105 protein-coding genes, 1 other RNA gene and 2 riboswitches (2 of these 108 running past the window's edge) are annotated in these 111,312 nt (G+C 69.6%); of the genes, 43 read left to right on the forward strand and 63 right to left on the reverse strand.

Translation table 11 applies throughout. From position 1 onward, the window contains the following. A protein-coding gene (gene lhpI / locus AC1RU4_RS05260; RefSeq protein WP_492889974.1) for a bifunctional Delta(1)-pyrroline-2-carboxylate/Delta(1)-piperideine-2-carboxylate reductase crosses the window boundary here: on the forward strand, positions 1 to 471 show its end. 513 nt of this gene lie to the left of the window's left edge; 471 of the gene's 984 nt are visible here — the last part of the coding sequence; its start codon lies off the left edge, out of view; the stop codon is at positions 469 to 471. Positions 472 to 486: 15 nt separating this feature from the next. Here lhpI and AC1RU4_RS05265 read toward each other — a convergent pair whose 3' ends face one another. From AC1RU4_RS05265 to AC1RU4_RS05285, 5 genes are all read right to left on the reverse strand, one after another. Then, positions 487 to 708, reverse strand: a complete 222-nt coding sequence (locus AC1RU4_RS05265; protein ID WP_492889975.1) for a hypothetical protein — start codon at positions 706 to 708, stop codon at positions 487 to 489. A 164-nt stretch (positions 709 to 872) separates the two neighbouring features. Continuing rightward, on the reverse strand, positions 873 to 1,703 hold the full coding sequence (locus tag AC1RU4_RS05270) for an ABC transporter permease (protein ID WP_492889976.1): 831 nt from the start codon (positions 1,701 to 1,703) through the stop codon (positions 873 to 875). An 18-nt stretch (positions 1,704 to 1,721) separates the two neighbouring features. Next, positions 1,722 to 2,585 carry an ABC transporter permease gene (locus AC1RU4_RS05275; protein ID WP_492889977.1) on the reverse strand — a complete coding sequence of 288 codons (864 nt, stop codon included), beginning with the start codon at positions 2,583 to 2,585 and terminating at the stop codon, positions 1,722 to 1,724. 175 nt (positions 2,586 to 2,760) lie between these two features. Then, positions 2,761 to 4,050, reverse strand: a complete 1,290-nt coding sequence (locus AC1RU4_RS05280) for an ABC transporter substrate-binding protein (protein ID WP_492889978.1) — start codon at positions 4,048 to 4,050, stop codon at positions 2,761 to 2,763. A 101-nt stretch (positions 4,051 to 4,151) separates the two neighbouring features. After that, positions 4,152 to 5,246, reverse strand: a complete 1,095-nt coding sequence (locus AC1RU4_RS05285) for an ABC transporter ATP-binding protein (RefSeq protein ID WP_492890121.1) — start codon at positions 5,244 to 5,246, stop codon at positions 4,152 to 4,154. A 332-nt stretch (positions 5,247 to 5,578) separates the two neighbouring features. Here AC1RU4_RS05285 and AC1RU4_RS05290 point away from each other — a divergent pair, with 332 nt between their 5' ends. After that, on the forward strand, positions 5,579 to 6,559 hold the full coding sequence (locus AC1RU4_RS05290; protein ID WP_492889979.1) for a Bug family tripartite tricarboxylate transporter substrate binding protein: 981 nt from the start codon (positions 5,579 to 5,581) through the stop codon (positions 6,557 to 6,559). Between the two features lie 299 nt (positions 6,560 to 6,858). Here AC1RU4_RS05290 and AC1RU4_RS05295 read toward each other — a convergent pair whose 3' ends face one another. The 3 genes from AC1RU4_RS05295 to AC1RU4_RS05305 all read right to left on the reverse strand — a co-directional run bounded on the left by AC1RU4_RS05295 (position 6,859) and on the right by AC1RU4_RS05305 (position 9,780). Continuing rightward, on the reverse strand, positions 6,859 to 8,097 hold the full coding sequence (locus AC1RU4_RS05295; protein WP_492889980.1) for a URC4/urg3 family protein: 1,239 nt from the start codon (positions 8,095 to 8,097) through the stop codon (positions 6,859 to 6,861). Between the two features lie 47 nt (positions 8,098 to 8,144). Beyond that, the gene (locus AC1RU4_RS05300; protein WP_492889981.1) at positions 8,145 to 8,447 is read right to left on the reverse strand and encodes an alkylphosphonate utilization protein; all 303 of its coding nucleotides are present in this window, start codon (positions 8,445 to 8,447) and stop codon (positions 8,145 to 8,147) included. A 64-nt stretch (positions 8,448 to 8,511) separates the two neighbouring features. Continuing rightward, positions 8,512 to 9,780, reverse strand: coding sequence for a GTP cyclohydrolase II (locus tag AC1RU4_RS05305; RefSeq protein WP_492889982.1), 1,269 nt, complete (start codon positions 9,778 to 9,780; stop codon positions 8,512 to 8,514). 284 nt (positions 9,781 to 10,064) lie between these two features. Between AC1RU4_RS05305 and upp the strand changes: the two genes are divergently transcribed. From upp to AC1RU4_RS05320, 3 genes are all read left to right on the forward strand, one after another. Then, a complete protein-coding gene (gene upp, locus AC1RU4_RS05310) occupies positions 10,065 to 10,727 on the forward strand; it encodes a uracil phosphoribosyltransferase (protein WP_492889983.1) in 663 nt (220 codons plus the stop codon). Positions 10,728 to 10,764: 37 nt separating this feature from the next. Beyond that, a complete protein-coding gene (nikR, locus tag AC1RU4_RS05315) occupies positions 10,765 to 11,241 on the forward strand; it encodes a nickel-responsive transcriptional regulator NikR (RefSeq protein WP_492889984.1) in 477 nt (158 codons plus the stop codon). Between the two features lie 143 nt (positions 11,242 to 11,384). Next, a complete protein-coding gene (locus tag AC1RU4_RS05320) occupies positions 11,385 to 11,996 on the forward strand; it encodes a HupE/UreJ family protein (protein WP_492889985.1) in 612 nt (203 codons plus the stop codon). Between the two features lie 100 nt (positions 11,997 to 12,096). Here AC1RU4_RS05320 and AC1RU4_RS05325 read toward each other — a convergent pair whose 3' ends face one another. After that, positions 12,097 to 12,735 carry a VOC family protein gene (locus AC1RU4_RS05325; protein WP_492889986.1) on the reverse strand — a complete coding sequence of 213 codons (639 nt, stop codon included), beginning with the start codon at positions 12,733 to 12,735 and terminating at the stop codon, positions 12,097 to 12,099. 119 nt (positions 12,736 to 12,854) lie between these two features. Continuing rightward, a riboswitch (guanidine-I (ykkC/yxkD leader) is annotated at positions 12,855 to 12,976 on the forward strand. 93 nt (positions 12,977 to 13,069) lie between these two features. On the opposite strand from AC1RU4_RS05325, the gene AC1RU4_RS05330 reads away from it, so the two are divergent. The 3 genes from AC1RU4_RS05330 (at position 13,070) to hemA (ending at position 16,378) form a co-directional block, all read left to right on the forward strand. After that, positions 13,070 to 14,275 carry an agmatinase family protein gene (locus AC1RU4_RS05330; protein ID WP_492889987.1) on the forward strand — a complete coding sequence of 402 codons (1,206 nt, stop codon included), beginning with the start codon at positions 13,070 to 13,072 and terminating at the stop codon, positions 14,273 to 14,275. A gap of 159 nt (positions 14,276 to 14,434) precedes the next feature. Continuing rightward, a complete protein-coding gene (locus AC1RU4_RS05335; RefSeq protein ID WP_492889988.1) occupies positions 14,435 to 14,923 on the forward strand; it encodes a hypothetical protein in 489 nt (162 codons plus the stop codon). A 213-nt stretch (positions 14,924 to 15,136) separates the two neighbouring features. Next, positions 15,137 to 16,378: a 5-aminolevulinate synthase gene (gene hemA / locus AC1RU4_RS05340; protein WP_492889989.1), complete on the forward strand. Its 1,242-nt coding sequence runs from the start codon at positions 15,137 to 15,139 to the stop codon at positions 16,376 to 16,378. Positions 16,379 to 16,399: 21 nt separating this feature from the next. On the opposite strand, the gene AC1RU4_RS05345 is transcribed toward hemA, so the two are convergent. Continuing rightward, the gene (locus AC1RU4_RS05345; protein ID WP_492889990.1) at positions 16,400 to 17,515 is read right to left on the reverse strand and encodes an AbrB family transcriptional regulator; all 1,116 of its coding nucleotides are present in this window, start codon (positions 17,513 to 17,515) and stop codon (positions 16,400 to 16,402) included. Between the two features lie 64 nt (positions 17,516 to 17,579). On the opposite strand from AC1RU4_RS05345, the gene hemN reads away from it, so the two are divergent. Next, positions 17,580 to 18,899, forward strand: a complete 1,320-nt coding sequence (hemN, locus tag AC1RU4_RS05350; RefSeq protein WP_492889991.1) for an oxygen-independent coproporphyrinogen III oxidase — start codon at positions 17,580 to 17,582, stop codon at positions 18,897 to 18,899. Positions 18,900 to 19,010: 111 nt separating this feature from the next. Here hemN and AC1RU4_RS05355 read toward each other — a convergent pair whose 3' ends face one another. The 11 genes from AC1RU4_RS05355 to AC1RU4_RS05405 all read right to left on the reverse strand — a co-directional run bounded on the left by AC1RU4_RS05355 (position 19,011) and on the right by AC1RU4_RS05405 (position 28,211). After that, positions 19,011 to 19,724 carry a Crp/Fnr family transcriptional regulator gene (locus AC1RU4_RS05355; RefSeq protein WP_492889992.1) on the reverse strand — a complete coding sequence of 238 codons (714 nt, stop codon included), beginning with the start codon at positions 19,722 to 19,724 and terminating at the stop codon, positions 19,011 to 19,013. Positions 19,725 to 19,857: 133 nt separating this feature from the next. Continuing rightward, entirely contained in the window at positions 19,858 to 20,205 is a 348-nt protein-coding gene (locus AC1RU4_RS05360) for a response regulator (RefSeq protein ID WP_492889993.1), read from the reverse strand. A gap of 225 nt (positions 20,206 to 20,430) precedes the next feature. After that, a complete protein-coding gene (locus AC1RU4_RS05365) occupies positions 20,431 to 21,315 on the reverse strand; it encodes a Pnap_2097 family protein (RefSeq protein WP_492889994.1) in 885 nt (294 codons plus the stop codon). Continuing rightward, complete coding sequence (locus AC1RU4_RS05370) at positions 21,316 to 22,587, reverse strand: MSMEG_0569 family flavin-dependent oxidoreductase (RefSeq protein ID WP_492889995.1); 1,272 nt, start codon at positions 22,585 to 22,587, stop codon at positions 21,316 to 21,318. Between the two features lie 17 nt (positions 22,588 to 22,604). Continuing rightward, a complete protein-coding gene (locus AC1RU4_RS05375) occupies positions 22,605 to 22,892 on the reverse strand; it encodes an MSMEG_0570 family nitrogen starvation response protein (RefSeq protein WP_492889996.1) in 288 nt (95 codons plus the stop codon). Next, on the reverse strand, positions 22,885 to 24,054 hold the full coding sequence (locus tag AC1RU4_RS05380) for an MSMEG_0565 family glycosyltransferase (protein ID WP_492889997.1): 1,170 nt from the start codon (positions 24,052 to 24,054) through the stop codon (positions 22,885 to 22,887). The genes AC1RU4_RS05375 and AC1RU4_RS05380 overlap by 8 nt, the downstream gene beginning before the upstream one ends. Further along, a complete protein-coding gene (locus AC1RU4_RS05385) occupies positions 24,051 to 25,034 on the reverse strand; it encodes a sll0787 family AIR synthase-like protein (protein ID WP_492890122.1) in 984 nt (327 codons plus the stop codon). The genes AC1RU4_RS05380 and AC1RU4_RS05385 overlap by 4 nt, the downstream gene beginning before the upstream one ends. Further along, on the reverse strand, positions 25,034 to 25,576 hold the full coding sequence (locus AC1RU4_RS05390; RefSeq protein WP_492889998.1) for an MSMEG_0567/Sll0786 family nitrogen starvation N-acetyltransferase: 543 nt from the start codon (positions 25,574 to 25,576) through the stop codon (positions 25,034 to 25,036). The genes AC1RU4_RS05385 and AC1RU4_RS05390 overlap by 1 nt, the downstream gene beginning before the upstream one ends. Continuing rightward, positions 25,573 to 26,712, reverse strand: a complete 1,140-nt coding sequence (locus AC1RU4_RS05395) for an MSMEG_0568 family radical SAM protein (protein WP_492890123.1) — start codon at positions 26,710 to 26,712, stop codon at positions 25,573 to 25,575. Before AC1RU4_RS05395 ends, AC1RU4_RS05390 begins: the two co-directional genes overlap by 4 nt. Beyond that, positions 26,630 to 27,685, reverse strand: coding sequence for a Nit6803 family nitrilase (locus AC1RU4_RS05400; protein WP_492889999.1), 1,056 nt, complete (start codon positions 27,683 to 27,685; stop codon positions 26,630 to 26,632). The genes AC1RU4_RS05395 and AC1RU4_RS05400 overlap by 83 nt, the downstream gene beginning before the upstream one ends. Before the next feature lie 43 nt (positions 27,686 to 27,728). Further along, positions 27,729 to 28,211, reverse strand: coding sequence for an MSMEG_0572/Sll0783 family nitrogen starvation response protein (locus tag AC1RU4_RS05405; RefSeq protein WP_492890000.1), 483 nt, complete (start codon positions 28,209 to 28,211; stop codon positions 27,729 to 27,731). Between the two features lie 406 nt (positions 28,212 to 28,617). Between AC1RU4_RS05405 and AC1RU4_RS05410 the strand changes: the two genes are divergently transcribed. Next, complete coding sequence (locus AC1RU4_RS05410; protein WP_492890001.1) at positions 28,618 to 30,003, forward strand: aminotransferase-like domain-containing protein; 1,386 nt, start codon at positions 28,618 to 28,620, stop codon at positions 30,001 to 30,003. Between the two features lie 115 nt (positions 30,004 to 30,118). On the opposite strand, the gene AC1RU4_RS05415 is transcribed toward AC1RU4_RS05410, so the two are convergent. The 4 genes from AC1RU4_RS05415 to AC1RU4_RS05430 form a co-directional block, all read right to left on the reverse strand. Then, entirely contained in the window at positions 30,119 to 30,748 is a 630-nt protein-coding gene (locus AC1RU4_RS05415; protein ID WP_492890002.1) for a response regulator transcription factor, read from the reverse strand. Next, entirely contained in the window at positions 30,720 to 31,925 is a 1,206-nt protein-coding gene (locus AC1RU4_RS05420; RefSeq protein ID WP_492890003.1) for a two-component system sensor histidine kinase NtrB, read from the reverse strand. Before AC1RU4_RS05420 ends, AC1RU4_RS05415 begins: the two co-directional genes overlap by 29 nt. Before the next feature lie 99 nt (positions 31,926 to 32,024). Then, positions 32,025 to 33,233, reverse strand: a complete 1,209-nt coding sequence (locus AC1RU4_RS05425; protein WP_492890004.1) for a pyridoxal phosphate-dependent aminotransferase — start codon at positions 33,231 to 33,233, stop codon at positions 32,025 to 32,027. A 139-nt stretch (positions 33,234 to 33,372) separates the two neighbouring features. Continuing rightward, positions 33,373 to 34,044 (reverse strand): acetyltransferase, encoded by a 672-nt coding sequence (locus AC1RU4_RS05430; RefSeq protein ID WP_492890005.1) that lies wholly within the window; start codon positions 34,042 to 34,044, stop codon positions 33,373 to 33,375. 202 nt (positions 34,045 to 34,246) lie between these two features. Here AC1RU4_RS05430 and AC1RU4_RS05435 point away from each other — a divergent pair, with 202 nt between their 5' ends. Continuing rightward, positions 34,247 to 35,371 (forward strand): glycosyltransferase, encoded by a 1,125-nt coding sequence (locus AC1RU4_RS05435; RefSeq protein WP_492890006.1) that lies wholly within the window; start codon positions 34,247 to 34,249, stop codon positions 35,369 to 35,371. Between the two features lie 31 nt (positions 35,372 to 35,402). On the opposite strand, the gene AC1RU4_RS05440 is transcribed toward AC1RU4_RS05435, so the two are convergent. The 5 genes from AC1RU4_RS05440 to AC1RU4_RS05460 form a co-directional block, all read right to left on the reverse strand. Continuing rightward, positions 35,403 to 36,449, reverse strand: a complete 1,047-nt coding sequence (locus tag AC1RU4_RS05440) for a DegT/DnrJ/EryC1/StrS family aminotransferase (protein WP_492890124.1) — start codon at positions 36,447 to 36,449, stop codon at positions 35,403 to 35,405. A 385-nt stretch (positions 36,450 to 36,834) separates the two neighbouring features. Then, positions 36,835 to 37,971: a methyltransferase domain-containing protein gene (locus tag AC1RU4_RS05445; RefSeq protein ID WP_492890007.1), complete on the reverse strand. Its 1,137-nt coding sequence runs from the start codon at positions 37,969 to 37,971 to the stop codon at positions 36,835 to 36,837. Positions 37,972 to 38,095: 124 nt separating this feature from the next. Continuing rightward, positions 38,096 to 39,946, reverse strand: a complete 1,851-nt coding sequence (locus tag AC1RU4_RS05450) for a glycosyltransferase family protein (protein ID WP_492890008.1) — start codon at positions 39,944 to 39,946, stop codon at positions 38,096 to 38,098. A gap of 62 nt (positions 39,947 to 40,008) precedes the next feature. Beyond that, complete coding sequence (locus AC1RU4_RS05455; RefSeq protein WP_492890009.1) at positions 40,009 to 43,464, reverse strand: glycosyltransferase; 3,456 nt, start codon at positions 43,462 to 43,464, stop codon at positions 40,009 to 40,011. 141 nt (positions 43,465 to 43,605) lie between these two features. Further along, on the reverse strand, positions 43,606 to 44,538 hold the full coding sequence (locus AC1RU4_RS05460) for a glycosyltransferase family 2 protein (RefSeq protein ID WP_492890010.1): 933 nt from the start codon (positions 44,536 to 44,538) through the stop codon (positions 43,606 to 43,608). 246 nt (positions 44,539 to 44,784) lie between these two features. On the opposite strand from AC1RU4_RS05460, the gene AC1RU4_RS05465 reads away from it, so the two are divergent. After that, positions 44,785 to 46,995 (forward strand): glycosyltransferase family 2 protein, encoded by a 2,211-nt coding sequence (locus tag AC1RU4_RS05465; protein WP_492890011.1) that lies wholly within the window; start codon positions 44,785 to 44,787, stop codon positions 46,993 to 46,995. A 4-nt stretch (positions 46,996 to 46,999) separates the two neighbouring features. Here AC1RU4_RS05465 and rfbB read toward each other — a convergent pair whose 3' ends face one another. From rfbB to mscL, 3 genes are all read right to left on the reverse strand, one after another. Continuing rightward, a complete protein-coding gene (gene rfbB / locus AC1RU4_RS05470; protein ID WP_492890012.1) occupies positions 47,000 to 48,055 on the reverse strand; it encodes a dTDP-glucose 4,6-dehydratase in 1,056 nt (351 codons plus the stop codon). A gap of 112 nt (positions 48,056 to 48,167) precedes the next feature. Next, positions 48,168 to 48,602, reverse strand: a complete 435-nt coding sequence (locus AC1RU4_RS05475) for a GtrA family protein (protein ID WP_492890013.1) — start codon at positions 48,600 to 48,602, stop codon at positions 48,168 to 48,170. Positions 48,603 to 48,629: 27 nt separating this feature from the next. Then, a complete protein-coding gene (mscL, locus tag AC1RU4_RS05480; protein WP_492890014.1) occupies positions 48,630 to 49,049 on the reverse strand; it encodes a large conductance mechanosensitive channel protein MscL in 420 nt (139 codons plus the stop codon). 257 nt (positions 49,050 to 49,306) lie between these two features. Here mscL and AC1RU4_RS05485 point away from each other — a divergent pair, with 257 nt between their 5' ends. After that, positions 49,307 to 52,933 (forward strand): PAS domain-containing hybrid sensor histidine kinase/response regulator, encoded by a 3,627-nt coding sequence (locus AC1RU4_RS05485; protein WP_492890015.1) that lies wholly within the window; start codon positions 49,307 to 49,309, stop codon positions 52,931 to 52,933. A 380-nt stretch (positions 52,934 to 53,313) separates the two neighbouring features. On the opposite strand, the gene AC1RU4_RS05490 is transcribed toward AC1RU4_RS05485, so the two are convergent. Next, positions 53,314 to 53,919, reverse strand: a complete 606-nt coding sequence (locus AC1RU4_RS05490; RefSeq protein ID WP_492890125.1) for a response regulator transcription factor — start codon at positions 53,917 to 53,919, stop codon at positions 53,314 to 53,316. A gap of 18 nt (positions 53,920 to 53,937) precedes the next feature. Between AC1RU4_RS05490 and AC1RU4_RS05495 the strand changes: the two genes are divergently transcribed. After that, positions 53,938 to 54,138 (forward strand): hypothetical protein, encoded by a 201-nt coding sequence (locus AC1RU4_RS05495; RefSeq protein ID WP_492890016.1) that lies wholly within the window; start codon positions 53,938 to 53,940, stop codon positions 54,136 to 54,138. 6 nt (positions 54,139 to 54,144) lie between these two features. On the opposite strand, the gene AC1RU4_RS05500 is transcribed toward AC1RU4_RS05495, so the two are convergent. Then, positions 54,145 to 54,609 (reverse strand): secondary thiamine-phosphate synthase enzyme YjbQ, encoded by a 465-nt coding sequence (locus tag AC1RU4_RS05500; RefSeq protein WP_492890017.1) that lies wholly within the window; start codon positions 54,607 to 54,609, stop codon positions 54,145 to 54,147. 194 nt (positions 54,610 to 54,803) lie between these two features. Between AC1RU4_RS05500 and AC1RU4_RS05505 the strand changes: the two genes are divergently transcribed. Continuing rightward, complete coding sequence (locus AC1RU4_RS05505) at positions 54,804 to 55,757, forward strand: alpha/beta hydrolase (RefSeq protein WP_492890018.1); 954 nt, start codon at positions 54,804 to 54,806, stop codon at positions 55,755 to 55,757. A 14-nt stretch (positions 55,758 to 55,771) separates the two neighbouring features. On the opposite strand, the gene AC1RU4_RS05510 is transcribed toward AC1RU4_RS05505, so the two are convergent. The 3 genes from AC1RU4_RS05510 to AC1RU4_RS05520 all read right to left on the reverse strand — a co-directional run bounded on the left by AC1RU4_RS05510 (position 55,772) and on the right by AC1RU4_RS05520 (position 57,547). Continuing rightward, the gene (locus tag AC1RU4_RS05510; protein ID WP_492890019.1) at positions 55,772 to 56,254 is read right to left on the reverse strand and encodes a hypothetical protein; all 483 of its coding nucleotides are present in this window, start codon (positions 56,252 to 56,254) and stop codon (positions 55,772 to 55,774) included. Positions 56,255 to 56,327: 73 nt separating this feature from the next. Then, positions 56,328 to 56,948, reverse strand: a complete 621-nt coding sequence (locus tag AC1RU4_RS05515; RefSeq protein WP_492890020.1) for a 2-hydroxychromene-2-carboxylate isomerase — start codon at positions 56,946 to 56,948, stop codon at positions 56,328 to 56,330. 170 nt (positions 56,949 to 57,118) lie between these two features. After that, a complete protein-coding gene (locus AC1RU4_RS05520; protein ID WP_492890021.1) occupies positions 57,119 to 57,547 on the reverse strand; it encodes a MerR family transcriptional regulator in 429 nt (142 codons plus the stop codon). A gap of 355 nt (positions 57,548 to 57,902) precedes the next feature. On the opposite strand from AC1RU4_RS05520, the gene AC1RU4_RS05525 reads away from it, so the two are divergent. Next, positions 57,903 to 61,184, forward strand: a complete 3,282-nt coding sequence (locus AC1RU4_RS05525) for a hypothetical protein (RefSeq protein WP_492890022.1) — start codon at positions 57,903 to 57,905, stop codon at positions 61,182 to 61,184. Between the two features lie 56 nt (positions 61,185 to 61,240). Here the strand turns inward: AC1RU4_RS05525 and pdeM are convergent, their stop codons facing one another. From pdeM to AC1RU4_RS05540, 3 genes are all read right to left on the reverse strand, one after another. After that, positions 61,241 to 61,960, reverse strand: coding sequence for a ligase-associated DNA damage response endonuclease PdeM (gene pdeM / locus AC1RU4_RS05530; RefSeq protein WP_492890126.1), 720 nt, complete (start codon positions 61,958 to 61,960; stop codon positions 61,241 to 61,243). A 10-nt stretch (positions 61,961 to 61,970) separates the two neighbouring features. Further along, entirely contained in the window at positions 61,971 to 64,475 is a 2,505-nt protein-coding gene (locus tag AC1RU4_RS05535) for a ligase-associated DNA damage response DEXH box helicase (protein ID WP_492890023.1), read from the reverse strand. 117 nt (positions 64,476 to 64,592) lie between these two features. Beyond that, positions 64,593 to 65,522: a class I SAM-dependent DNA methyltransferase gene (locus tag AC1RU4_RS05540; protein ID WP_492890024.1), complete on the reverse strand. Its 930-nt coding sequence runs from the start codon at positions 65,520 to 65,522 to the stop codon at positions 64,593 to 64,595. Between the two features lie 91 nt (positions 65,523 to 65,613). On the opposite strand from AC1RU4_RS05540, the gene AC1RU4_RS05545 reads away from it, so the two are divergent. The 4 genes from AC1RU4_RS05545 (at position 65,614) to AC1RU4_RS05560 (ending at position 70,104) form a co-directional block, all read left to right on the forward strand. After that, the gene (locus AC1RU4_RS05545; RefSeq protein ID WP_492890127.1) at positions 65,614 to 66,657 is read left to right on the forward strand and encodes a ligase-associated DNA damage response exonuclease; all 1,044 of its coding nucleotides are present in this window, start codon (positions 65,614 to 65,616) and stop codon (positions 66,655 to 66,657) included. After that, positions 66,654 to 68,435, forward strand: coding sequence for a cisplatin damage response ATP-dependent DNA ligase (locus AC1RU4_RS05550; protein WP_492890025.1), 1,782 nt, complete (start codon positions 66,654 to 66,656; stop codon positions 68,433 to 68,435). Before AC1RU4_RS05545 ends, AC1RU4_RS05550 begins: the two co-directional genes overlap by 4 nt. A 64-nt stretch (positions 68,436 to 68,499) precedes the next feature. After that, positions 68,500 to 68,769 carry a DUF6460 domain-containing protein gene (locus AC1RU4_RS05555; protein ID WP_492890026.1) on the forward strand — a complete coding sequence of 90 codons (270 nt, stop codon included), beginning with the start codon at positions 68,500 to 68,502 and terminating at the stop codon, positions 68,767 to 68,769. Between the two features lie 6 nt (positions 68,770 to 68,775). Next, complete coding sequence (locus tag AC1RU4_RS05560; RefSeq protein ID WP_492890027.1) at positions 68,776 to 70,104, forward strand: MATE family efflux transporter; 1,329 nt, start codon at positions 68,776 to 68,778, stop codon at positions 70,102 to 70,104. Positions 70,105 to 70,137: 33 nt separating this feature from the next. On the opposite strand, the gene AC1RU4_RS05565 is transcribed toward AC1RU4_RS05560, so the two are convergent. Further along, the gene (locus tag AC1RU4_RS05565) at positions 70,138 to 71,214 is read right to left on the reverse strand and encodes a quinone-dependent dihydroorotate dehydrogenase (protein ID WP_492890028.1); all 1,077 of its coding nucleotides are present in this window, start codon (positions 71,212 to 71,214) and stop codon (positions 70,138 to 70,140) included. Then, positions 71,211 to 71,558 (reverse strand): DUF952 domain-containing protein, encoded by a 348-nt coding sequence (locus AC1RU4_RS05570; RefSeq protein ID WP_492890029.1) that lies wholly within the window; start codon positions 71,556 to 71,558, stop codon positions 71,211 to 71,213. Before AC1RU4_RS05570 ends, AC1RU4_RS05565 begins: the two co-directional genes overlap by 4 nt. A gap of 154 nt (positions 71,559 to 71,712) precedes the next feature. Between AC1RU4_RS05570 and AC1RU4_RS05575 the strand changes: the two genes are divergently transcribed. After that, complete coding sequence (locus AC1RU4_RS05575) at positions 71,713 to 72,336, forward strand: S24 family peptidase (RefSeq protein ID WP_492890030.1); 624 nt, start codon at positions 71,713 to 71,715, stop codon at positions 72,334 to 72,336. 96 nt (positions 72,337 to 72,432) lie between these two features. Here AC1RU4_RS05575 and AC1RU4_RS05580 read toward each other — a convergent pair whose 3' ends face one another. After that, positions 72,433 to 72,693 (reverse strand): YMGG-like glycine zipper-containing protein, encoded by a 261-nt coding sequence (locus tag AC1RU4_RS05580; RefSeq protein ID WP_492890031.1) that lies wholly within the window; start codon positions 72,691 to 72,693, stop codon positions 72,433 to 72,435. Positions 72,694 to 72,883: 190 nt separating this feature from the next. Here AC1RU4_RS05580 and AC1RU4_RS05585 point away from each other — a divergent pair, with 190 nt between their 5' ends. After that, positions 72,884 to 73,519 carry a peroxiredoxin gene (locus AC1RU4_RS05585; RefSeq protein WP_492890032.1) on the forward strand — a complete coding sequence of 212 codons (636 nt, stop codon included), beginning with the start codon at positions 72,884 to 72,886 and terminating at the stop codon, positions 73,517 to 73,519. Positions 73,520 to 73,617: 98 nt separating this feature from the next. Here AC1RU4_RS05585 and AC1RU4_RS05590 read toward each other — a convergent pair whose 3' ends face one another. From AC1RU4_RS05590 to def, 3 genes are read right to left on the reverse strand one after another with little or no spacing between them, the layout of a single operon-like run. Then, positions 73,618 to 74,061, reverse strand: coding sequence for a GNAT family N-acetyltransferase (locus AC1RU4_RS05590; protein ID WP_492890033.1), 444 nt, complete (start codon positions 74,059 to 74,061; stop codon positions 73,618 to 73,620). Continuing rightward, entirely contained in the window at positions 74,061 to 74,990 is a 930-nt protein-coding gene (gene fmt, locus AC1RU4_RS05595) for a methionyl-tRNA formyltransferase (protein ID WP_492890034.1), read from the reverse strand. The genes AC1RU4_RS05590 and fmt overlap by 1 nt, the downstream gene beginning before the upstream one ends. A 34-nt stretch (positions 74,991 to 75,024) precedes the next feature. Beyond that, positions 75,025 to 75,573: a peptide deformylase gene (def, locus tag AC1RU4_RS05600; protein ID WP_492890035.1), complete on the reverse strand. Its 549-nt coding sequence runs from the start codon at positions 75,571 to 75,573 to the stop codon at positions 75,025 to 75,027. 100 nt (positions 75,574 to 75,673) lie between these two features. Between def and AC1RU4_RS05605 the strand changes: the two genes are divergently transcribed. From AC1RU4_RS05605 to AC1RU4_RS05615, 3 genes are all read left to right on the forward strand, one after another. After that, positions 75,674 to 76,852 carry a DNA recombination protein RmuC gene (locus AC1RU4_RS05605; RefSeq protein ID WP_492890036.1) on the forward strand — a complete coding sequence of 393 codons (1,179 nt, stop codon included), beginning with the start codon at positions 75,674 to 75,676 and terminating at the stop codon, positions 76,850 to 76,852. Between the two features lie 195 nt (positions 76,853 to 77,047). Continuing rightward, on the forward strand, positions 77,048 to 77,947 hold the full coding sequence (locus AC1RU4_RS05610) for a LysR family transcriptional regulator (RefSeq protein ID WP_492890037.1): 900 nt from the start codon (positions 77,048 to 77,050) through the stop codon (positions 77,945 to 77,947). Positions 77,948 to 78,179: 232 nt separating this feature from the next. Continuing rightward, positions 78,180 to 78,353, forward strand: coding sequence for a DUF1328 domain-containing protein (locus AC1RU4_RS05615; RefSeq protein ID WP_492890038.1), 174 nt, complete (start codon positions 78,180 to 78,182; stop codon positions 78,351 to 78,353). A gap of 218 nt (positions 78,354 to 78,571) precedes the next feature. Here AC1RU4_RS05615 and AC1RU4_RS05620 read toward each other — a convergent pair whose 3' ends face one another. After that, positions 78,572 to 79,126 carry a sigma-70 family RNA polymerase sigma factor gene (locus tag AC1RU4_RS05620; protein ID WP_492890039.1) on the reverse strand — a complete coding sequence of 185 codons (555 nt, stop codon included), beginning with the start codon at positions 79,124 to 79,126 and terminating at the stop codon, positions 78,572 to 78,574. Beyond that, positions 79,123 to 79,368, reverse strand: a complete 246-nt coding sequence (locus tag AC1RU4_RS05625) for a NepR family anti-sigma factor (protein ID WP_492890040.1) — start codon at positions 79,366 to 79,368, stop codon at positions 79,123 to 79,125. Before AC1RU4_RS05625 ends, AC1RU4_RS05620 begins: the two co-directional genes overlap by 4 nt. 200 nt (positions 79,369 to 79,568) lie before the next feature. Here AC1RU4_RS05625 and AC1RU4_RS05630 point away from each other — a divergent pair, with 200 nt between their 5' ends. The 7 genes from AC1RU4_RS05630 (at position 79,569) to AC1RU4_RS05660 (ending at position 88,704) form a co-directional block, all read left to right on the forward strand. Then, on the forward strand, positions 79,569 to 80,372 hold the full coding sequence (locus AC1RU4_RS05630) for a response regulator (protein ID WP_492890041.1): 804 nt from the start codon (positions 79,569 to 79,571) through the stop codon (positions 80,370 to 80,372). A gap of 10 nt (positions 80,373 to 80,382) precedes the next feature. Beyond that, on the forward strand, positions 80,383 to 81,708 hold the full coding sequence (locus tag AC1RU4_RS05635) for an HWE histidine kinase domain-containing protein (RefSeq protein ID WP_492890042.1): 1,326 nt from the start codon (positions 80,383 to 80,385) through the stop codon (positions 81,706 to 81,708). A gap of 180 nt (positions 81,709 to 81,888) precedes the next feature. After that, complete coding sequence (locus AC1RU4_RS05640; RefSeq protein WP_492890043.1) at positions 81,889 to 82,329, forward strand: hypothetical protein; 441 nt, start codon at positions 81,889 to 81,891, stop codon at positions 82,327 to 82,329. 152 nt (positions 82,330 to 82,481) lie between these two features. Next, positions 82,482 to 83,030, forward strand: coding sequence for a PRC-barrel domain-containing protein (locus AC1RU4_RS05645; RefSeq protein ID WP_492890044.1), 549 nt, complete (start codon positions 82,482 to 82,484; stop codon positions 83,028 to 83,030). Between the two features lie 211 nt (positions 83,031 to 83,241). Continuing rightward, positions 83,242 to 86,067, forward strand: coding sequence for a [protein-PII] uridylyltransferase (locus AC1RU4_RS05650; protein WP_492890045.1), 2,826 nt, complete (start codon positions 83,242 to 83,244; stop codon positions 86,065 to 86,067). Between the two features lie 13 nt (positions 86,068 to 86,080). After that, positions 86,081 to 86,416, forward strand: coding sequence for a DMT family transporter (locus AC1RU4_RS05655; protein WP_492890046.1), 336 nt, complete (start codon positions 86,081 to 86,083; stop codon positions 86,414 to 86,416). 143 nt (positions 86,417 to 86,559) lie between these two features. After that, complete coding sequence (locus AC1RU4_RS05660; RefSeq protein WP_492890047.1) at positions 86,560 to 88,704, forward strand: transglycosylase domain-containing protein; 2,145 nt, start codon at positions 86,560 to 86,562, stop codon at positions 88,702 to 88,704. Positions 88,705 to 88,771: 67 nt separating this feature from the next. Here the strand turns inward: AC1RU4_RS05660 and AC1RU4_RS05665 are convergent, their stop codons facing one another. Together AC1RU4_RS05665 and AC1RU4_RS05670 are read right to left on the reverse strand one after the other, a co-directional pair. Then, a complete protein-coding gene (locus AC1RU4_RS05665) occupies positions 88,772 to 89,563 on the reverse strand; it encodes a M48 family metallopeptidase (RefSeq protein WP_492890128.1) in 792 nt (263 codons plus the stop codon). A gap of 103 nt (positions 89,564 to 89,666) precedes the next feature. Further along, entirely contained in the window at positions 89,667 to 90,176 is a 510-nt protein-coding gene (locus AC1RU4_RS05670) for a GcrA family cell cycle regulator (RefSeq protein WP_492890048.1), read from the reverse strand. Positions 90,177 to 90,540: 364 nt separating this feature from the next. Between AC1RU4_RS05670 and AC1RU4_RS05675 the strand changes: the two genes are divergently transcribed. The 5 genes from AC1RU4_RS05675 (at position 90,541) to AC1RU4_RS05695 (ending at position 94,998) form a co-directional block, all read left to right on the forward strand. Further along, positions 90,541 to 90,909 (forward strand): GCG_CRPN prefix-to-repeats domain-containing protein, encoded by a 369-nt coding sequence (locus AC1RU4_RS05675; RefSeq protein WP_492890049.1) that lies wholly within the window; start codon positions 90,541 to 90,543, stop codon positions 90,907 to 90,909. Positions 90,910 to 90,933: 24 nt separating this feature from the next. Then, a complete protein-coding gene (locus AC1RU4_RS05680) occupies positions 90,934 to 91,464 on the forward strand; it encodes a Spy/CpxP family protein refolding chaperone (protein WP_492890050.1) in 531 nt (176 codons plus the stop codon). Positions 91,465 to 91,668: 204 nt separating this feature from the next. Then, positions 91,669 to 92,877, forward strand: coding sequence for an aspartate aminotransferase family protein (locus tag AC1RU4_RS05685; RefSeq protein ID WP_492890051.1), 1,209 nt, complete (start codon positions 91,669 to 91,671; stop codon positions 92,875 to 92,877). Further along, positions 92,874 to 93,815 carry an ornithine carbamoyltransferase gene (gene argF / locus AC1RU4_RS05690; RefSeq protein WP_492890052.1) on the forward strand — a complete coding sequence of 314 codons (942 nt, stop codon included), beginning with the start codon at positions 92,874 to 92,876 and terminating at the stop codon, positions 93,813 to 93,815. The genes AC1RU4_RS05685 and argF overlap by 4 nt, the downstream gene beginning before the upstream one ends. 145 nt (positions 93,816 to 93,960) lie before the next feature. Further along, positions 93,961 to 94,998 carry an Hsp33 family molecular chaperone gene (locus tag AC1RU4_RS05695; protein WP_492890053.1) on the forward strand — a complete coding sequence of 346 codons (1,038 nt, stop codon included), beginning with the start codon at positions 93,961 to 93,963 and terminating at the stop codon, positions 94,996 to 94,998. Positions 94,999 to 95,068: 70 nt separating this feature from the next. Here the strand turns inward: AC1RU4_RS05695 and argE are convergent, their stop codons facing one another. The 4 genes from argE to AC1RU4_RS05715 all read right to left on the reverse strand — a co-directional run bounded on the left by argE (position 95,069) and on the right by AC1RU4_RS05715 (position 99,979). Continuing rightward, positions 95,069 to 96,232 (reverse strand): acetylornithine deacetylase, encoded by a 1,164-nt coding sequence (gene argE, locus AC1RU4_RS05700; protein WP_492890054.1) that lies wholly within the window; start codon positions 96,230 to 96,232, stop codon positions 95,069 to 95,071. 107 nt (positions 96,233 to 96,339) lie between these two features. Beyond that, entirely contained in the window at positions 96,340 to 97,791 is a 1,452-nt protein-coding gene (locus AC1RU4_RS05705) for a TrkH family potassium uptake protein (protein WP_492890055.1), read from the reverse strand. A 160-nt stretch (positions 97,792 to 97,951) separates the two neighbouring features. Next, the gene (gene apaG / locus AC1RU4_RS05710) at positions 97,952 to 98,344 is read right to left on the reverse strand and encodes a Co2+/Mg2+ efflux protein ApaG (protein WP_492890056.1); all 393 of its coding nucleotides are present in this window, start codon (positions 98,342 to 98,344) and stop codon (positions 97,952 to 97,954) included. A 387-nt stretch (positions 98,345 to 98,731) separates the two neighbouring features. Continuing rightward, on the reverse strand, positions 98,732 to 99,979 hold the full coding sequence (locus AC1RU4_RS05715) for an O-succinylhomoserine sulfhydrylase (protein WP_492890057.1): 1,248 nt from the start codon (positions 99,977 to 99,979) through the stop codon (positions 98,732 to 98,734). Positions 99,980 to 100,027: 48 nt separating this feature from the next. Further along, positions 100,028 to 100,108: riboswitch (SAM riboswitch) on the reverse strand. 80 nt (positions 100,109 to 100,188) lie between these two features. Between AC1RU4_RS05715 and AC1RU4_RS05720 the strand changes: the two genes are divergently transcribed. Next, complete coding sequence (locus tag AC1RU4_RS05720; protein ID WP_492890058.1) at positions 100,189 to 101,328, forward strand: 2'-deoxycytidine 5'-triphosphate deaminase; 1,140 nt, start codon at positions 100,189 to 100,191, stop codon at positions 101,326 to 101,328. Positions 101,329 to 101,341: 13 nt separating this feature from the next. Here AC1RU4_RS05720 and AC1RU4_RS05725 read toward each other — a convergent pair whose 3' ends face one another. The 5 genes from AC1RU4_RS05725 to AC1RU4_RS05745 all read right to left on the reverse strand — a co-directional run bounded on the left by AC1RU4_RS05725 (position 101,342) and on the right by AC1RU4_RS05745 (position 103,949). Continuing rightward, positions 101,342 to 101,737 (reverse strand): carboxymuconolactone decarboxylase family protein, encoded by a 396-nt coding sequence (locus tag AC1RU4_RS05725; RefSeq protein ID WP_492890059.1) that lies wholly within the window; start codon positions 101,735 to 101,737, stop codon positions 101,342 to 101,344. Then, positions 101,715 to 102,101 carry a MerR family transcriptional regulator gene (locus tag AC1RU4_RS05730; protein ID WP_492890060.1) on the reverse strand — a complete coding sequence of 129 codons (387 nt, stop codon included), beginning with the start codon at positions 102,099 to 102,101 and terminating at the stop codon, positions 101,715 to 101,717. Before AC1RU4_RS05730 ends, AC1RU4_RS05725 begins: the two co-directional genes overlap by 23 nt. An 84-nt stretch (positions 102,102 to 102,185) precedes the next feature. Next, complete coding sequence (gene nudC / locus AC1RU4_RS05735) at positions 102,186 to 103,175, reverse strand: NAD(+) diphosphatase (protein WP_492890061.1); 990 nt, start codon at positions 103,173 to 103,175, stop codon at positions 102,186 to 102,188. Further along, positions 103,172 to 103,600, reverse strand: coding sequence for an HIT domain-containing protein (locus AC1RU4_RS05740; RefSeq protein ID WP_492890062.1), 429 nt, complete (start codon positions 103,598 to 103,600; stop codon positions 103,172 to 103,174). The genes nudC and AC1RU4_RS05740 overlap by 4 nt, the downstream gene beginning before the upstream one ends. Position 103,601: 1 nt before the next feature. Continuing rightward, positions 103,602 to 103,949 (reverse strand): cupin domain-containing protein, encoded by a 348-nt coding sequence (locus AC1RU4_RS05745; RefSeq protein ID WP_492890063.1) that lies wholly within the window; start codon positions 103,947 to 103,949, stop codon positions 103,602 to 103,604. A 217-nt stretch (positions 103,950 to 104,166) separates the two neighbouring features. On the opposite strand from AC1RU4_RS05745, the gene pip reads away from it, so the two are divergent. Continuing rightward, entirely contained in the window at positions 104,167 to 105,141 is a 975-nt protein-coding gene (gene pip, locus AC1RU4_RS05750) for a prolyl aminopeptidase (protein WP_492890064.1), read from the forward strand. Between the two features lie 115 nt (positions 105,142 to 105,256). Here the strand turns inward: pip and AC1RU4_RS05755 are convergent, their stop codons facing one another. Beyond that, positions 105,257 to 105,664, reverse strand: a complete 408-nt coding sequence (locus AC1RU4_RS05755) for a hypothetical protein (RefSeq protein WP_492890065.1) — start codon at positions 105,662 to 105,664, stop codon at positions 105,257 to 105,259. A 227-nt stretch (positions 105,665 to 105,891) separates the two neighbouring features. Between AC1RU4_RS05755 and ffs the strand changes: the two genes are divergently transcribed. The 4 genes from ffs (at position 105,892) to AC1RU4_RS05775 (ending at position 108,807) form a co-directional block, all read left to right on the forward strand. Continuing rightward, positions 105,892 to 105,987: signal recognition particle sRNA small type (ffs, locus tag AC1RU4_RS05760), an RNA gene on the forward strand. 77 nt (positions 105,988 to 106,064) lie between these two features. Then, complete coding sequence (locus tag AC1RU4_RS05765; protein ID WP_492890066.1) at positions 106,065 to 106,313, forward strand: hypothetical protein; 249 nt, start codon at positions 106,065 to 106,067, stop codon at positions 106,311 to 106,313. A gap of 117 nt (positions 106,314 to 106,430) precedes the next feature. Beyond that, positions 106,431 to 108,473, forward strand: coding sequence for a DNA polymerase III subunit gamma/tau (locus AC1RU4_RS05770; RefSeq protein ID WP_492890067.1), 2,043 nt, complete (start codon positions 106,431 to 106,433; stop codon positions 108,471 to 108,473). 13 nt (positions 108,474 to 108,486) lie between these two features. Then, positions 108,487 to 108,807 (forward strand): YbaB/EbfC family nucleoid-associated protein, encoded by a 321-nt coding sequence (locus tag AC1RU4_RS05775; protein ID WP_492890068.1) that lies wholly within the window; start codon positions 108,487 to 108,489, stop codon positions 108,805 to 108,807. A gap of 124 nt (positions 108,808 to 108,931) precedes the next feature. Here AC1RU4_RS05775 and AC1RU4_RS05780 read toward each other — a convergent pair whose 3' ends face one another. Together AC1RU4_RS05780 and AC1RU4_RS05785 are read right to left on the reverse strand one after the other, a co-directional pair. Beyond that, positions 108,932 to 109,543, reverse strand: a complete 612-nt coding sequence (locus AC1RU4_RS05780) for a TetR/AcrR family transcriptional regulator (protein ID WP_492890069.1) — start codon at positions 109,541 to 109,543, stop codon at positions 108,932 to 108,934. Next, positions 109,540 to 111,312: the 3' portion of an acyl-[ACP]--phospholipid O-acyltransferase gene (locus AC1RU4_RS05785; RefSeq protein WP_492890070.1), read on the reverse strand. It continues 1,641 nt past the right edge of the window; the window shows 1,773 of its 3,414 coding nt (coding positions 1,642-3,414); its start codon lies off the right edge, out of view — the gene reads right to left on this strand; it ends in the stop codon at positions 109,540 to 109,542. Before AC1RU4_RS05785 ends, AC1RU4_RS05780 begins: the two co-directional genes overlap by 4 nt.

Below are 111,312 nucleotides of genomic sequence, written 5' to 3' on the forward strand. Positions count from 1 at the left end.
GTCTGGGGCCGCAGCCGCGAGCGGGCCGAAGCGCTCGCCGCGACGATCCGGGCCGGCGGCGTGGAAGCCGAGGCGGCGGGCGATCTGTCGGAGGCCGTCGGCCGCGCCGACATCGTCAGCTGCGCCACCACCTCGACGACACCGCTCGTGAGAGGCGCCGATGTTCGGCCGGGCACCCATGTCGATCTGGTCGGCGCCTTCAACCCGGCGATGCGCGAGAGCGACGACGCCCTGGTCCAGCGCGCCGAGGTGTTCGCCGATACGCGCGCGGGCGTACTTGCCGAGGCCGGCGACCTGCTGCAGCCGATGAAGGCGGGGCTCTGGTCGGCGGATTTGCTGCGCGGCGATTTGCGCGACCTCGCCCTCGCCCGCCATCCCGGCCGGCGCACGGCGCAGGAGGTGACGTTGTTCAAGTCGGTCGGTGCCGCCCTCGAGGATCTGACGGCGGCGCGGCTGGTGGTCGGGGACTGAGCCGCGCCCGTCGCGTCAGCGAATGAACTCGATGGTGTCGAGCGCGATCAGCTGGTTGCCCTCGTAATTCTTGTCGTGCAGCCGGCACAGCATGAAGCGGTCCGCCACCTCGATCGGACCGTAGGCGGTGACGGTGTCGCCGCTGCGCAACCTGATCGTCAGGGCGTGCTTGCGGTCGTCCTTCGCCACCTCCTTGAGCAGGTCGCAGATGCTGCGTTCGCTGGTGCAGATATTCATGGCTTCCTCCGCGCGCGGGCCGGCCTTTGCCGCACCCGTCCTATTGTGACGTTCAACCCGTCGCAGAGTATCCGGTTCCCTACATAGACGTCAGCACTTCGTCGCGGCGGCGGGCACCGGAGCACCCTCCCCCCGATCGGCGTGCATGCCGATCGGAAACGGCTCTAGCCGGCGACGCGGCGCGCCCGGCGCTTGCGCAGGACAGCGATGGCGACCAGCGCCACCACGATGATCCCCATGGAGAACAGCGTCGTCACCGTGCCGAGCGCGAACAGCACCGGCGTGGTGACATTGGTGGTCATGCCGTAGATTTCCAGCGGCAGCGTGTTGAAGGTGCCGGCGGTCATCAGCGTGCGGGCGAACTCGTCATAGGAGAGCGTGAAGCCGAACAGGCCGACGCCGACCAGGCTCGGCAGGATGATCGGCAGCACCACATGGGCGAAGGTCTGCCACGGCGTGGCGCCGAGATCGCGCGCGGCCTCCTCGTAGGCCGGGTTGAAGCGGTTGAACACCGCGAACATGATCAGCAGGCCGAAGGGCAGCGTCCAGGTGAGATGGGCGCCGAAGGCCGAGGAGTACCAGGCCGGGTTGAGCCCGAACACCTGGAAAGCGAGGCCGATGCCGAGCGAGATCAGGATCGACGGCACGATCAGGCTGGCGATGGTCAGGTAGAACAGCGGCCCGGAGCCGAGGAAGCGCCGGCGGAAGGCGAGGCCGGCGAGCAGCGACACCACCACCGTCGCCGCCATGGTCATCAGCCCGAGCACCAGCGAGCGCGCGAAGGCGCCGCCGAAATCGCCCACCGCCTGCTGCTCGAACAGGAGGTTGTTGAACCAGTGCACCGAGGTGCCGTTCATCGGGAAGGTCAGGCCGCCATTCGGCCCCTGGAACGACAGGATGAAGATGGTCGACAGCGGGCCGTAGAGGAACAGCACGAACAGCACGAAGAAGGCGGTGAGGACGTAGAAGCCAAGGCCGCGGCGCTCGCCGTTCATCTCGAAGCTCCCATCTTCTCAGAGTTCCTTGCGGATGTTGACGATCCGCAATATGGCGCCGACCAGCAGCAGCACGATGATCAGGAGGATCACCGCATTGGCTGCCGCCGCCGGGTATTGCAGCAGCGCGATCTGGTTCGCCATCATCAGGCCGACCGAGGCCGACTGGCCGCCGGACATGAAGCGCACGGTGATGAAGTCGCCCATCACCAGCGTCACCACGAAGATCGAGCCGATGGCGATGCCCGGCTTGGCCAGCGGGATGATGACGTTGACGAGGATCTGCCAGGCATTGGCGCCGGCGTCGCGGGCGGCTTCGATGAGCGCCCGGTCGATGCGCATCAGCGTGTTGAAGATCGGCGTCACCATGAACAGCGTGTAGAGGTGCACCATGGCGAGCACCACCGCGAAATCCGAGAACAGCAGGAATTCCAGCGGCCTGTCGATGATCCCCATGGTCATCAGCGTCTGGTTCAGCAGCCCGTTGCGCCCCAGGAACGGAATCCACGAGATCATGCGGATGATGTTGGAGGTGAGGAACGGAATGGTGCAGACGAGGAACAGCACCATCTGCACCGTCGCCGAACGGATGTGGAAGGCGAGGTAGTAGGCGACCCAGAAGCCGATGAACAGCGTCACCGCCCACACGATCACCGTGTATTTGAGCGTGTTGACATAGGTGTTCCAGGTCACCGGCGAGGTGATCGTCTCCTCGTAATTGGTGAAGACGAAGGCCGGGAAGATCTGGATCGAGTCGTAGTCCCAGAAGCTCACCATCACGATGGTGGCGATCGGCAGCACCAGGAATGCCGCCAGGATCAGCGTCAGCGGCGTCGCCTGCAGATAGGGTGCCAATCGGGGCGTGAGCCGTGAGAGCGTCATGCGGGACTTCCGGTGAGCGGGCGACTGCGAGCCGAAAGCCCTCCCCCCTAAGGGGGAGAGGGTTGGGTGAGGGGCAATGGCGGCCGCCGAACCGGGAGGCCCCCTCACCCCGTCCCTCTCCCCGACGGGGAGAGGGTGCAGGAGGCGCTCCCGAGGAAGCGCCTGCGCCGCAATCTCACGCGGCGATGAACTCGTTCCAGCGGCGGACCATGTAGCGGTCCTCGTCCATCACCGAGTTCCAGCAGGCGACCGCGCCCATGCGCTCCTTGAAGGAGCCGCCGTCGCGCACCGCGCCCGCCGTGTACATCACCTTGCCTTCCGGCGAGAGGATGTCGGCCTTGGCCGGCTGGCCGAGCATCCAGAACGCCCATTCGTCCGGCGTCATGTTTTTCTCGGCGGTGGAGAGCACGGCCGAATAGTAGCCCTGGCGGTTGAGATAGGCGCCGACCCAGCCGGACATGTACCAGTTGATGTATTCATAGGCGGCGTCGAGCTGCGCGCCCTTGAGGTGCTTGGCGATGCCGAGGCCGCCGCCCCAGGCGCGGTAGCCCTCTTCGAGCGGCTGGTAGACGCAGGGGATGCCCTTGGAGCGCACCGCCGCCACCGCCGGCGACCACATGGACTGGATGACCACCTCGCCGGACGCCATCAGGTTCACGCTCTCGTCGAAGGTCTTCCAGAAGGCGCGGAACTGGCCGGCCTTCTTGGTCTTGATCAGGAAATCGATGGTGCCGTCGATCTCCGCCTTGGTCATGTTGCCCTTGTCGCCGTACTTCATGATGCCGGCGCTCTCGCAGATCATCGCCGCGTCCATGATGCCGATGGACGGGATGTTCAGGATCGAGGTCTTGCCCTTGAAGGCCGGGTCGAGAATGTCCTTCCAGTTCTTGATCGGCCGGCCGACGAGGTCGGGGCGGATGCCCAGCGTGTCGGCGTTGTAGATGGTGGGGATCAGCGTCATCCACTGGGTGGGCGCCTTGGCGAACACCTTGGATTCCGGCCCCTCGACGAAGCCGACCGTGCTCGGCGCGGTGCCCTGGGCGATCTTGGATTCCGGGGTCAGCTTGCCGGTGGTGAAGATCGGCACGATATCGTCGTAATACTTGATCTTCTTGACGTCCATCGGCTGCAGCGTGCCGGCCGGGAACACCTTCTTGCAGATCCAGTATTCGATGTCGGCGACGTCGAAGCTGGAGGCCTGCGTCACCACGCGCTGCGACACCGCGTCGGAATCGAGCGCGGTCATCTGCAGGGTGATGCCGAGGTCGGCCTTGCACTTCTCGGCGATGGCGTTGAGGTTCGACACGCCGGTGCCGAACTGGCGCAGCGTGATCGGGTTCTGCGCCCAGATGGTGGGAAAGCCGGTGACGACGCCGGCGCCGGCGGCGAGGCCGCCCGCAGCGGCCGCACCCTTCAGCAGATTGCGGCGGCTCACGCCCTTCTGCGAGATGGTCTTCTTAGTCATGTCTGTCTCCCGAACATATCTCGTTTGGCCGAGGGGCCGGATCTCTCTGCCGTGTCTCACTCAGGCGGCGTCACTCAGGCGGTGTCGGTAGGCTGGCTCATTCAGGCGGAAGGCGAAGGCTTGAGGATGTGGACGTCGTCCGGCGTCCAGGCGAGCGGCACCGCCTCGCCGATGGACAAGGGCTTGGCGAAGAAGGCGGATTCCGGCAGCTGCACCGCGAAATCGTCCACGCCGGGCGCGGAGAGCGCCACCTGCACCTTCTGGCCGTGATATTCGATGTTCTGCACGAGGCCGGTCAGCCCACAGCCGGGCACCGCCGGGTCGCCGAGACGGATGCGGTCGGTACGCACCGCGATCTCCACCGGCGCGCCGGCCTCCAACTCGTCACCCTCGGGGGCGACGAAGGAAACCCCGCCCGGCACCTCGAAGGTCACGGCGCCGCCTCCCCTGGCGGAGACGCGGCCGGAGAGGACGTTGTGATCGCCCATGAAGCGGGCGACGAAGGCGGTCGCCGGCCGGTTGAACACCTCGCGCGGGGTCGCCGCCTGCTCGATGCGCCCGCCATTCATCACCACCACGAGGTCGGAAAGCGCCATCGCCTCCTCCTGGCTGTGGGTGACGTGGATGAAGGAGATGCCGAGCTGCAGCTGCAGCTTCTTCAGCTCCTGGCGCACCTTGATCTTGAGGAACGGGTCGAGCGCCGAGAGCGGCTCGTCGAGCAGCAGCGCCTGCGGGTCGGTGATCAGCGCGCGCGCCAGCGCCACGCGCTGCTGCTGGCCGCCGGAGAGCTGGGCCGGCCGGCGCTCGGCGAGATGCTCCATCTGCACCAGCTTGAGCATGTCGAGCGCCTTGGCGCGGCGGCTGGTCTTTTCCGCACCCTTCATCTTCAGCGAGAAGGCGACGTTGTCGACGATGTCGAGATGCGGGAACAGCGCGTAGCTCTGGAACATCATCGCGGTGCCGCGCTTGGCCGGCGGCAGGTCGGTGACCACGGTCGGCCCGAGGCGGATGTCGCCTTCGCTGATGCTCTCGTGCCCGGCGATCATGCGCAGCGTCGTGGTCTTGCCGCAGCCGGACGGGCCGAGCAGGCAGCAATAGGTGCCGGCGGGAATCTTCAGCGACACCGCGTCGACCGCCAGCGCCGCTCCATAGCGCTTCGTCACCTGGATCAGCTCGATGTCGGCGCCCTTGCTCATCTGGCTCGTCAACCTCAGCTCCACGTCCCGGCAAGCTGTCGCAAGTGCTATGCCAGTTGGCCGGGAGCCGCCGGATACCGCAACCGCCCGATACCGCCCGCCGCAGCGGCGGAATGGACGCTCGCCACCGCCCAGCTTTTGGGCATCGTGCCCGGAGCCTGCTCAAATCGGATACAATTATTCAATTGATCGCATCCAATAATCGCCATCGCCCCATCCATTGGTCGAAGCCGCGACCAGAGCCGTTGAGCCCGGCGGCCAAATCGACGAACCTGACGCAAAGGCACGACGACAAGAAGCCTTCACGCCCACCGTCCCACGGGAGACACGCCATGCTGCGCACCACGTTCCGCGCCCTGCTCGCCGCCGCCTGCACCGCGGCCCTCGCCTTCTCCGCCGGCCCTTCGGGCGCGGACACCTTTCCCTCGCGGCCGGTAACCCTGGTCATCCCCTTCGCCGCCGGCGGCTCCACCGATCTCGTCGGTCGCCTGGTCGCCCAGCGCATGAGCCAGGAGCTCGGCCAGTCGGTGGTGGTGGAGAATCGCGGCGGGGCGGGCGGCAATCTCGGCGCCGGCGTGGTCGCGAAGGCGGCACCGGACGGCTACACCATCCTGATGGGCACGGTCGCCACCCATGCGATCAACCCGGTGCTCTACAAGAAGATGCCCTATGACCCGGTGACCAGCTTCGCGCCGGTCTCGCTGCTGGTCATCGTGCCGAACGTGCTGGTGGTGAACCCGGACTTCCCGGCCAAAACCGTCCCCGAGCTGATCGAGCTGCTCAAGAAGGACCCCGACAAATACAGCTACGCCTCCTCCGGCAACGGCACGCCGCTGCATCTCTCCGGCGAGCTGTTCAAGAGCATGGCCGGGGTGCAGATGCAGCACATCCCCTATCAGGGCGCCGGCCCGGCGCTGAACGACGTGCTGGCCAACCAGGTGCCGATCATGTTCGACAACCTGCCCTCCTCGGCCGGGCACATCAAGACCGGCAAGCTTCGGGCGCTCGGCGTCACCACCGCCAAGCGCGCGCCCTCGTTCCCGGACGTGCCGGCCATCGCGGAGACCATTCCGGGCTACGAGACCTATACCTGGAACGCGCTGTTCGCTCCCGCCGGCACCCCGCCGGAGGTGGTGGCGAAGCTGAACGAAGCCGCCAACAAGGCGATCGCCGACCCGGCGGTGCAGGCGCGCCTCGCCGATTTCAGCGCCACCGTGGTCGGCTCGACCCCGGCCGAGCTGGAGGCGCATGTGAAGGCCGAGATCGCCAAATGGGCGCCGATCGTCAAGGCGTCCGGCGCGCAGCTGGACTGAGGAAGCGCTCCTTCTCCGAGCCACCCTTCTCTTCCCTCTCCCCGCCCGAGCCCGGCTGTTGCCGAGCGCGGTTGTCGCAATGCCGAAGCCGGAAACATCCGGCTTCGGCGGAGAGGTGGCCCGCCCACGGGTCTCGCCTGCGGCGAGCCCGAGGACAGGCTCCGCGGGTCGGTGAGGGGGAAGGCGGCCGGGAAACCGGAAGGCCCGCGTCGCGCGGAGGCCCCTCACCCCAGCCCTCTTCCCGTCGGGGAGAGGGAGCTGCAACTCGTGCAAGTCACCCCGCCCGAAACGGCATCACCTCAGAACACCGTGCCGTCGGCGTCGATGGCGATGGGCGGCGGGCCGCCGGCGCGGCGCTCGGCGGCCACCTGCCGGCCCGCCGTCCAGGTGCCGCCCTGCAGCAGCTTGGCGAGCGGGAAGGCGCTGGCGTCGAGCCCGAGCCGCTCGCGCATCGCATCGGCCAGAAGGTCCATCAGCGCCACGGTGAGCGCCCGCCATTCGACGATCATCTCCGACGCCACCGGATGCTTCTGCGCCGGGTCGATCGGCGCGCGCGGCACGACAAGACCCATATCCACCAGAAGGCCACCGTTCCTATATTCCGGCAGCGCGGTCAGGTCGTCGAGATCGACCACCGCGACGCCAGCCGCCTCGAACGGCTCCAGCAGCGAATAGGTCAGCCATTGCGAGAGCTTGTGGAACGGCACCAGCCCGGCGGAACGGTCCGGCACGGTGATCGCGCCATGCCGGCCGACATCGCCCAGCACCACGCCGTCGACCACAAGACCCGCCGGCCAGATCGCCGACAGGCCGTCGAGCAGCGCCTCCAATATGCGCGCCGCCGGCAGCCTGCCGACCTTGGCGAGCGGCAGCAGCGCATCGATCAGCCCGCCCGGCCGCGCCGGCGAGACGCCCGCCGCCCCGCCGAACAGGTCCGGCCGTGCAGCGATCGCCTCGCCGAGCCGATTGAGCAGCGCCACCCGGCCCGGCACGCCGACCAGCGGATTGTCGGCGCTCACCTGGAAATGCGTCGCCAGCGTCGCGGCATCGATGCCGATCAGCGCCACGGCATCGACGCGGAACGGCACCGCGGGATCGGAGGAGAACGCCCCGGCCTCGAACATGCGCAGGCTGGCGACGGCGAGCCCCTCCGAGCGCGTCACCGTCAGCCCGGTGGCAGCCTCGTGGTAGCGCCAGGCATCGCCGGCCCCGGCATCGAGCAGCACGCTCATCACCGCGAGGTCGACCATGATGCGCGCCCGCTCCAGCGCATCCACCGCGCCCAGCCTGGCCGCAAGCGCGTCCCAGCGCGACACGCCGCCGGCATCGAAATGGCGCCAGCGGCTGTGATAGGGGATGTCGAGCGTCGGATAGGCCCGCCGCGTCACCTCCGCCACATAGTCCGCCACCGCCCCCAGCCGCGCCTCGTCGACGATGAAATGCGGCGAGGCACCGGCCCGCACATGGTCGAGCACGCTGTGGCTGCGGGCACGCACGGCATGGGAGGAGCGCAGGGCGGCGAGTTCGGGCGGGATCATGCGGCGTCCTTGTTCGAGGGATGACGGGTCGTCCCGCCCGGCCGGCGTCAGCGCTTGCGCACGAATTCCGTGCGCAGCACGAGGCCCTTGATGCTGTCGTGGCGGCAGTCGATCTCGTCCGGATTGTCGGTGAGGCGGATCGCGCGGATCACCGTGCCCTGCTTCAGCGTCTGGCCGGCACCCTTCACCTTCAGGTCCTTGACGAGGACCACGGAGTCGCCATCGGCCAGCACATTGCCGGACGCATCGCGCACCGCGCTCGCCAGCGCGGCCTCCGCCTTCATCTCGGAGGCCGGGCGCCATTCGCCGGTCGCCTCGTCATACACATACGCGTCGTCGTCGCCGGCCATGCCTGCCCCTGTCTTCGTGAAATTGCCGCCCCACGCGAGCGCGGGGCGAACGATGGAACCGGGCCTAGTCCTTCAGCCCGCGCCCCTGCGTCTCGTCATACTGGCTCTGGAAGCCGGCGCCGTAATAGCCGGCCGAGACCTTGGCTTCCATCTCCACGCGGGCGTCCTGCGGGATCAGCTCGTCGGGGATCGGCACCCGCTCGATCACCTTGATGCCCGCCCGGTCGAGCGCGTTGAACTTCATGTCGCTCATCGAGGCGAAGCGGTCGATCTGCTTGATGCCGAGCCAGTGGAACACGTCCGGCATCAGTTCCTGGAAGCGCATGTCCTGCACGCCGGCGACGCATTCGGTGCGCTTGAAATAGGTCTCCGGCAGGTCGCCGCCCTCCTGCCGCTTGCGGGCATTGTAGACGAGGAACTTGGTCACCTCGCCGAGCGCGCGGCCCTCCTTGCGGTTATAGACCACCAGGCCGGTGCCGCCCTGCTGCGCCATCTCCACGCAGATCTCGATGCCATGGGCGAGATAGGGGCGGCAGGTGCAGATGTCGGAGGAGAACACGTCGGATCCGTTGCACTCGTCATGCACGCGGCAGGCGATGGGGGTGACGCCGTCGCCGATCTTCGCCGGGTCGCCGAACATGTAGAGCGTCATGCCGCCGATGGGCGGCAGGAACACCTTGAGGTCGCCGCGCGTCACCAGCTCGGGGAACATGCCGCCGGTATATTCGAACAGCGCCCGGCGCAGCTGCCCCTCGCCCATGCCGAAGCGCTCGGCGATGCCGGGCAGGTACCAGACCGGGTCGATGGCCGCCTTGGTGACGCGCACGTCGCCCTTCGGCCCGATGATGTCGCCGTCGATCTTCAGCCGGCCGGCGCGGATGGCGTCGCGGATTTCCGGCATGTCGATATGGGCGCGGGTGATGGCGATGGTCGGACGGATGTCGACGCCCTGCGCGATCAGGTCGGCGAATACCTCGCCCACCATGTGGCCCCACGGGTCGAGGGAGACGATCTTCGCCGGATCCGTCCACTGCGGATGCGGGCCGATCATGTCGGAGGGCGCGGTATTGGTGAGATCGGCCTTGAAGTCGGCCGGCAGCGCCCCGGCGGCGATGGCGAGCGCGCGATAGACCGAATAGCCGCCGCCATGGGTGCCGATGGCGTTGCGCCGCTTGGGATCGGTGAGGGTCGCCACCACCGGCCCGCGCTCGAGCGGCGTCGGGGCGCCCCATTCGAGGGCGGGCGCGCTCGCCGATACGCCGGTGGAGGCGCCGTGGGAGGTGAGGACGATGTGATTGCGGGAACGACCGCCGGAACCGGTAGTGACGGACATGTTTGGCTCGCTTCGCGCCCAGCCTTGCGGCCGGCCCTCGGGAAGCAATGAATGTGAGCGTGGTTTCCCCGGTTCCGCAAGGGGGCATGCGAACGGAGGCGAAAAAATTCGGACGAACTGGTCCGAATTTTGTATCGCTCTTTCGTGTTTAGCCCAGCTTGTGAAAAGCTGACCTGCCACGTCCCTGCCTGCCACGTCCCTGCCTGCCACGTCCCTGCCTGCCACATGCCTGCCTGCCACGTCCCTGCCCGCCACGTCCCCGTAGCCTCCAGCGAGCGCCCCTCATGACCGCGTCCGAAACCGCCCCGGTGTCCGCCCCGCCCGCCACCGTCGTGGTCGACCACCCGCTGATCCAGCACAAGCTCACTTTGATGCGCCGCTCGCGCACGCCGGCCAACGAGTTCCGGCTGCTGCTGCGCGAGATCAGCATGCTGCTCGCCTATGAGGTGACGCGCGACATGAAACTGGAGATGACCGAGATCGAGACGCCGCTCACCACCATGCAGGCGCCGATCCTGTCGGGCAAGAAGCTCTGCCTCGTCTCGGTGCTGCGCGCCGGCGGCGGCATCCTGGAAGGCATGCTGGAGATCCTGCCCGCCGCCCGCGTCGGCCATGTCGGGCTCTATCGCGACCCGGTATCGCTGCAGGCCGTCGAGTATTATCTCAAGCTGCCGCGCGACATTTCCGAGCGCACCGCCATCGTGCTCGACCCGATGCTGGCCACCGGCAATTCGGCGGCGGCGGCGGTCGACCAGGTGAAGGCGGCCGGCTGCCAGTCGATCAAGTTCGTCTGCCTCATCGCCGCGCCGGAGGGGCTGAAAGTGTTCCACGAGGCGCATCCCGACGTGCCGGTCTACACCGCCGCGGTCGACAGCCATCTCAACGACCACGGCTATATCGTGCCGGGCATCGGCGACGCCGGCGACCGAATCTTCGGCACCAAATGAGGCTCCGGGGGGCGAGGCGACTGAAAGCGAGGCGACCATGCAGCGCGTGACCGTGACCATCGACGACGCGCTGCTCGCCGCCCTCGACGCCCATGCCGAGCGGCACGGCTATGACAACCGCTCGGAAGCGCTGCGCGACGCCTTGCGCACGGCTCTAGGCATGCCGGAGGCGCCGGCCGCGGCGGATTCCCCCTGCTTCGCGACGCTGAGCTACGTCTACGACCATGACAGGCGCGAGCTCGCCCGCCGCCTGACCCAGGTGCAGCACGGCCATCACGACCTCGCGGTGGCCTCGCTGCACGTGCATCTCGACCACGGGACCTGCCTCGAGGTCGCGGTGCTGCGCGGCCCGTCCGGCGCGGTGCAGAGCCTCGCCGATTCCGTCGTCACCCAGCGCGGCGTGCGCTACGGCCATCTGCACATGGTGCCGGCGGACGCCGCGGGCGAGCCTGTACACGACGAGCCCGCGAACGACGAGCCCGCTGCCGGGCACGGGCATCCGCACGAGGACTGAATCCCGCCGCCTTTCCGCTCGCAGCTGCGAAAGCCGGTTGACGAGGCGGACGTCCGCCATATGCTGACCTGGTCAAATCGTCATACGCAGACGTACGCACCGGGCTCTCCCGAAGGCGGCCTGCCTGTTCAACAGGGGTTGTCATGTCGAACGCCGTCTCCTCGCATCTCCGCCGTCTTGCCCTCGCCGGCGCCTTCGCCCTCTCTCCGGCCCTCGCCTTCGCCCATCCCGGCCATGGCGACACGGCCGGCCTCGCCCATGGCTTCCTGCATCCGATCGGCGGGCTCGACCATGTGCTCGCCATGGTCGCGGTCGGCATCTTCGCCGCGACGCTCGGTGGACGGGCGATCTGGGCGGTGCCGGCGAGCTTCGTCGCGCTGATGGCGGTCGGCGGCTTCCTCGGCATGGCCGGCATCGATCTGCCCTTCGTCGAGCTCGGCATCGCCCTGTCCATCGTGGTGCTCGGCGGCGTGGTCGCGCTCGGCAACAGGAACTGGCCGCTCGGCGCCGCCATGGCGCTGGTGGCGGCGTTCGCGGTGTTCCACGGCCATGCCCACGGCGCCGAGATGCCGGCGGATGCCTCGGGCCTCTCCTACGCCGCCGGCTTCATGGCCGCCACCGCCGTACTGCACATGGTCGGCATCGGCATGGGCATCACCGTCGGCAAGCTCGGCGCCAATGCCCCGCGCCTCACCCGGTCGCTCGGCGCCATCGTGGCGGTGGCCGGCCTCGGCATCCTCGCAGGCGTCATCTGATCGCCGCACCCGAATCCTGCGCCTGCACGTCATCCCGGCCACGCCGCCTCTGCGTCGGCCGGGATGACGATCCCCGGCGTCCGTCGCCGAGCCGTCGCGGTCAGGTCAGCTCCTTCAATCCACCCGGCGTCTGGATCCGCGCCCGATAACGAATGTCGCGGCCGCGGACGATCTCCAACCGCGGCTCGATGGCGAGTTCGCGATGGAGCGTCGCGATGGCGGCAGGATCCGGGTGTTCGAGCGTGAAGGATGCCAGGCGCGCGTCCAGATCCGGGATCGAGGCGATGTAGGCCGTATCGCCCCTGTGGTCGATGATGGAGGGAAGCGCTCCGTCAAGGGGAAGCGAGCCATCGGACGGGATGGTGAAATCGAAGGTCGGGCTTCCCGCAGGAAGCGAAACCCTGTCGCCGAACATCGCACCATGTGCCGCCGCAACGGGATCGATGGCATCGGTATTTGCCACCCATCCTCTCAAGCGACGGCCCTCGTTCCAATCCGACCGGACCTGTTCCTGATTGTCGAGACCGAACCAGCGTGCCCGCCCGGGATGCTTTCCCGCCGGGTCGAGCGCGACGATCTCCAGGTAAACCGCGTTGCCGAGCTGAAGCCGGTGATTATGGGTTCCCATGTAGGGGTGACGGGTCCCGAACGGCACGTCGAGGCCGAGGCAGTCCCGGACATGCGCAACCCCCTCGCTCAAGCTCGGCGCGATGACGGTGAGGTGGTCGAGCCTGAGCATGTGCGGAACTCCGTTTCCAGCCAGAACGACATACCGATCCAGCTTACCGCGAAAACACGCGCCGCTTCCGGCCGGTTCGGAAAATCAGGGCTTCCGCTCCGCCGCGACCCCGGATATCGTTTCGACGTCCCTAGGGTTCCGGCATCGCTCGCGATGCGTCTGGGCCGAGAGGGACAGCCCGGCGGGGAACCTCGTTCCACCACATTCGCCGGGTCCACGGCGGGATAAAAGCCCGGGAGGCTCGCGCGAGCGGTTCGCGGCGTGACCCTCCGGCTCGTCCCGAAGGGTCCTCCAAAGGCCGGTCGCAAGGACTGATCGCAAGGAGAGAACCCTGATGCGTTCCCATCCCACCCGCTCGACCCGCATTGCCGGCCTCGCGCCGCTGCCGGCCCGACAGCGCCGCCATCATCCCAATTTCGAGATCAAGGGGATGCAGGGCTGGAAGGCCCTGGAATCCGAGGAGAAGCTCTCCGAGGACGGCTGGCGCAAGGAGCAGCAATGGGCGCTCGACATGGGCCTGCCCGGCGCCGATTCGATCGTCGACAAGTCGATCCCGACCTTCGCGCGCGGCGAGCTGCCGCATTTCGCCGGCATCAACACCTTCATGAAGGCCCCCTATGTCGAGAACGTCCGCGACGTCGGCAAGTATGACGCCGCCGTGCTAGGCATTCCCTTCGACTCGGGAACGACCTACCGTCCCGGCACCCGCTTCGGGCCGCAGGGCATCCGCCGCATCTCGGCGCTCTACACGCCCTATAATTACGAGCTCGGCGTCGACCTGCGCGAGCAGATGACGCTGTGCGACGTCGGCGACGTGTTCACCATTCCCGCCAATCTGGAGAAGAGCTTCGACCAGATCTCCAAGGGCGTCAGCCACGTCTTCTCCTCCGGCGCTCTGCCGATCATGCTCGGCGGCGACCATTCGATCGGCTTTCCCTGCGTGCGCGGCATCGCCGAGTGCACCTCGAAGCGCATCGGCATCATCCATTTCGACCGCCATATCGACATCCAGGAGAAGGATCTCGACGAGCGGATGCACACCACGCCCTGGTACTGGGCGACGAATCTTCCCAACGTCTCGCCGAAGAACCTCGTCCAGCTCGGCATCGGCGGCTGGCAGGTTCCGCGCTACGGCGTGCAGGAGGCGAGGAAGCGCGGCACCAACGTGCTGACCATCGACGACATCGAGAAGATCGGGCTGGAGAAGACCGCCGAGATCGCGCTCGAGCTCGCCTGGAAGGATGCCGACGCCGTCTACATCTCCTTCGACGTCGACAGCATCGACTGCGGCTTCGTGCCGGGCACCGGCTGGCCGGAGCCGGGCGGCTTCCTGCCGCGCGAGGCGCTGAAGATCCTCGGCCTCGTCGCCGCCGAAGGATTGTGCGGCCTCGAAGTGGTGGAGGTCTCCCCGCCCTACGACACCTCCGACATCACCGCCCTGTTCGGCGTGCGCGTGGTCGTGGAGGCGCTCGGCTCCATGCTCGCGCATGGCAAGCTCGGCTCGCACAAGCACATGATCGACAAGCCGGTGAGCTTCTGAGAGGCGCCCGGACGAGCATCCTTCGAGGCCCGGGCGCTGCCCGGGCACCTCAGGATGACGGTCCACCTGATTCTCGTTCGAGACCCCCGTCATGCTGAGGTGCGGCTCCGAAGGAGCGGCCTCGAAGCACGCAGGCCCTGTCCCTCGCAGGAGACTCCCATGCATCGCGGACATGATCACGACCATCACCACCCTCACGACCACGGCGGCGCGGGCGGCCACTCCCACGCCGGCCACAATCACGGCCACGGCCCTTCGCGCACGGCGCAATGGCAGACGCCGCACCTCCCCGACACGCCGCCGGACGAGCCGCACGTCCACGAGGAACCCGATCTCGACCTCGTCGAGCAGGCCTTCGTCGAGGCCTTCGCCACCGCCACCGATCCGACCAGCTTCCTGCGCCTCGCCCGCGTGCCCTTCGACGCCGTCGACGAGGACGGCACCCGCGTCAGTTTGCTGCGGGTGGAGAGCAACGCCGCCACCGATGTCGGCGCGGTGATGCCGCATCTGGGCGGCGCCAGCTTCCGCTACGATCCGTTGCCGAAACCCATGGTGTCGCGCCGCCAGCTTCTGCGCTTCGTCTATTTCGACGGCAAGGCCCTGCGATCGCTGCCGCTCGCGGAGGTACGCAAGCTGGCGGAAATCTGACGCGGCGGAGACAGGGCGGAATGCCGGCGCGGCTCGCGCAGTCGTGAGCCGCGCCGGCCGCAATCACACGCGCCCGATCGCCGCGTCAGGGCTTTGCCGGGTTGATCGGAACCCCTCCAAAGTTCATGGTGCCGCCAACGCCCGCCCGGTACGCCGCGAACCGGATAGTTCGATCCCGTCGCGAACCGCCCGGCGAAGCAGAGTGGATACGCCATGGACCATGCACGCACCGACTATGCCCGGATTTTCGAAGCCGCCGTCGAGACGCTGAAGAGCGAGCGGCGCTACCGCACCTTCGCCGAGATCGAGCGCGACGCCGCGAGCTTCCCGCGTGCGACCTGGCATTCGCCGCAGGGCCCGCGCGAGATCGTCATCTGGTGCTCGAACGACTATCTCGGCATGGGCTGCCACGAGAGCGTGGTCGACGCCATGTGCCAGGCGGCGCGCCAGGTCGGCGCCGGCGCCGGCGGCACCCGCAACATTTCCGGCAACAGCCATGCCATCGTCGAGCTGGAGCGCGAGCTCGCCGACCTGCACGGCAAGCAGGCCGGCCTCGTCTTCACCTCCGGCTATGTCTCCAACGAGACCGGCATCTCCACCATCGCCCGGCTGATCCCGGACTGCCTGGTGCTGTCCGACGCGCTCAACCACAATTCGATGATCGAGGGCGTGCGCCATGCCGGGCGCGACAAGGCGATCTTCCGCCATAACGACCTCGCCCATCTGGAAGAGTTGCTCGCCGCCGCCGGCAACCGGCCGAAGCTGGTGGTGTTCGAGAGCGTCTATTCGATGGACGGCGACGTCGCCCCCATCGGCGCCATCTGCGACCTCGCCGAACGATACGGCGCCATGACCTATCTCGATGAGGTGCACGCGGTCGGCATGTACGGGCCGCGCGGCGCCGGCCTCGCCGAGCGCGACGGGGTGATGCACCGCGTCGACGTCATCGAGGGCACGCTGGGCAAGGCCTTCGGCGTGGTCGGCGGCTACATCACCGGCCGGGCGGCGGTCATCGACGCCGTGCGCTCCTATGCGCCGGGCTTCATCTTCACCACCGCCCTCCCCCCGGCGGTCGCCGCCGCGGCGGCCGCCTCGGTGCGCCATCTCAAGGCGTCGGGGGCCGAGCGCGCCCGCCAGCAGGCGCAGGTCGCCAAGGTGAAGCACGCCTTCGAGACCGCGGGCCTGCCGCAGCTCATCACCGAGACCCATATCGTACCGGTGATGGTCGGCGACGCGGAAGCCTGCAAGGCGGCGAGCGACATGCTGCTCGCCGAGCACGGCATCTATATCCAGCCGATCAACTACCCGACCGTGCCGCGCGGCACCGAGCGGCTGCGCATCACCCCCGGCCCGCTGCATGACGACGCGCTGGTGGCCCGGCTGGTGGAGGCGATGGTCGACGTGTGGACCCGGCTCGGCCTGTCCTTCACCGCCCGCGCGGAGGCGGCGGAGTAGCCCTGCTCAGTATAGCCCTGCTCAGTCCTTGGTCTCGGCGTCGCGATTGACGGTGCCGTCCTTCGGCACCGCCGAGGCGCCGAACAGGAAGCGCACCACCAGCGGCAGCATCAGCGACAGGCCGATGAACCGTGCAAGATGGTGCGCGGCGACGAAAGCCGGATCGACGCCGAGCACGAAGGCCATGATGGTCATCGCCTCCAGCGCGCCGGGCATATAGGCGAGCACCACCTTGGGCAGCGGCTCGTCGGCGATCCAGGAAGCGGCGACGGCGAAGGCCAGCGCCACGCTGGTCGCCACCACCAGCGCCACCAGCGCGTCGATGAAGAAGCGCCGCAGCGTCGCCATCGAGGTGCCGGCGAAGCGGCTGCCCGAATTCGCCCCGAGAATCACGAAGCCGGCGATGAGCAGCAGGTCCGGCATCCGGCCCTCGACAATGCCGGCGCCATGCAGCACGCCGCTCGCCAGCATCGAGCCGACCATGGCCCCGCCGGGGAAGCGCAGGCGTTCGGCGAGACAGCCGCCGAGCACGCCGGCGCCGAGCGCGAGGAGCAGATTGTAGAGATCCGGCGCCACCGGATTGATCGGCAGCGTGCCGGCGGGCTGGTGGCCGAGGCCGCCCATCGCCGCCGGCAGCAGCGCCACCAGCACGAACAGCCGCAGCGACTGGCCGAACACCACCCGCCTTATGTCCGCCCCGCTGGTCTCGGCCATGACCAGCACCGCCGACAGCGCCCCCGGCGCCGCCGCGAAGAAGGCGCTGCGCCGGTCCCAGCCCGCCACCTTCTCCAGATAGAGCCCGACCGCGATCATCATCACCGGCAGCGAGATCATCAGCACCACCATGGTCACCGGCCAGGCGGCCATGCCGTTCAGCGTATCGGGCGTCACCGCCGAGCCGATGGACGTGCCGAGCACCACGAAGGTCACGTTGCGCAGCCGCGAGCCGATCACCAGCGGCATTCCCGCGAGCGCGGCGATCGCGCAGACGACCAGCGAGCCGGACAGCCAGCCGGCCGGCATGCCGAAGAAGGCGAACAGGCCGCCACCCGCGAGAGCGAGCGCCAGCGTTCCGGCCGTGCGGGCGAGGTCCCGCAGGGGCGGGATGCGAGGGTCGAAAAGACGCGGAAGAGGCATGAGGCAGCCAGTCGGTTTGCGGCGGATCAATGCGCCAGCCGGCCGGCGAGGTCAATTTAGACCCATGACCAGTTCCGCTCTTTTTCACGCCGAGCGCGCCGTGCCGCGCTACACGTCCTATCCGACCGCGCCGCATTTCTCCGCCGAGATCGATGCGGAGCGGCACGCGCAATGGCTGTCGCTGCTGCCGGAGCGGGCGAACCTGTCGCTTTATCTCCACGTGCCATTCTGCTCGTCGATCTGCTTCTACTGCGGCTGCACCACCAAGGCGACGCGGCGGGCGAGCCCGGTTGCCGCCTATGCGCTGCGGCTGGAACGCGAGATCGAGATGCTGGCGGCGCAGGCCGGCGGGCGGCCGGTCACCCATATCGCCTGGGGCGGCGGCACGCCCAGCATGCTCGGCCCCGAGGCGCTGCGCCGGCTGCACGCGCGCATCGCCGCCGGCTTCGATATCGAGCCGCTGGCCGAGCACGCCATCGAGCTCGATCCGCGCGAGACCGACGAGGCGCTGGCCGATTCGCTCGCCGCCATCGGCGTCGACCGGGTCAGCTTCGGCGTGCAGGATTTCAGTGCCCATGTGCAGAGCGCCATCGGCCGGGTGCAGCCCTTCGGCACCGTCGAGCGCGCGGTGACGATGATGCGCGAGGCCGGCGTCGCCGCGATCAATCTCGACCTGATGTACGGCCTGCCCCGGCAGACCGAGCGCGACGTGCGCCGCACCGCCCATCTGGCGGCGCTGATGAAGCCGGAGCGGCTCGCCCTGTTCGGCTATGCCCACGTGCCATGGGTGCGGCCGAATCAGCGCCTGATCGACCAGGCCAGCCTGCCCGGCGCCGCCGAGCGGCTGGAGCAGGCCGAGGCGGCGCGCGAGACGCTGGTCTCGCTCGGCTACGTCGCCATCGGCCTCGATCACTTCGCCCTCCCCGACGACCCGATGGCGGTGGCCGCGCGGAACGGGCGCCTGCACCGCAATTTCCAGGGCTACACCGTCGACCGGGCCGACGCGCTGATCGGCATCGGCGCCTCGGCGATCAGCCGCTTTCCGCAGGGCTTCACCCAGAATGCCGCCGATTCGCCCTCCTATATCCGCGCCATCGACCATGGCGGCTTCGCCACCGTGCGCGGCGTCGCCTTCACCGGCGACGACATCCGCCGCGGCGCGCTGATCGAGCGGCTGATGTGCGACTTCGCCATCGACCTCGACGAGGACGTGCTGGCCGATGCCGCCCCGCGGCTGGCGCCGCTGGCGGCGGACGGGCTCATCCGCATCGATGGCGGCCATGTCGAGGTCACGCCGAGCGGCAGGCCCTTCGTGCGGCTCGCCGCCGCCGCGCTCGACGCCCGCCTGCAGCAGGGCGCCGCCCGCCATTCGGTCGCGGTCTGAGGCGCGGGATCCGGCGCTGAAGCTCATAAAAGGAAAAGCGCCCCGCGCGACGCCGGGGCGCTTTCGGATGCGGCCGGGCCGGCCGCCGAAGCGAAATGCTGTGCTAGTGTTTCACGCGGCGCCGGCGAGGCGCTGCATGCTGCCGCGGTCCTGGATGCGCACCTCGTCGGCGCGCAGCAACGCCACCAGTCCCCGGCGCTTCAGCTCGGAGAACGCCCGGCTCACCGTCTCCAGCGTCAGGCCGAGGAAATCGGCGATCTCCTGCCGGGTCATGGCGATGTGGATCGAGCCGGCGAGCGGCGGTTGTCCGGGCCGGCCCTCCGGCATCAGCCGCATCAGGAAGAAGGCGACGCGCTCCAGCGCCGACATGCGGCCCAGCACCAGCGCGTGGGCATGCATCGCGCAGAGCTGGCTCTCGAAGCGGCGCAGCAGCCGCGCGGCGATCGTCGCGTCGCGCTCCAGCGCGCCGCGGTCATGCGCGATCACCGTCGAGGCGGTCAGCGTCTCGGCCGAGCAGGCATAGGCATCGCCGCAGGCGAGCCCGAAGACGTCGCCGGGCCCGAGCAGCTCCACCACCTGCCGGCGGCCGTCGGGCAGCAGCTTGGTCAGCATCACCGCGCCCTCGACCACTTCCATGATGCGCCGCGCCGGATCGCCCTCGTGCACCAGCGTCGCATGAGCGGCAACGCGGAAGCCGGCGCCATGGGTTTCGGCGAGCACGCCGGGATGGCCCGCGCCGGGGTGCCCCACGCCGGGATGGCCCGCAACGCGATGGCTGGCGCCGCCATGGCTGGTGCCGATCCGGTCTTCGATTGCCTGACGCATGGGAGCCTCCGGGTGAATGTGGCCGGTTGATGTGGCTCAAACCATAGTTTCGATCGCTGCGGTGCACAGTTCGGGCGGCTGCGTAAGGGAAACTGCGCAAACCGAGCGGCGCCATGTTTCTCAGGCATGCCTCTCAGGCGGACGGCAGCGCCGCGACCAGCGTCTCGAGATCGAGCGGCTTGCGCATCACCGCGATCGGCGCCAGCCCGCGCAGCTGGTGGTCGATCACCGTCTGCGACTGGCCAGTCATCACCACCACCCGCGGCGGCGTGGCGAGAAGCTGCAACCAGCGCACCGCCTGCGCGCCCGGAATGCCGGGCAGGCTGAGATCGACCAGCACCACATCGGCGCCGGCGGGCGGCGAATGGGCGAAGAAGCTCTCGGCCGTCTTGTGGGAGACCACGTCGTAGCCGAGGTTGTTCAGCGCGAGGCCGAGCGAATCGCTCACGCCGCCGTCATCCTCCACCACATGAATCCGCACGGGTCGTCTCCCCTTCTGCCGCGAGAGGGTGACCAAGGCCGGCGCAGGCGGCAATTCGTAGGAATGCGAAGGCCCGCGGAGCGGGGGCGCCGGATCAGGCGATTCCGCGAGATCGGCGATCGTCCATCCGTGGTTCGACACCATCGACAGTATGGCGGCGACCGCCTGTCCCGCGATGCGGCGGCTCGTCAGACCGGCGGCGATGACCGCGCGATTGCGGCCGGCCTATGCGAGCGGTTGCCGTGCCGATCCCGGCTGGCGGCAGGTGAAGACGTCGGCGAGCAGGGCGCCGTCGACCTCCCGCCGCAGCCGGCACCAGTGCGACAGGCCGTCCGCCCCAGGGCGATGGGATTGCAGCTCGACCACGACCCGGTCGCCGATCTCGACATTGCCATGGTAGACGATGTCGCGCGCGGCCGTCGACAATGGCTGGCGCGGCGCGAGGAGCTCCCACTCCGCGCGGTCGACGAAGGCCTGGAACGAGGTGAAATAGAGAAAGTCGGCGCCGTTGAAATCCTGCGACGGGCAGGGATTGATGGAAAGGCGGCCGACCGGCTGCGCGTCGCTCCGCCGAAAGCCGAAATGCGCCTCCCAGTCGCCGCCGCGCATCCGCGCCGCCATCGCCGCCGCGGCGCCGAGGCCGCTCGCGGGCTCGACCGGCGGGAAGAAATCCAGCGCCACGCGGGCAATGGACCGGTTGCGCCCCCGATGCCCCCGCCGCACGAACACCGACGACAGTTCGACGATGCCGACCGTCCGTCCGCGGCACGCGAGGACATGCCGGCTGGCGAACTGGGTGCGGGAGATGCGCGCCAGCTCGGAGGCGAGATGGAGTTCGTCATGCTCGCGGAGCGACCCGAACGCTGCGCCCGCCACCGACACCGCGCAGAAGGCGGCATAGACAGGCTCGCCGTCGGCATCGCGGAAATCCGGCACCGCGCGGCCGCAGATGCGCGCGAGCAACTGCCAGTGCCGGTGGCCGAGCTCCTTGAGCAGCCAGGTCTCCGACAGCCCGCCGAGGCTCAGATGCGGCATGCCGAGCGTGAGGCGGTCGTGCATCGCGCCGGCGGTTCGCGGGATCGGGTCGAGAAGGGGAACGGCGATGTTCATCTAGCCCGCCTTCCGCAGCGGGGACGATGCGCGGGCGGCACATTCGGCGATGTGGTCGACGATATGCTCGGCGTCGCGCCCGACGCTGCCGAAGCGACCGGAGCCCCAGGTGTGCAGCCACGGCAGGCCGATGAAATAGACGCCTTCCTGCGCGGTGACGCCGCGATGGTGCTTGGGGTGGCCGCCGCCATTGAAGACCGGCGCGTCGAGCCAGCGGAAGTCCGGCCGGAAGCCGATGCACCAGACGATGGAGGTGATGCCGGAGCCGGCAAGGGCCAGCCTGGTGCGCTCGGCCGGGGGCTCCCAGACCGGCACGTAGACCGAGCCCGGCGGGGCGGCGATGCCGTTCTCGGCGATGAACGCGTCGATGGCGGCGTTGATGCCGTTATAGGTCCTGTCGGCCTGGTCGAGCGACGATCTGAGGTTGGCGTCGAACGCCAGCTCGGACCCGACGAGGTCGCGCAGCACGCCGTAGAGCTCCATGCCCTCGCGGGCGAACTTGCGCAGGTCGATATCGCGCCCGCCGTCGCGGCCGGTGACATAGTGATTGGTGTTGTCGCGCACGCCCTCGCGGAGCGGGTGCTGCTCGATCGGCATGTCGTAATAGCCCATGTCGGCGAGCCAGGTGACGACATCGCGGCCGCGATAGAAGCGGGCGCAGCGCGGCGCGTTGCCGATGGCGAGATGGACCTTGCGGCCGGCCAGATGCAGGTCCTCCGCGATCTGCGCGCCGGACTGGCCGGAGCCGACCACGAGCACCGCGCCCTCGGGCAGCGACTCGGCGTTGCGATACTGCGCCGAGTGGATCTGCGCGATGCCGGCGGGCAGCCGCTCGGCCATGCGCGGCACGATGGGCTCGTGGTAGCCGCCGGAGGCGACGACGACCTGGTCGGCGGTGAAGTCGCCGGCCGAGGTCGCCACCGAGAAGCCGCCTTCCGCGCGCGGGGCGACCCGGTTCACGGTGACGCCCTCGCGGATCGGCGGCGCCACCACCTCGCGGAAGCCCTTGAGGTAGTCGAGGATCTCGGCCTTCCTCATGAAGCCGTCGGGGTCCGCGCCCTGATAGGCGTGGCCCGGCAGCGCGCATTGCCAGTTCGGCGTGACGAGGCAGAAATTGTCCCAGCGCTGGGTTTCCCAGGCGTGCATGGCGCGGTGCTTCTCGATCACCAGGTGCTCGATGCCGCGCGCCGTCAGGTGATAGCTGGTCGACAGGCCGGCCTGCCCGCCGCCGACGACGATGACGGGGTAGTGCTGGGGAGAAGAGGCGTTCATGGCGAGGTCTCCGGCGCTCACTCGTCGAAGCCTTCGACGGTGACGTGGGGATTGGGAATGGCGAGGAAGCGGCCGGCCGCGCTCTCGATGCGGGCGAGCTGGCCGAGCGCGAGCGAGCAGGGATGGCCGTAGCGCGCCTCCACGCGCTCGCTGGCGATGTTCAGCGCCGTGCGGCTGCGCAGGAGGAAATCGTCCAGCCGGTAGCTTTCGCCGGGCTGGAAATAGTCCTTGATGACCAGCGAGGGCGAATAGCAGCTCTCCAGCACGCCATCCGGCCAGCGGACGCGGAAGCGCATTTCAGGCATGGAGCGCCTCCCGCAGGTTCTGATAGGTGTCGAGATGGGCCATGGCCGTCGCCTGCCAGTCATGGCGGCGGGCGGCGCCGAGGCCGGCGCGGACGAGGCGGGCGCGCAGCTCCGGGTTCAGCACCATGGCGAGCGCGTTGGCGATGGAGCCGATATTGGCCGGATTGCACCAGGCCACGTCCGGCTCGCGCAGATATTCGACGAAGGGGGCGATGCGGGAGACCACGCAGGGCACGCCGCTCGCCATGGCCTCCAGCACCACCAGGCCGAAGCCCTCCTTCACCGAGGGAAATGCCAGCGTGTCGGCGATGCGATAGAGCGCCGGCATGTCGTCCTGCGGCACCGGGCCGGTGCGGATGACGGTGCCCGCCGGCAGGCCGGAAAGGGCGAGCGCCTGCGCGAACTGCGCCTGATACTCATGATGGTCGAGCACCGAGGCGCCGCCGGCGATGACCAGCTGGGCGCGCGGGTGCAGTGCGTGGAGCTGGGTGAACGCCTCCAGCAGGCGGAGGGTGTTCTTGCGTTCCTCGACCCCGCCAACCGCGAGAATCACCGGGCCGGCGCCGAGGCCGAGGCGCTCGCGCAGGCCCGCCTCGCGACCGTCCCGGACCGGCGTGAAACGGGTGGTGTCGACGCCGTTGCCGACGATGGCGGCCGGAATGCCGAACTGTTCGGCCAGCAGTCCCTGCCACAGCCGGCTGACGACGAAATGCCGGTCGGCCTCGACGATGGCGCGCTTCTGCAGCGCCTGGAGCCTCGGGTCGCGGAAATCGTCGACATGGTGGACCGTGCGGGCAAAGCCGGGGATCAGCCCGCGCGCCTTCAGCGTCGCCAGCGCATTGCCGGAGATGCCGTCCTGCGCATGGAACACGTCGAAGCGGCGGCTTGCCGGCTGCTCGAAATGCGCGACGTAATCGGCGGCACGGACCTCCACCATATCGGCCACGTCGGTCCCGACCAGCGAGGCGGGAACGGACACCGTCTCGCACAGCGTCGAGCGAAAGAAGCCGGCGCCTCGGGAATCCGGCGCATGCACGACGGGCGCATGGACGACGGGCTGATGGCCGAGGCGGGTCAGCGCGTCGGCGAGCTCCAGCGCGTGCACCACGCCGCCGCGCGGGTTGGTGGAGTGGGTGAGCATGGCGATGCGGAGCGCTTTCATGCCGCCGCCTCCGCATCGGGGGCCGCGGGACCGCAGGCCAGGAGCGGGCGGTGGCCGAAGTCCCAGATGACCTCGCTGGACCGGCCGTCGGTGAGGACGACGCGGCGTTCGGCGGTCACGCTGCCGATATCGGCGCAGGCGATGCCCCGCGCCTCGAACAGGGCGGCGACGGCCGGCACGTCGTCGGGCCGCACCGAGAGCAGGTAGCCGAAGCTGGGGAAGCTCAGCAGCCAGCGCGCCGGGTCGACGCCCGGCGGGGCGGGAACCTGGCGGACATCGATGGCCATGCCGACGCCGGAGCATTCCGCCAGCATCGCCGCCGTGCCGACGACGCCGCCCTGGCTGATGTCCTTGGCAGCGCGCGACAGCCCGGCCTCGGCGATGCGCGGCAGCAGCTCGAGGTCGCCGCGCAGCCGCTCGGCCGGCGCGTCGGTGGCGGCCTCCCAATTGGAGAACGGTTCGCGATAGCGCCCGCGCAGGTCGATGGCGGCGACCAGCCGCTCGCCGGGCCGGGCGTCGAAGCTGGTGAGCAGCCGGGTGGCGCGGCCGAGAATGGCGACCGACAATTGCCCCCGATCGGTGCGGATATTGGTGTGGCCGCCGACCAGCGGCACGCCGAAGCGCTCGGATGCCGCGCGCAGGCCGGCCAGCACCGGGGCGGCATTCTCCTCGCCATCGGCCCATACCGCGTCCACCACGGCGAGCGGGCGCCCGCCCATGGCGGCGATGTCGGAGATGTTGACCATCACCCCGCACCAGCCGGCGAACCACGGGTCGCCGGCGACGAACTCGTTCATGAAGCCTTCGATGGCGAACAGGAGGTAGCCCTCGCCATCCCTGATCGCCGCGCAGTCGTCGCCGACCGGCACGGCGCCGGCGCCGGAAAGGCCGAGCCTGGCGGCGACCCGGCCGATATCGGCCTTCGCGGCGAGGCCCCGGCTGGAGCGCAGCGTGGTGGCGAGGGCGGCGAGATCGAGCATCACGCGGCCTTTCGCGAATGGGCGTGGAAGCCGGTCTCGGCATCCGCGATGGGCGGGTAATAGGCCAGATCGGCCTCCATCCGCAGGTGCGGAATGCCGTGCAGCTCGAACTCCTCGATGAGGTGCCAGCGCATGCGGCGGAACAGCAGGGCGTTGCGGCTCTGCACATTGGCGAGGAAGCGGGTGCAGCCGCGCGCATGGGCGGAGGAGACCGCCAGCCGGATCAGCGCCGGCCCGAGCGCTCCCACCGTGCGGTAGTCCCGCGCCACCGCGAGGCGCGAGCCCCACCACAGGCCCGGCTTTTCCTCGTGGATGCGCACCGTGCCGACCACGTCGCCGGCCGCGACGCCGAGCATGGAGAGCGCGACGATCGGGGTGGCGATGTCGTCGATGGCATCGCGGTCGTCGCCGGCGAACACGCCCTGTTCGTCGCAGAACACCTCGCGGCGCAGGCGGGCGGCGCCGAGGCGCTCCCATGGATCGGTGGCGTATTTCACCTGGAAGCCGGCGGCGGTGAAGGGCTTGAAGGGTTCGAGCATCATGCGCAACCTCCCTGCCCCGATCTCCGCTCATAGGTGGAGAGCGCCGAGCAGGCGCCGCATCGGGCGCAGCCGGCCTTGACGTCGATGGCCTTCAGCCCGCCGGCGATCAGCATGCCGGACAGCGGGCCGAGCACCGCGTTCATGAAGGCCGGCGAGGGCGTCGGGTGGCTTTCCAGCGGCGTGCCGGAAATCGGCACGAACGGCACCACGAACGGGTAGACGCCGATGGCCACCAGCCGCCGGCAGATGTCGAGGATCTCCTCCCGCGTGTCGCCGAGGCCGGCGAGGATGTAGGTGGAGACCTGACCTCGGCCGAACACCGGCACGGCGGCTTCGAACGCCTCGAAATAGCGCTCCACCGAGACCTGCGCCTTGCCCGGCATGATGACGCGGCGCGTGCGCTCGGTCACGGCCTCCAGGTGCATGCCGAGGGCATCGACACCGGAATCGCGCAGGCGCCGGAACCAGCCGTCATCGTCCGGCGGCTCGCATTGCGCCTGGATCGGCAGGTCGACGGCGGCCTTCACCGCCGCCGCGCTCTCGGCGAGGATCGCGGCGCCCCGGTCCTTGCCGGGCGGGGTGCCGGTGGTCATCACCATGTGCTTCACGCCGTCGAGCTCGACGGCGGCCTTCGCCACTTCGGCGAGCTGGGCGGGCGTCTTGCGCTCGATGGTGCGGCCGGCCGCCAATGACTGGCCGATGGCGCAGAACTGGCAGGTCTTGGTGCGGCTCTGGTAGCGGATGCAGGTCTGCAGCACCGTGGTCGCCAGCACGTCGCGCCCATGCAGCACGGCGATCTTGGAATAGGGAATGCCGTCCGCCGTGCTCAGCCCGTAGAATTTCGGCTGCAGCGGAAACGTCACCTCGCCGAGGCTCAGCCCGTCGCGGCTGATGCGGCTGCGACCGAACGCGTCGGGCTTCTCGACCAGATACGGGCTCTCGAAGGCCGGCGCGGTGTGCACCGGCACCATCACCGTCATGCCTTCGATGGTCATCGCCTTGTGGTCGGACGGCCCGGCGCCGCCGCGGCGGCTGTCGGCGCCGGCGCGCGGATCAACCAGCCGCACCCCGTAGGACTGCAACTCGTTGATCAGCCGCTCCGTCGGCAAGGGCTGCAATTCGCTTGTCGGATCCATCGGTTTCATCGAGGTCGCTCCCGGCAACGACAGGGAAGGGCTCCGCGGTCCGCATCGGCGCGGACGGGCGATTGTCGAGGTTGAGGCTGAGCAGTTCGGGCCGGGCGTAATGGCCGACCGAATCCATCATCCGCTTGCGCTTGGTGATTAGCGCCATGTCGAGATCGGCGACGAGGATGCCCTCGCCGGAGGTCAGCGGCGGCACGAGATGGCTGCCTTCGGGCGAGACGATCGCCGTCATGCAGCCGCCGGTGAGCGCCTTGCGGAGCTTCTCGTCCGGGCTGATGCGGGCGACCTGCTCCTCGGTGAGCCAGCCGGTCGAGTTGACGACGAAGCAGCCGCTTTCCAGCGCGTGGTGGCGGATCGTCACCTCGATCTGCTCGGCGAAGATCGGCCCGACCAGCGCGCCGGGGAACTGCGCGATGTGGATCTCCTCGTGCTGCGCCATCAGGGCGTAGCGGGCGAGCGGGTTGTAGTGCTCCCAGCAGGCGAGCGCGCCGACCCGGCCGACGGCGGTCTCCACCACCTTGAGCCCGGCGCCGTCGCCCTGGCCCCAGATCATCCGCTCGTGGAAGGTCGGGGTCAGCTTGCGGCGCTTGAGCTTCAGGGTGCCGTCGGCATCGAACAGGATCTGCGTGTTGTAGAGCGAGCCGTGGTCGCGCTCGTTCACCCCGAGCACGACCACGATGGAGTGGCGGCGCGCGGCGGCGGCGACCGCCTCCGTCACCGGGCCGGGAACCGCGACCGCATGCTCGTACAGCCGCAGGTGCTCGGCGCCCGTCAGCACGGGCGGGAGCACGAAGGAGAAGTAGGGATACCAGGGCACGAAGGTCTCGGGGAACGCCACGAGTTGCGCCCCCCTGCCCGCGGCCTCCGCGATCGCCGCCAGCACGCGGTCGAGCGTGCCGGCCCCGCTGTCGAGGTCCGGCGCGATCTGCACGGCGGCGACGCGCACCACTCTTTTCTCGGCCATCCCGGCCTCCCTTTATGCGGCCTTGCGGCTCAGAGGGGACCGGTCACAGGGTCCAGGTGTCGAGGATGAAGGCGTTGTCGCGCCGGTGCAGCAGCACGATGTCGAGCACGTCGAGCGGGCTGATCGGGATGATGCCGGGGATCAGCGAGCCCTCGCCATGGCCGTAGAGCGCCTGGAGCGCGAAGCGGCAGACATAGACCTTGCCGCCTTCCTCGATGAACTTGGTGATCTGGTTGTTGAAGTTCTGATGACCCGGAAACGCCTCGTCGCCGAGCTTGGGGAAGCCGCGCTGCACGCCGAGCGTGACGCCGGGTCCATAGAGCAGGATCGAGGTCTCGAAGCCCTTGCGCTGCAGGCGGGTGGCCTGGAGCAGGTTGACGAAGCCGATGGAGCCCTCGAACGCCACGGTATGGAAGGTGACGAGCGCCTTCTCGCCGGGCTGGGCCTTTACGTCCTCGAACTTCTTGTCCTCGTAGTCGACCAGAATGTCGCCCTTCTGGTTCGCGGGCTTCGTGACTGCGGGCATGATGCGCTCCTTGGGCTCAAACGAATGGGCTCGAATGGCGGGTCCGGGACGGCCGGATCACGCCGAGGGAGGATTGCAATCAATGTGCCAATTGACTGTTTGCACAAAACATCATCAAAACAGTCAATTTACATTCAATAATACAGTCAATTGAGAAGACTTGGTCGTTCCGACTTTGCTTGGATGTTGAGCGGCCGCCCATTCAATTGGCGGGATTCTGCCTCCTCGCTGCGCATTGATGGTTTCATGCTTGCCTTGGGAAGGAGGCACGCAAGATCGATTCCATTGATGACATGCGTTGACTGCATCACTATACAGTCAATTATGGACGACCGGATTCGCATCGTCGAATCAGGGCCGCCGGCCGCTCGCGGCCGGCAGGTGCGGTGAGTGGAAGACAAGACGAATGGCCGACTGGACTCCCGACCTCACCCGCAGCGACAAGCCGCGCTACCTCGCCATCGCCGACCTGATCGCCGAGGACCTCAAGGCCGGGCGGCTGGCGGTCGGCGACCGGCTGCCGCCGCAGCGCAAGCTGGCGGGCCGGCTGGAGATCGATTTCACCACCGTGGCGCGCGGCTATGTCGAGGCGCAGAAGCGCGGGCTGGTGGAATCGCGCGTCGGCCAGGGCACGTTCGTCGTCGGCCTGCCGCGCCCGGCGGTTCGGCTGGCGCGCGCGCCGCGTGTCGAGATCGTCGACCTCTCGATGAACCTGCCGCCCGAGCCCGACGATCCGGCGCTGATCGAGCGCATGCAGGAGGGGCTCGCCGAGGTCGGGCGCGATCTGGTCGCGCTGCTGCGCTATCAGGGCTTCGGCGGCTCGCCGGCCGACAAGGACGCCGCCTCCGCCTGGCTCAGCCGGCGCGCCATGGTGCCGGCGCAGGAGCGGGTGTTCGTGACCCCCGGCGCGCATGCGGCGCTGCTCGGCATCTTCACGCTGCTGGCCAAGCCCGGCGACGTGGTGCTGTGCGAGGCGATCAGCTATCCCGGCGCGCGCTCCATCGCCGCGCAGCTGGGCGTGAAGCTGGTCGGCCTGCCGATGGACCGCGACGGCATCGATCCCGACGCCTTCGCCGATGCCTGCCGCAAGCTGGCGCCCAAGGCGCTCTACATCAATCCGACGCTGCACAATCCGACCACGCTGACCGTGCCGGAGGCGCGCCGTGCCGCGATAGCCAATGTCGCCCGGCGCTTCCAGGTGCCGATCGTCGAGGACGACGCCTATGGCTTCATTCCCGCGCACGGCCTGCCGCCCCTCGCCGCCATCGCGCCGGACCTGACCTGGCACGTGGCGGGGCTGGCCAAATGCATCGGCGCCGGCCTGCGCGCCGCCTATGTGGTGGCGCCCGAGGCGCGGGCCGGCTGGCCGTTCTCCGCCGCGCTGCGGGCGGCGAACGTCATGGCCTCGCCGCTGACCGTCGCGCTGGCGACCCGCTGGATCGAGGACGGCACCGCCGACACGCTGCTGCGCTTCATCCGCGCCGAGACCGCCGTGCGGCAGAAGATGGCGGCCGAGATATTGCCGGCCGGCAGCTTCCGGGCGGATCCCGAGAGCTTCAATCTCTGGGTGGAGCTGCCGGAGCCGTGGACCCGCTCGGCCTTTGTCGGCCACATGCAGTCCACCGGCATCGGCGTCGTGGCGAGCGACGTGTTCACCGTCGCCGGCAACCCGCCGGAAGCGGCGCGCGTCTGCCTCGGCGGGCCGGTGGACCGCGAGAAGGTGCGCAGCGCCCTGGAATATATGGCGCACGCGCTCGACCACTCGCCGGCGGCGGCCTCCGCGTTCCTGTGAGCCTGGCGGGGGCGGGTAAGCCCCCGGTCAAGCTCCGGCGTCGCCCGGTTGCCATCCGGTGCGACGCCTCGGGGTGCGCCCTGCCGACAGGCGGAGAGTGCGGAGGGGCGCGCCCTCAGGTGCGCATGTCCTTCAGCACGATGCGCACCAGGTCGGCGGCGTTCTTGGCGCCGAGCTTCTCCATGATGCGGGCGCGATGCACCTCGATGGTGCGCGGCGAGATGCCGAGCTTGCGCCCGGCCTCCTTGTTGGAGGCGCCGGAGGCGATCTGCACCAGCACCTCGCGCTCGCGCGGGGTGAGCAGGTCGTGGCCGGGAAAATGCGCGGTGAGCAGGTCGCCCGGCCCGGATGTGACGCGCCGCGCCTGCGCGGCGATGGCGTCCCGCACCCGGTCCAGCACCGTGTCGGCGTCGAAGGGCTTCTCGATGAAATCGAGCGCGCCGTGACGGATGGCGTCGACCGCCATCGGGATGTCGCCCTGGCCGGAAATGATGAAGATCGGCGCCGGGTAGCGGTCCGCCTCCAGCTCCTTCAGGATGTCGAGCCCGGAGCGGCCGGGCATGTGGACGTCGAGGATGACGCAGGCCGGCACGCTCTGGCGGGCGACGGCGAGAAAGGCGGCACCATCGGAAAAGCTGCGGACATGATAGCCTTCGAGGCTCATCACCAGCGCGAGCGCATCGCGGACCGCCGCGTCGTCATCGACGACATAGATGTCACCGAGCCCCGTCATGTGACCCGCCATTCGCCTGCCCTCCCTGGTCGGCCTCGACCGCCGTCTGTTCGACCCGGATCGGCAGCGACAGCGAAAAGCATGCGCCGCGCCCGTCGCCGCCGGGATCCACCACCAGATCGCCCCCGTGGTTCTGGGCGATCGTCCGCGAAATCGCAAGTCCGAGCCCCATGCCGCGACTTTTTGAACTGGCGAAGGCCTGGAACAGCTTGGGCAGCGCGTCCGGCGCGATGCCGGGCCCGCTGTCGGTCACTTCCAGCACCACATGGGTGGCGGTGCGGCGGGTGGCGATGCGCACCGCCGGATGCTCGGCCAGCGTCGCCGCCTCGATGGCGTTGCGCACCAGGTTGACGATGATCTGCTGCACCTGCACCGGGTCGACCATCACCGATGGCAGGTCGTCCTGCTGCTCGCGGCGAATCGCGATGCGGTGGCGCTGGCCGAGCAGGGTCAGCTCGACCGCGTCGTCGACCAGCGGGTCGAGCGGCCGCCACTGGCGCACCGGATCGCGCTTCTCGACGAATTGCCGCATCCGCTGGATGATGTGGCCGGCACGCTCGGCCTCGCCCGCCGCCTTGTCGAGGATGTCGCCGACCGAGGTATTGAGATCGACGCCCTTGGCGTGGGCGCGCCGGACCGCCTGCAGATAGAGCATCAGCGCCGTCAGCGGCTGGTTCAGCTCATGGGCGATGGCGGCACCCATCTCGTCGATGGCGGAGACGCGGGCGAGATGCACCAGCTCGCTCTGCAGCTCGGCGAGGCGCTGCTCGCTCTCCTTGCGCGGGCGCAGGTCGCGCAGGATGCCGATGAACTGCCGCCCGTCCGGGGTCTGCGCCTCGCCCACCGAGAGCTCCAGCGGGAACACGGTGCCGTCGGCATGGCGCCCGCGCACCTCGCGGCCGATGCCGATGATCTTCTTCTCGCCGGTGCGGATATAGCTGCCGATATATTCGTCGTGCTCGACGGCATATTCGGTCGGCATCACCATCTTGACGTTCTGGCCGACCGCCTCGCGGGCGAGGAAGCCGAACATGTTCTCGCAGGCCTTGTTGAACACCAGGATGCGGCCGCGATCGTCGATGACGATGATGCCGTCAGCCGCGGTGTCGAGCACGGACAGCAGCCGCGCCTCGGAAACCGTCTGCAGGGGCGGGCAGGAAGCACGATCGGACGAAGCGCTGTCGGGCATGATATGATCTTGCGACGTTCATCCGCGCCGGGCAAGGCGGACCGGCGCCTTCGCCCGCCAAACTTCACAATGCGTTCCGTCCGTTCCGGCGCCGCCGGCTCACTTGGTGAGCCAGCGCACCAACCGGTCGGTGGCTTCCAGGAGCTGCGCCTCGCCGCGCGCGAAGCACATGCGGATATAGTTCTCGCCGCCCGGCCCGAAGGCGGTGCCGGGCGCGAGGCCGATATTGGCCTCGTCGACCAGCTTGAGCGCCAGCGCCCGCATGTCGGTTTCGCCCTCGACGCCGAAGAACATGTAGAACGCCCCCGGCGGGCGGGCGAGCCGCACCCGGTTGGTCGGCAGCAGGCCGTCGGCGACGATGTCGCGCCCGCGCCGCGCCCGCTCGATCTGGTGGGCGACGAAGCTCTCGCCGCGCTCCAGCGCCGCGACGCCGGCGCGCTGCATGAACGCGGCGACGCCGGAGGTCGAATACTGGATGAGGTTGGCGATGACGTTGCCGAGCGCCGGATTGGCCTCGATCCAGCCGAGCCGCCAGCCGGTCATCGCCCAGTTCTTGGAGAAGGTCTGCACGAAGAGGATGCGGTCCTCCGGCTCCATCACCTGATGGAAGGAAGGCGCCAACCCGCCCTCGCCGGCCTCGTAGTAGAAGCGGCCATAGATCTCGTCGGCGATGATCCACAGCCCGTGGCGGCGGGCGATGTCGAGCACGCCGCGCAGCGTCTCCAGCGGCGCGACGAAGCCGGTCGGGTTAGCCGGCGAATTGATGAAGATCACCCGCGTGCGCGGGGTGATCGCGTCCTCCAGCCGGCCGAGGTCGAGCGAGAAGCCGCTCGCCGGATCGAAGGCGAAGGGCACGAAGACCGGATGCGCGCCCAGCACCTGCGCCGCCGCCGCGGCGTTCGGCCAGGACGGCGACGGGATGAGGATCTCCTCGCCGGCGCCGAGCGTCAGCTGCAGCGCGATCTGGATAGCCTGCATGCCCGAGCCGGTGACGTAGTAGCGCTCCGGGTCCTCGGCGACGCCGTAGAGCCTGGTCATGTAGCGGGCAAGCGCGGCGCGCAGCTCGGGAATGCCGCGCTGCCAAGTGTAGAAGGTCTCCCCGGCCGCCAGCGAGCGCGTCGCCGCCTCGGCGATGAAGGCCGGGGTCGGCAGGTCGCCCTCGCCCGCCCAGAGCGGGATCATCCCCGGCCGCTCGCGCCCGTAATTCATCACCTCGACGATGCCGCTGCCCGGAACGGCGAGCGCCTGCGGGCGGGCGAAATCGAGCGGCGAGCGCGACGGCACGAAGGAGCTGGAGGCGAGCGTCATAGGCGAATCCCGGCTGGTTCGGCGAAAGCTGCGAAAGCGGCAGCATAGCGCGGCGGCGCGTTCGCGTTCATCAAAAGCTGTGTGAACAACCATCGACCCGCGTGATGGATCGGCGGATGGCGGCTCAGCGGGTGGAAGCTCAGCCTTTGCGGCGGTCGCGGGCGAGTTCGCGCAGCGGGCGGGCGGGATTGCCGAGCACCGCCACGCCCGGCGGCACCGACTTGGTCACCACCGCTCCCACGCCGATGGTGGCGCCGGCACCGATGGTGAGCGGCCGCCCCGCGCGCCCGTTGGTGACGGTGCAGCCGGCGCCGAAAAACACGTCGGCGCCGACCTCGACGAAGCCGGAAATGGTGGTGTGCGGGCAGAGCAGGCAATTGTCGCCCATCACCACGTCATGGGCGATCGAGCATAGCGGCATCACCTGGATGTTCTCGCCCAGCACCGTGTTCGGCCCGACGAAGCAGGGCATGGCGATCAGCGTGCCGAGGCCGACGCTGACTCCCGGAAAGTGCCGGGCGGTGAGGTCGCGCCCGTCGATCAGCTCGCCGCCGGCCGCGCGCACCTTGGCCGCCAGCATGCGCCGCGCCGCCGGCGAGCCGACCGAGACGAACACCACCGGGCGCGGATGCATCTGCGCCCATTCGTCGAGATTGATGATCGGCAGCCCGTCGAGCATCACCCCCTTGCCGCCCTGCATGTCGTCGATGAAGGCGGCGACGGTGTGGATGTCGTAATAGTTGCGAAAGCCGTGGGCGATACCCTGCGCCTGGCCTCCGGCGCCGTAGATCACGATGGGGGGAAAGGACACGGCACGTCTCCGAAGCACGTTCGAGGCAGGACAGAGCGCCGACCATATAGCGGCATAGCGCACGGATCACATCTGGAATCGTTCGATTTGCATGCCGCACCGGCATCGTGATGGTATAGATCCACGGCAAGTCGCGCGGCGGGCCGCCGGGGCCCGAGAACATGTTGCAACGCAAGATAAGAACAAGTGAAGGGAGCCCGTCTTGAAGTTCACGGAACTCGTTCCCGGCCTCGATCGACTGCTCGGCGGGAAGTACAAAAGAAAAGTCCGCTCTCTCTCTGCCACGGTCGACGCCATCCGTGAAGAACTCGGTCAGAAGGACGCCACGATCGCCTGGTTGCTGACCCGCGCCGACGAGTTGGAGCGCACCTCGCGCCGCCTCATCGAGAGCGGCGACGAGCAGGTCCGCGCCCTCAACCGCCACGTCGACGAGCTGCGCGGGCAGATCGATACGCTGCGGCAGGAAAACGCACGGGAGCAGACCGATCTGGCCGGCCGGCTCCAGCGCGAGGGCAGCGACATCCGCACCAACCTGCGCCACGAGATGCTGCGCGTCGATTACGCACTCGGCGAGATCGAGGGGCTCGGCCCGGTGCGCGACGACTTCATCTCCGCCCGGCGCACCGCCGAGTACCAGCAGGTGTTCGACGAGGTCGAGCCGCTGGTCTCGGTCTGCGTCAGCACATTCAATCGCTCCGACCTGCTGATGGAACGCGCCATCGCCTCGCTGCAGGCGCAGACCTATACCAATCTGCAGATCGTCGTCGTCGGCGACCATTGCACCGACGACACCGCCGAGCGGCTGGCGGCGCTGGGCGATCCGCGCATCGAATTCTACAATCTGCCCGAGCCGACGGTCTATCCGCGCCCCGGCCGCGACCGCTGGTTCGTCGCCGGCACCGGGCCGGCGCTGTTCGCCCGCACCAGGGCGCGCGGGTCGTTCATCACCGCGCTGGACGAGGACGACACCTACGAGCCGGAGCGCGTCGCGACGGTGGTCGAGGCGGTGCAGCGCGAGCGCGCCGATTTCGTCTGGCACAAGTTCATGTGGCAGAACCCGGACGGCAGCTGGCGCGAGGCCGGCAACGGCAAGCTCGAATATGCCCAGCTCAGCGTCGGCATGTGCCTGTTCCACAAGTATTTCGGCCGCATCGTTCCCAATATCCACGCCTACCGCATGGATGAGGCGGGCGACTGGAACTATATCCGCCGCATCAAGCACCTGCGGCCGAACACGTTCTTCATCGACCGTCCGCTGACCAATTATTACCAGCTGCCGCAGCGTCCGCCCTTCGCGCCGCGCGAGGGCGAGACCTATCTGGAGTGAGGCCGGAACCCGGCTCCGGTCGCCGGCGGCCTCAGCACATCGCCAGCGCTTCGGAGAAGATCCACCACATCTCGTCGGCGCTCTCCGCATCGGCGCCGTCATAGACCGGCAGGCAGACGGTGCGGCTCGACAGGTCCATGGCCCGCGGCACGGCGGCGGGCACGGCGGACATGGAGAGCGGCGGATAATAATAGCGCCGCAGCTGCATGCCGGCGGAAACGCAGTTGCGCACCACCGCATCGGCGCTCATGCCGTCCGGCAGACGAACGGCGAAGCATTGCCAGGGCGAGTTCACCTCGTCCCCCGGCGCCACGAAGGTTTCCAGCCCCGCCTGCAGCGCCCGCGCGTTGTAGCGCGCCGCCACCGCCTGGCGCTCGTTGAGGCGGGTGGGGAAATGGTTGAGCACGGCGATCGCCATCGCGGCGGTCAGCTCGTCCATCTTGCCGTTGATGCCCTCGCCCGGCTGCAGGTCGCCCAGCGACCACAGGCCGAAATTCAATGCCGAGCGGACATTCTGCCGGGCGGCGGGCGGCACCACGATGAGCCCGCCCTCGCCGACGCCGAACGGCTTGGTCGCGTGCAGCGAGAACGCCTCGAAGGCCTCCAGCACGCTGAACCGCTCGACGACGGCACGGTCGACGCCGAGCCCGGCGGCATTGTCGATGATCATCGTCACGTCGTGGCGGCGGCACACCTCGGCAAGGTCGCCGAGATCGGACCAGATGCCATAGGGCCGCACCACGATCAGCGCCCGGCAGCCATGGGCGCCGATCAGCGCCTCGGCGGCATCGGCGTCGAGCACGCCGGTGATGGCGTCGACATCGCCGACGATCACCGGCAGTCCGGCACTGCGCACCGCCGCCAGCGTCGCCGGGAAGGTGAAGGCGGGCACCACCACCGGACCGGAGATCCGCATGGCGATCAGCACCGCGGTCAGCGCGGCGGTGCAATTGGCCGCCGCGACCACGCCATGATCGGGGAAATAGACGCTCTCGACCCGCTTCTCGAAGTAGAGCGAGGAGGGACCGAAGTTCGAATAGAAATTGGAATCGCGCGAACGCTGAAATTCCGCATCCACTTCGGCCAACGAAGGTAATTGTGGCCGGACAAAAGGAAAACGGAAAGTAAAAGGTGCGACGACGTTGGAAGGCCCCACAATATTCATCCGCCCGGCCTTGCCCATGGCAAGAGGTATCTATTTATTATTGGTTTTTCCCGAAACGAACCCACTGCCGCTCCGGCTCCGCGAGATCCGGCACGTATAAGTCGGATTCTCGAGCCGGCACTGCCCCGCGCAGCGCCTTCTCGTAGGTGAAATCTAGCGCCATTTAAGAAGCGATAAAAGCGACTTCGTCACGAAACATGAACGTTTCATTGCGGATTGACACAATTGATCACGTCGATGGCCGCTCATGGATCGACATCCGCGGGGATGCTGGCGGCGGCGCGCCGATTGTGCGGGGTCAGGGGGCCCCGGCATTTCCCAGCAGGCGTGCCCGCACATATTTGCGGAAGCTGCGCGGCACGGTGCGGCGGATGAAGGTCTGTATATGCTCATACAGATCGGCGTAGCGGGAACGCTCCTGCGCGAGCAGCTGTTCCAGTTCGAGCGCATGGGCGCGCAATTCGCGCCGTTCGCGATCGAGCGACTCGCGTTCGCGCTCGCAGAGCTGGCGCTCCTGCTCGTGCTCGGCGGCCAGCCGGGAGATCCGCTCCGCCGCCTGCGCGCGCTCCTCCTCCAGCGCCCCCTCCTGCTGCGCCGCCTGCCTCTCCCGTTCCTGCCGCTGCGTCTCCAGCGCCGCCTGCAGGCCGGGGCGTTCGGCCATCGCGGTCAGCACGGTCTCGATGTCGCTCGTCTGCACGAACAGCGAGGAAATCCGCGCCTCGATCGGCGCATCGGAAGCGATGCCGACGAAATACAGTGCGCGCGGCAGCCCCTCATTGGCCTCGTAATGCGACGGCCCGCGCTTTTCGAAGGTCAGGGTGCGCGTCGGCGCCTCCTGGTCCTCCAGAATCAGCGCCGAGCCCAACATCGGGCGCTGGGCGAGGATCCGGGCATGCGCGAACACGCCGGTCAGCAGCGCGGCGAACTGCGCCCGGGTCAGTTCGCGGGCATGGTAGGGATTGGCGTGGCTGCCGGGCGGCGAATAGACGTCGCGATCCGGCGAGGAGACGATGAACATCCCGCCGGGCCGCAGCACACGCGCCACCTCGGCCAGGAAGGCCTCCTGCTCGTAGAAATGCTCGATGGTCTCGAAGGAGACCACGCGGTCGACGCTGGAATCGGGCAGGTCGATCCGCCGCGCGTCGCCGACCTGGAAGCGCAGGTTGTCGCGGATATAGGTCGCCTGCGCATGGTCCACCACCGGGGCGGACACGTCCATGCCGACCACCGAGCGCGCCACCTGGGCAAGCAGCGCGCTGCCATAGCCCTCGCCGCAGGCGATATCGAGCACGTCGCAGCCGCGCGACAATTCGCGGGCCAGGAAATAGCGGTGCAGATGCTCGACCTCGACCTGCCCGGCCACCGAGGTGGTCAGGCGCTCGCCCGTCCAGGGCAATGGCTGGGCCGGAATGGTCCGTTCAAAAATCTCGCCCACGGCTTCCTCGCGACTGCGCCCCCCGGTGCAGCAGAACGTTTTTCCGGCCGGACGTCAAAACCGTACCGCCGGCAGGCCCGGCATCGGCGGGGCGCCGGGCCGATCGGCGCCGTCGGCCGGCGCCTCAGGGTTGCGTCACCCTCTCCAGCCGGCAGCCGCGCGCGCCGGCAACGTCGATGTTGGAGACGATCGGCGCGCAGTCATCGGTACGCTTGAGGCCGAAATAGGACAATGTCTGCTCGGCCTGGCCGGACGTGTTGCGCACGTTCTCGAATCCCCAGATCGGGCCGGGATGGGCGGCGATGGCCTGTTCGATGCGCTTCAGCAGCGTGCCCTCGGTGCCGGGCCGCGCCTCGACGGCGCCGGTGCCCGCCAGCAGGGTGTCGGCGGGGATGAGCCGCGCGCCCGCCGGCAGTTCGCCCACCATCAGCGACAGCCTGGCCAGCGCCTCGTCGTCGAGGATGACCACCGCGGCGACCGGCCGGGGATGGCTGGCGATCGCCTCCTCGATACGCTTCTGCAGCGTCGCCGACGCGCCGGCAGCATCCGCCGGCGCCGGCGCCGCCCGCACGCCGGGGCGCACGAGATTGCTGTTGGCGGCGATCACCGGCACGCTGGGCGGCAGTTCCGGCACCACGAAGGACAGGGCGGAATCGTCGAGGATCACCACCATGCCGTCGGCAGGCACCGGCGGCAGCGACACCTCCACCGCGTGCGGCGCCTTGTTGGCGCGGTCCCACCACGGATATTTGGTGAACGCCGCCGTCGCCACGCCGATGACCACCAGCGCCCACCCGGCCCGCAGGATCTGGCGCGGCGGCACCAGCGCCGCGACGACGCCGACGATGAACACGCCCGCGAAGCTCTCCACCACCGCGAGATAGCGGTAGATCGAGAACTGCACCTCCCACAGCACATAGGCGATGAACAGGAACACGCCGAGCAGCGCGCTCACCCGCGTCGCCGGCCGCTCCGGCCGGGTGAGCGCGCCGCGCGCCAGCAGCACGGCCGTCGCGACGAAGGCGGCGAGCGCCAGCAGCATGCGCGGATCGCGCATGTTGAGCTCGATCGCCCGGTGCGACAGGGTGAACGCCCAGGCCGCCGGGTAGAACAGCTTCGACAGCAGGTCGGCCGGCTTGAAGCGGTCGTCCGTCCACTGGCCGGGATCGACCCAGTCGGAACGGAAAATGTTGTTGTAGATCGGGAAGACCGGATTGCCGGTCATCTGGTAATTGTGCAGCCAGTGCGGCCCGATGACGACGCACGTCGCGATCACCCCGGCGAGGCCGAACAGGAAGGCCGCCGCCACCCCGTTCCTCCAGCGCGGCAGCGAGGCGAGGAACACCGCCACGAACAGGCCGACGAACAGCGGCACGCTGGTCAGCTTGAAGGCGACCGTCGCTCCGCAGAGCGCGCCGGCGAGCAGCACCAGCCATGGATTCTGCCGGGCTCCGGGTCCACGATAGGCGACATGGCCGAACCACAGCGCGGTGCCCACGAGGAAGGGGAGGCTCTGGGGAATCTCGCTCATCGTGGTGCCGACGGTGGAGAGCGAGGCCGCGCCGGTGATGCCGAACAGCGCCGCCAGCGCCGCCATCCCCTCGCGGCGCGGCCATTCCGGCGGGATCGCCAGCCGCCCGACAAGGAAGACGAGGAAGGCGGCGAAGGCATAGGGCAGCGCCATCAGCGCATGCAGCAGCCTGGGACGGTCGTTCAGCGCCGTGGTCAGCCGGTAGTAATGCGCGTCGATGCCGGGATAGAAGAAGGTCTGCAGCTGCGCCGGGGCGATGTCCTGCGGCCGCGGGCCGGTCGCCGCGACATAGCCGTTATAGCGATGGTAGATGCGCAGGTCCGGCGTGCCGTCGCCCCGCATGTGCACGCCGACCGCCAGGAAAAACACCACATAGAGCGCGAGGACCAGCGGCACCGCGTGGCGCTGCATCCATGCCGTCGAAGCCGCGAGGCGGTCGGTCATTGGTCGCTCCCGTTTCGTCGGCCGCGGCAGCCGCACGGCATCGCGCGGATCCCGCACATGGATCAGGCGATCAGCCCGCGCAGCTTGTCGGTGAAGCGCTCGGGCGCATAGATCGCCGCGCGGGCCCCTGCCGCCCAGCCGATCGCCGTGCGCTTGCCGCCCGCCCCCGGCGCCAGTATGGCGCGGCTGCGCGATACCAGATCGGCCAGGTCGTCATAGAGGAAACCGTCCACGCCGTCATGGATGATCTCGCGGGCGCCACCGGCCCTGAGCGCGAAGGTCACGCATTGCGCCGACATCGCCTCGACGATGGCGATGCCGAAATGCTCGGCGAGCTCGGGATGGGCGGCGAGATCGGCGCCGAGGCCGGTGCCGTGCCAGTAGACCGCCGCGTCGCGGTACAGGGCGGCCAGGTCCTGCGTCGAGCAGTTGACGTGGAACGTCACCGGCAGCCCCTCGGCGAGGCGGCGCAGCTCGCGCAGATGGTCCATGTGCTCGGCCCCCGGCATGGAGGAGCCGGCCAGATGCAGCTCGGCCTCGATGCCGCCGGCCTCGTAGAGGGTGCGGAAGGCGTTGATCAGCAGGTCGTGCCGCTTGGAATGGCCGCCGGCGAAGAAACGGCCGACCGACAGGATGATCGGCTTCTTCGCCCCCGCGTCGCCGGTGAATTGCGGCACCGGCGGCTCGATCACCGCGATGTTCCGGGGCGGCAGGCCGAGGCGGCGCAGCCCGGTCTCGACCGCACCGCGGGTGAAGCGGGAATTCACCACGAAGCCCGCATAGCCGTCGAGCAGCGCCAGGTCCGGCCGCTCGCGACGGCCGGTCGGGAACGGGAACTGGCAGTGGTAATAGCTCAGCGGCGCGCGCGCCGGCACCGGCGGCATCACATGGTTGCCCATGGTCACCATCAGGTCGAAGGGCGCCAGTGCGTCGAGCTCGTCCTCGGTCGCGGTGGCGCAGTCGTCGAGATCGATGTCGAACAGCCGGCCCAGCGACTTGAGCCGCAGCCGGCTATAGGCGTGCGGCGTCACCACCGTCACCGCGTAGCGGTCGGTCAGCGAGGCGGCGAGCGTCATCAGGTAGCGCTCGCCGCCGCCCGGCGTGATGCCATAGGGCGTGTAGATGAGCGCGCGGCGCGCGGGCAGCGCGCGCGCCGGCCGCGGCGCGGTGTCGCCGATCACCTCGGCGCGCACCTTGTCGAGCTCGACGGGATCGCGCGCCTTCAGATAGGCGCCCCAGCGGGCGAAGAACTTGGCGCGGTTGAGATCGCCGAGCGCCTGCTTGCGGACGGAGGGGATCGCTCGCTCGTCGGTGGAATAGCCCTCCAGATGCACCACCTCCACCGCCGGGCGCAGCCGCACCGTCCGGCCCATGGCGGCGAATTTGAAGCACAGGTCGGTGTCTTCGTAATAAGCCGGCTCATAGTTGAGATCGAAGCCGCAGGCGGTGCGGAAAGCGTCGGCATGCACCAGGAGGCAGGCGGCTGAGACGTAGTCCATCGCCCGCGAGGGCAGTTCGCCGAGCGAGGCGGCCGGCAGGCCGCGCAAGTGCCGCGAGGGATAGGCGGTCTCGTCCAGCGTGCCGCCGGCTTCCTGCACCATGCCGTCGGGGAACAGGAAGAGCGGCCCGGCGGCGGCGGCCTCGGGATGGTCCGCGAGTTCGTCCTTCAGCCCGGTGAGCCAGCCGGGCGCGACGAAGACGTCGTTGTTGAGCAGGCACAGCAGCCGGCCGCGCGCCTTCTCCGCGAGGATGTTGTTGGCCTCGCCGAAGAAGCGGTTCACCCCCAGCGGGAACAGCCGCACCCCCGGCCCGAGATCGTCGAGCACCGCGAGGTCGGCGCGCCGGCTGCCATTGTCGGCGATCAGGATCTCGTAGGTCACGCCGCCGGTATGCGCCCAGATGTGCTCGACGCACAGCCGGGTCATGGTGGCGGCGTTCCAGTTGATGACGAGGATCGACACCTCGGGCGCGTCGGTATCGCACCAGATGCGCGCCCGCGCCTTCAGCTCCTCCACCGGGATGCCGAGCTTGAGCGAGGGCAGCAGCCTTCCGGTGCGGTCGTCGGGCACCAGCAGGTCGGCGAGCGCGGCATAGGCGCGGTTGGCGGAGCTCTTCCAGCTGCCGGGCCGCCACGTCTCGCGGATCCGCGCCTCCGCCGCCTCGATGGCCGGCACGTCCACGATGGCGCGGCGCAGCGCCCCGATCGCCGATTCGAGATCGGTCGGGTCGAAATAGAACGGCAGGTCGCCGGCATATTCGCGCACCGGCGGCAGGTCGGAGACCACCACCGGCTTGCCATAGGCGAGGCTGTCGGCCACCGGCAGGCCGTAGCCCTCCGCCAGCGAGGAAAAGACGGTGAACCGGCAGGCGCGGTAGAGGCCGTCGAGCTCGGCATCGGTGACGTCGGTCAGCACCTGCAGGCGGCCGGCCTCCCACAGCGCCATCGCGTCCGGCGTGTCGGCGAGCTTCAGGTCGTCGCGGCCGACCAGCACCAGCAGCGGCAGGCGCTCGGCGCCGATCTCGTCGAAGAGCCGGCGCCAGGCGGCGACCAGCAGGCTCTGGTTCTTGCGGGTGTCGATGGTGCCGACGCTCAGCGCGAAGGGCGCGCCCACCCCGGCGCGAAGCGGCGCCCCGGCCTCCCGCGCCGGCGTGACGCTGGGGCCGAAGGGCACGACATGGATGCGCCCCCTGGGCGTTATCGTCTCGGCAGCGCACCAGGCTTCGATGTCGCGGCGCACCGTGTCGCAGGAGACCAGGATCGCCTCCGCCTCGCGCGCGACCTCCGACAGCCAGTACTTGAACTCGGAAAGCTGGCGGGGATTGGCCTCGCGCGGCCGCTGGATCGGGATGATGTCGTGCACCAGCACGCTGTAGCCGATGCCCTGCGCCCGCACGCGGCGCAGCAGCTCGACATAATAGGCGGTCCACACCACGCCGGTGAACACGACATGGTCGCCGGCGCGCGGCTCGCCGTCCGGCCGCGGCACCGCCTCGAGCTGCGCCCACAGCGCCGCCTCGGCGTCGGAATTCGGGTGGCGATGGCCGGGACGATGCCAGGCGCCGATCCCGTGGCCGGCGGTGATGGCGGGGAACCAGATCGGCTCCTTCCTGCCATCGAGGCCGCCGGCGAACATTTCGCTGGTCACCCGGCCGACGCCGGTGACATGCGCATGCGAGGACATCCAGTCGAGCGTGTCGCCCATGAAGAACCAAAGGCGCGGGGTCTTCGGCGCATTGGCGGCGGCGGCGAGGGCGGATGCGGCGCGGTTGCGCGCCACCGTTTCCATATAGCGGCAGAACGGCTTGCGCGGCCGGCCGTTCTTGTGCTGGACGATGAAGCGCAGATCGCCGCGCGGGCGCCCGTTACTGTGAAACAGCGCCTTGCGAAGCCATTTGCGCGGCCGGCCATCAGCGTGGAACAGCGGCGAGAGCAACAGCTTCTGGAAGAATCGCGTCATGCGCCGCCGACGCCGCCCGGCATTCGGCGCCCCATGGGCGAGGCTATCTGTCTCGGGCATTCTCGTTGCGGCTCCTTCCGGGGCGCAGTTTGGTCCGTAGCGAAGATGGCTCGCCGCCATTTCCAAGGTTTAGTGAGATTCCCGGCTCCGCACCAAGCGACTTATCGCACGGAACCTGCCGGGCGGTTTCCTTTTGTAGCGTCAAGGGCTTTCCGGCGCTTTAACCGCGAGGTAGCTGAGCAGCTTGGCTTCGCGGCGCCCGCGCGCCACACCGTCGAGCACCAGGCCGATGGTGAAGGACAGGAAGGCCGACAGCGTCAGGCCGGTGGCCAGCACCGCGCTCGGCAGGCGCGGCACCAGGCCGGTGCGCTCGAATTCGACGAAGAGCGGCACGCCGAGCACCAGCGCCGACAGCACCAGCACCGCCCCGACGGCCGAGAAGAACGGCAGCGGCTTTTCCTCGCGGATCAGGTGGCTGATCAGCCACAGGATGCGGATGCCGTCGCGATAGGTGCTGAGCTTGCTTTCGGATCCCTCGCCACGCTCGCGATAAGGGGCGGAGATCTCGTCGATCGGCAGGTCCAGCTCCAGCGAATGCACCAGCAGCTCGGTCTCGATCTCGAAGCCGGTGCTCTTGATCGGGAACGACTTCACCATCCGCCGCGACATCGCCTTGTAGCCCGACAGCATGTCGTCGTTCTGGCGCCCGAATACCGACGAGACCAGGAAGGTCAGCAGCCAGTTGCCGAATTTGTGCCCGCGCCGGAAGGCGGCGTCGGCGGTCGCCTCGCGGGCGCAGTTGACGATGTCATTCTGCCGGTCGAGCACCCGGCTCACCATTTCCGGCGCCACCGAGGCGTCGTAGGTGTCGTCGCCGTCCACCATCACATAGACGTCGGCGTCGATGTCCGCGAACATGCGGCGCACCACATGGCCCTTGCCCTTGCGCTTCTCGTAGCGGACCACCGCGCCGGCATCGGCGGCGATGCGGGCGGTGTCGTCGGTGGAATTGTTGTCATACACATAGATCCTGGCGTCGGGCAGGCTGGCCCGGAAGCCCTCCACCACGGCCCGTATCGAAGCGGCTTCGTTGTGGCAGGGCACGAGGACGGCGACGTGGGGTCTGCTCTGCATCGAAAGACGGGCCTTCAAGACGAGGACGCGCCGGGCCGCGCCCGGTAGGGAGCGCTCTTCTCCCCTGCCGGCCTTCGCCCTGTCAATCGGCAGTGTGCGTAGGACGCCCTCATCGGCATTGTGAAGCGTGCCGGGCTCGGCTAAGTCGACCCGGAACAGGCCTGCCGGATCAAGAGCGTCTTCTTGCCGATCGGCTGATGTCATCCGATCGGAGAGGGCTCCAGGCGAGACCCCAGCGAGTGCCCGATGCCCTTCGGCCGACTTCCGCCCTTCCCGCTCACGGCGACGCCCATCGGCCCCGGCGCCTTCCGCGTCCGCCTGCCGCTGGCGCTGCGCCTCCTGGCCCCGCGACCGCTGGTGCTGTGGATCGAAGGCGTCGGCGCCGCCCGGCTCGTCGTCGAGGATGCCGGCGGCGCGACGCTCGCCGCCACGTCGCTCGCCGCCACGTCGCTGGCGCCCCCTTCCCAAGCCTCCCCCTCCGGCCAGGCCTCCCTCTCCGGCGCCGGCCGGCTGGAGGCGGTGGCGCTGCCCCGGGGCGCCGCCCGGCTGGTCCTCGAGGGCGATGCCGTCGCGCCGCGGCTCGGCTGGTATCCCCTCGCCCGCTCGCTGCTCTGGCTGCAGGCATGGCGGGCACGGGCCGCCGGCCGGGGAGATCCTTCCTTCAAGGCGATGAGGAAAGCCGTGAAAGCCCTGCGCAGCCGCCTCAAGCGCACGCTGTGGACCTCGCCGGCTGCCGACCTGTTCAATCGGCCCGACTATCGCCGCTACCATGCCCGCCATGTCGGCGACCTCGCCGGCGACCTCGCCGCCGTGCCGCCCGCCTCGGCCGCCCCGCCGGTGGCGTTCGCCTCCGGCGCCGGCAATGTCCCGCTCGCGGGCCTGCAGGCGGCGGCGCACGCGCTCGCCGCGCAGACCGACCCGTCGTTTTCCTGGATACTCGCCGTGCCGCCGGAGCGGCTGGCGCGCGAGCGGGCGGCGCTCGCCGCCCTCCCGGCCCGCCTCGTCGAGGCGCCGGGCGATGCCGCCGGCGGGCTGGAGGCGGCGATCGCCGCGGCGTCGAGCGGCATCCTCGTGCCGCTCGATCCGCGCGGCGCGCCCACCCGCGACGCGGTGGCGATGATCCGCGACGCCTTCGCGCATATGCCCGACTGCGCCCTCGCCTATACCGACGAGGCGTTCCTCGACGCCGGCGGCCGCCCGCTCGGCGCCGCCTTCAAGCCGGCCTTCAACCGGCACCTGCTCATCGCCGGCAATTATGTCGGCAGCCTCGTCGCCCTGCCCGCCGCCGAGGCGCGCGCGCTCGGCTTCAGGCCCGAGCTCGGCGGCGCGGCGCTGCACGACCTCATCCTGCGCCATGTCGAGGCGGTTTCCCCCGCCCGCATCCTGCACATCCCGCGCATCGCCTATGAGGGGCCGGCGCGGGACACCGACGGCTTCCTGCCCGAAGACTGCGAACGGGCGGCCGAGGCGCTGTCCGCCCGCCTCGGCCTGCCGGTCGAGACCGCGCCCATCGACCCCGCGAGCCCGCGCCGGCAGTTGCGCCCGCTCTATCCCCTCCCCTCGCCGCCGCCGCTGGTCTCGATCGTCGTGCCGACCCGCGACCGCGCCGAATTGCTCGGCACCACGCTGCGCACGCTGATCGAGGTCACCGCCTATCGCGCCTTCGAGATCGTCATCGTCGACAACGCCTCGCGCGAACCCGCGAGCTTCGCGCTGTTCGAGGAGATCGCCGCCTTGTGGCCGGCGACGCGGATCGTGCGCGATCCCGGCGACTTCAACTTCGCCCGCATCTGCAATGCCGGCATCGCACAGGCGCGCGGCGCGATGATCCTGCTGCTTAACAACGACATGGAGATTGTCGAGCCGTCATGGCTGGGCGAGATGGTGGCGCTCGCGGCATTGCCCGCCACCGGCATTGTCGGGGCGAAGCTCACCTATCCCGCCGGCGGCGTGCAGCATGCCGGCTTCATCGTCGGCCTGCGCGAGGGGGCCGGCGGCCACTGGTTCGTGCAGGCCCCCGCCGATGCCGGCGGCTATCGCGGCCGGCTCGCCATGCGGCAGAACCTCTCGGCGGTCACCGGCGCCTGCCTGCTGGTCACCCGCGCCTGCCTCGACGCCGTCGGCCCGCTGGACGAGATCGACTTCGCCGAGGACTGCAACGACATCGACCTGTGCCTGCGCGCCCGCCGCGCCGGCTACGAGGTGGTGTTCACCCCGTTCGCCCGGCTGGTGCATCGCGAATCCGCCTCCCGGCTGGACGATCCCGAGGCGCCGATCTCGGACAAGCGCCTGATGGAATGGGCGCGGTTCGAACGGCGCTGGGCGCCGGCCTCGCATGTCGACCCGCATTACAGCCCGAACCTGCGGCGCGACAGCCTCTACGCGCTGCCGGCCCGTCATCCGGCCGGCCCGCGCCAACCGCGCGGCGACCTGCCGGGCACGGGGGAGACGGCGTAGGGGCTCAGCCGGCCGTGCCGAGGCGCGAGCGGTCGTAGCTGGCCTTCAGCGGCTCCCACCAGGCGGCATTGTCGAGATACCAGCGCACGGTCTTCTCGATGCCGCTCTCGAAGGTCTCGGACGGCACCCATCCGAGCTCGGCCTTCAGCTTGGCGGCGTCGATGGCGTAGCGTGCATCGTGCCCCGGCCGGTCGGTGACGAAGGTCATCAGCCTTTCGCGCGGGCCGATGGCGGCATCGGGCACCACCCGGTCCATGATGGCGCAGATGGTGCGCACCACGTCGATGTTGCGGCGCTCGTTGTTGCCGCCGACATTGTAGCTCTCGCCGAGCCGGCCGGTGGTGGCGATCAGCTCCAGCGCGGCGGCGTGGTCGTCGACATAGAGCCAGTCGCGCACGTTCTCGCCCTTGCCGTAGATCGGCAGGGGCTTGCCCTCCAGCGCGTTGAGGATGGTGAGCGGGATCAGCTTTTCCGGGAAATGGTACGGCCCGTAATTGTTCGAGCAGTTCGACATCACCACCGGCAGCCCATAGGTGTGGAACCAGGCCCGCACCAGATGGTCGGAGGCCGCCTTCGAGGCCGAATAGGGCGAATTGGGCTGGTAGGGCGTGTCCTCGCGGAACAGGCCGTCCTCGCCCAGCGTGCCGAACACCTCGTCGGTGGAGATGTGGTGGAAGCGGAACGCCTTCTGCGCCGCGGCATCGAGGGAGCGCCAGTAGCGCAGCGCCTCCTGCAGCAGGTTGAAGGTGCCGACCACATTGGTCTGGATGAAGTCGCCCGGCCCATCGATCGAGCGGTCGACATGGGATTCGGCGGCCAGGTGCATGACGAGGTCGGGCCGGAAGCCTTCCAGCGCCTCGCGCATCGCCCTCCCGTCGCCGATATCGGCCTTGAGGAACCGGTAGTTCGTGCTGTTATGCACCTCGTTCAGCGAGGCGAGGTTGCCGGCATAGGTCAGCTTGTCGACATTGAGCACGTCCCAGCCGGCCCGCACCAGGCGGCGCACCACCGCCGAACCGATGAAGCCGGCCCCGCCGGTCACAAGCACTCGCCGCGTCATCTCATCCCTGCCACGCTTCGTCCGGCTGGACGGCTAACACAGGGGGAGAGCGATTGCCTAGCCCGAAGGGACCGATCCGTCCGGGCCGGCGATCCCTCGCGGGCGGGCGCGATCAGGATCGATCCACATGGGAAAACGCCCAGAGGCGGTAGCCGAGGAAGTTCCACCCCATCACGGTGAGTATCGTCAGCGCCTGCGCCAGCAGGTAGAACACGCCGAGCCGCACCGCCAGCACCTCCATCAGCACCGCGTTGAGCAGGAACCCGCCGGTCGCCACCGCGGCGAAGCGCGGCACCGCGCCCTTGTGGCCGCGGGTGGCGTTGAAGGTGAAGCGGCGGTTCATCGCATAGGACGCCGCCGCCGCCGCGACGAAGCCGAGCGCCGAGGCCGGCACCGGGCCGGCGAGGCCGCTCTCGACCAGCGCCGCCAATATGCCGAAATGCACCAGCGCCGCGGCGACGCCGACGAGGCCGAACACCAGCACCTGGCGGGCGAGCCGCGAGCCGCGCCGGATCAGCGCCTGCCGGCGCAGGGCGGCGTCATTCAAGGCCGGCACTCCTGACGATCCACCCGATCAGGCCTTCTTCGCCAGCAGGTCGCGAATCTCGGTGAGCAGGATCTCTTCCGTGGTCGGCGGCGCCGGCGCCGCCGGGGTGTCGGCGGCCTTGCGGCGCAGGCGGTTGATGCCCTTGACCACCAGGAACAGGATCCAGGCAATGATCAGGAAGTTGATCACCACGGTGAGGAAATGCCCATAGGCGAACACCGCGCCCTGCTGGCGTGCGGCTTCCAGCGAGTTCGCGGTGACGGCGGAGGAGAGGCCGATGAAGTAGTTGGAGAAATCGAGCCCGCCGAAGATGGCGCCGACGATGGGCATGAACAGGTCGGACACCACCGACGTGACGATCTGGCCGAAGGCGGCGCCGATGATCACGCCGATGGCGAGGTCGACGACATTGCCCTTGACGGCGAATTCGCGAAATTCCTTGAGCATCGCATCCCCTCCAGCCGGCGGCGCGATCCGGCGCGCGCACTTCCTCATGAGACCCTTTTAGCGCACCGGGCCGACGCGGCAAGCTCCCGGCCGCATCGGCCCGGTGCGCCCGCGCGCTCCAGAGGGTGCGACAAGCGGACCGGACGCGACGGGCGGATCCCGCGCAATGAGTGGGTCCCGCGCGATAAGTGGATCCCTTGCCCCGTCGCGGCCGGCGGGCGCATAAAGGGCGGCCCGCCCCGCTGTTCGGAGATCCCATGCTTCAGGCCTGGGTCATCATCGCCGTCGCCCTCGCCTATATCGGCTTCCTGTTTGCCGTGGCGAGCTATGGCGACCACCGGCAGGCGCAGGGCGCGCGCAAGCGTGGGCGGCCCTACATCTATTCGCTGTCGCTCGCGGTCTATTGCACGTCCTGGACCTTTTTCGGCTCGGTCGGCCTCGCCACCACGCAGGGCGTGGACTTCCTCACCATCTATGTCGGGCCGATCCTGGTCTTCGCCTTCGGCGTGCCGCTGCTGCTGCGGCTGGTGCGCCTCGCCAAGGCGCAGAACATCACCTCGATCGCCGATTTCATCGCCGCCCGCTACGGCAAGAGCCAGGGCGTCGCCGCCGTGGTGGCGCTGGTCGCCATCGTCGGCTCGCTGCCCTATATCGCGCTGCAGCTGAAGGCGGTCGCCATCTCGCTGGTGGCGCTGCTGGGCGATTTCGAGGGGCTCGGCCTGCACTACCCGGTCATCGGCGACCTCGCTTTGCTGGTCGCCATGGCGATGGCGGTGTTCGCGGTGCTGTTCGGCACCCGCCATATCGACGCCACCGAGCATCAGGAAGGGCTGATGCTGGCGGTGGCGACGGAATCCATCGTCAAGCTGGTCTCCTTCATCGCCGTCGGCCTGTTCGTCACCTTCGTGATGTTCGCCGGCCCGTTCGACCTCGTCGAGCAGGCCCGCGAGAAGGAGGTGCTGCCGGTGCTGACGCAGCACTTCTCGCTCGGCGACTGGGGGGCGATGACCGTGCTCTCGTCGCTGGCCATCCTGATGCTGCCGCGCCAGTTCCACGTCGCGGTGGTGGAGAACACCTCGGAGCGCGAGCTGCGCACCGCCGCCTGGCTGTTCCCGACCTATCTGGTCCTCATCAACATCTTCGTCATTCCCATCGCCATTGCCGGGCTGGTCACCTTCCCGCCCGGCTTCATCGACGGCGACATGTACGTGCTCGCCCTGCCGATGTCGGTGGGGGCGCAGGGCATGGCGCTGGTCGCCTTCGTCGGCGGGCTGTCGGCCGCCACCGCCATGGTCATCGTCGAGACGGTGGCGCTCGCGGTCATGGTGTCCAATGACCTGTTCATGCCCTTGATGGTGCGCGGGCGCCGCCATTTCCGCGACGATAACGGGCGGGATGAGGCGGCCGGCGAGGAGATGGCCGGCGGCGTCCCCGCGGCCCCGGCGCGATCCGGCCCGGTGCCGGCCGAGGCGCCGGCCGACATGCCGGTCGACATGGGCCACCGGCTGCTGCTGGTGCGCCGGGCGGCGATCTTCGCCATCCTGCTGCTGGCCTATCTCTATTACCGCATCACCGGCGAGGCGCAGCTTGCCCAGATCGGCCTGCTCTCCTTCGCGGCGGTGGCGCAGTTCGGCCCGGCGCTGCTGCTCGGCCTCGTCTGGCGACGCGGCACCGCGCTCGGCGCCATGGCCGGCATCGCCGCCGGCGTGACGCTCTGGGCCTATACGCTGCTGCTGCCGAGCCTCGTCGATGCCGGGCTGTTTTCGCACGCGCTGCTGACCGAGGGCCCGATCGGCCTCTCCTTCCTGCGCCCGCAGGCGCTGCTCGGCCTGCACGCGGCGCCGCTCACCCATGGCGTGCTGTGGAGCCTGTGCGTCAACCTCATCGTCTTCATCTCGGTGTCGCTGATGCGCCAGCCGAGCCCGATCGAGCGGCTGCAGGCCAGCGTCTTCGTCGAGGCGGACCGCTCGCCCTCGGCGCCGAGCTTCCGGCTGTGGCGCTCGCCGGTCACGGTGGGCGAGCTCGTCACCACCGTGTCGCGCTATCTCGGCGAGGATCGCACCCGCGCCTCGTTCGAGAGCGTCTCCGCCATGCGCGGCCTGTCGCTGGAGCCGAGCCGGGAGGCGGATTTCCAGCTGATCCGCTATGCCGAGCACCTGCTCGCCTCGGCGATCGGCGCCGCTTCCTCGCGCCTCGTGCTGTCGCTGATGCTGCGGAAGCGCACCGTCTCCACCAAGGCGGCGCTGAAGCTGCTCGACGACGCCTCCGCCGCCATCCAGTACAATCGCGAGATCCTGCAGACCGCGCTCGACCATGTGCGCCAGGGCATCGCGGTGTTCGACCGCGACCTGCGGCTGGTGTTCTGGAACCGGCAGTTCGGCGACATGCTGGACCTGCCGCCGGAGATCGTGCGCATCGGGGTGGGCATCGACCAGATCCTGCGCTTCAGCGCCACCGGCGGCCTGTTCGGCCCCGGCCCGGTGGAGGAGATCGTGCGCGAAAAACTCGCCCGCTTCGCCCGGCGCAATACCAGCTTCCTGGAGCGCCTCGCCCCGCGCGGGGTGGTGATGGAGGTGCGCATCAACACCATGCCGGATGGCGGCGTGGTCGTCACCTTCACCGACATCACCCCAACGGTGGAGGCCGCCGAGGCGCTGGAGCGCGCCAACGAGACGCTGGAAAAGCGCGTCAAGGAGCGCACCAAGGCGCTGGAGAGCCTCAACACCCAGCTGGCGCAGGCCAAGTCCGAGGCCGAGGACGCCAACATCTCCAAGACCCGCTTCCTCGCCGCCGCCTCGCACGACATCCTGCAGCCGCTCAACGCCGCGCGGCTCTATGCCACCAGCCTGGTCGAGCGCGCCGCCACCGGCGAGGACATCCGCCTCGCGCAGAATGTCGACGCCTCGCTGGAGGCGGTGGAGGAGATCCTCGGCGCCCTGCTCGACATTTCCCGCCTCGACACCGGGGCGATGAAGCCGGACATCGCGCCGTTCCGGCTCGACGACATCTTCCGCCAGCTGGAGCTGGAATTCGCCCCGCTCGCCAAGGAGAAGGGCCTGCGCCTCACCTTCGCGCCGACCTCGGCGGCGGTGCGCTCGGACCGGCGGCTGCTGCGCCGGCTGCTGCAGAACCTCGTCTCCAACGCCATCAAATACACGCCGCGCGGGCGGGTGCTGATCGGCGTGCGGCGGCGATCCCGCGCGGCCGGCGGCCGGCTGCGGATCCAGGTGTTCGACACCGGGCTCGGGGTGCCGGTCTCCAAGCAGAAGCTGATCTTCAAGGAGTTCCAGCGCCTCGACCAGGGCGCGAAGGCCGCGCGCGGCCTCGGCCTCGGCCTGTCCATCGTCGAGCGCATCGCGCGGGTGCTCGACCACCCGATCGAACTGTCCTCGCGGCATGGCCATGGCAGCATGTTCGCCGTCGACGTGCCGCCCGCCCCGCCGATCCCGGCCGAGGCGAGCCCGCCGCCGCGCTCGGCCGCCGCGCCGCTCGCCGGGCTCGACGGGCTCTGCGTGCTGTGCATCGACAACGACCCGGCGATCCTCGACGGCATGGACACGCTGCTGTCCGGCTGGGGCTGCCTGGTGCTGAAGGCCCCGGACGTTCCGCAGTCGCTCGCCATGCTGCGCGAGGCGCGCACCCGGCCGGACGTGCTGCTGATCGACTACCATCTCGACGAGACCGACGGCATCGAGGCGACCAAGCACCTGCGCTGGAAGCTCGACCAGTCGCTGCCGGCGGTACTGATCACCGCCGACCGCTCGAAGCGGGTGCGCGACACCGCGCGGGCGACCGAGATGGAGGTGCTGAACAAGCCGGTCCGGCCGGCGGCGCTGCGCGCCCTGCTCGCCCAGTGGCGCGCCATGCGGGCGGCGGCGGAGTAGGCGGGGGGATATTGCCCCGGAGTTGCCGGGTTCGACCGCGGCCGATCAACGTCGACGGCCCGCCGGCCATCCACCATTGCCGCCAGGCGCGGCCATCCATCCCAGGACCGCTGACGGAGGCGATACGACCCGACATCCCGGAGCGACTACCCCCCTCTCCCCGTCGGGGAGAGGGTTGGGGTGAGGGGACTCTTCGGCGCCGCAATCGCGTCACCCCTCACCGACCCGCTTCGCGGGCCACCTCTCCCCGACGGGGAGAGGTGAAGAAGGATGCACCCCGCCTCCGTCTCCCGGACGGCGCAGGCCCGGACGACCGCCCTCTTGTGCGGAAACGTCATGGCGGAAACGTCACGCCGGCGAAGGGAAACCGCCCCCTCGGCTCACCCGGCGACGTGCGACCACTGGCCGGCCTCGATCTTGGCGGCGGCGATCACCGCCTGGGTGCGGCTCTCCACCCCGAGCTTCTGCAGGATCGCCGAGACATGCGCCTTCACCGTCGCCTCGGACACCCCGAGCTCATAGGCGATCTGCTTGTTGAGCAGCCCCTCGGACAGCATCATCAGCACCCGCACCTGCTGCGGGGTCAGCGTCGCCAGCCGCGCCACCAGCGCCGCCGCCGCCTTGTCGCTGCCGGCGGAGAGGTCGACATCCGGCGGCGTCCAGGTGCGGCCTTCCAGCACCGCGGCGATCGCCCCCCGCATGGTCTCCACCGCGCTGGTCTTGGGGATGAAGCCGGCGGCGCCGAACTCCATGCAGTGGCGGATGACCCCCGCCTCCTCGTTCGCCGACACCACCACCACCGGAACGGCGGGATATTGCGCGCGCAGATACATCAGCCCGGAAAAGCCGCGCACCCCCGGCATGGTGAGGTCGAGCAGGACGAGGTCCATGTCGCTCTCCTGCTCCAGCAGCGCCTGCAGGTCCTCGAATCCGCCGGCCTCGAACAGTTCCGCCTCCGGGAACTGCCGGGTCACCGCCTCGCGCATCGCACCGCGGAACAACGGATGGTCGTCGGCGATAACCAGCCTGAAACTCGTCGTACCCACCTGAAAACGGCCCTCTCGGCTTCGGCCTACGCCCTTCGTCGCATGCCGCATGGCGATCATGGTTCGGTCACACCCCTCATGCAAGCTTTACCGCCGAACATGCGCCCCGGAAGGGTGCGGCGTATCGGCGGCGCCGGCATGAACATTCGTCTCACCTGACGACCTTTAGTTACCATCGCCGACAAATACCACCGTCAATTCGCGCCGATGCGGCCGCGAGCGATGTTCGACGAGGTAGATCGCCTGCCAGGTGCCGAGCCGCATCCTCCCCTCCGCGACCGGCACCGCGAGATTCACCCCGGTCAGCACGGTCTTCACATGCGCCGGCATGTCGTCCGGCCCTTCGAGATCGTGCACCCAGCCGGCATCCTGCGGGGCCAGCCGGTCGAGCGCGGCCAGGAGGTCGACCCGCACGTCGGGATCGGCATTCTCCTGGATGGTCAGCGAGGCCGAGGTGTGGCGGCAGAAGATCGACACCTCGCCATCGCCGGCGCCGATGCTGCCGAGGAAGCGCGCCACCGCGCCGGTCAGGTCGGTGAAGCCGCGGCCCGGCGTCTCGACGACGAGATCGGCAGCGACACGGCGTGTCACCCGGCTTTCGTACGGCTCGCCCTGGCGTATCGCGGTCACGGCATGGCTCCTATGGCTCGGCAGCGCTGGACGAATGGACGGGGCTGGGCTTGGATAGGCGCAAACCGTACCGGATGCACGTCTTCACCCAGGCACGTCTACACCCGAGCACGTCCTCACCCAAGGTCCGCATGGAGCGCCGTCCGCCCATGGCAAACCCCGTCCCCACACATTCCGAGCCCCCTGCCCCCGCCATGCCCGAATTCGTCATCGACCCGGCCGTGTTCGATCCGGCCGCCATCTCGCCGGAAACCCGCGCGGTGAATGCCGGCATCGTCAAGGCGCTCGGCGCCGTGCCGGACCGCTGGGTGTTCCCGATGGCCATGCTGCGCAAGGTGCGGCTGGAAGGCAGGGGCCCGTTCCCGCTCGCCCCCGCCAGCCCGCTGGCGCAGGTGATCGAGATCGACGGGCCGCACGGCCCGATCCCGCTGCGCATCCTCGCCCCGCCGGAGCCCCGCGGCGTCTACCTGCATATCCATGGCGGCGGCTGGTGCCTCGGCTCGGCGCGGGAGAATGACGGGCTGAACCACCGCATCGTCGAGCGCACCGGCTTCGCCGTGGTCTCGGTCGACTACCGGCTCGCCCCCGAGCACCCCTATCCCGCGGCCCCGGACGATTGCGAGGCGGCGGCCCTGTGGCTGGTGCGCGAGGGCCCGGCCCGCTTCGGCACCGAGCGTTTCGCCATCGGCGGCGAATCGGCCGGCGGCCATCTCTCGGTGGTGACGCTGCTGCGGCTGCGCGACAGGCACGGGCTCACCCCGTTCCGCGCCGCCAATCTCCATGCCGGCTGCTACGATCTCGGCCTCACGCCCAGCGCGCGGCACTGGGGCGACGAGCCGCTGGTGCTGAACACCCGCGACATCAACGTCTTCGTCGGCCATTACCTGCGCGAGGGCGGCGATATCGGCACGCCGGACATCTCGCCGCTGCGGGCGGATGTGAAGGGCCTGCCGCCGGCCTTGTTCACCGTGGGCACCCGCGACGCGCTGATGGACGACACGCTGTTCATGGCGCCGCGCTGGCTGGCGGCGGGCAACCGCACCGAGCTCGGCATCTATCCCGGCGGCTGCCACGTCTTCATCGGCTTTCCCGGCGCGCTGGCCGACCAGGCGCTCGCCCGCATCCACGGCTTCCTGTCCGCCTGCTGAGCGGCGGGAGCGGCTCAGAGCGGCTCGCCCTTCGGCGGGTCGCGGCGCAGGCGCTCGACCATCTCGAAGAAGCGGCGGAACATCGCTTCCGCCATCTCCATCGCCTCGTCCATGGTCCGGCCGAACCGGCTGCGCTCGTCGGGATCGGCAGGCGGGGCGGTGCCTGGCGGGGCGGCATTCGGCGGCGGCGTCATGATGTCGGGCACGCCGGCGCCGCCCTCGCGCGCCGCCAGCCGGTCGCGCAGCCGGGCGATCTCCGTCTCCAGCGCCGCGCGCTCGTCCGGCATCGGCTCGCAGCGCCAGATGCCGGCGCGGCTGGTGCAGAAGCTCATCGCGCCCGAACGGGTGTCGAGCCGCAGCACCCCGCCCTCGACCGGCTGCATGGTGAAATTCGGCCCACCCTCGGGTGCCGGCGCCGCCGCGGACGGGGCCGTCTCCTGCGCGGAAGCGCCGGCCGCCATCAGCAGCACGGCGGCGATCAGGCTGGTGCGGATCATGTCGCGCCTCCGGTTTCGCGGCGGGCCCACATCCAGGTCGCGCCTCGGGGTCGACGCCCCAAAGGCCTGCCCCTCACGCGTCGGCGGCGTAGGGCTCCCGCCCGCTGGATAACGCCGCATCGAGCAGATCGATCCGATCCTGGCCCCAGAACACCTCGCCGTCGAGCACATAAGCCGGCGAGCCGAACACGTCGGCGGTCACCGCCAACGCCCGGTTGGCCTCGTAGAGCGAGGCGGCCGCGTCGCTGGCGGCGGCCTGCAGCAGGTCGATCGGCAGGTCGAGCTCCACCAGCACCGCGGCGAGCTGGGCGACGTCGCCGATATTCTCCTCGCGCTGCCACACGCCGGACATCAGCCGCCGCACCAGCGGGTCGACGTCGTAGCCGGCCTCGGCGGCGGCGAGAACCAGCCGGTCGGCCGGGGCGGCGTCGAACGGCCAGTGGGCCGGGGCGATGTTGAATTCCAGCCCGCGCGCCTCGCGCCAGCGCTGCAGCTCGACGAGGCGGTAGCGCTGGCGGGCCGGGTGGCGCTTGGACAGCGGCAGGCCGCCGGTCTCGGCGAACAGCCCGCCGAGCTGCACCGGCCGGAACCGCACGCCCACCGCGTGACGGCTGGCCACCTCCATGAAGGCGGCATGGCCGATAAAGGCCCACGGGCTGACGACGGAGAAATAATAGTCGACGGTACGGGTCATCCGGGCCTCGCTGTGGCGCGGCCCGGTACGGCCGCCGGGCTCGCTTCCTTTGAAGCGCACATGCGGCGCGGCTTCAAGCCCGGCATCCTAGTAACGAAAACGGCGCCTCTGGGGCGCCGCTTCGCGGGTCTGACATCGTGCATCGGCCGGGGGCGGCAATCGGCCGCCGCTCAGGCGGCGTTGCGCACCGGATAGGCGGCGATCATCTGCTTGAGCTCGCCGATGGCGTCCTCGATCTCCGCCTTCTGCTGCTCCAGCAGGCCGAGCTGCTCGACGCATTTCTCGCGGGTCAGCGCCAGGCCGCCCATGGCGGCGGTGCCTTCGCGCAGCGCCACCATCGCCTTGATCTCGGCGAGGGTGAAGCCGAGCTTCTTGCCCTTCAGGATGATGGCGAGCCGCGAACGGTCGGCCGGGGTGTAGAGGCGGGTCAGTCCCTCGCGGCGCGGCGAGAGCAGGCCCTTGTCCTCATAGAAACGCAGCGCGCGCAGCGTCACGTCGAACTCGCGGGCAAGGTCGCCGATGGTGAAGTAGAGCGCATCGCTCGAGCTCGACAAGGCGGTCTCGACGGCACGGTCCTGCTCGTAGGAAGTGAAATCCATCGCGGGTCTCCTGGGTCAGTGACGGGACGCGTCAACAGCGTTGCCCGAATTTGTACCGACCCACCTGCCGTAAGGGGAGAAAGTAGCACCCTCCCTTAGGGAAACTTACTGTTAAATGTTCGCTCAAGTGTCCATTAAATATCACGAAATACGATGATACCTTCTCGCGCCGTTCCTCCGCTTCCCGGCAGGTAAAGCCCGCGGGCACCTTCCGACGGCGGTATCCGCATGCGGAACGCGCGGTCGCCATTAACGCGACATTTACCAAGAAACGAAACAGTCGGCGCCAGCAGCCTCCAGCGCCGTGACGGGTGATTCTTCCATCCCGCCGACGCCTGACGCGACGGAGAAGATGGTGAGGCAAGGCGCCCCCACACAGGCCGGGCAGATCAACGCCGCCGCCTGGACCGCGATGAACGAAGCGGCGCAGCGCGCCGGGCTTCCGCTCGACCAATGGCTGCAGCAGCGCCTGCTCGGCCATCTCGGCGGCGGGCCGGCGCGGCCGGAGGCCAGCGGCGACATCGCCGATCTGCGCCGTCGCATCCAGGAACTCACCGGCGCGGTGGAGCGGCTCGCCACGCCCGAGCCCGAGCCTATCGCCCCGCCGCCGGCCGCCCATTCGACCAGCTCCCTGGCCACGCCGCTCGCCGCCTCGCCTTCCGCCGCGCGGGTCGACGCCGCGCTCGACGACATCCGGGCGCAGCTCGACGCCTTCGCCGCCGATTCGGGCACCCGCGCCCGCAGCGTCGCCTCGCGGGCCGGCGACAGCTTCGAGCAGCGGATGAGCGAGATCGTGCGCTCGGCCGAGGCGCTGGCCCAGCGTAGGGCAGCCGCCTCGCCCGAGCATCGGTTGCAGGATCGTCGCCCGGCCCCGGCGCCGAGCCCGGCCAGCATCGAGACCGCCGTCGCCGAGATCGCCGCCCGCCAGCGCGAGCTGGAAGTCGCCGTGCCGGCCCGGACCTCCGGCGAGAAGCCCGTCGCCGATACCCGCGCCGACACCCGCCGCGCCGATGCCCGCCACACCGAATTCCGCCGCGCCGAGCCGCGACCCGTGGCGCCGAAAGCCGCGCCGGCCGACATCCAGCCGCCCGCCCATGTCCAGCCCTCTCCTGTCCAGCCCGCCCACGTCCAGCCCTCCCCTGTCCAGCCCGCCCCTCTACCGACCCCGGCCCGCCCGGATCCGGCGGTGGCGGAGGCCGCCGCCGGCCTCAAGGCGCTGCGCGCCGAGCTCGCGCAGATGCGCCTGTCGCTCGGCGAGCTCGCCCCGCGCCAGGCGGTGGACGAATTGCAGCGCACCGTCGCCCGCCTCGCCGAGCGGGTGGAGAAGGCCGGCGTCAGCGATGCCGAACTGTGCACCACCCTCGCGGCGCTGCGCGACATGATCGGCGCGCTGCGGCTGCCCGAGCACCAGTCGGTGGTGCTCGGCCGCATCGAGGCGCTGTCCCGCAAGCTCGACCTCGTCGCCGCCAAGCAGGTGGACGGCGCCGCCATCGCCCGGCTGCAGGCGCAGGCCGGCGAGATCCGCGACCTCATCGGCCGCGCCCTGTCGAACGATTCGGTGCGCCAGCTGGTCGAGCAGGTGACGCTGCTGGTCGGCAAGGTCAGCCGCAATGCCGGCGCCGACGAAAGCGCGCTGCGCTCCATGCTCGCCGCCGTCGACGACCGGCTCGGCATGCTGGTCGCCCGCATCGAGGCGCAGGCGGCGCGGCCGGCCGAGGTGAAACTCGACGAGGTCTATCGCCGCCTCGACCACATCCAGGAGAATATCAGCGCCGCCCGCCGCGAGGCGCCCTCGGGCGTCGAGCAGATGCTGCGCGGCCTCGGCGAGCGGCTGGAGCGCATCGAGCGGCCCGCCCCGGCACCCGCGACGCCGCCGGCCCCGGTCCCGGTGCCCGACAATGCCGCCTTCGAGGCGCTCAGCCGGCAGATCGCCGCCCTCGCCGACCGGCTGGAGGCACAGCATCAGCCGCCGAACCGCCTCGCCGGCATCGAGCGGGCGCTGGACGACCTGTTCATCCAGATGGAGGAGACCCGCGCCAGCCTGGTCAGCGTGCCGCCGCCGCGCACGCCGTCCGATCCGCGTCCCCCGCGCCGCGACGACGTTCCGGCGGCGCTGGCCGGGCCGGAAGCCGCGCGCGACGCCGGCGGGCCGGCGCATGCCGAGACGAAGCCGGCCGGGTGGCAGGCGGCCGAGGCACGACCGGCCGCCGAGCAGCCGGCGGCTTCCGCGCCTGTCGCGCCGGCTCCGGTCGCCGCCCCACCGTCGCCCCGTCCAGCCGCGCCGCGAATCCGGCTGGACCCGGTCCGCCACGATCCGCATGTGGTCGACAATCCGGTCGCCGATGCCGACGCCCCGCCTATTGCCGGCGCGCTCGGCGATGCGCTGAGCTTCCGCGTGCCGCAGGCCGGCAGGCCGCCGGCCGAACGCCCCGCCGACGAGACGGCGGTCCGCGCGGAGGACATCCGCCCGGAGGCGGAGGCCGCCGGCCCGGCGCGCATCGATTTCATCGCCCAGGCCCGCCGCGCCGCGCATGGCGGCCTGCATGGCGGCCATTCCGGCGTCCCGACCATCGCCGCCGCAGCGGGCGGCCGCATGAGCGAGGGCCGGTCGAGCCGCGCCCGCTCCACCCGCTGGCTGGCGCGCATCCGGGCGATGCTGCTGGTCGGCATCTGCGGCTCGGCGCTCGCCTTCGCCTCCTGGCACCTGCTGAGCGGCATGAAGGACGGCAGGCTGCGCGCCGGCATGCCCGCCGCCACGTCCACGGCCCGCTCGCTGCCGGCCGAGCCGAACCCGGACGACATCACCGGCTCGGTGCCCGTGGCCCCGTCAATGCCGCAGCCGGCGCCGCTCCAAGCCGCGCCGCAATCGACCCCTGACGCGCCGCCCGACGCCGCCCCTCAACCCGCGCCGCTGCCCGGCTCCTCCAGCCTCGGCGGGCCGAACGCGCTGCCCGGCGATCTGCCGAGCGGCATCGGCAGCCAGGGCCTGCGCTCGGCGGCGCTGTCCGGCGACCCGGCGGCGGCCTATGAGATCGCCCATCGCTACATGGAAGGCACCGGCGTGGCGCAGAGCCCCGCCCGCGCCGCCGAATGGTTCGACGTCGCCGCCGCGCATGGTTCGGTGCCCGCCGCCTATCGCCTCGGCGCCATCTATGAGAAGGGCGCCGACGGCGTGCCGCGCGACCTCGCCCGTGCCCGCGGGCTCTACGAGACCGCCGCCAATGGCGGCAATGTGCGCGCCATGCACAATCTCGGCGTGCTGCTCGCCAATGGCGTTGCCGGGGCGCCGGATTATGCCGAGGCGGTGCTGTGGTTCCAGAAGGCCGCCGCCTATGGGGTGCGCGACAGCCAGTACAATCTCGGCGTGCTCTACTCGCGCGGCTTCGGCGTCGCCATCGACCTGCGCCAGGCCTGGCAGTGGTTCTCGCTCGCCGCCGCCCGCGGCGACCAGGAAGCCGGCATCAAGCGCGACGAGGTCGCCGCCAAGCTCGACACCGGCAGCCTCGCCGCCGCCCGCAAGGCGCTGCAGCAATGGACGCCGGCCATTGTCGACGCCAAGGCCAATAGCGGCTCCGGCGCCGGCGATTGGGAGCAGAACCCCTCGACGCCGCCCCGCAAGACCGCGTCACGCACCTGAAAGCCGCGTCACGCACCTGAAAGCCGCGGCGCGTGGCTAAACCGGCCGGCCGAGGCTCAGCGGTCCGGCACGCAGGCATGGTGGGCGATGCGGTAGGTGCGCTCCCCGCCGATCAGATGCGCCTCGAACGGGGCGGCGAACAGCGAGGCGAGCGCGCGGTCACGCACATTCAGCCCGCCCGCATAGGCGCCGAGCGCCGGCATCACCAGCCGCGCGCCATCGGTGGCGAAGCAGCGCCGCCGCACCGAGCGCCCGCGCCGCACGATCCGCGCCACCGGATGCAGATGGCCGGCGATCTCCCCCGGCATCGCGCCGCGCCGAGGCGAGGGATGCGGCTCGTGCCGCAGTTCCAGCCCGCCGAGGGCGAGCTCCGGCAGATGGGTGCCGCCGAGCTCCGGCACCGCGTCGGGGTCGTGGTTGCCGGCGACCCAGACCATGTCGCGCCCGCGCGCGATGCCGGCCAGCATCTCCCGCTCGACATCCCCGAGCCGGGTCCCCGCCCGCCGGTCGTGCAGGGTGTCGCCGAGCGCCACGACGACCCGCGGCCGCCAGCGCGCCACCAGCGCGGCGAGCCGGGCCAGCGTCGCGCGGGTGTCGTAGGGCGGCAGGGCGATGCCGCGCAGGGCGAAGGAGGAGCCCTTCTCCAGGTGCAGGTCGGCGACGATCAGCATCCGCTCCGCCGGCCAGTAGAGGCCGCCGATGGGGTCGAGGCGCATCGACACGCCGGCGAGCGCGATCGTGCCGGTGGCATCGGCCTCACCGGCCTCATCATACACCTCACTGCACTCACCGGTCGGCACGCATCGCCTCCTTCACCAGTTCGTCCTCGGTCTCGGCAAGCAGCGCTTCCGCCGCCTCGCCGCCGACCATCTCGCGGCCGATCTCCAGCATCACCGGCACCGCCAGCGGCGACACCCGCTCCAGCGCAACATGATCGATTCGCCCGCGAATGCGCATCAACATGTCCGAGAGCCGGCGGAGATCCATCAATCCGGTCGCCGCATCCTGCCGGGCCGCCCGCAAGAGCACATGGTCCGGCTCATGGGCGCGCAGCACGTCGTAGACGAGATCGGTCGACATCGTCACCTGCCGCGAGTTCTTTTCCTTGCCGGGGAAGCGCCGCTCGATCAGCCCGGCGATGACGGCGCATTGGCGGAAGGTGCGCTTCATCAGCGCCGCCTCGGCCAGCCAGTCCTCCAGATCGTCGCCCAGCATGTCGGCGTCGAACAGGTCGCCAAGGTCGAGCCGGCCCTGCGAGATGGCGAGCGAGAGGTCGGAAACGCAATAGATCGCAAGGGCATAGTCATTGGCGACGAAGCCGAGCGGCCGCAGCCGCGCCCGCTCCAGCCGCTTCGTCAGCAGCATGCCGAGCGTCTGGTGCGCCAGTCGTCCCTCGAAGGGATAGGCGACGAGATAATGCCGCCCGCCGCGCGGGAACGTCTCGACGAGCAGGTCCTCCCGCCCCGGCAGGCGTGAGCGCCAGCGCTGGATTTCCAGCCATTCCCGCACCTGCGCCGGCAGCGAATTCCAGCGCGAGGGGTCGGCCAGCATCGCCCGCACCCCAGCGGCGAGGAAGGTGGAAAGCGGGAACTTGCCGCCGGCATAGGACGGCACCTTCGGCTCCCGGGCATTCGACCGCACCACCCGCACCTCGTCGTCGACGATGGCGCGGTATTCGAGAATTTCGCCTGCGAAAACAAAGGTATCGCCGGGGCTCATCATCTCGACGAAATATTCCTCCACCTCGCCGAGGATGCGTCCGCCATAGCGCGCCTTCGCCCCGGCGAGGCGCACCTTCAGCATGGTGGATTCGACGATGGTGCCGATGTTCAGCCGATATTGCTGCGCCACCGCCGGATTGGCCACCCGCCAGCGGCCGTCCTTCATCCGGCGGATGCGCGAGAAGCGCTCATAGGCGCGCAAGGCGTAGCCACCGGTCGCCACGAACCCGACGACGTCGTCGAAGTCCTTGCGCGGCAAGGCGGAATAGGACTCGGCCGAGCGGATTTCGTCATAGAGCGCATCGGCCTCGAACGGCCCGGCGCAGGCCATGCCGAGCACATGCTGGGCCAGCACGTCGAGCGCGCCGGAACGCTCCACCATCCCGTCCTGCGCCCCGGCCCGCACCGCCTCCATCGCCGCGCGGCATTCCAGCACCTCGAAACGGTTGGCCGGCACCAGCACCGCGCGCGAGGGCTCGTCGAGCCGGTGATTGGCGCGGCCGATGCGCTGCATCAGCCGCGAGGAGCCCTTCGGCGCCCCGACATTCACCACGAGGTCGACCGCCCCCCAGTCGATGCCGAGGTCGAGCGAGGAGGTGCACACCACCGCCTTGAGCCTGCCCTCCCCCATCGCCGCCTCGACCCGGCGCCGCTGCGAGACGTCGAGCGAGCCGTGATGCAGGGCGATCGGGTAGTTCAACTCGTTGATATGCCACAGTTCCTGGAACAGCAGCTCCGCCTGCATGCGGGTGTTGACGAAGACCAGCGTCGTGGTGTTCGCGGCGATCAGCGCGTAGATCTCCTTCAGCGAATGCCGCGCCGTGTGCCCCGCCCAGGGCACATGCGCAGCGCTGTCCAGCATGGCGAGCTCCGGCGCCGCGCCGGCCTGCGCGATGACGAGGTCGCCCATCTCGCCCTCGCCCTGTTGCGGCACCAGCCAGCGGCGCAGCGTATCGGGATCGGCGACGGTGGCCGACAACCCGACCGTCTGCACCTCCGGCGCCAGCGCGCGGATGCGGGCGAGGCCGAGCGAGAGCAGGTCGCCGCGCTTGGAGCCGGCGAGCGCGTGCAATTCGTCGAGCACGATGCGCTTGAGGTCGCCGAACAGGTGCGGCGCGTCGGCGGAGGCCAGCAGCAGCGCGATCTGCTCCGGCGTGGTGAGCAGGATGTCCGGCGGGTCGCGCCGCTGCCGCTGGCGGCGCGACGCGGGCGTATCGCCGGTGCGGGTCTCGATGCGGATCGGCAGCTCCATCTCCGCCGCCGGGCGCTCCAGATTGCGCGCCACGTCGACGGCCAGCGCCTTCAGCGGCGAGATGTAGAGCGTGTGCAGGCCGGGAGGGCGCACGCTGTTGCGTTTGCGCGGACGTTCCGCCAACTCCACCAGCGTCGGCAGGAAGCCGGCCAAGGTCTTGCCGGCGCCGGTGGGCGCGATGAGCAGCACCGAGCGTCCCTGCCGGGCGCGGTCGAGCAGTTCGAGCTGATGCGCGCGCGGCGCCCAGCCGCGGCCGGCGAACCAGCGCCGGAACGGCTCGGGAAGATCGATGGTGGCAAGTCGGTCCAAGGTCGGCACGGCTAGAAGCTAACGCCTCCGCCGAGAATTGCGAGGGCAAAACGAGAACAGACGATCAAAGGCGAGAACAGACTCAAAGGACTGTGCCGCTCCGAGACACAGGCCGATCGCGGGAGCTCAGGCGTCCCGCATCGCCGTCACCACCAACCCCGGCACCGGCTCGCCCTTCTCGGTGCGGGTGGAGGCGGCCTCGCAGGCGATGAGGCTCAGCCCCGCCGCCGCCAATGTGTCGCGCATATAGGCCGGCGCATGGGCGTAGCGCAGCGTGTCGCGCAGGAGGATGCCGTCGCCGTCATGGGTTTCGACGGTGAAGGCGAGCAGGCCGCCCTCCTCCAGCACCCGCCGGCTCCCGGCCAGCACCGGGGCGAGGTCACCGAGATAGCAGAAGGCGTCGCCGGCGAAGACGAGGTCGGCCCCGCCCGCTGGCAGATCGCGCAGATAGTCGACCATGTCGCCGGCCACCAGCCGTCCATACAGACCACGGACGCGGGCCAGCGCGATCATGTTGGGCGACAGGTCGACCCCGTCGATCTCGCCGACATGGTCGGCGAGCGTCACCGCGACGAGGCCGGTGCCGCAGCCGAGATCATGCGCGCGGGCAAAGGCGAAGGGCCGGCCGAGTTGCCGGCAGGCGGCCGCCACTGCACCGTGGATCAGCGCCGGCCCGCGATAGTCGAGCCGCTCCAGCGCCGCGTCGAAGCGCCCGGCATATTGGTCGAACAGCGTGCGCACATAGGCGGCGCTCATGCCCGGCGCGCCCGAATGCCCGAGCCGCGCAAGCCGGACGCCGGCGCCGAGCCGGTCTTCCGGGTCGAGCTCGCGGGCATGGGCATAGGCCTGCGCGGCGCCCGCCGCGTCGCCGGCGGCCTCGCGAACCTCGCCGAGCAGGAACCAGCCGGGCAGGAAGGCCGGCGCCCGTTCCGTCACCTCGACCAGCATGGCCGCGGCGTCGGCGGCATTGCCCTCCGCCAGCAGGGCGCGGGCCCACTCGACGCGCCGGTCGAGCGTCGGGTCGCCGGAGGAGAGGAAAAGCGGAGCGGCGGCCATGGTCATCTCGGCAAATCGCGGGCCGACGCCCTATATCCTGCGCGAGACGCCTTGATAAGCGAGTTCACCAAACCTCATGTCCCCTCCACCCCTGCGCCCGGAAGACCTGCTCCGCTCGACGCCGCAGGGGCTCTATTCGCCCGCCGGCGATTTCTTCATCGATCCGGTGCGGCCGGTGGCGCGGGCGCTCGTCACCCATGGCCATTCCGACCATGCCCGCGCCGGCCACGGCGCGGTGCTGGCGACCCGGCAGACGCTCGACATCATGGCGATCCGCTATGGCGAGGCCTTCGCCGGCACCACGCAGGCCATCGACTACGGCGAAACGGTCGAGGTGTCGGGCGTGAAGGCCACCTTCTTCCCGGCCGGGCACATCCTCGGCTCGGCGCAGATCCGGGTGGAGAAGGCCGGCTGCCGCATCGTCGCCTCGGGCGACTACAAGCCGGGGCTCGATCCCACCTGCGTCCCCTTCGAGCCGATCGGCTGCGACGTGTTCATCTCGGAGGCGACCTTCGGGCTGCCGGTGTTCCGCCATCCCGCCCCCGCCGACGAGATCGCCAAGCTGATGGATTCGCTCGCGCTTTTCCCGGAGCGCACCCATATCGTCGGCGCCTATGCGCTCGGCAAGGCGCAGCGGGTGATCGCGCTGCTGCGCGCCGCCGGGCATGACCGGCCGATATTGCTGCACGGGGCGATGGAGAGGCTCACCGCCTATTACGAGAGCGAGGGCATCGCGCTCGGCCCGGTCAAGCCCGCCCGCGAGGCGGCGCCTTCCGAATTGCCCGGCGCGGTGGTCATCGCCCCGCCGGGCGTGCTGGCGGAGGTGTGGTCGCGGCGCTTCGCCGATCCGGTCACCGCCTTCGCCTCCGGCTGGATGCGCATCCGCGCCCGCGCCCGCCAGCACGGCGTCGAGCTGCCTCTCGTCATCTCCGACCATGCCGACTGGGACGACCTGCAGGCCGCCATCCTCGCCACCGGCTGCTCGGAACTGTGGGTCACCCACGGGCAGGAGGACGCGCTGGTACACTGGGCCGGCCTCGCCGGGCTGAAGGCGCGGCCGCTGCATCTCGTCGGCTACGGCGAGGAGGAGGCCGAGGGCAACGTGGAGACGAATGCACCGGAGGCGAGCGCGTGAACCGCTTCGCCGCCCTCATCGACCGCCTCGCCTATGAGCCGCGCCGCAATGGCAAGATCCGGCTGATCGCCGATTATTTTCGCCATGTGCCGGATCCGGATCGCGGCTGGGCGCTCGCCGCCCTCACCGGCAAGCTGTCCTTCCGCAATGCCAAGGCCGGCCTGATCCGCCAGCTCATCGCCGAGCGCAGCGACCCGGTGCTGTTCGCGCTTTCCTACGATTATGTCGGCGACCTCTCCGAGACCGTCGCGCTGATGTGGCCGGCGCCGGCAAGACCCCCCTCACCCAGCCCTCACCCCCACGGGGAGAGGGTTTTCGCGGCGGGACCGGCTCCCTCTCCCCGTGGGGGTGAGGACTGGGGTGAGGGGCAAAGCCACGCGGAATCCAACGTTCCCCTCACCCAAGTCGTCCACACCCTCACCCATATGGGCCGCACCGAACTGCCTGCCGTGCTCGCCGACCTGCTCGACCGCCTGGACGAGACCGGGCGCTGGGCGCTGCTCAAGCTCATTACCGGCTCGCTGCGCATCGGCGTCTCGGCCCGCCTCGCCAAGACGGCGGTGGCGTCCCTCGGCGACTTGTCGGCGGACGATGTCGAATTGGTATGGCCGGGCCTCGCCCCGCCCTATGCGGAGCTGTTCGCCTGGGCGGAGGGGCGCGGCGCGCGGCCGGAGACGCGGGACCCGACGCCGTTTCGGCCGGTGATGCTGGCCCATCCGCTGGAGGAGGCGGACATGGCGGCGCTGTCGCCGCAGGAATTCCGCGCCGAGTGGAAATGGGACGGCATCCGCATCCAGGCGGTGCGCGCCCGTACCGCCGACGGCATGGCGGCGACGCGCCTCTACAGCCGCACCGGCGAGGACATTTCCGCCGCCTTCCCCGACCTCGCCGAGGCGCTCGCCTTCGAGGGCGCGGTCGACGGCGAATTGCTGATCCTGCGCGAGGGGCGGGTGCAGTCCTTCAACGTGCTGCAGCAACGGCTGAACCGGAAGGTGGTGTCGGGCAAGCTGATCGCCGAGTTCCCCGCCCATGTCCGCGCCTACGACCTTTTGGTCGCGGGCGACGAGGACCTGCGCGACCTGCCTTTCGACGCCCGCCGTGCCCGGCTGGAAACCCTGGTCGCCGCCCATCCTCGCGACAGCCGCCTCGACCTGTCGCCGGTCATCCCCTTCGCAACATGGGACGAACTCGCGGCCGCCCGCGCCGACCCGGCCGGCCATGGCGCCGGCGTGGACGCCGAGGCGGTGGAAGGCGTGATGCTCAAGCGCGCCGACAGCGCCTATGTGCCCGGCCGCCCGAAGGGGCCGTGGTGGAAATGGAAGCGCGACCCGCACAGCGTCGACGCGGTGCTGATGTATGCCCAGCGCGGCCACGGCAAGCGCTCCTCCTTCTATTCCGACTACACGTTCGGCGTCTGGACCGGGGAAAATTCCGGCGGGGGTGAGCTGGTGCCGGTCGGCAAGGCCTATTTCGGCTTCACCGACGCCGAGCTCGTCGAGATCGACCGCTTCGTGCGCCGCAATACGGTGAACCGCTTCGGCCCGGTGCGGGAGGTGGTGCATACGCGGGAGGAAGGGCTGGTGCTGGAAGTGGCGTTCGAGGGACTGGCGCGCTCGGCCCGCCACAGATCCGGCGTCGCCATGCGCTTTCCGCGCATCGCCAGGCTGCGCTGGGACAAGCCGCCCGCCGAAGCCGATACGATCGCGACGCTGGAGGCGCTGCTGCGGCAGGAAGGCGAAGCGGCCGGCGACGCTGCCGATGACGGCCAGGCTGGCTGAGCCTCCCGCCGCGCCGCCCGGCGTGTTAGGGAACAGTCCAGGGGCGTCGAGGAGTGCCGATTCAATGTCCGACAACCAGCTCTCGCGGCTGATGGGCGGTTCGCCGCTATGGGTGCTCGTGCGCCTCGTTCTCCTGTCCGTGGTGATCGGCGTCATTCTCAGCGCGCTCGGCCTCGACCCGTTGAACATCCTCTCCAGCCTGGAGCGGCTGGCGCGCAACCTGTTCAGCTTCGGCTTCGAGACGGTCGAGAGACTATGGCGCTATTTCCTGCTCGGCGCGGTGATCGTCATCCCGCTCTGGCTGATCATGCGTATCGCCCAGCGCGGCCAGTAGCCCACCATGCAGCTCACCGCCACTGCCGGCCGCGTCGAGGTCACCCACCGGCGCTTTCTCGCCATCGCCCTGCCCGCCACGCTGGCGCAGATGACGACGCCGCTGCTCGGGCTCGTCGCCACCGCGGCCATCGGCCGGCTCGGCGACGCGGTGCTGCTCGGCGCGGTGGCGGTGGGGGCGCTGCTGTTCGATTTCCTGTTCTGGGTGTTCGGCTCGCTGCGCATGGGCACGGCGGGGCTGACCGCGCAGGCGCTCGGGCGCGGCGACGCGCTGGAGGTGCGCGCGACGCTGGCCCGTGCGCTCGCCATCTGCCTCGCCATCGGCGTGCTTGCCATCCTCGTCCAGTGGCCGCTCTCCCGTTTCGCCTTCCAGGCGATGGGAACCAGCGAGGCGGTCTCGGCGGCGGCGGGGACCTATTTCGCCATCCGCGTGCTCTCGACGCCCTTCGCCATCGGCAATTTCGCGCTGCTCGGCTGGCTGGTCGGCATCGCCCGCACCGATATCGGCCTCGGGCTGCAGGTGCTGATCGCCGGCGTCAACGCCGCCGCGACGCTGCTGCTGGTGCTGCACTGGGACTATGGCATCGCCGGCGCGGCGCTCGCCAATGTGCTGGCGGAGGCGGTCGGCACCGTCGCCGGCCTTCTCGCCGCCCGCCGGCTGATGAGCACCGGCTGGCGGGTGCCGCTCGCCACCCTGTTCGACCGCGCCCGGCTGGTCGAGACCATCGGCGTCAATACCGACATCATGATCCGCACCGGCCTGTTGATGCTGGTGCTGCTGTTCTTCACCGCCCAGGGCGCCCGTGCCGACGACGTGACGCTGGCCGCCAACGCCGTGCTCTACAACATCATCATGGTGACGGCGTTTTTCCTCGATGGCTTCTCGACCGCCGCCGAGCAGATCTGCGGCCAGAGCGTCGGCGCCCGCGACCGGGTCGGGTTCCGCCGCGCCGTCGCCATGGTGCTGGGCTGGGGCTTCGGCTTCGCGGTGCCGGCCACGCTCGCGCTGCTGGCCGGAGGCGGCGCGCTGATCGACGCGCTGACCGCCAACGAGGCGGTGCGGGAGGCGGCGCGAACCTATCTGCCGCTCGCCGCGCTGACGCCGGTGCTGGGGGTGGCGGCCTTCGGCTATGACGGCATCTATGCCGGCTCCACCTGGTCGCGCGACATGCGCAACCTGATGCTCGGCGCGGTGCTGCTGTTCTTCGCCGCCTGGTGGATCGGCCGGCCCTACGGCAATGCCGGGCTATGGGCCGCCTATCTCGCCTTCATGGCCGGCCGCGGCGTGCTGCAGGCGCTGCGCATGCCGGCGCTGGCTCGGCGGACATTCCCCTAGGGCATTTTGAGCGAAGCGGGAACCGGCAGCGTCCTAGGCCGGGAACGGCCCGGCAACCAGCGCCCCGGCCTTGCGCCCGACCAGTTCGGCGAGCGGGCGGCCCTCGCGGGCGAGATGCGCGGCCAGCCCGGCCTTGATCCGCCCGGCAAGGCCGAGCCCCTCATAGACCAGCGCCGAATAGAGCTGGATCAGGCTCGCGCCGGCCTCGATCTTGGCGAGCGCCGCCTCGGGGCTGTCGATGCCGCCGGCGCCGATCAGCGGGAAGGCCCCTTCCACCCGCATGAAGGTCTCGGCCAGCATCCGCGTCGCCAGCGGGAATAGCGGCCGGCCGGACAGGCCGCCGGTCTCGCCCCGGTGCGGCGAACGCAGGCTCAAGGGGCGGGAGATCGTGGTGTTGGAGACGATGAGGCCGTCGACCCCGCGCCGGCGCGCCACCTGCACCACCGCGTCGAGATGCGCGAGCGCGAGATCCGGCGCGATCTTGAGGAGCAGCGGTACTCCCGGCGCGGCGCCGTCGCGCGCCTCGATGACGCGGGCGAGCAGGTCGTCGAGCGCCCGCTCCTCCTGCAGGTCGCGCAGCCCCGGCGTGTTGGGCGAGGAGACATTGGCGGTGAAATAGGAAGCAAGTCCGGCAAAAGCCCTGACGCCGTCGACATAGTCGGCGACCCGGTCGGTGGCTTCCTTGTTCGCCCCGACATTCACCCCGACGATGCCGGGACGCCCGCGCCGCGCGACGAGCCGCGCCTTCGCCGGGCCATGGCCGCCGCTGTTGAAGCCGTAGCGGTTGATCACCGCACGGTCCTCGGCGAGGCGGAAATTGCGCGGCCGCGCATTGCCCGGCTGCGGCCGGGGAGTGATCGTGCCCACCTCGACGAAGCCGAAGCCGGCGCCCAGCATGGCGTCCGGCACCTCCGCCTCCTTGTCGAAGCCGGCGGCAAGGCCCACCGGGTTGGGGAAGGCGAGACCGAAGGCCGCGACCGCGAGGCGCGGATCGTCGGCCGGCGCCGGGGAGGCCGGCAGGCAGGAAAGCGCGCGGATGGCGAGGCCGTGCGCCGTCTCCGGGTCGATCAGCCGGGCGAACGGCAAGGCGAGGTCGAGCAGCGCGCTCATTCGAGCTCTCCGAACATGTGCGCGCCGTCGGGGCCGAGCGGCAAGTCGCGGACGAAGGCGACGGCGGCGAGCGGCAGCGGCGCATGGAGATGCGGGAACAGGTCGCCGCCGCGCGAGGGCTCCCAGCGCAGCAGCGCCGGATCGAGCGCCTCGACGCGGACCGCCGCCAGCACGAGGTCGCCCTGGCCGGCGAAGTGCCGCGCCGCGGTCTCGCGCACCTGCGCGGCGGTGGAGAAGTGGATGAAGCCATCCGCCACATCCACCGGAGCGCCGTCGAAGCGGCTCTCCGCCTCGGCGCGCGCCCACAGCGAACGCGGAGAGACCTTGTAGATGAAGCCGGCCATGAGCGCTCCCGCCTCGCGCCCGCGAGGGGGCGCTCCCCGCGGCTGTAACCTCGCGTGACTTCCGTTGCAAGCGGTACTGGACGCCTCGGACATTAGGGTATAATTCCTAATCACAGATTGCATCGATCTCGCCGAATCACGTCTGGATTGCATCATGCTGACCCACGCCCAGATCTGGCGAGCGGTGGACCGGCTCGCCGAGCGTCATGGCCTGACAGCATCGGCGTTGGCCAAGCGCGCGGGGCTCGACGCCACCACCTTCAACCGCTCCAAGCGCGAGGCGCCGGACGGACGGCCGCGCTGGCCCTCGACCGAGAGCATAGCCAAGATCCTCGCCGCCACCGGCGCCAGCCTCGACGATTTCATGCATCTGGTGCAACGCCCGCGCGGCAGCCGGGCTATCCCGCTGATCGGTTTCGCCAAGGCGGGGAACGGCGGCTATTTCGACGACGCCGGCTTTCCGGTCAGCGACGGATGGGAGGAGGTCGTGTTTCCCGACATCGGCGACGAGCATGCCTATGCCCTGGAAATCACCGGCGATTCGATGATGCCGCTCTATCGCGACGGCGACGTCGTCGTCGTCTCGCCGGCAGCGCCGGTGCGGCGCGGCGACCGGGTGATCGTCCGGACGCGCGACGGCGAGGTGCTCGCCAAGGAACTCAAGCGGCGCACCGCCCGGACCGTCGAACTGCGCTCGCTCAATCCCGAGCACCCCGACCGGGTGCTGCGCGAGGACGACATCGCCTGGATCGCGCGGGTGCTGTGGGCAAGCCAATAGGCGGGAAATCGGCGAGCGGGAGATCGGCGGGTCCCGACATGCGAACGGCCCCGCGAGGGGGCCGCCCGGCCTTCGGATGCGCTCGCCGTCTGCAGATCAGCGGCAGGGCACCCTCACGGTCTGGCCATAGGCGTTGCGGGCATAGCAGTCGCCCGGCGACGTCGCCGCGCCGATCACCGCGCCGGTGCCGGCGCCGACCGCCGCACCGACCGCGGCGCCGGTGCCGCCGCCGGCAATGCCGCCGATGATCGCGCCGGTGCCGCCGCCGATCAGCGCCCCGCCCGTGGCGCGGCGCTCGGTGGTGGTACAGGCGGCGAGGCTGAGCGCGACAGCGGAAATCGCAAGAATCTTCAACATGATGTTTTCTCCAGAACACCCGGCAGACAGGACCGAATTCCGATCTCTCTAACCCCGGCACCAGGTTTTGGTTCCCTCCGTAAGATACCATATGACCTTGCGGCGGCCTTGCGGCAGCTTCCCACAAGGTCTATTGTGATTTCTCGTTTATCAACATGATAATCATGTTGTTTTGTCTTGGAGCCTTCCCATGTCCATCCGGCTTGGCGACGTCGTACCCGATTTCGAAGCTCAGACCACCGAGGGACCGATCCGGTTCCATGAATGGCTCGGCGATTCCTGGGGCGTGCTGTTCTCGCACCCGAAGAACTTCACCCCGGTCTGCACCACCGAGCTCGGCCAGGTGGCCCGGCTGAAACCGGAATTCGACCGCCGCAACGTCAAGGTAATCGGCCTGTCGGTCGACCCGCTCGACGCCCATGCCAAATGGTCCGACGACATCGCCGAGACGCAGGGCTACGCGCCGAACTTTCCGCTGATCGCCGACGAGGACCGCAAGGTCTCCGACCTGTACGACATGGTGCACCCGAACGCCTCCGACACCATGACGGTGCGCTCGGTATTCGTCGTCGGGCCGGACAAGAAGCTGAAGCTCTCGCTCACCTATCCGGCCAGCGCCGGGCGCAATTTCGACGAGATCCTGCGGGTGATCGATTCGCTGCAGCTCACCGCCACGCATTCCGTCGCCACCCCGGCGAACTGGAAGAATGGCGACGACGTCATCATCGTCCCGTCGGTGAGCGACGAGGCGGCCAAGGAGAAGTTCCCGCAGGGCTGGAAGACTCTGAAGCCGTATCTGCGCGTCGTCGCCCAGCCGGGGAAGTGACCCGCGCGGGCTCATGCCGCCACGCAAGGGCGGGCGCACCGCGAGGCGCGTCCGGGGAACATGTTCCGCGCAGGATGCGGCGCTCCCGCGCCGCGGCCTCACGCGCCGGTGAGCTTGCGGTACTGGATGAAGCCGGTGCGCTCGGCGACGGCATTGTAGAGCCGCTGCGCCGTGGCGTTGGTCTCGTGCGTCAGCCAATAGACCTTCGGGCCGCCCTTCGCCGCCGCCTCGGCATGGACATGCTCGATCAAGGCGCGGCCGAGACCCTTGCCGCGCAGGCGGCCATCGACGAACAGATCGTTGAGATAGCAATAGTCGCCCACGCTCCAGGTGGAGCGGTGGAAGATCCAGTGGGCGAGGCCGACCGCCCGGCCATCCTCGTCGAAGGCCAGCGCAGCATGCATCGGCTCGGCCGGATCGAGCAGGCGCCGCCAGGTGGTCTCGGTCACCGCCGGGGGCAGCTCCGCCTCATAGAAGGTGAGATAGCCCTGCCACAGCGGCAGCCATACGTCATAGTCGTCCGCCTGCACGCCCCGGATCATCACGTCACCTCGTCGCCAGCTGTCAGCGCATTGCCGCGCAGGAATTCCTCGGCCGGCATGGCCCGGCTGCCGGCCTTCTGCACCTCGACGAGGCGCACCGCGCCCTCGCCGCAGGCGATGGTGAGGCGGTCGTCGAGCACGGTGCCGGGCGCGGCGCTGGACGATGCCTCGACCTCGCCGCGCGTCGAGCGCAGCACCTTCACCCGCACCCCGCCCATGTCGAACCAGGCGCCGGGGAAGGGCGACAGCCCGCGAATGTGGTTGTGCACCTCGGCCCCGGAGCGGCTCCAGTCGATGCGGGTCTCGGCCTTGTCGATCTTGGCGGCATAGGTGACGCCCTCCGCCGGCTGCGGCGTGAAGCCGAGCCCGCCGCGCTGCAGCGCCGCCAGCGCCCGGCCCATCAGGTCGGCGCCGATGATCATCAGCCGGTCGTGCAATTCGCCGGCGGTCATGTCGGCGCCGATCGCCACCCGCTCGACCAGGCCGACCGGGCCGGTGTCCAGCCCCGCCTCCATGCGCATCACCGCGACGCCGCTCTCGCGGTCGCCGGCCATGACGGCGCGCTGGATCGGCGCGGCGCCGCGCCAGCGCGGCAGCAGCGAGGCGTGGAGATTGAGGCAGCCGAGGGAAGGCACGGCAAGGATCGCCGGCGGCAGGATGCGCCCATAGGCGACCACCACCGCGACATCCGCCTCATGCGCGGCGAAGGCGGCCGCCGCCTCATCGCCCTTCAGCGACGCGGGATGCAGCACGGGAATGCCGAACTGCCCGGCGGCGCGGTGCACCGGCGAGGGCACGAGGTCGAGCCCGCGCCGCCCGCCCGCCGCCGGGGCGCGGGTATAGGCGGCAACCACCTCGTGGCCGGCGCCGACGATCTCCGCCAGCGTCGGCACCGCGAAGTCCGGCGTTCCCATGAAGACGATGCGCATGCGCTCTCCCGGCCGGTTGCGCCCGGATGCGGCCTCAGGGCCGGCCGCGATCCTTGGCGGCCTTGGTGAACTTCTTCACCACGCGGTCGCGCTTGAGCTTGGAAATATGGTCGATGAACAGCACGCCGTTGAGATGGTCGATCTCGTGCTGCACGCAGGTGGCGAGAATCCCGTCGGCGTCGATTTCCTGCGTCTCGCCGTTGAGGTCCATGAAGCGCACGCGCACCCGCGCCGGCCGCTCGACATCCTCGTAATATTCCGGGATCGACAGGCAGCCTTCCTGATAGACCGACAATTCCTCGGAGACCGAGATGATTTCGGGATTGATCAGGGCGATCGGATCCTTCTCGCCCTCGTCCTCGCCGTCGCTCTCTTCCTTGGCGCGGCGCTTGCCGACATCGATGGTGACGATGCGCTCGGGCACGCCGACCTGGATGGCGGCGAGGCCGATGCCCGGCGCGTCGTACATGGTCTCGAACATGTCGCCGACGATGTCGCGCACGCGGGCATCCACGCGCACGACCGGATCGGAGACGAGGCGCAGGCGGCTATCGGGAATGATGACGAGCGGGCGGACGGACATGCGCGGGAGATAAGCGACCGCCGCGCGACGGTCAACGGGAGGCACGCGGCGATGTTCTCTTTTCGTTCGCGTAATTGGTAAAATCTGCTAGAAGGGCGGCATGGACCAGCTTCTGTTCGTCGTCGGCAGCCATCCCGTCACGCTCGCGGAAATCGTGGCCGGCTGTGCCGCGCTCGCCTTCCTCCTGCTGCTCGCCGTGCTGGTCGCGGTGTCGCGGCAGGCGCGCCTGCGCGCCGACGAGGCGGAAGAGCAGGCCCGGCGCGCCGACGAGCTGGAGGACCGGCTGATCCACCTCGCCCGCACCCAGTCGGAAACCGCCGGCCGCGTGCAGTCCATGACCGAGATCCTCGCCCAGCGGCAGGGCGAGCTCGCCCGCGCGGTGGCCGAGCGGTTGGACGCCACCTCGCACCGCATGGGCGAGAGCCTCGCCCGCGCCAACGAGGCGACGCACGAGAACCTGATGAAGCTCAACGAGCGGCTCGCCCTGGTCGACCAGGCGCGCGCCAGCCTCGGCGAGCTCTCGGGCCAGGTGATGAGCCTGCGCGAGACGCTGTCCAACAAGCAGGCGCGCGGCGCCTTCGGCGAGGGGAGGCTACAGGCCATCATCGCCGACGCCCTGCCGAGGGACGGCTTCGCCTTCCAGCACACGCTGGCGAACGGTCGCCGCGCCGACTGCGCCATCTTCCTGCCCGGCGACCGGCGCCCGCTGCTGGTCGATTCGAAGTTCCCGCTGGAGGCGATCACCGCCTTCCGCGAAGCGCCGAGCGCGGAGGCGCGCAAGCAGGCCGAGACCCGGCTGAAGCAGGATGTCGGCAAGCACATCACCGACATATCCGAGCGCTATCTGGTGCCGGGCGAGACGCAGGACATCGCCCTGATGTTCGTGCCCTCGGAATCGGTCTATGCTGAGTTGCACGAGCATTTCGACGACACCATCCAGCGCGCCTTCCGCGCGCGGGTGGTGCTGGTCTCGCCCTCGCTGCTGATGCTGGCGGTGCAGGTGGTGCAGGCCATCGCCAAGGATGCCCGCATGCGCGAGCAGGCCGATCTCATCCGCGCCGAATGCGGGGCGCTGGTGGCGGACGTGAAGCGGCTGCGCGAGCGCGTCGGCAACCTCGCCAGGCATTTCGGCCAGGCCGGCGAGGATGTCGCCCAGGCGCTGGTCTCCGCCGACAAGATCGCCCGGCGCGGCGGGCGCATCGAGCAGCTCGAATTCGATGCCGGCGCCGGCGAGCCGGCCGAGCCCGCCACCCCCGACTTGCGCGGCGCGGCGGAATAGCGCCGGCCATCATGGCCGCGCGGAGCATGGCGGGAACGACGCGACGTCATCGCGCGACGAGACCGCGCGCCGCCGGATACACCGCCGCCGGCGGGCCGGGCCACCTGCCGATATCGAGTTTTTCAACTGTCTAATTCGCAAGTGCTATCGATTCTGATAGAGAAGCTTTATCGCTCTCTCGTCGGAAGTACCCGTTTGATCGACCGTTTCGAATTGCTGCTCGCCCTCGCCAAGGAACGCCATTTCGGCCGGGCGGCCGAATCCTGCGGCATCACCCAGCCCACCCTCTCGGCCGGGCTGAAGCAGCTGGAGGAAGCGCTCGGCGTGCGCCTGGTCGAGCGCGGCTCGCGCTTCATCGGCTTCACGCCGGAAGGCGAGCGGGCGCTGGAATGGGCGCGGCGCATCATCGCCGATACCCGCGCCATGCGCCAGGAGATCGCCAGCCTGCGCAAGGGGCTGAGCGGCCATCTGCGGATCGCCGCCATCCCCACCGCCATGCCGATGCTCAGCGAATTGACCACCCCGTTCCACCAGAAGCATGCCGATGTCCGCTTCACGCTGATGTCGGCGACCTCGAACGAGGTGCTGCGGCTCATCGAGAATCTGGAGGCCGATGCCGGCGTCACCTATCTCGACAACGATCCGCTCGGCCGGGTGAAGACGGTGCCGCTCTACAAGGAAACCTATCGTTTCCTCACCTCGGTGAACGCCCCGCTCGGCGACCGCCAGCGGGTGAGCTGGGAGGAGATCGGCCGCGTGCCGCTCTGCCTGCTGACCCCCGACATGCAGAACCGCCGCATCGTCGACCGCCAACTGCGCGAGGCCGGCCATGCCGTCATGCCGATGCTGGAGGCCAATTCCACCATCGCGCTGCTGTCGCATGTGCGCACCGGCCACTGGTCGAGCGTGGTCGCCAAGGCGCTGGCCGACGTCTTCGCCTTCCCGAACTCGATCCGCTCCATCCCCATCGACGAACCGGAGATCGTGCACCAGATCGGCCTCGTCGCGCTCGACCGCGAGCCTATGACGCCGATCGTCGCCGCACTGATCGCCGAGGCGAAGGCCGTCGCGCCGGGGCTGACCATGCGGCTCTAGAGCCGGCATTCCTGGTCGACGAGACCCGGACCCGGCTGCCGCGGAGCCCCTTCCCGGCACGCCGAGCGGAGTGTCGCCAGCACGTCCCGAATCTCGCCGAAGCTCATCGCGCCGCGGCACGACACGGGAACTTAGCCGGCCGTGTACCGTTTAATCGGAAAGGCGGCAGGAAAGCCGCCCGCGCGTCAGCCAGGACCGCCTGCCGGCCGTCCGCAAGTTCGGAGTTTCTGTCATGCTGGGATGGGCCCTCACCTTTCTCGTCATCGCCCTCATCGCCGCCGTGCTCGGTTTCGGCGGCATTGCGGGAACCGCGATCGAGATCGCCAAGATCATCTTCTTCGTCGCCATCATCCTGTTCGTCATCTCGGCGGTGATGGGCATGCTGCGCGGCCGGCGGGCGCCCTGACGCGGCATTCGCCGTTCGGGACCGCAAGGCGCGGCCGGATCCGGCGCGACGCGAAGACGCCTCCGCAACCATGCGGAGGCGTTTTTCGTGAAGAAGCGACGCGATCACGGTCGGTGAACGAGATGTGATCGGGCGAGACATGACAAAGCCCGCCACGCAGCGCGGCATTCCCCGCCCGGCGACATCATCTCAGGTGCAGCAACAGCGTTGAAAAAGCACTAGAGCCGTTCGTTGACGGCAAGGGCCACGCCCACCGGCCGTTCGGGAGCCAGATCCTCGGGCGAATCGATGGCGAGCAGCTCGCCGAGGCGGTTGCGGGCACGATTGACCCGGCTCTTGATGGTGCCCACCGCGCATTGGCAGATTTCGGCGGCTTCCTCGTAGGAGAAGCCCGACGCACCGACCAGCACCAGCGCCTCGCGCTGGTCCGGCGGCAGCCGGTCGAGCGCCATGCGGAAATCCTCGAAGTCGAGATGGCTGTTCTGGTCGGGATTGGTGGTCAGCGTGGCGGCGAAGGCGCCGTCCGGGTCCGGCACCTCGCGGCGGCGCTTGCGGTATTCCGAGCGGAACAGGTTGCGCAGGATGGTGAACAGCCAGGCCGACAGGTTCGTGCCCGGATTGAAGCTGTGAATGTTGGCAAAGGCGCGCAGCAGCGTTTCCTGCACCAGGTCGTCCGCCTTGTCGACGCTTCCGCTCAGCGAGATCGCGAAGGCTCGCAGGTTGGGAATCGCGCCGATGATCTCGTCACGCAGCCCGGGGTCGAATGTGCTCACGAACCGCTCCCTCCCCCCGGCTTGCCGCCGGTGCGGCCCGGCGGTTGGTCGAGCTGCGACAACAGGTCGAGAAAGCGGTTCGGAATCCCCTGTCGAACCACGTCGTCATACATGGCGCGCAGATGCTGACCGATCTTGGCCTGGATGTCGCCATCCAGCGTCGTTCCCAGCGCGCCAAGCGGGCTTGCAGGCAATACGTCGCCCCTCACGCCCCGCCCCTCGTTTTCGTCTTCCGTCGTCATCTTGTCTTTTCCCGACATCGAGCCTCGCAAACCGCTTGGATAGGAGCCTCCGTCGCATCATGCTGCTGATAACGGGCGATGAGCGAACGGGTTCCAGCCTTGATGAAAAATTGGAACCGAATATTTCGCGTACCCGGGAACCTTGCGCCGGCTACTGCGTTGACCACCGCTTTGCCTAACGCATATTCGGGGAGACGCGTGTGAGCACTTCACAAACTGTCGCGCAGCATCTGCCGTTCCTGCGCCGTTACGCCCGCGCGCTCAGCGGAAGCCAGACCGCCGGCGACGCCTATGTGACGGCCCTTCTCGAAACCCTCATCGCCGAACCGTCGATTCTCGACAATCCCGCCGGCCCACGCATCGCGCTCTATCAGCTCCTCACGCGGCTCTGGAACTCGGTGACGCTGAACGGGCGGGCCGAGCCCGGACCGCCGCCGATGCGGGGCGAGCAGCGGCTCGGCCACATCACTCCTCCGGTCCGGCAGGCGTTCCTGCTGGTCTCGCTCGAAGGCTTCACCGAAGAGGAAGCCTCCGCGGTTCTCGACATCGACGTCGCCACCCTGCGCAATCTCGTCGAGGAAGCCGGCCGCGAGCTGGCGGCGGAAATCGCCACCGAGGTCCTCATCATCGAAGACGAGCCCTTCATCGCGCTCGACCTCGAGGGTCTCGTCGAAAGCCTCGGCCATCGCGTCACCGGCATCGCCCGCACCCATTCGGAAGCGGTCAGCCTTGCCCGGCGCAAGCCGCCGGGGCTCATCCTCGCCGATATCCAGCTCGCGGACGGCAGCTCCGGCCTCGAGGCAGTGAACGAGCTGATCGAGAGCGTCGAGGTTCCGGTGATCTTCATCACCGCCTATCCCGAGCGCTTCCTCACCGGCATCCGCCCGGAACCGGCCTTCCTCATCGCCAAGCCGTTCCAGCCATCCATGGTCGCCGCCGTCATCAGCCAAGCCCTGTTCTTCGAACGCAAGGCGCGTCCACGCGAGCAGCGTGCCACCGCCTGAGCCTTGAGGCATGCCGCTCATCGAGCTCAATCTCATTGACGACACGGCGCGCGTCGTCAGCGTCGTGTCGTCCTTTGCCATCACGCTCGGCCTGGTGCGCCTGCTGTATTTGCGCCGCGACCTGTCGCTGCGCATGCGCACGCTGATCTTCCTGCTCGCCTCGTTGCTCATCACCATCGGCATGCTGTCGCTGGCCGCGGCGATGGATACCGGCACCGTGGTGCCGTGGGTGCAGTCGACCATCCGCATCGGCCTCGCCGCGCTCAATTTCATCGGGGCGGTGGCATTGTGGACCAATCTCGGCGCCCTCGTCGACATGCCCTCGCCGGTACATGTGGCGAGCGAGCAGCGGCGGCTGGCACTGGAGCTGGCCACCGCGCTGCAGCGCTACGAAATGGCGCTGCGCGGCTCGAACGTGTCGATTTTCACCCAGGACAGGAACCTTTGCTACACCTCGATCAGCAAGCCGCTGTTCGGCTTTCCGGTCGAGCAGGTGCTTGGCGCCAGCGATGCCGACCTACTGGGCGAGATGCGCGCCAATGCCCTCGTCATCCTCAAGCGGGAGGCGCTCTCCAGCAATGAGCCGCGCAAGGGCGAGGTGGAAGTCGAGGAGGCCGGCGCCCAGGTCTGGTACGATGTGCATGTCGAGCCGCTGCGCGATCTCGCCGGCACCACGGTGGGCCTCACCGGCGCCGCCGTCGACATCACCGAGCGCAAGGAGGGCGAACGCCATCTGCGATTGCTGATGCGCGAGCTGACCCATCGCTCCAAGAACCTGCTCGCCGTCATCCAGGCGATGGCGCGGCAGACCGCCCGCCATTCGACCACCATCGACCATTTCGTCGAGCAGTTCAGCGCCCGGCTGCAGGCGCTCTCGCGCTCGCATGACCTGCTGGTCCAGGAGAGCTGGCACGGCGCCTCGCTCAACGACATGGTGCGCTCGCAGCTCGGCCATCATCTCGACCAGGACACCAGCCGCATCGCCATTACCGGGCCGGACCTGTTCCTCAAGCCCGAGGCGGCGCAAAATATCGGCCTCGCCCTGCACGAGCTGTCGACCAACGCCGCCAAATACGGCGCCCTCTCGGTGCCCAACGGCAAAGTGTCCATCCAGTGGGCGCGGCGGCAACCGGAAGCCGGCGGCGGCTTCGAGCTCAGCTGGACCGAAAGCGGCGGCCCGCCGGTCACCCCTCCGGCGGCGCGCGGCTTCGGCTCGCTGGTCATCGAGCGCAACCTCGCGCGCGGCCTCGACGGCGAGGTCGACCTCGCCTTCAAGCCGGATGGGCTGGTCTGCCACGTCTCGGTACCCGAGCACCATCTCTCCATGCCCCGCTGAGCCGCGCTGCCGGCACGGAACTTCGCGATTAGCCGCGCGTTAACCACGTATGACGACGCGGCGGCGTTGCTCGTCGTCGGTGATTTTTCGCAACAGCTCGTGGGACTTCCCGACGAGGGTGCAACGTTTGCGCGCCCGCGCGGCGACGCCGTCACGCGCCTTGGTCGCAGGGGTCGAGACATGTTCGGCATTGCCAAGGCCAGCCTCGCTGGATCCGCCTATCTCTTTGGCGCCGCCACCGGGATCGCGGTGGCGCTTCCGCTCGCCGCGGTCGCCTTCACGCCCGAGCACCGGGTGCCGGCACCGATATACCGCACGGTCGACGCCCCGGCGCTCCCGCAATCATCCATGGTGAACCGTGCCGCCAAAGGCCCTCGCCTCGACATTGTCGTGCCCGCGGCGAGGCCGGTTCCCGCCACCGGCGCGGCTCGCAAGCCGATGCTGGCCCGCGATGTCGAACCGGCGGCGGCACCGGGCCGGAAGCTCGAGGGGCGCACCCCGCCGGCCGCGGCGCCCGCCGGCCTGCCGCGCGGCTGCCTGTCGGCGCTGGGCGGCATCCAGCCGAAGATCCACACCGAAAATCTTACCGTCTGCGTCGCCGACATCTCCACGTTAGATTGACGCCGGAACGGAAGACCAGCGCAAGCGCGGAGTAGTATTACACCGGCGCACAGGACTGAATATTCGGAACCAAAGAATATAAGCGTCGTTATCTCATCAGACGGTCGCCAGACCGCTTAGATGTTACCCTCATTCTTGACGGGAGTACGATGATGACGAACAAGATTGCTACTTTCACCGCTCTTGCCGCCCTGTCGCTCGCCCCCGCTGTGGCACTGGCGCAGAGCCCCACCCCCGGCGCCGTCCAGCCGGAAGCCGGCAACGAGCAGACGATGCCGAACCCGGCCTCGCCGACCGCGCCGGCTGCCAAGATGCCCAACTCCACCATACCGGATGCCAGCGCGGCGACCACCACCGTGCCGGCCACCCCGACCTTCATCAGCGCCCAGACCGGCACCCAGTGGCTCGGCTCGGACCTGGTCGGTACCGACGTGGTGACCTCGACCGACGAGAAGCTGGGTTCGATCAGCGACATTCTCGTGGAGCGTGACGGCTCGGTCATCGGCGCGGTGATCGATGTCGGCGGCTTCCTCGGCATCGGCGCCAAGCCGGTCGCGGTGTCCTTCAAGTCGCTGACCGCCACCCCGACGCAGAACGGCGAGAAGATCGTCGTGGCCCTGACCAAGGAGGAGCTGAACTCCGCGCCGGAGTTCAAGACCCTGGAACAGAACGCCAGCGCCGCGGCCCCCAAGACCCAGTGAGGCAAAACCCGATGGGTCCGGTCGGACCCATCCGGGCAGCCGACCAGCGGCCCGAAAGCCCGATATAGCCAGGAGCCTACCTGACATGCCCGGCCCCGCGCCGGGCATGTTTGCGTTATACCGCACGGCATTGCGGCGGATCGGCCTTGCCGACGATGACGGCGGCGGCGGGATCGGATAAAGCGGGAGACCCTTCACGCCGGATCGCGCCATGATCGAACCCCGCCGCCGCCGAGCCGACCCGCCCTTCCGGGAGCTGTTCGACATCGAGGCCATGCGCGTCGAGATGCATGCGCTCGCCGACGGGATGTTCGGCGGGCAGAAGGCGGGCAGCGAGATCGAGCTGCGCAGCGCCATGGCGAAGCGGCTGAAGCTTGCCTACGCGCAGGGCCACAAGACCGCCGAGGCGTGGCTGATGGTCGATGGCTCCGGCCGGCGCTGCGCCGAGCGGCTGTCCCGGCTGCAGGACGAGATCATCCAGCTCGTCCATGAGCTGGTGGTCAAGTATCTCTACCCCTCCGACAATCCCTCCACCGCCGAGCGCATGGCGATCATCGCGGTCGGCGGCTACGGGCGCGGCCTCATGGCCCCCGGCTCGGACACCGACATCCTGTTCCTGCTGCCCTACAAGCAGACCGCCTGGGGCGAGAGCGTCGCCGAATCGATCCTCTACGTGCTGTGGGACATGGGCCTCAAGGTCGGCCACGCCACCCGCTCGGTCGACGAGTGCATCCGCCAGGCGCGCGGCGACATGACCATCCGCACCTCGGTGCTGGAGGCGCGGCTGCTGCTCGGCGAGCGCGCCCTGTTCGACGAGCTCATCCGCCGCTTCGACGCCGAGGTGGTGGAGGGCACGGCGGCGGAATTCGTCGCCGCCAAGCTGGCCGAACGCGAGGACCGCCACAAGCGGGCCGGCGCGTCGCGCTATCTGGTCGAGCCCAATGTGAAGGACGGCAAGGGCGGCCTGCGCGACCTGCACACGCTGTTCTGGATCGCGAAATATGTCTACCGGGTGCACGAGACCCGCGACCTCGTCGCCAAGGGTGTGTTCACGCCGGAGGAGGCGGCGCTGTTCCGCCGCTGCGAGGGCTTCCTGTGGTCGGTGCGCTGCCACCTGCATTTCCTCGCCGGCAAGGCGGAGGAGCGGCTCTCCTTCGACCTGCAGCGCGAGATGGCGGAGCGGCTCGGCTATGTCGCGCATCCGGGCCTCAAGGACGTCGAGCGCTTCATGAAGCACTATTTCCTGGTCGCCAAGGATGTCGGCGACCTCACCGCCATCGTCTCGGCGGCGCTGGAGGAGCGGCACGACAAGCCGGTGCCGCGGCTCAACCGCATGATCGCCCGGCTTCGGCGCACGCCCAACCGCAAGCTGAAGGAAAGCGCCGACTTCATCGTCGACCATGACCGCATCAACGTCGCCGATGTCGGCGCCTTCGCGCGCGATCCGGTCAACCTGATCCGGGTGTTCCACATTGCCGGCAAGCACGGCCTCGCCTTCCACCCGGACGCGATGCGCCTCGCCACCCGCTCGCTCAAGCTGATCGACCAGAAGGTGCGCGACAACCCGGAAGCCAACCGGCTGTTCCTCGACATCCTGTGCGCGCGCGACACCGCCGAGATCGTGCTGCGGCGGATGAACGAGACCGGGGTGCTCGGCCGCTTCGTGCCGGAATTCGGCAAGATCGTCGCGATGATGCAGTTCAACATGTACCATTCGTACACGGTGGACGAGCACCTGATCCGCTCCATCGGGGTGCTGGCCGAGATCGAGCGCGGCGACCGGCCGGATTACGGCATCGCCAACGAGCTGATCCATCAGATCAAGAACCGCCAGCTGCTCTATGTCGCGGTGTTCCTGCACGACATCGCCAAGGGCCGGCCGGAGGACCATTCGATCGCCGGCGCCCGCGTCGCCCGCAAGCTCGCTCCCCGCTTCGGCCTGTCGGCGGCGGACACCGAGACCGTCGCCTGGCTGATCGAGCAGCATCTCACCATGTCGAGCATCGCCCAGTCGCGCGACCTGTCGGACCGCAAGACCATCGAGAATTTCGGCGCCGTGGTGCAGAGCCTGGAGCGGATGAAGCTGTTGCTCATCCTCACCACCGCCGATATCCGCGCGGTCGGGCCGGGCGTGTGGAACAACTGGAAATCGCAGCTGCTGCGCACCCTCTATTACGAGACCGAGCCGGTGGTCACCGGCGGCTTCTCGGAATCGAACCGCAACCAGCGGGTGGCGCGGGCGCAGGCCGAGTTCCGCAACGCCATGGTCGGCTGGGAACCCGCGGCGCTGGAAGGCTATGTCGACCGGCTCTATCCCAGCTACTGGCTGCGTGCCGATCTCGAGCACAAGGTCGCCCATGCCAATTTCATCCTGGCGGCGGAGGCCGAGGGCCGGGCGCTCGCCACCGCGAGCCGCACCGACCCGACGCGCGGCATCACCGAACTCACCGTCTTCGCCCCCGACCATCCCAAGCTGCTGGCGGTGATCGCCGGCGCCTGCGCAGCCGCCGGCGCCAATATCGTCGACGCCCAGATCAGCACCACGACCGACGGGCGGGCGCTCGACACCATCTCGCTCACCCGCGCCTTCGAGCAGGATTCCGACGAGATCCGCCGCGCCGAGCGCATCGCCTCCTCGATCGAGAAATCGCTGTCCGGGGAGATCCGGCTGCCGGAAGTGGTGGCGAAGAAGATCCCCAAGCGCCCGCGCGCCTTCACCGTCGAGCCGGAGGTCACGCTCAACAACAGCTGGTCGAACCGCCACACCGTGGTGGAAATCGCCGGGCTGGACCGGCCCGGCCTGCTCTACGGGCTCACCCAGACCCTGTCGCGGCTCAACCTCAACATCGCCTCCGCCCATGTCGCCACCTTCGGCGAGCGGGTGGTCGACGTGTTCTACGTCACCGACCTGATGGGGGCGAAGATCATCGGCGCCGCCCGGCACTCGGCCATCCGCCGCGCCCTGCTGCAGGTGCTCGACGCCGATGACGAGGCCACGGCCGGCGCGGCTGCCGCCGACGCCTCGCCCGCCGCCTGATTCCGGGCGCCCGATGCTCGCGACCTATGCCTATCTGCTGATCGCCATCGTCGCCGAGGTGACCGCCACCTCGGCGCTGAAGGCGACCGAGGGCTTCACCCGGCCGGTGCCGACGCTCGTCACCCTCGTGGGCTACGGCCTCGCCTTCTTCTTCCTGTCCCTGGTGCTGCGGGTGCTGCCCACCGGCATCGCCTATGCCATCTGGACCGGCGCGGGCATCGTGCTGGTCTCGGCGGTGGGCTGGCTGTGGCTGAAGCAGCCGCTCGACCTGCCGGCGATGATCGGCCTCGGCCTCATCCTCGCCGGCGTCCTCACGGTGAGCCTGCTCTCGAACTCCATCGCGCATTGAGCCGCGCGGAAGAGCAGCCGAAACCGCGTCGGCATCAAACCGTTGAAAAAGCTCGCGCGACACATTGGCGCCCTTAACCCTGCGTTTAACCGCCACGGTTTAGAGTTCGTTTACCGGCGGCTCTTGGGGGAAGTTCCGCGTTCATGTTCGGACGTCATGGCGAAAGGGAAAGGCGCGAGCCGGTGCTGAGCGCATCGTCGGCTTACGGCGACCTGCGCCTGTCGGCCGAGGACCGGCCGACCACTATGGCGCGCAATTCCGGCGGCGGATCGCGCAAGCAGGCCTCGCGCGGCGACCGGCACGACTCGCGCGGCGAGCGGGCATCGTCCGGGCGCGGGCGCGGGCCGAAGCGGCGCGGCTTCTTCAGCCGGATATTCTACTGGAGCTTCGTGCTCGGCATCTGGTGCGTGCTCGGCGTCGTCGGGCTCGTCGCCTATGAGGCCGGCCAGCTGCCGCCGATCCAGAACCTCACCATTCCCGAGCGCCCGCCCACCATCATCATCCAGGGCTATGACGGGCGGACCATCGCTGCCCGCGGCGAGATGCGCGGCTCGGCCGTGCCGCTGCGCGCGCTGCCGCCCTATCTGCCGCAGGCTTTCGTCGCCATCGAGGACCGGCGCTTCTACGCGCATTTCGGCCTCGATCCGCTCGGCCTCGGCCGCGCCATCTTCGTCAACCTCTCCTCGGGCCGGCTGCGCGAGGGCGGCTCGACGCTCACCCAGCAACTCGCCAAGAACCTGTTCCTCACCCAGGAGCGCACGCTCTCGCGCAAGGTGCAGGAACTGATCCTGTCGCTGTGGCTGGAGACGAAATACTCGAAGAACGAGATCCTCGAACTCTATGTGAACCGCGTCTATTTCGGCGCCGGCGCTTATGGCATCGAGGCGGCGGCGCAGCGTTATTTCAACAAGCCGGCCCAGCAGCTCACCCTCGCCGAGTCGGCGATGCTGGCCGGCCTCGTCAAGTCGCCCTCGGCCCTGGCCCCCACCCGCAACCTGGAGGCCGCCCAGCAGCGCGCGGCGGTGGTGCTCGACGCCATGGTCGATGCCCGCTTCATCTCGCCGGACATGGAGCAGGCGGCGCTGGCCAAGCCGGCGACGGTGGCGAAGAACACCTCGTCCGACATGGCCGGCTATGTCGCCGACTGGGTGGCGGACCAGCTCAGGACCCTCCTGCCCTCCATCGAGCATGACGTGATCGTGCAGACGACGCTCGACCCGGCGCTGCAGGCGCTCGCCGACAAGGCGCTGAAGGACGCGCTGGCGAAGAACGGCAAGAAGCTCGGCGTCGATCAGGGCGCCCTCGTGGTGATGGACACCGATGGCGGCGTGCGCGCGATGGTCGGCGGGCGCTCCTACGAGGAGAGCCAGTACAACCGCGCCGTCACCGCCCGCCGCCAGCCGGGCTCGGCCTTCAAGCCCTTCGTCTATCTCACCGCGCTGGAGCGCGGCCTGACGCCGGAAAGCGTCCGCGACGACGCGCCGGTGCAGATCAAGGGCTGGAAGCCGGAGAATTTCAGCCACGAATATCGCGGCCCGGTCGACCTCAAGACCGCCATCTCGCTGTCGCTCAACACCGTGGCGGTGCGGCTCGCCATCGAGGTCGGGCCGGCCGAGGTGGTCAAGACCGCCCAGCGCATGGGTATCGCCTCCAAGCTGGAGCCCAACGCCTCCATCGCGCTCGGCACCTCGGAAGTGTCGCTGCTGGAACTCGCCGGCGCCTATGCGCCCTTCGCCAATGGCGGTGTCGGCGTCACCCCGCATGTCATCCAGCAGGTGCGCGAGGCGGGCGGCAACGGATCCGGCGGCAAGGTGCTGTTCGCCTATGCCGCCCCGACGCGCGGCCTGGTGATGGCGCCGCCGCATGTGGCGATGATGAACCGCATGCTGCAGCAGACCTTGCTCACCGGCACCGCGCGGCGCGCCGACCTGCCCGGCTGGCCGGCCGCCGGCAAGACCGGCACCAGCCAGGATTACCGCGACGCCTGGTTCGTCGGCTATACCGGCCGCTACATCGCCGGCGTCTGGCTCGGCAACGACGATTCCTCGCCGACCAGGAAGGCCTCCGGCTCCGGCGTCCCGGTCGAGGTGTGGAGCCAGGTGATGAAGGCCGCGCACAAGGACGTGCCGGTGGTGGCGCTGCCCGGCGCCGGGCTGGAAATGCCGGCCGTGCAGCCGCCCGGCGACGTGCCGGAGGAACCGGTCGTCACCGGCGGCCCGCCGCCGCCGAGCAAGCGCGCCCCGGCGACGCTCGACAGCTGGCTGATGGACAAGCTGTTCGGCGGCTAGCGGCAAGAGAACGCGCGAAAACAAGGACCTAGGGCGCTTCCGGTGAGCCGGATCTCGCCGCATGGCCCTAGCCGGCCCCGAAGCGGTGCAGTTCCGCCCCGCGCCGCTTGAGCCAGGCCTCGGCCTCCTCCCGGCCCGGAAAAAGCCGATCCACCGTCGCCCAGAAGCGCGGGCCGTGGTTCATCTCGCGGCGATGCGCCACCTCATGGGCGGCGAGATAGTCCAGCACCTTCGGCGGCGCGAGGATCAGCCGCCAGGAATAGGACAGCGCCCCGCTCGCCGAGCACGAGCCCCAGCGGCTCGCAGTGTCGCGCAGGGTGATGCGGCCGATGCTCACGCCGAGCGCCGCCGCATGGCGCCGGCTCGCCTCGGTCAGGTCGCGCCGCGCCTCGCGCTTGAGGAAATCCTCGACCCGGCGCCCCACATGCGCCGCCTCGCCGGCGACGCAGAGGCGCGCCGGACCCTCCGCACCCGCTTCCACCCAGACCGTCCCGCGCGCGCCGGGCCGATGCTCGATGCGGTGCGGGGTGCCGCGCAGCGGGATCACCGCGTCGGGCGCGAAGGCGACGATGGCGGGAAGCTGGGCCAGGCGCACGGCGATCCAGCCGGCATAGCGCTCGGCGAAGGCGACCGCCTCCTTCAGCGTACCGCGGGCCGGCATGGTCAGCACGACGTCGCGCGTCGCCGCGCGCACCCGCAGCGTGTAGCGGCGGGCGCGGGCGTCGCGGCGCAGCGTGACCAGCACCTCGCGGCCGTCGATGCGCAAGGGCAATGCAGCGGGCTCGCGCGACCGCGCGACCGGCGCTTGCGGCGCCGGGGCACGACGGGGTCGGGTGGTCGGTGGCCTTGAGAAGAACATGCGCGGCCCGGAGAATCGTCCTCCAAATATGGCGCCGATCCTCACCGGCGCCAGCGGCGCATTGATGGCGGCGGCCGTCATGCCGCCGCCGAAGGACCCGCCGTCAGCGCATGACGCGGCGGTCGCGGCGGCGGTCCTGCACCGGCTGATAGGCAATGCGCGAATGATAGGCGCAATAGGGCAAGCCGGTCTTGGTGCGGCTGCCGCAATAATAGAAATCGCCCTTGCCCGGCTCGCCCACCGGCCAGCGGCAGGTGAACTCGGTCAGGTCGAGAATGGAACAGCGATCGGCCATCGGGATGACGTTGGCGACCGGATCCGGCATTTCCTCCGGCTCCGGCTCGATCACCGGACGCAGCACCTGGGCGAGCGCATTGTTGCCGGACACCATCGGGCGCGACGGCGCGCTGATCACCACCGCCGGGCGCGGCTTGCGGGGCCGCGGCGCCGGAGCAGGCGCCGCCTTGGCGCGGCCGGACAGGCCGAGGCGATGCACCTTGCCGATCACCGCGTTGCGCGTCACTCCGCCCAGTTCGGCGGCGATCTGGCTGGCGGACAATCCCTCGGACCAGAGTTTCTTGAGAAGCTCGACGCGCTCGTCCGTCCAGTTCATCGCTGTGCCTCCTTGAGCTCATCGATCGTGCGGAGAATCCCACGGCGCTCCCGCCGAAGACGATCGGCCGGATAACACGCCGCAAACGCCACTTAGGAATTGCCGCCGCACGAGATGTCGTATCTGACGGATCGCAGGCTACAATATGCGCAGACTCAGGCCCAGTCCGTTCAGGGCCGAAACGATTGTTTTCCCCAGTTGAGAGTCCGCGGCGCAACACTCCCGAATCGGATACCGCCGCGTCCGCGCCCACCACCCTGGAGCGGTTCTGATGTTTGCCTCCGGTGCCGATGTGACATTGCACCGCCGGCCGCCGAGGGCAAACATGGCGTCGACCTTGTCCGCAAGTTCCATGGGAAAGCCGATGAAACCATTCCTCGGCGGCGCCGCCGCCATCCTCTCGCTCGTCACCGCCCTGCCCGGCCCCGCCCTTGCCATGCCGCTGTCTGGCGCGCCCCTGTCGGCCGCTGTCTCGGCCCGCGCGACGCTCGCGCCGGCGCCGCTTGTGACGCCGGTCGCGCAGGGCTGCGGCCCCGGCTTCTGGCGCGGGCCGTGGGGCGGCTGCCGCGATACACCCTATAGCGGTCCGCTGCCCGGCGGCGGCTATGCCGTACCTCCCGGCGCCCCGGTCTATTACGGCAATGGCTGCCCGCCCGGCTGGTGGCGCGGACCCTGGGGCCATTGCCGCGACACGCCCTTCCATGGCCGCCTGCCCGACGGCAGCTGGCAGTGAACCCGGCCTGAGCGGAGACCCATCATGACACGCATCCTCACCAGCCTTGCCACCCTTCGCCTTGCCACCCTTCCTCTGGCCGCCCTCGCCGTCACCGCCCTGCTGGCCGCCCCGGCCGCGGCGCAGACCGCCCCGCCCGCCGACGCGCCGCCGCCGGTGGTCGACCTCTACACGCCGGAAGACGCGCAGGCGGTGCTCGACGCCCGGCTGGTCGCGCTGAAGACGGTGATCGGCCTCACGCCCGAGCAGGCCAGGCTCTGGGAGCCGGTGGAAGCCGCCATCCGCCAGGCGGCGAAGAGCGCCGCCGCCCGTGCCGCCGATCGCGTCAAGGCCGAGCCGGCGACCGACTTCCTCATCGTGCTGGAGCGCATCGCCGATGCCGAAGCCGCGCGGGCGCAGGACCTCAAGACGGTCATCGCCGCCGCCCGGCCGCTGGTCGCCGCGCTGACCCCGGAGCAGAAGCGCCGGGTGCCCGGCTTCCTCGGCATGACCGACCGCGCCGGCAAGCCCCAGCCCACCCTGGAGCTCTGGATCTTCGAGGACGAGCAGGAATAGGTGCCGCGGCAACCGGCGATCGGGCAACCGGCGATCAGGCAACTGGCGATGGGTCTCGGCATATTTTCGGCGGCAACGCCGTGAATATTGACCCTGCGACCTTATCCTATAAAATTGGACGCATCGGGTGCCGCCCCCGCAAGGGCGGCACGTTTCGTTTTGGGACAGGCTCTACGCCGCTACATGCAAGAAAAGGAGGGGCAGGTGATCGACCCCATCCTGCCGACCTATAATCGTGTCGACCTGGTTTTCGAACGCGGCGAGGGCGCCTGGCTCTTCACCGCGGACGGGCAGCGATATCTCGACTTCACCGCCGGCATCGCGGTGAACGTCCTCGGCCACGCGCATCCGCACCTCGTCGCGGCGCTGACCGAGCAGGCCGGCAAATTGTGGCACCTGTCCAACATCTTCCGTATCGAGGGCGGCGAGCGCCTCGCCCGCCGGCTGATCGAGGCGACCTTCGCCGACACCATGTTCTTCACCAATTCGGGTGCGGAAGCGCTGGAATGCGCCATCAAGATGGCGCGCAAGTACCAGTCGGTGAGCGGCCACCCGGAGCGCTACCGCATCATCACCTTCGAAGGCGCCTTCCACGGGCGCACGCTCGCCACCATCGCGGCGGGCGGCAATGCGAAATATCTGGAGGGCTTCGGCCCGGCCCTGCCGGGCTTCGACCAGGTGCTCTTCGCCGATATCGAGGCGGTGAAGGCCGCCATCGGGCCGGAGACCGGCGCCATCCTCATCGAGCCGGTGCAGGGCGAGGGCGGCGTGCGCTCGGCCTCCTGGGCGACCCTGCGCGCGCTCAGGGCCCTGTGCGACGAGCACGGCCTGCTGCTCGTCCTCGACGAGGTGCAGTGCGGCGTCGGCCGCACGGGCAAGTTCTTCGCCCATGAATGGGCCGGCATCACGCCGGACATCATGGCGGTGGCCAAGGGCATCGGCGGCGGCTTCCCGGTCGGCGCCTGCCTCGCCACAGAAGAGGCCGCCAAGGGCATGACCACCGGCACCCACGGCTCCACCTATGGCGGCAACCCGCTCGCCATGAGCGTCGCCAATGCCGTGCTCGACGTGGTGCTGGCCGACGGCTTTCTCGAACAGGTGCTGGCCACCTCCGCCCGGCTGCGCCAGCGGCTCGCCGAATTGAAGGACCGCCATCCCGCCGTCATCGCCGAGGTGCGCGGCGAGGGCCTGCTGATCGGCCTGCGCACGCTGGTGCCGAACGGCGAGCTCATCGCTGCCATGCGGACCGAGCACATGCTCGGGGTGGCGGCGGCGGAGAACGTCGTGCGCCTGCTGCCGCCGCTCAATATCGGCGAGGAGGAGATCGACGCCGCCTTCACCCGGCTCGACGCCGCCTGCACGCGGATCGAGGCGGGGCTGAAGGCCGACGCGATGAAGGGGGCGGCGGCATGAGCGGCTCCGATGTGAAGAACGGCGTGAAGCATTTCCTCGACCTCGACGCCCTGCCGGCCGGCGAGCTGCGCGAGCTCATGCGCTTCTCGCACGACCTGAAGAAGCGCCGGCTGACGGTGGCGCAGGAGAAGCCCTTTGCCGGCAAGGTGCTGGCCATGGTGTTCGACCAGCCCTCGACCCGCACCCGCATCTCCTTCGACGTCGCCATGCGCCAGCTCGGCGGCGAGACGATCATGCTGACCGGCGCCGAGATGCAGCTCGGGCGCGGCGAGACCATCGCCGACACCGCCAAGGTGCTGTCGCGCTATGTCGACGCGATCATGATCCGCATCCTCGATCACGGCGCGCTGGAGGAACTGGCCGCCCACGCCACCGTTCCGGTGATCAACGGGCTGACGCGCGAGTCGCATCCCTGCCAGATCATGGCGGATGTGATGACCTTCGAGGAGCACAAGGGGTCGATCCAGGGCCGCACCGTCGCCTGGACCGGCGACGCCAACAATGTGCTGGCCTCCTGGGTGCACGCGGCCGAGCGCTTCGACTTCGCGCTCAACGTCGCCACCCCGCCGGAGCTGGCCCCGCGCCCCGCGCTGCTCGACTGGGTGCGCGCGAGCGGCGCCAGGGTGCGCTTCGGCACCCGTGCGGAAGAGGCGGTCGAAGGCGCTGACTGCGTCGTCACCGACACATGGGTTTCCATGGGGGATGTGGAGGCGGAACGGCGCCACAACCTGCTGAAGCCCTACCAGGTCAACGGCGCGCTGATGAGGCGCGCGGCGGCGGACGCCATCTTCATGCATTGCCTGCCGGCCCATCGCGGCGAGGAAGTCACCGACGAGGTGATGGACGGCCCGCAATCGGTGGTGTTCGACGAAGCGGAAAACCGGCTGCACGCGCAGAAGGGCATTCTCGCCTGGTGCCTCGACGGCGCCGCCCTCTGAGCGGCGACCGGGCGCGCCGGATAAAACCGCCGCCACGGCGGCGCTCGCATGGGGCGGCACCCGATGGTCGCCGCCCCGTACCGCCGGGCCTTGTGCCCCTCCCGCCTGACGAAACCCGTACCTATATGGGCGGGCTGGAGACGACATGACATCATCCATTCCCACTCCCGACTTTTCCGCGACCGTGCGTTCCCCCCTCGTCGAGGCGGTGGACGACCAGGTCATTCCCTTCCATGTCGACGGGCTCGACGTGCGCGGGCGCATCGTGCGCCTCGGCTCGGCGCTCGATGCCGTCATGGCGCATCATGACTATCCGCCGGCGGTGAAGCGCCTGCTCGGCGAGGCGGTGGCGCTCACCGTGCTGCTGGGGTCGACGCTCAAGATCAGCGGCCGCTTCATCCTGCAGACCCGCACCGACGGGCCGGTCGACCTTCTGGTGGTCGACTTCACCGCGCCGCGCGACGTGCGCGCCTATGCCCGGTTCGACCGCGAGCGTCTGGCGGCGATGCAGAAGCTGGCGCCTGGCCATCGGCTCGACAGCGGCGCGCTGCTGGGCAGCGGCCATCTCGCCATGACCATCGACCAGGGCCTCAGCGTCAACCGCTACCAGGGCATCGTGGCGCTGGAAGGCGGCGGCCTGGAAGAAGCCGCGCACCAATATTTCGCCCAGTCCGAGCAGATCCCCACCCGCGTGCGCCTCGCCGTCGCGGAGGAGGTCCGTCCGGGCGGCGCGGCCTCCTCCTGGCGGGGCGGCGGGCTGATGGTGCAGTTCCTCCCGACCGAGGGCGGGCGCATCCGGCCGGTGGACCTGCATCCCGGCGACGCGCCGGAAGGCACGGAACTGCCGGAGGTGGAGCACGACGATGCCTGGGTCGAGGCGCAGTCGCTGGTCGGCACGCTGGAGGATGTCGAGCTGGTCGATCGCGACCTGTCGGCCGAGCGGCTGCTGTTCCGGCTGTTCAACGAGCGCGGGGTGCGGGTGTTCGAGGCTGAGTCCGTGGTCGCCAAATGCTCCTGCTCGCGCGAGCGGGTCACCACCGTGCTGGCGAGCTTCACCCGCGAGGAGCGCGAGAGCCTCGTCGAGGACGGCAAGGTGGTGGTGACCTGCGAATTCTGCGGCCGCTCCTACGACTTCAAGGCCGAGGACGTGGTCGGGCCGGAAGAACCGCCGGCCTCCAGCTAGGACAACGCCATCCCGGACGGCCGCCGGCCGCTCCGGGAAGGCGGCCCGAAGCGCCGGGAACGCGCCGCCTTCAGGCCGCGCATTCCGCGATCAGCCCGTCGAGGAAGCGCTCGCAGGCGCGCAGTTGCGCCACCTCGATGAACTCGTCCGGCTTGTGCGCCTGGTCGATCGAGCCCGGCCCGCAGATCACGGTCGGAATGCCCTGCGCCTGGAAATGCCCGCCCTCGGTGCCGTAGGAGACGGTATGGGTGCGGTTCTGCCCGGCAAGCCGCATGGCGAGGCGCTCGGCCTCCGAGCCCGGCTGCGGGGAGAGCGGCGGCACGCGATAGGTGAAGTCGGTGAAGATCTCCGCCTCGGGCGCGTCGGCGGCGAGCTTCGGCAGCACGACCTCCTGCGCGAAGCGGTCGAAGCGGGCGACGAACCCCGCCTCGTCGAAATCCGGCAGCCCACGCAGGTTCCAGCGCACCACGCAGCGGCGCGGCACGATGTTGCCGGCGGTGCCGCCTTCGATGCCCACCACCTGCACGGTCGAGTTCGGCGGATCGAAGCGCCCGCTGGCATCGCCGGCAGCGATCAGCTCGACCCGCATCCGGTCGAGCTCGGCGACCAGCTCGGCGGCGGCGAAGATGGCGTTGGCGCCGAGCTGCGGCATCGAGGAATGCGCCTCCCGCCCGATCACCGTCGTCACATAGCCGGTGCCGGATTTATGCGCGTCGACGACCCGCATCGAGGTCGGCTCGCCGACGATGCACGCGCGCGGCAGCGGCAGGTCGACGCCCAGCTTGCGCACCGCCGGCACCACGCCGGTGCAGCCGACCTCCTCGTCATAGGAGACCAGCAGGTGGATCGGGGTGTTGAGCCGGGCCGCGGCCATGTCCGGCACCTTCGCCAGGCAGGTGGCGACGAAGCCCTTCATGTCGCAGGCGCCGCGCCCATAGAGGCGGTCGTCCTTCGGCGTCAGGGTGAAGGGGTCGGTGGTCCAGGGCTGGCCGTCCACCGGCACCACGTCGGAATGGCCGGACAGGCACACCCCGCCGACGCCCGCCGGGCCGATGGTGGCGAACAGGCTGGCCTTCTGGCCGTCCTCGCTCGGCACCAGCACCGAGGCGACGCCGAAGGCTTCCAGATAGTCGCGCACGAAGCCGATCAGGGTGAGGTTCGAGTTGCGGCTCGTGGTGTCGAAGCCCACCAGATAGGCCAGCAGTTCCTCGGTGGTGGTACGGCCGGCCAGCATGAACACTCCCTCGTCGACCCGTCGAGCATAGACGGCGTCACCCCGTCCAGGCCAAGCTTTTCCTAGGCCCAGCTTTCCCAGATCGGGCTTTTCCTAGGCCAAGTTTTTCAGCGCCGCCAGAAGCTCGGCAGGAACAGCACCAGCACGGTGAACAATTCGAGCCGCCCGAGCAGCATGCCGAAGGACATGATCCAGATCACGCTGTCCGGCAGGCCGGAGAAATTGGCCGCCGGGCCGATATGCGGGCCGATGCCGGGACCGACATTGCCGATGGCGGTGATGGCGCCGGAGAACGAGGTGGCGAGATCGAAGCCGAGCGAATTCAGCGCGATGCCGATCGTCGCGAAGCCGGCGAGATAGAGGAAGGCGAAGGACAGCACCGAGGCGACCACCGCGTCGTCGATCGGCGCCCCGCCATAGCGCACCGGGAACACGCCGTTGGGATAGACGATGCGCTTGAGGTGCTGCACCAGCGCCGAGCCGAGAATGGCGATGCGGAAGGTCTTCATGCCGCCGGCGGTGGAGCCGGTACAGCCGCCGAGAAACATCAGGATGAAATACAGCACGTCGGTCGGCGGCCCCCAATGGGTGAAGTCCACCGCCACGAAGCCGGTGGTCGACATCAGCGACACCACGTTGAACAGCGCGTAGCGCAGCGCCGTCTCGCCCTGGAAAATGCCGCCGCGGACCTGCTCGACGAAGGAGACGACGGTGAACAGCGCGATGAGGCTGAGGAAGATCCGCACCTCGGTATTGGCGAACAGCCGGCTGAAATCGCCGGCCAGCACGCGCACATAGAGCACGAAGGGCAGCGAGCCGGCGAGCATGAACACGATGGCGGCATATTCGATCGCCGGGCTGTGGAAATAGCCGATCGAGGCGTCATGGGTGGAGAAGCCGCCGGTGGAGATGGTCGACATCGCATGGGCGACGGCGTCGAACACGCTCATGCCGCACAGGACATAGACGAGGGCGCAGACAAGCGAGAGCGCGAGATAGGTGCCGAGAATGCTCTTGGCGAGCTGGGCCGCGCGGGGCAGCACCTTCTCGGACTTGTCGGAGGATTCGGCGCGGAACAGCTGCATGCCGCCGACCTGCAGCATCGGCAGGAAGGCCATCGCGAACACGATGATGCCGATGCCGCCATACCAGTGCAGGAAGGCGCGCCAGATCAGCACGCCGGGCGGGCGGCCGTCGAGATCGGCGATCACCGTCGCCCCGGTGGTGGTCAGCCCCGACATCGCCTCGAAATAGGCGTCGGTGAAGGAGAGCTGGGTGGTCGACCACATGAAGGGTATGGCGGCGAAGGCGGAGAGCAGCACCCAGCTCAGCGAGGTCAGCACGAAGGCCTGCCGCACGCCGAGATGCTCCACCGCGCCCGAGCGTCCGGCCAGCCACAGCGACAGGCCGACGAAGACGGTGATGGCGGAGGCCGCGGCATAGACGATGAAATCCCCCTCGCCCGCCAGTACGTCGACGAGCGCCGGAATCATCATCGTGGTGCCAAGGATGGCGAGCAGCACGCCGAGCACGGCGGCGATCGGGCGAAAATCGATCACGGAATCCAGGACTCGGTCGTCACGGCGGGTTGCACGCAAGCGAGCATAGCCGCTTACCCGATGGGCCGGAAGCGGCAAGCCGTGTTCATCGGGCGAGTCGTGCTCATCGGGCAAGCCGTGCTCATCGGGCGAACCATGCTCGTCGCGGAGACGCTGCGCGTCAGTTCAGCGTGCGTGCCGTTCCGGGCACGTCGAGCGAGAAGGCCGGCACCTCGGCGTCGAAGGCCTCGCCCGCCTCGTCGACGAGGTTGTAGCTGCCTTCCATGGCGCCGGTCATGGTGGGCAGCGGCACGCCGCTGGTATATTCGAAATGCGCGCCCGGCGGCAGCACCGGCTGCTCGCCGACCACGCCGGCGCCGCGCACCTCCTGCACCCGGCCGAGCGCATCGGTGATGATCCAGTGCCGGGTGAGCAATTGCACGGTGGTGGCGCCGAGATTGACGATCTCGATCGTGTAGGCCCAGAAATACTGGCTTCGACCCGGATCGGAGCGTTCCGGCACGAAGCGCGGCTTCACCGTTACCTGCACGCCGCGCGTGGTCGCCCTGTACATGCCACCCTCCTCGAATCCGAACCGCCCCAATGAAGGCCGATTGCGCGGCAAGGGCAAGGCGGAGCGAGGGCGCGGCGCTTCCCGTTACCTCGTCCCGGCCTCTCGGGTCTTGGCTCCGGCAGATGCGTCCATCGTCATCCCGGCCGGAGCGCAGCGCAGAGCCGGGATCGCTCTCCCATGTTCGCGCGATCCCGGATCGGCCTGTCGGCCGTCCGGGATGACAGGAAAGCCGACCAGCGGAGCACCATCAGCCTGAGGTGCGAGCGCAGCGAGCCTCGAGGGATGCTTGCCCTGGCGCACCCGGAGGCCGATCCTTCGAGGCCCGGCCATTGGCCGGGCATCTCAGGATGACGTTGTTCATCTGGGAGTAGGGAGCAGCGGCGCCCCTCACACCGCCGCCAGCGCGCGCAGGATATCGTCGGTCAGGTCGTCGACATGCTCCAGCCCGACCGAGAGCCGCACCATGCCCTCGCTGATGCCCATCTCCGCCCGCGCCTCGGGGGTGAAGCGCTGGTGCGTCGTGGTCGCCGGGTGGGTGATCAGGCTCTTGGCATCGCCGAGATTGTTGGAGATGCGCGTCACCTTCAGCCCGTTGAGGAAGCGGAACGCCCCGGCCTTGCCACCCTCGACCTCGAAGGCGATCAGGGTGCCGCCGCCGCGCATCTGCCGCCTGGCGAGCTCATATTGCGGGTGGTCGGCCCGGTGCGGGTAGATCACCTTGCCGATCTTCGCCTGCCCGGCCAGCCGATCGGCCAGCGTCGCCGCGCTCGCCTGCGAACGCTCGACGCGCAGCGGCAGCGTCTCCAGCCCCTTCAGCATCACCCAGGCGTTGAAGGGCGAGACCGAGGGGCCGGTCTGGCGCAGATAGGTCTGCAGATGGTCGGTGAGGAACTGTTCCGAGCACAGGATGATGCCGGCGAGGCAGCGTCCCTGCCCGTCTATGTGCTTGGTGGCGGAATAGACCACGATGTCGGCGCCGAGCGCGATCGGGCTCTGCAGCATCGGGGTAGCGAACACGTTGTCGACGATCAGCCGCGCGCCGGCGGACTTGGAGATCCTCGCCACCGCCGCGATGTCGACCAGCTCCAGCGTCGGGTTGGTCGGGCTCTCCAGGAAGAACACCTTGGTCTCCGGCCGCACCGCCTGCGCCCAGGCGTCGAGATCGGTACCGTCGACCAGCGTCGAGGTGACGCCGAAGCGCGGCAGCAATTCCTCGATCACATAGCGGCAGGAGCCGAACAGCGCGCGGGACGCCACCACGTGGTCGCCGGCCTTGAGCTGGCAGAACAGCGAGGCGGTCACCGCCGCCATGCCCGACGCGGTGGCCCGCGCCACTTCGGCGCCTTCCAGCAGCGCCAGCCGGGTCTCGAACATCGCCGAGGTCGGGTTGGAATAGCGGGTATAGATGAAGCCGGGATCCTCGCCCTTGAAGCGGGCTTCCGCCTGCTCGGCGGTGTCGTAGACATAGCCCTGCGTCAGGTAGAGCGCCTCGGCGGTCTCGCCGAAGGGCGAGCGCAGGATGCCGCCATGCACGAGGCGGGTATCGGGACGCAGCTCGGCGATCTCGGCGGGGCTGAGCTTGGGTTCGGAAGATTTGGGCTCGGAAGAAGGCTGGGTCGAAACAGGCTGGGTCATGGGGGCGGCTCCGGTATCTCGCATAGACCGGGAACGCCCACGCGCAAACGCTGCGCGGCCCCGACCTTTTTAGCAACCTTGTTTAGCGTGGCGGCAAGCCGGCCGGCTCAAATGACCACGTCGTAAGCGCAAATAGACCCGCGTCCGGCTTGGCGTCAAGGGGCGCGTCCGGTAAAGCGAACGGTACTTAAGGCGTGTGGAGAACGAGCGTGTCGGAACTGGGTCTGCCTGCAACAGGCGACGGCATCCTGCCGGACAGCGCCATCGCCGCGCTCAGCGCGGCCGGCGCCATCCGCACTGCGGCGCCCTTCGACGCCGACCAGATCCAGCCCGCCAGCCTCGACCTGCGCCTCGGCGACACCGCCTGGCGGATAAGGGCGAGCTTCCTGCCCGGCGCCGACGCCGATGTCGAGGACCGGCTGAAGCAGCTCGCGCTGCACAGGCTCGACCTGACCGGCGGCGAAGTGCTGGAGACCGGCGGCGTCTATCTCGTGGAATTGCAGGAATCGCTGGCCTTGCCCGACGGCATCGCCGCCTCGACCAATCCGAAAAGCTCCACCGGCCGGCTCGACGTCTTCACCCGCGTCATCGCCGACCGCGCCCGCTCCTTCGACGTCGTCCCGGCCGGCTATCAGGGCAAGCTCTATCTGGAGATCAGCCCGCGCACCTTCCCCATTCTCGTGCGCAAGGGCTCGCGGCTGTCGCAGATCCGCTTCCGGCGCGGCGATGCCCGCCTCGGCGAGGCCGAGATCGCAGCGCTGAACGCCGCCGAGCGGCTGGTGGACACGCCGAATCCCGACATTGCCGGCGGCGGCATCGCGGTCAGCGTCGATCTCTCGGGCGCCGGCTTCGGCGGGCTGCTCGGCTTCCGCGCCAAGCGCCATACCGGGCTCATCGACGTCGACAGGCGCGCCGCCTGCGACGTCGACGACTATTGGGAGCCGCTGGTCACCCGCGGCCGGCGCGAGCTGGTGCTGGACCCCGACGCCTTCTACATCCTCGCCTCCAAGGAAGCCGTGCACGTCCCGCCCGGCCATGCCGCCGAGATGGTGCCGTTCGACCCGCTGGTCGGCGAATTCCGCGTGCACTATGCCGGGTTCTTCGATCCCGGCTTCGGCCATGCGGCGGCCGGCGGCCACGCCAACAGCCATGGCGGCGCCCGCGCGGTGCTGGAGGTGCGCTCGCGCGAGGTGCCGTTCATCCTCGAGGACGGCCAGATCGTCGGCCGCCTCGTCTATGAGCGCATGCTCGCCCGGCCGCGCTCGCTCTATGGCGAGGGGCTGGGCTCCAATTATCAGGCGCAGGGGCTGAAGCTCTCCAAGCATTTTCGCCCGTGGACGCGCGACTGAACCGCCCGCGCGGCTAGGCCGCTCGTCCGGCGAACACCTCCCTGGCGGCGAAAAGCCCGTTCAGCGCCGCCGGGAAGCCGGCATAGACCGCCATCTGCATGATGGTCTCGACGATTTCCTGCCGGCTCAGCCCGACATTCAGCCCGGCGACGATATGCACCTTGAGCTGCGGCGCCGCGTTGCCGAGCGCGGTGAGCGCGGCGATGGTCGCCACCTCGCGCGTGCGCAGGTCGAGCCCCGGCCTCGTATAGATGTCGCCGAAGGGGAACTCGATCAGCAGCCGGCCGAAATCGGGGGCGATGTCGGCGAGCGCCTCCACCACCTTCTGCCCGGCCTCGCCATCGATGCGGGCGAGCGCCTCCCAGCCCTTTTCGAAGCGGCCGTCGTCAGGGTTGCTCGTGTGCGTCATGTGCCATGTCCTCGCTGTCCGAGCCGGCATAGCCGGCGATCTTGGCGTCGAGGACGGTGAGGCAGGCTTGAAGCTCGTCGACATGCGCCCGCACCCGGACGCGATGGCGCCTGAGCAGCTCGCGCCGCTCCGGTGCCGTCGCATCTCCCTGTGCCCGCAGCGCGGCATAGCGCACCATGTCGCGGATCGGCATTCCGGTGGTCTTCAACCGACCGAGGAAGTCGATCCATGGCAGGATGGAAGCGTCATAGTCCCGTTGGCGCGAGGCATCCCGCTCCGCGCGCGGCAGCAGCCCGATCCGCTCGTAATAGCGCAGGGTGTAGACCGTCAGTCCCGTGCGCCTGGCAAGCTCGCCGATCTTCATCTTTGTCCCGAACCGTCTCGACGCACCCACTTCTAGGTGCTGGAGCGCGCTCCAGGTCAAGCCCCGCCGGCCGGGAAAATCTGCTCACCCCGCCGGCGGGTCGCGACCCTCGACGAAGGCACGGATGAGGTGATGCGCGATCGCCATCGGCGGCGGCGCGACGAGCCCGTCGGGATGGGTGCGCGTCAGCAGCAGCGCCGCCTCGTCGCGGTGGAACCAGCGCGCGCCTTCCAGCTCGACGGCGTCGATGGTGATGTCGCGGCTCGCCGCCTGAAGATGGAAGCCGATCATCACCGACATCGGGAACGGCCAGGGCTGCGAGCAGAGATAGCGCGCTTGCCCGGTGCGGATGCCGGCCTCCTCGAAGGTCTCGCGGCGCGCCGCCTCCTCGAAGGTCTCGCCCGGCTCGACGAAGCCGGCGAGGCAGGACCACATGCCGGGCGCGAAGCGGGGCGAGCGGCCGAGCAGGCATTCGTCGCCGTTCACCGTCAGCATGATCACCACCGGGTCGGTGCGCGGGAAATGCTGCGCCCCGCAACTCGGGCATTCGCGTCGCCACCCGGCCTCGGCCACAGCGAGCCGGGTGCCGCAATTCGAGCAGAAGCTCCGGCGCGCGTGCCAGGCCAGCATCGCCTTGCCGCAGGCGAGCTCGGCCAGCGCCGGGGGGCTCACCAGCTCCTGCACCGCGATGGAGCGCAGGTCGGTGAGCAGCAGGTCTTCGCGCTCCGCGAGGTGCCCGGCCGATGCCGCATGCAGCGGCAGCACCATGTGCGGCACGTCGCCGTCGAGCCCGAGCAGGCAGGCCTCGCCCGTGCGTCCGCCCAAGGCGACGGCCTGTTCGAGCGGCAGCAGCGCCCGGTGCGGGCCGTCGCCGTCCCGCGCCAGCACCACCGTCTCGCCGGCGATCAGGCAGGCCTTCGCCCGCGTGTCGGCGAGATAGTCCGGCATGCGGTCGCGCCGGTCGCTGGCGCGGTCGAGCCGCCAGGCGGCGTAGCCCAGATGCGGCCACTCCCCGAGATCGAGCGCGCCCGGATCGAGCAAGCCTGGATCGAGCCGGCCCTCCTGCCCGCTCATGCCGACACGCCCAGCAGCGCGCGCAGCGGCGCGATCAGGTCCTGCGACGCCGCCGCCGCATAGGGCACCATGGCCCCGCGCGCCCAGACCGGGTTCGGCCAGGCGTCGTCGGTGGTGAAGCGGGCGATGACATGGATGTGCAGCTGGCGCACCACATTGCCGAGCGCGGCGACGTTCAGCTTGTCGCAGGAGGTCAGCTCCCTGAGCGCCCGTGAGGCGGCATCGACCTCGTGCATCACCGCCGCGCGGGTCGCCGGGTCGAGGTCGATCAGTTCGGCCGCTCCCGGCACGCGCGGCACCAGCACCAGCCAGGGATAGCGCGCGTCGTTCATCAGCCGCAGCGAGCAGCGTGCCAGCTCGGCGATGGGGAACGTGTCGGCCGCGAGGCGCGGGTCGAGGTCGAAGGACGTGTCGGTAACGCTCATGTCAGGCTCTCCGCGCCGGGACCGCGCCGGGCAATGCCCGGAACCGCCGTCGGCGCTTGTACTCGATTTCGATGAAGGACATCGGCGCGTCGCCGGCATTGACGACATTGCGCGCGACGCCCGCTTCCCGCCGACAGGCGGTGCCCCCCGCGATGCCGACCCGGCGCTCACCGGTCTCCTCCTTGAGGAGGAAACGGCAATCGGCCATCGGCACCGCCACATGGCCCCAGCCATGCACATGGTAGCCGGTATCGGCGCCCGGCTCGACATCCCGGCGGATCACCCGCACCGCCTCGTCGTCGATCGGCGTGGTCGGCATGGCCGGCGGACGGGCGCGGAAAGTCGGCATCGGGTCGGGTCCTGCTGGGTGGCCGGGCTGGCGGGGAGGTCTACCATCGCCGCGCCGCCCGCGCATGACAAAATGCGCCGGCCCCTCCCCCGCGCCCTCCCCGCATCGCCGCAAGATTGATGTTGAGACCCGCCCGCACCCCTTTGAAGACGCGCGCGACGCGGGCACGCTGGCGCCCCCGTCCCCTGCCCCGTCCCGCTGCGAAGGCCCGTGCATCATGACCGACCTGCCCGCCACCGAACTGCGCAATCTCTACCCGCCGATCGAGCCCTACGAGACCGGCCTGCTCGATGTCGGCGACGGGCACCGGGTCTATTACGAGCGCTGCGGCACGCCCGGCGGCAAGCCGGCGGTGTTCCTGCATGGCGGGCCGGGCGCCGGCATCTCGCCGGATTACCGCCGGCTGTTCGATCCCGCGCGCTACGACGTGACGCTGTTCGACCAGCGCGGCTGCGGCCGCTCCACCCCTTATGCCGAGCTGGAGGCCAACACCACCTGGCACCTCGTCGCCGATATCGAGCGGCTGCGCATCCGCTTCGGCATCGAGAAATGGATGGTGTTCGGCGGTTCCTGGGGCTCGACGCTGGCGCTCGCCTATGCGCAGACCCATCCCGCGCGCGTCTCCGAGCTGATCCTGCGCGGCATCTACACCGTCACGAGAGCCGAGCTGGACTGGTATTACCGCTTCGGCGTCTCGGAGATGTTCCCGGACAAGTGGGAGCGCTTCCTCGCCCCGCTCGCCACCGAGGCCGAGCGCGCCGACCCGGTGCGCGCCTATCGCGCCCTGCTCACCGGCGACGACGAAGCCAGGAAGGTCGAGGCCGCCAAGGCGTGGTCGATCTGGGAGGGCGAGACCATCACCCTGCTGCCCAACCCGGACTTCACCGCCCCGTGGAAGGACGGGCATTTCGCGCTCGCCTTCGCGCGGATCGAGAACCACTATTTCTACCACGACGCCTGGCTGGAAGACCGCCAGCTGCTGCGCGACGCGCACAAGCTGGGCGGCATACCAGGCGTGATCGTGCATGGCCGCTACGACATGCCCTGCCCCGCCCGCTACGCCTGGGAGCTGCACAAGGCCTGGCCGGAAGCGGAGTTCCATCTGGTGGAAGGCGCGGGCCATGCCTATTGCGAGCCGGGGATACTGGACCGGCTGATCAGGGCGACGGATCGGTTCGGCGAGGCAGATTGACCACCGCCCACCGACAGGACCCCGCCGCGGTTCCCCACGGCGGGGTCCTGTCGGTGGGGTTCTGTCGGTGGGGTTCTGTCATCCCAACCCTCGCGACCGCTCGGGCCGCCCGCGCTCACCCGATCGTCGGGCAGCCCGGCACGTTGCCGAAACGGATGCGCTCGGCGCCGCCGCGGGTATAGCCCTCCACCGTGATCGAGCGCGGTGTCACGCGCACCACCGAGGCACGGCGCAGGCCCTCCTCGCGGGCGGCGTAGAGCGCCTGGCGCTCGGAGCAGCCGCCGCGGCGCGGGCCGGGTGCGCCATAGCCGGGCGCGCCGTAGCCGGGGCCACCATAGCCGGGCTCCTCATAGCCGTAGGCGGGCGGCGGGACGGCGCGCACGCCGTTCGGACCGACCTCGATGTTGAAGCCCTGCGCCTGTGCAGCCGGCATCGACGCAAGCAGAGGCGATATTGTGAGCGCGGCGGCAACGGCCACCGTCGAAATGATCTTGCGCATTTCTGCCTCCTCGATCGCGAACATCCATTCGCTTTTGGTGACGAGACAAGTGCGCAGCGCTGGAATGGTTCCAGATCGGCTCCATTTTACCATCCGGACCGGATTTCGATTGCACGGCAGGCGAGCAACACTCGACGCCTCCCCAAGCGCCTGCGCCATTGCTTGAAACGACGCATGGGAACCGCATCCGGCGGACGCCAAGGCGGCGTTTCCCCTTGCATCGCCGGCGCATCTGCCCGATATAGGCGCCGGGAGGTTGGCGGTGGACGAGCCACTCGCCAACCGGGTCAGGTCCGGAAGGAAGCAGCCCCAACGAGACCGTCTCGGGTCGCATGTCAGCCTCCCACCCTCCTTGCTTCTCGCCTCGACGCCCCGAGGCCGGCATTGCCGCACGGCGCGGGGCCCGCAACGTCGGAAAACTCCCATGTGGGCCATCGTCATCATCGTGCTGCACGCCCTTTCCGGGCCGCAGACCCGCGTCGTCACCCAGCCGGCGGGCGAAAAGCACGTCTTCGCCACCGAGGCCGAATGCAAGGCCCGGATAGACGAAGCCATTCCCGCCAAGCTCGGCGACAAGTCGCGCAAGCAGTATGAGGAAGGCTTCCGCCGCTATGTCTGCGTGCGCATCGGCAATGTCGAGGCGGTGACCCAGCCGGGCGCCGCGCCCAAATAAGCCGGCGCCGCCTTCGCCGCGCGGCCTCGACGCCCGGACGCTTTTGCCGTTGATTTTTCCAGCATCGACCGGCGGGCCATTGCGCCCCCGGCGCCGGGCGATGCTATGAAGGGGGCCATGAGCGTGGATCGCCCCGATACCCTTCACGACGAGACGAGCGACGCGATGCCCGGCCTCGCCCTCGGCACCGCGCCCGTCGCGGCGGCCGCGAACGCGCCGTATCGCGTGCTCGCCCGCAAGTACCGCCCGCAGACCTTCGCCGACCTGATCGGGCAGGATGCGATGGTGCGCACGCTGCGCAACGCCTTCGCCTCCGGGCGCATCGCGCAGGCCTATATCCTCACCGGCGTGCGCGGCGTCGGCAAGACCACCACCGCCCGCATCCTCGCCCGCGCGCTCAATTACGAGCCGATGGACGGGCCGCCCGGCGGCGGCGCCCCCACGCTCGACATGCCGGCCCTCGGCCGCCACTGCCGCGACATCATCGAATCGCGCCATGTCGACGTGCAGGAGATGGACGCCGCCTCCAATACCGGCATCGGCGACATCCGCGAGATCATCGAGGCCGCCCGCTACAAGCCGGTGCTGGCCCGCTACAAGGTCTTCATCATCGACGAAGTGCACATGCTCTCCACGGCGGCCTTCAACGGGCTGCTGAAGACGCTGGAAGAGCCGCCGGAGCACGTGAAATTCGTCTTCGCCACCACCGAGATCCGCAAGGTGCCGGTGACGGTGCTGTCGCGCTGCCAGCGCTTCGACCTGCGGCGCATCGATTCCGGGATGCTGGCCAGGCACCTGCGCGGCATCTGCGAGGCGGAAGGCGTCACCATCGACGCCGAGGCGCTCAGCCTGGTCGCCCGCGCGGCGGAAGGCTCGGTGCGCGATTCGCTGTCGCTGCTGGATCAGGCCATCGCGCATGGCAGCGGGACGGTGCATGCCGAACAGGTGCGCTCCCTGCTCGGCCTCGCCGATCGCGGCCGCATCATCGACCTGTTCGAGGCGCTGATGAAGGGCGATATCGGCAGCGCCCTCGTCGAGCTGCGCGAGCAATACGACACCGGCGCCGACCCGGCGGTGGTGATCGCCGACCTCGCCGAATTCACCCATCTGGTCACCCGCTTCAAGATCCTGCCCCACGCCGCCGACGACGCGGCGCTGGTGGAGGCCGAGCGGGTGCGCGGCGGCGCGCTCGCCGAGGCGCTGTCGATGCGGGTGCTGGCGCGCGCCTGGCAGATGCTCACCAAGGGCCTCGCCGAGGTGCAGCAGGCCGCCAAGCCGATGCAGGCGGCGGAGATGGTGCTGGTGCGCCTCGCCTATGCCAGCGACCTGCCGACCCCGGACGAGGCACTGCGCAAGCTGCGCGACAGCGAGGGCCAGGGCACGGGCGGGGGATCCACGGGCCCGGCGGCCGCAGGTCAGGCCGCCACGAGTCAGGGAACCGCCGGTCAGGGAGCGGCCGGTCCTGGAGCGGCCGGTCCTGGAGCGACGGCTCCGGCGGGCGGCGGGATGGCGCCTGCCCAGCCCCGTCCATCCGCTCCGGCTCCCGCACCGGCGCGTTCGTCCGGCCCGGCGGCGCAATTGGCCCCACATTCGAACCAGCCGGTCCCATCGTACACCGCATCGGCCTCTCCGGCGGGCCATCTGGCGGTCGCCAGCCGCACCGCCGAGCCCCGCGCCGTCGAGCGGCCGGCGCCGGCCGCCCCGGCGGTCGGGGTGGCGACGATGGCGGACCTCGTCGCCCTGGCGGTGGCACGGCGCGACCTCAAGCTGAAATTCGCGCTGGAGAACCATGTCCGGCCCGTCGCCTTCGAGGATGGCAAGCTGGAGATCGCCCTCACCCCGGAAGCCGGGCCGGGCCTGCTGCAGGAACTGCAGAACAAGCTCAGCGACTGGACCGGCCGACGCTGGCTCGTCGCCCTCTCCCGCGAGACGGGCGAGGCGACGGTCGCGGAAAATGCCAGATCCGCCCGTGAGTTGCTTCTCACCGACGTGCGCGCCGACCCATTGGTCGAAGCCGTGCTCGCCCGTTTTCCCGGCGCCTCCATCGTCGATGTCCGCACCACGGCGGAAGAGTTGCCGAACCTTGACTATGCCAGCGATTCCGAGCTGATGGCGGCCCGCGACGATGGCCCCGGCCCCGACGACGAGATGGAATTCTGATGAGGAGCCTCCGATGAAAGACCTGCTGGGCATGATGTCCAAGGTGAAGGAAATGCAGGCCCGCATGGAGCAGATGCAGGCCGAGCTCGAGGAAATCGAGGTCGAGGGCGCCTCCGGCGGCGGCATGGTGACGCTGCGCATGAGCGCCAAGGGCTCGTTGAAGGGCCTTTCCATCGACCCCAGCCTGATGAAGCCGGAAGAGGCTGAAATTCTTGAAGATTTGATCGTCGCCGCCCATGCCGATGCGCGGAACAAGGGCGAAAGGCTGATCCAGGAGAAGACGCAGGCGCTGACCGCCGGACTGCCGATACCGCCCGGCCTGAAGCTGTTCTAAGCGACTGCGATGCCTGAGAGATTCCTGGCCTCGCACCCATGCCGCCGGCGCGGGAAGGGCCGTCACGTCGACAGCGGCCTGCAACTGGCCGGCCGAGCCAGGATCGCGGCGCCGCCCTTACGGCTCACCTCCGCTCGACCGGCGCGCGCAGCAGGCTCAACATGCCCTCGGCAATGGCCTGTGCATGGCTGGAAAGTGGCCGGTCGAGCCGTCCGTACAGGGTGAAGATCGCCGGCTGGACGACCAGTCCCAATGCCATCGCCGCGGCGAGCGGCGGCGGTCGCGGCAGGTCGAAGCCCTCGCTCTCCCCCTCCTCCAGCACCAGCGCCAGCGCCGAGACCACGTTGCAGCCGGGATCGTCCGGCACATGGGCGAGATGGGCGTGCTGATTGATCAGCAGATAGGCGAACAGCGCCGGCTGCTCGTCGAACAAAGCGCAGGCGAGCGCCACCACGGCCCGCAGCCGCGACGGCAGGTCCGCCTTGGCGGTGCGGATATCGAGGATCGCCTGCGCGAGGGTGGCGTAGCGCGACAGGAAAAGCTCCCGCGCCAGCGCTTCCTTTGAGGGGAAATGCCGATACAGGGCCCCCTCCGACACGCCCACCGCCTGCGCGATGTCGCGGATCGAGGTGCCGTCGACGCCCTTCTCCGAGAATAGCTGCAGGGCTCGTGCCTCGATGAGCGATCGCGTCTGCGCGCCGTCGCGACGGCGGCGCACGGACGATGCCGCCGTCACGCCGTGCCTCCCTGCGGAGCGGCGATGCGCGCCGCCACCGCCTCCAGGGCGAGCCGCCGCGCCGCCATGAAGTCGACCTTGCCGGAGCCGAGCAGCGGCAGGCCTTCCATCGGCAGGATCTCGGCCGGCATCATCAGCTCGGTGACGCCGATCTCGCGGCCATGCGCCTGCAGGGCGGCACGGGTCAGGTCCGTCGCGGTGGTGAGCAGCAGGATGCGCTCGCCCTTCTTCGCGTCCGGTATGGCGACGGCGACGTGCTCGGCATCCGGCCGCAGCGCCGCCACCATGGCGTCGACGGCGGCCAGCGACACCATCTCGCCGGCGATCTTGGCAAAGCGGCGGGCGCGGCCGCGAATGGCGACGAAGCCCTCCTCGTCGATGGCGACGATGTCGCCGGTGTCGTGCCAGCCGCCCGCCGGCCGTTCCAGCACGCCGGGCGCCTCGGCGCGCAGGTAGCCCATCATGATGTTCGGCCCGCTCACATGCAGCCGCCCGCCCTCTTCGATGCCGGGCACCGGCTCGAGGCGATAATGGATGCCGGGCAGCATGCGGCCGACCGTCCCCGCCTTGTTGAACATCGGCGTGTTCACCGCCAGCACCGGCGAGCATTCGGTCACGCCATAGCCTTCGAGAATGCGGTGGCCGAAGCGCTCCATCCACACCCGCCGTGTCTCCGCCTTCACCGGCTCGGCACCGGCGACGACGAAGCGCAGCGAACGGAAATCATAGGGATTTGCCGTGCGGGCATAGCCGGCAAGGAAGGTGTCGGTGCCGAAGATCGCGGTAGCATTGGTGGCGTAGACCAGTTCCGGGATGATCCGGTAGTGCAGCGGCGAGGGATAGAGATAGGTCTTGGTGCCGGAGACGATGGGCAACACCAGCCCGCCGAGCAGGCCGAAGGAATGGAACACCGGAAGCACGTTGAAGATGATGTCGGCCGGCGAGAAATCGATGCGGGCGGCGACCTGCGCCACATTGGCCAGCAGGTTGCGATGGCTCAGCACCACCCCCTTCGGCACGCCCTCCGAACCGGAGGTGAAGAGGATGAAGGCCGGCTCGTCCGGGTCCATGCGCACCGGCAGCCTGGCCGGCAGCAGACCCCTGAGCTTGTCGAACGAGGTGACGCCGGCGCGGATGTCCTCGGTGGTGACGATCCGCACATGCTTGGCCAGCTCGGCGATGTCGCCCTCCAGCCGCGCCTTTTCGACGAAGGCATTGGAGGTGACGATGGTCTTGAGCCCGGCGGTACGGCAGGCCGAGACGAGATTCGCCGCGCCGGCGGTATAGTTCAGCATGGCCGGCACCCGGCCGTGGCGGTGCAGGCCGAGGATCACGACCGCGATGCCGGCGGCATTGGGCAGCAGCAGGCCGACCGTTTCGCCGGGCCCGGTGAGCGCCGCGAGCTTGTCGCCGAGGATCTTCGCGCCGAGGAACAGGCTTCGATAGGTGAGCTGGGTGCCGAGCGGGTCCTCGACGATCATGCGGCCGCGCCCGAGCCGGTCGGCAGTCGCCTCCACCGCCTCGTAAAGCGTCGTGCCGGTATGGCTGGTCTCGAAGACGAGATCCGACATCACGTCATAGAGCGCGGCGCCCGCCGCCCGGCGGCGGCGACGGCCGAACAGCTCCTTGTCGACCGACAGCCGCCGCGGCGGCAGGATGGTGACGCGCACCTTGGGAAACAGCCGCTTGCGGGTCTGGTCGGGCGTCAGCCGGGAGAAATAGGTCTGCTCCAGTCCCTCGATGCGGACCGGAACGATCTGCGCCTCCGA

The sequence above is a fragment of the Ancylobacter sp. GW821-FHT10E12 genome, from assembly GCF_058809335.1.

Bases quoted from the DNA above. Each gene is read 5' to 3' on its own strand.
- AC1RU4_RS05520 (WP_492890021.1), bottom strand. From the start codon at position 57,547: ATGGATTTCACTTCCTACGAGCAGGACCGTGCCGTCGAGACCGCCTTG.
- AC1RU4_RS05285 (WP_492890121.1), bottom strand. From the start codon at position 5,246: ATGAGCAAGGGCGCCGACATCGAGCTGATCCAGGTGACGAAGCGCTAT.
- hemN (WP_492889991.1), top strand. From the start codon at position 17,580: ATGACCAGTTCCGCTCTTTTTCACGCCGAGCGCGCCGTGCCGCGCTAC.
- AC1RU4_RS05505 (WP_492890018.1), top strand. From the start codon at position 54,804: ATGCCCGAATTCGTCATCGACCCGGCCGTGTTCGATCCGGCCGCCATC.
- AC1RU4_RS05730 (WP_492890060.1), bottom strand. From the start codon at position 102,101: ATGAAGATCGGCGAGCTTGCCAGGCGCACGGGACTGACGGTCTACACC.
- AC1RU4_RS05410 (WP_492890001.1), top strand. From the start codon at position 28,618: ATGGCCGACTGGACTCCCGACCTCACCCGCAGCGACAAGCCGCGCTAC.
- AC1RU4_RS05320 (WP_492889985.1), top strand. From the start codon at position 11,385: ATGTCGAACGCCGTCTCCTCGCATCTCCGCCGTCTTGCCCTCGCCGGC.
- AC1RU4_RS05370 (WP_492889995.1), bottom strand. From the start codon at position 22,587: ATGAACGCCTCTTCTCCCCAGCACTACCCCGTCATCGTCGTCGGCGGC.
- AC1RU4_RS05330 (WP_492889987.1), top strand. From the start codon at position 13,070: ATGCGTTCCCATCCCACCCGCTCGACCCGCATTGCCGGCCTCGCGCCG.
- AC1RU4_RS05345 (WP_492889990.1), bottom strand. From the start codon at position 17,515: ATGCCTCTTCCGCGTCTTTTCGACCCTCGCATCCCGCCCCTGCGGGAC.
- AC1RU4_RS05675 (WP_492890049.1), top strand. From the start codon at position 90,541: ATGAAACCATTCCTCGGCGGCGCCGCCGCCATCCTCTCGCTCGTCACC.
- AC1RU4_RS05395 (WP_492890123.1), bottom strand. From the start codon at position 26,712: ATGGATCCGACAAGCGAATTGCAGCCCTTGCCGACGGAGCGGCTGATC.
- AC1RU4_RS05460 (WP_492890010.1), bottom strand. From the start codon at position 44,538: ATGCAGAGCAGACCCCACGTCGCCGTCCTCGTGCCCTGCCACAACGAA.
- AC1RU4_RS05575 (WP_492890030.1), top strand. From the start codon at position 71,713: ATGCTGACCCACGCCCAGATCTGGCGAGCGGTGGACCGGCTCGCCGAG.
- AC1RU4_RS05325 (WP_492889986.1), bottom strand. From the start codon at position 12,735: ATGCTCAGGCTCGACCACCTCACCGTCATCGCGCCGAGCTTGAGCGAG.
- AC1RU4_RS05280 (WP_492889978.1), bottom strand. From the start codon at position 4,050: ATGACTAAGAAGACCATCTCGCAGAAGGGCGTGAGCCGCCGCAATCTG.
- AC1RU4_RS05450 (WP_492890008.1), bottom strand. From the start codon at position 39,946: ATGACCGACCGCCTCGCGGCTTCGACGGCATGGATGCAGCGCCACGCG.
- nikR (WP_492889984.1), top strand. From the start codon at position 10,765: ATGCAGCGCGTGACCGTGACCATCGACGACGCGCTGCTCGCCGCCCTC.
- AC1RU4_RS05365 (WP_492889994.1), bottom strand. From the start codon at position 21,315: ATGAACATCGCCGTTCCCCTTCTCGACCCGATCCCGCGAACCGCCGGC.
- AC1RU4_RS05290 (WP_492889979.1), top strand. From the start codon at position 5,579: ATGCTGCGCACCACGTTCCGCGCCCTGCTCGCCGCCGCCTGCACCGCG.
- AC1RU4_RS05650 (WP_492890045.1), top strand. From the start codon at position 83,242: ATGATCGAACCCCGCCGCCGCCGAGCCGACCCGCCCTTCCGGGAGCTG.
- AC1RU4_RS05565 (WP_492890028.1), bottom strand. From the start codon at position 71,214: ATGAGCGCGCTGCTCGACCTCGCCTTGCCGTTCGCCCGGCTGATCGAC.
- AC1RU4_RS05295 (WP_492889980.1), bottom strand. From the start codon at position 8,097: ATGATCCCGCCCGAACTCGCCGCCCTGCGCTCCTCCCATGCCGTGCGT.
- pip (WP_492890064.1), top strand. From the start codon at position 104,167: ATGACCGACCTGCCCGCCACCGAACTGCGCAATCTCTACCCGCCGATC.
- AC1RU4_RS05495 (WP_492890016.1), top strand. From the start codon at position 53,938: ATGGTCGTCGGCGATAACCAGCCTGAAACTCGTCGTACCCACCTGAAA.
- AC1RU4_RS05420 (WP_492890003.1), bottom strand. From the start codon at position 31,925: ATGCCCGACAGCGCTTCGTCCGATCGTGCTTCCTGCCCGCCCCTGCAG.
- AC1RU4_RS05560 (WP_492890027.1), top strand. From the start codon at position 68,776: ATGCAGCTCACCGCCACTGCCGGCCGCGTCGAGGTCACCCACCGGCGC.
- AC1RU4_RS05270 (WP_492889976.1), bottom strand. From the start codon at position 1,703: ATGAACGGCGAGCGCCGCGGCCTTGGCTTCTACGTCCTCACCGCCTTC.
- AC1RU4_RS05490 (WP_492890125.1), bottom strand. From the start codon at position 53,919: ATGCGCGAGGCGGTGACCCGGCAGTTCCCGGAGGCGGAACTGTTCGAG.
- argF (WP_492890052.1), top strand. From the start codon at position 92,874: ATGAGCGGCTCCGATGTGAAGAACGGCGTGAAGCATTTCCTCGACCTC.
- AC1RU4_RS05640 (WP_492890043.1), top strand. From the start codon at position 81,889: ATGTTCGGCATTGCCAAGGCCAGCCTCGCTGGATCCGCCTATCTCTTT.
- apaG (WP_492890056.1), bottom strand. From the start codon at position 98,344: ATGTACAGGGCGACCACGCGCGGCGTGCAGGTAACGGTGAAGCCGCGC.
- AC1RU4_RS05715 (WP_492890057.1), bottom strand. From the start codon at position 99,979: ATGACCCAGCCTGTTTCGACCCAGCCTTCTTCCGAGCCCAAATCTTCC.
- AC1RU4_RS05635 (WP_492890042.1), top strand. From the start codon at position 80,383: ATGCCGCTCATCGAGCTCAATCTCATTGACGACACGGCGCGCGTCGTC.
- AC1RU4_RS05455 (WP_492890009.1), bottom strand. From the start codon at position 43,464: ATGCCCGAGACAGATAGCCTCGCCCATGGGGCGCCGAATGCCGGGCGG.
- AC1RU4_RS05385 (WP_492890122.1), bottom strand. From the start codon at position 25,034: ATGCTCGATCTCGCCGCCCTCGCCACCACGCTGCGCTCCAGCCGGGGC.
- AC1RU4_RS05580 (WP_492890031.1), bottom strand. From the start codon at position 72,693: ATGTTGAAGATTCTTGCGATTTCCGCTGTCGCGCTCAGCCTCGCCGCC.
- AC1RU4_RS05380 (WP_492889997.1), bottom strand. From the start codon at position 24,054: ATGAAAGCGCTCCGCATCGCCATGCTCACCCACTCCACCAACCCGCGC.
- AC1RU4_RS05745 (WP_492890063.1), bottom strand. From the start codon at position 103,949: ATGCCGACTTTCCGCGCCCGTCCGCCGGCCATGCCGACCACGCCGATC.
- hemA (WP_492889989.1), top strand. From the start codon at position 15,137: ATGGACCATGCACGCACCGACTATGCCCGGATTTTCGAAGCCGCCGTC.
- argE (WP_492890054.1), bottom strand. From the start codon at position 96,232: ATGCTGGCCGGCCGTACCACCACCGAGGAACTGCTGGCCTATCTGGTG.
- AC1RU4_RS05425 (WP_492890004.1), bottom strand. From the start codon at position 33,233: ATGACGCTCGCCTCCAGCTCCTTCGTGCCGTCGCGCTCGCCGCTCGAT.
- AC1RU4_RS05465 (WP_492890011.1), top strand. From the start codon at position 44,785: ATGCCCTTCGGCCGACTTCCGCCCTTCCCGCTCACGGCGACGCCCATC.
- rfbB (WP_492890012.1), bottom strand. From the start codon at position 48,055: ATGACGCGGCGAGTGCTTGTGACCGGCGGGGCCGGCTTCATCGGTTCG.
- AC1RU4_RS05390 (WP_492889998.1), bottom strand. From the start codon at position 25,576: ATGATGCTCGAACCCTTCAAGCCCTTCACCGCCGCCGGCTTCCAGGTG.
- AC1RU4_RS05645 (WP_492890044.1), top strand. From the start codon at position 82,482: ATGACGAACAAGATTGCTACTTTCACCGCTCTTGCCGCCCTGTCGCTC.
- AC1RU4_RS05405 (WP_492890000.1), bottom strand. From the start codon at position 28,211: ATGCCCGCAGTCACGAAGCCCGCGAACCAGAAGGGCGACATTCTGGTC.
- AC1RU4_RS05540 (WP_492890024.1), bottom strand. From the start codon at position 65,522: ATGGCCGCCGCTCCGCTTTTCCTCTCCTCCGGCGACCCGACGCTCGAC.
- AC1RU4_RS05615 (WP_492890038.1), top strand. From the start codon at position 78,180: ATGCTGGGATGGGCCCTCACCTTTCTCGTCATCGCCCTCATCGCCGCC.
- AC1RU4_RS05355 (WP_492889992.1), bottom strand. From the start codon at position 19,724: ATGCGTCAGGCAATCGAAGACCGGATCGGCACCAGCCATGGCGGCGCC.
- AC1RU4_RS05415 (WP_492890002.1), bottom strand. From the start codon at position 30,748: ATGGCGGGTCACATGACGGGGCTCGGTGACATCTATGTCGTCGATGAC.
- AC1RU4_RS05335 (WP_492889988.1), top strand. From the start codon at position 14,435: ATGCATCGCGGACATGATCACGACCATCACCACCCTCACGACCACGGC.
- AC1RU4_RS05570 (WP_492890029.1), bottom strand. From the start codon at position 71,558: ATGGCCGGCTTCATCTACAAGGTCTCTCCGCGTTCGCTGTGGGCGCGC.
- AC1RU4_RS05510 (WP_492890019.1), bottom strand. From the start codon at position 56,254: ATGATCCGCACCAGCCTGATCGCCGCCGTGCTGCTGATGGCGGCCGGC.
- AC1RU4_RS05275 (WP_492889977.1), bottom strand. From the start codon at position 2,585: ATGACGCTCTCACGGCTCACGCCCCGATTGGCACCCTATCTGCAGGCG.
- AC1RU4_RS05695 (WP_492890053.1), top strand. From the start codon at position 93,961: ATGACATCATCCATTCCCACTCCCGACTTTTCCGCGACCGTGCGTTCC.
- AC1RU4_RS05305 (WP_492889982.1), bottom strand. From the start codon at position 9,780: ATGTCCGTCACTACCGGTTCCGGCGGTCGTTCCCGCAATCACATCGTC.
- AC1RU4_RS05740 (WP_492890062.1), bottom strand. From the start codon at position 103,600: ATGAGCGTTACCGACACGTCCTTCGACCTCGACCCGCGCCTCGCGGCC.
- mscL (WP_492890014.1), bottom strand. From the start codon at position 49,049: ATGCTCAAGGAATTTCGCGAATTCGCCGTCAAGGGCAATGTCGTCGAC.
- def (WP_492890035.1), bottom strand. From the start codon at position 75,573: ATGTCCGTCCGCCCGCTCGTCATCATTCCCGATAGCCGCCTGCGCCTC.
- AC1RU4_RS05590 (WP_492890033.1), bottom strand. From the start codon at position 74,061: ATGATCCGGGGCGTGCAGGCGGACGACTATGACGTATGGCTGCCGCTG.
- AC1RU4_RS05585 (WP_492890032.1), top strand. From the start codon at position 72,884: ATGTCCATCCGGCTTGGCGACGTCGTACCCGATTTCGAAGCTCAGACC.
- AC1RU4_RS05660 (WP_492890047.1), top strand. From the start codon at position 86,560: ATGTTCGGACGTCATGGCGAAAGGGAAAGGCGCGAGCCGGTGCTGAGC.
- AC1RU4_RS05725 (WP_492890059.1), bottom strand. From the start codon at position 101,737: ATGACGCACACGAGCAACCCTGACGACGGCCGCTTCGAAAAGGGCTGG.
- AC1RU4_RS05265 (WP_492889975.1), bottom strand. From the start codon at position 708: ATGAATATCTGCACCAGCGAACGCAGCATCTGCGACCTGCTCAAGGAG.
- AC1RU4_RS05775 (WP_492890068.1), top strand. From the start codon at position 108,487: ATGAAAGACCTGCTGGGCATGATGTCCAAGGTGAAGGAAATGCAGGCC.
- AC1RU4_RS05605 (WP_492890036.1), top strand. From the start codon at position 75,674: ATGGACCAGCTTCTGTTCGTCGTCGGCAGCCATCCCGTCACGCTCGCG.
- AC1RU4_RS05680 (WP_492890050.1), top strand. From the start codon at position 90,934: ATGACACGCATCCTCACCAGCCTTGCCACCCTTCGCCTTGCCACCCTT.
- AC1RU4_RS05770 (WP_492890067.1), top strand. From the start codon at position 106,431: ATGAGCGTGGATCGCCCCGATACCCTTCACGACGAGACGAGCGACGCG.
- AC1RU4_RS05300 (WP_492889981.1), bottom strand. From the start codon at position 8,447: ATGGCCGGCGACGACGACGCGTATGTGTATGACGAGGCGACCGGCGAA.
- AC1RU4_RS05400 (WP_492889999.1), bottom strand. From the start codon at position 27,685: ATGGCCGAGAAAAGAGTGGTGCGCGTCGCCGCCGTGCAGATCGCGCCG.
- AC1RU4_RS05765 (WP_492890066.1), top strand. From the start codon at position 106,065: ATGTGGGCCATCGTCATCATCGTGCTGCACGCCCTTTCCGGGCCGCAG.
- AC1RU4_RS05375 (WP_492889996.1), bottom strand. From the start codon at position 22,892: ATGCCTGAAATGCGCTTCCGCGTCCGCTGGCCGGATGGCGTGCTGGAG.
- AC1RU4_RS05665 (WP_492890128.1), bottom strand. From the start codon at position 89,563: ATGTTCTTCTCAAGGCCACCGACCACCCGACCCCGTCGTGCCCCGGCG.
- AC1RU4_RS05485 (WP_492890015.1), top strand. From the start codon at position 49,307: ATGCTTCAGGCCTGGGTCATCATCGCCGTCGCCCTCGCCTATATCGGC.
- nudC (WP_492890061.1), bottom strand. From the start codon at position 103,175: ATGAGCGGGCAGGAGGGCCGGCTCGATCCAGGCTTGCTCGATCCGGGC.
- AC1RU4_RS05555 (WP_492890026.1), top strand. From the start codon at position 68,500: ATGTCCGACAACCAGCTCTCGCGGCTGATGGGCGGTTCGCCGCTATGG.
- AC1RU4_RS05625 (WP_492890040.1), bottom strand. From the start codon at position 79,368: ATGACGACGGAAGACGAAAACGAGGGGCGGGGCGTGAGGGGCGACGTA.
- AC1RU4_RS05515 (WP_492890020.1), bottom strand. From the start codon at position 56,948: ATGACCCGTACCGTCGACTATTATTTCTCCGTCGTCAGCCCGTGGGCC.
- AC1RU4_RS05670 (WP_492890048.1), bottom strand. From the start codon at position 90,176: ATGAACTGGACGGACGAGCGCGTCGAGCTTCTCAAGAAACTCTGGTCC.
- fmt (WP_492890034.1), bottom strand. From the start codon at position 74,990: ATGCGCATCGTCTTCATGGGAACGCCGGACTTCGCGGTGCCGACGCTG.
- AC1RU4_RS05755 (WP_492890065.1), bottom strand. From the start codon at position 105,664: ATGTTCGCGATCGAGGAGGCAGAAATGCGCAAGATCATTTCGACGGTG.
- AC1RU4_RS05655 (WP_492890046.1), top strand. From the start codon at position 86,081: ATGCTCGCGACCTATGCCTATCTGCTGATCGCCATCGTCGCCGAGGTG.
- upp (WP_492889983.1), top strand. From the start codon at position 10,065: ATGACCGCGTCCGAAACCGCCCCGGTGTCCGCCCCGCCCGCCACCGTC.